This window comes from Isoptericola sp. GX10416 (assembly GCF_056590155.1).
On sequence record NZ_JBWPVO010000001.1, the window covers coordinates 399,051 to 509,122 of the forward strand.

Annotated in this window: 113 protein-coding genes, 1 tRNA gene and 1 other RNA gene (2 of these 115 cut by a window edge); 69 read left to right on the forward strand and 46 right to left on the reverse strand. The window is 71.5% G+C overall.

Translation table 11 applies throughout. The features are described 5' to 3' along the window. Positions 1 to 1,649, reverse strand: partial view of a DNA gyrase/topoisomerase IV subunit B gene (locus ACWAT2_RS02000; RefSeq protein WP_402371525.1) — the 5' portion only. The gene continues 478 nt to the left of window position 1, outside the view; only the first 1,649 of its 2,127 coding nucleotides appear in the window; the start codon lies at positions 1,647 to 1,649; its stop codon lies off the left edge, out of view. A gap of 141 nt (positions 1,650 to 1,790) precedes the next feature. Between ACWAT2_RS02000 and ACWAT2_RS02005 the strand changes: the two genes are divergently transcribed. Further along, entirely contained in the window at positions 1,791 to 2,006 is a 216-nt protein-coding gene (locus ACWAT2_RS02005) for a DUF7455 domain-containing protein (RefSeq protein WP_402371524.1), read from the forward strand. Between the two features lie 113 nt (positions 2,007 to 2,119). On the opposite strand, the gene ACWAT2_RS02010 is transcribed toward ACWAT2_RS02005, so the two are convergent. From ACWAT2_RS02010 to ACWAT2_RS02020, 3 genes are all read right to left on the reverse strand, one after another. Next, positions 2,120 to 3,700 carry an RNA polymerase sigma factor gene (locus tag ACWAT2_RS02010; RefSeq protein ID WP_402371522.1) on the reverse strand — a complete coding sequence of 527 codons (1,581 nt, stop codon included), beginning with the start codon at positions 3,698 to 3,700 and terminating at the stop codon, positions 2,120 to 2,122. A 234-nt stretch (positions 3,701 to 3,934) separates the two neighbouring features. Further along, positions 3,935 to 4,294: a universal stress protein gene (locus ACWAT2_RS02015; protein ID WP_402371520.1), complete on the reverse strand. Its 360-nt coding sequence runs from the start codon at positions 4,292 to 4,294 to the stop codon at positions 3,935 to 3,937. A gap of 56 nt (positions 4,295 to 4,350) precedes the next feature. After that, positions 4,351 to 5,502 carry a DUF4192 domain-containing protein gene (locus tag ACWAT2_RS02020; RefSeq protein ID WP_402371519.1) on the reverse strand — a complete coding sequence of 384 codons (1,152 nt, stop codon included), beginning with the start codon at positions 5,500 to 5,502 and terminating at the stop codon, positions 4,351 to 4,353. 99 nt (positions 5,503 to 5,601) lie between these two features. Here ACWAT2_RS02020 and ACWAT2_RS02025 point away from each other — a divergent pair, with 99 nt between their 5' ends. Next, positions 5,602 to 6,168 (forward strand): hypothetical protein, encoded by a 567-nt coding sequence (locus tag ACWAT2_RS02025; RefSeq protein ID WP_402371517.1) that lies wholly within the window; start codon positions 5,602 to 5,604, stop codon positions 6,166 to 6,168. Between the two features lie 34 nt (positions 6,169 to 6,202). Further along, positions 6,203 to 7,309 carry a polyprenyl synthetase family protein gene (locus ACWAT2_RS02030; RefSeq protein WP_402371516.1) on the forward strand — a complete coding sequence of 369 codons (1,107 nt, stop codon included), beginning with the start codon at positions 6,203 to 6,205 and terminating at the stop codon, positions 7,307 to 7,309. Positions 7,310 to 7,324: 15 nt separating this feature from the next. Here ACWAT2_RS02030 and ACWAT2_RS02035 read toward each other — a convergent pair whose 3' ends face one another. After that, positions 7,325 to 7,708, reverse strand: a complete 384-nt coding sequence (locus ACWAT2_RS02035; protein ID WP_402371515.1) for an Rv2175c family DNA-binding protein — start codon at positions 7,706 to 7,708, stop codon at positions 7,325 to 7,327. Between the two features lie 64 nt (positions 7,709 to 7,772). On the opposite strand from ACWAT2_RS02035, the gene pknB reads away from it, so the two are divergent. After that, positions 7,773 to 9,755 (forward strand): Stk1 family PASTA domain-containing Ser/Thr kinase, encoded by a 1,983-nt coding sequence (gene pknB / locus ACWAT2_RS02040; protein WP_402371513.1) that lies wholly within the window; start codon positions 7,773 to 7,775, stop codon positions 9,753 to 9,755. Here the strand turns inward: pknB and ACWAT2_RS02045 are convergent. The 3 genes from ACWAT2_RS02045 to ACWAT2_RS02055 form a co-directional block, all read right to left on the reverse strand. After that, positions 9,742 to 11,106: a class II 3-deoxy-7-phosphoheptulonate synthase gene (locus tag ACWAT2_RS02045; protein ID WP_402371512.1), complete on the reverse strand. Its 1,365-nt coding sequence runs from the start codon at positions 11,104 to 11,106 to the stop codon at positions 9,742 to 9,744. The two genes, pknB and ACWAT2_RS02045, sit on opposite strands and share 14 nt — an antisense overlap. A gap of 14 nt (positions 11,107 to 11,120) precedes the next feature. Beyond that, positions 11,121 to 12,347, reverse strand: a complete 1,227-nt coding sequence (locus tag ACWAT2_RS02050; protein WP_402371510.1) for a pyrophosphate--fructose-6-phosphate 1-phosphotransferase — start codon at positions 12,345 to 12,347, stop codon at positions 11,121 to 11,123. Positions 12,348 to 12,422: 75 nt separating this feature from the next. Continuing rightward, positions 12,423 to 13,232, reverse strand: coding sequence for a lysophospholipid acyltransferase family protein (locus ACWAT2_RS02055; protein ID WP_402371509.1), 810 nt, complete (start codon positions 13,230 to 13,232; stop codon positions 12,423 to 12,425). A 42-nt stretch (positions 13,233 to 13,274) separates the two neighbouring features. Between ACWAT2_RS02055 and ACWAT2_RS02060 the strand changes: the two genes are divergently transcribed. Next, entirely contained in the window at positions 13,275 to 13,784 is a 510-nt protein-coding gene (locus ACWAT2_RS02060; RefSeq protein WP_402371508.1) for a hypothetical protein, read from the forward strand. Positions 13,785 to 13,790: 6 nt separating this feature from the next. Here the strand turns inward: ACWAT2_RS02060 and ACWAT2_RS02065 are convergent, their stop codons facing one another. Further along, the gene (locus ACWAT2_RS02065) at positions 13,791 to 14,735 is read right to left on the reverse strand and encodes an ROK family glucokinase (protein ID WP_402371506.1); all 945 of its coding nucleotides are present in this window, start codon (positions 14,733 to 14,735) and stop codon (positions 13,791 to 13,793) included. A 213-nt stretch (positions 14,736 to 14,948) separates the two neighbouring features. On the opposite strand from ACWAT2_RS02065, the gene ACWAT2_RS02070 reads away from it, so the two are divergent. Genes ACWAT2_RS02070 through ACWAT2_RS02080 form a run of 3 tightly spaced genes read left to right on the forward strand, consistent with a single transcriptional unit; the run spans position 14,949 to position 18,824 of the window. After that, positions 14,949 to 16,757 (forward strand): AMP-dependent synthetase/ligase, encoded by a 1,809-nt coding sequence (locus ACWAT2_RS02070; RefSeq protein WP_402371505.1) that lies wholly within the window; start codon positions 14,949 to 14,951, stop codon positions 16,755 to 16,757. A gap of 34 nt (positions 16,758 to 16,791) precedes the next feature. Continuing rightward, positions 16,792 to 18,549, forward strand: coding sequence for a DEDD exonuclease domain-containing protein (locus ACWAT2_RS02075; RefSeq protein ID WP_402371504.1), 1,758 nt, complete (start codon positions 16,792 to 16,794; stop codon positions 18,547 to 18,549). Beyond that, complete coding sequence (locus tag ACWAT2_RS02080; protein WP_402371503.1) at positions 18,543 to 18,824, forward strand: Lrp/AsnC family transcriptional regulator; 282 nt, start codon at positions 18,543 to 18,545, stop codon at positions 18,822 to 18,824. Before ACWAT2_RS02075 ends, ACWAT2_RS02080 begins: the two co-directional genes overlap by 7 nt. Before the next feature lie 54 nt (positions 18,825 to 18,878). On the opposite strand, the gene trpD is transcribed toward ACWAT2_RS02080, so the two are convergent. Then, complete coding sequence (gene trpD, locus ACWAT2_RS02085; RefSeq protein WP_402371501.1) at positions 18,879 to 19,952, reverse strand: anthranilate phosphoribosyltransferase; 1,074 nt, start codon at positions 19,950 to 19,952, stop codon at positions 18,879 to 18,881. 43 nt (positions 19,953 to 19,995) lie between these two features. Further along, on the reverse strand, positions 19,996 to 20,385 hold the full coding sequence (locus ACWAT2_RS02090; RefSeq protein ID WP_402371500.1) for a response regulator: 390 nt from the start codon (positions 20,383 to 20,385) through the stop codon (positions 19,996 to 19,998). A gap of 202 nt (positions 20,386 to 20,587) precedes the next feature. Here ACWAT2_RS02090 and ctaE point away from each other — a divergent pair, with 202 nt between their 5' ends. The 5 genes from ctaE (at position 20,588) to ACWAT2_RS02115 (ending at position 25,633) form a co-directional block, all read left to right on the forward strand. Beyond that, positions 20,588 to 21,241, forward strand: coding sequence for an aa3-type cytochrome oxidase subunit III (gene ctaE / locus ACWAT2_RS02095; RefSeq protein WP_402371499.1), 654 nt, complete (start codon positions 20,588 to 20,590; stop codon positions 21,239 to 21,241). 70 nt (positions 21,242 to 21,311) lie between these two features. Beyond that, entirely contained in the window at positions 21,312 to 22,094 is a 783-nt protein-coding gene (gene qcrC / locus ACWAT2_RS02100; protein WP_402371497.1) for a cytochrome bc1 complex diheme cytochrome c subunit, read from the forward strand. After that, positions 22,091 to 23,137 (forward strand): cytochrome bc1 complex Rieske iron-sulfur subunit, encoded by a 1,047-nt coding sequence (gene qcrA / locus ACWAT2_RS02105; RefSeq protein WP_402371496.1) that lies wholly within the window; start codon positions 22,091 to 22,093, stop codon positions 23,135 to 23,137. Before qcrC ends, qcrA begins: the two co-directional genes overlap by 4 nt. Next, positions 23,134 to 24,840: a cytochrome bc1 complex cytochrome b subunit gene (qcrB, locus tag ACWAT2_RS02110; RefSeq protein WP_402371495.1), complete on the forward strand. Its 1,707-nt coding sequence runs from the start codon at positions 23,134 to 23,136 to the stop codon at positions 24,838 to 24,840. The genes qcrA and qcrB overlap by 4 nt, the downstream gene beginning before the upstream one ends. A 166-nt stretch (positions 24,841 to 25,006) precedes the next feature. Next, entirely contained in the window at positions 25,007 to 25,633 is a 627-nt protein-coding gene (locus ACWAT2_RS02115; RefSeq protein ID WP_402371493.1) for a superoxide dismutase, read from the forward strand. Positions 25,634 to 25,820: 187 nt separating this feature from the next. On the opposite strand, the gene ACWAT2_RS02120 is transcribed toward ACWAT2_RS02115, so the two are convergent. Genes ACWAT2_RS02120 through ctaC form a run of 3 tightly spaced genes read right to left on the reverse strand, consistent with a single transcriptional unit; the run spans position 25,821 to position 28,968 of the window. After that, complete coding sequence (locus tag ACWAT2_RS02120; protein ID WP_402371491.1) at positions 25,821 to 26,222, reverse strand: cytochrome c oxidase subunit 4; 402 nt, start codon at positions 26,220 to 26,222, stop codon at positions 25,821 to 25,823. Beyond that, a complete protein-coding gene (gene ctaD / locus ACWAT2_RS02125) occupies positions 26,219 to 28,042 on the reverse strand; it encodes an aa3-type cytochrome oxidase subunit I (RefSeq protein ID WP_402371490.1) in 1,824 nt (607 codons plus the stop codon). Before ctaD ends, ACWAT2_RS02120 begins: the two co-directional genes overlap by 4 nt. After that, complete coding sequence (gene ctaC, locus ACWAT2_RS02130) at positions 28,042 to 28,968, reverse strand: aa3-type cytochrome oxidase subunit II (protein WP_402371488.1); 927 nt, start codon at positions 28,966 to 28,968, stop codon at positions 28,042 to 28,044. Before ctaC ends, ctaD begins: the two co-directional genes overlap by 1 nt. Positions 28,969 to 29,254: 286 nt before the next feature. Here ctaC and ACWAT2_RS02135 point away from each other — a divergent pair, with 286 nt between their 5' ends. Beyond that, positions 29,255 to 30,412, forward strand: coding sequence for a cysteine desulfurase family protein (locus ACWAT2_RS02135; RefSeq protein WP_402371487.1), 1,158 nt, complete (start codon positions 29,255 to 29,257; stop codon positions 30,410 to 30,412). Further along, positions 30,409 to 30,666, forward strand: coding sequence for a sulfurtransferase TusA family protein (locus ACWAT2_RS02140; protein WP_402371485.1), 258 nt, complete (start codon positions 30,409 to 30,411; stop codon positions 30,664 to 30,666). The genes ACWAT2_RS02135 and ACWAT2_RS02140 overlap by 4 nt, the downstream gene beginning before the upstream one ends. Before the next feature lie 144 nt (positions 30,667 to 30,810). On the opposite strand, the gene ACWAT2_RS02145 is transcribed toward ACWAT2_RS02140, so the two are convergent. Together ACWAT2_RS02145 and ACWAT2_RS02150 are read right to left on the reverse strand one after the other, a co-directional pair. Beyond that, complete coding sequence (locus ACWAT2_RS02145; RefSeq protein WP_106269538.1) at positions 30,811 to 31,161, reverse strand: HesB/IscA family protein; 351 nt, start codon at positions 31,159 to 31,161, stop codon at positions 30,811 to 30,813. A 74-nt stretch (positions 31,162 to 31,235) separates the two neighbouring features. Next, the gene (locus tag ACWAT2_RS02150) at positions 31,236 to 31,763 is read right to left on the reverse strand and encodes a hypothetical protein (RefSeq protein WP_402371483.1); all 528 of its coding nucleotides are present in this window, start codon (positions 31,761 to 31,763) and stop codon (positions 31,236 to 31,238) included. Positions 31,764 to 31,799: 36 nt separating this feature from the next. On the opposite strand from ACWAT2_RS02150, the gene nadA reads away from it, so the two are divergent. From nadA to ACWAT2_RS02165, 3 genes are all read left to right on the forward strand, one after another. Beyond that, complete coding sequence (gene nadA / locus ACWAT2_RS02155) at positions 31,800 to 33,014, forward strand: quinolinate synthase NadA (protein ID WP_402371482.1); 1,215 nt, start codon at positions 31,800 to 31,802, stop codon at positions 33,012 to 33,014. A gap of 26 nt (positions 33,015 to 33,040) precedes the next feature. Further along, positions 33,041 to 33,640, forward strand: coding sequence for a DJ-1/PfpI family protein (locus tag ACWAT2_RS02160; protein WP_402371480.1), 600 nt, complete (start codon positions 33,041 to 33,043; stop codon positions 33,638 to 33,640). A gap of 67 nt (positions 33,641 to 33,707) precedes the next feature. Further along, the gene (locus ACWAT2_RS02165) at positions 33,708 to 34,250 is read left to right on the forward strand and encodes an acyl-CoA thioesterase (RefSeq protein WP_402371479.1); all 543 of its coding nucleotides are present in this window, start codon (positions 33,708 to 33,710) and stop codon (positions 34,248 to 34,250) included. A gap of 54 nt (positions 34,251 to 34,304) precedes the next feature. Here ACWAT2_RS02165 and ACWAT2_RS02170 read toward each other — a convergent pair whose 3' ends face one another. After that, positions 34,305 to 35,690, reverse strand: coding sequence for a dipeptidase (locus ACWAT2_RS02170; protein WP_402371477.1), 1,386 nt, complete (start codon positions 35,688 to 35,690; stop codon positions 34,305 to 34,307). 56 nt (positions 35,691 to 35,746) lie between these two features. Here ACWAT2_RS02170 and ACWAT2_RS02175 point away from each other — a divergent pair, with 56 nt between their 5' ends. Further along, positions 35,747 to 36,382, forward strand: coding sequence for a DUF3043 domain-containing protein (locus tag ACWAT2_RS02175; protein WP_402371476.1), 636 nt, complete (start codon positions 35,747 to 35,749; stop codon positions 36,380 to 36,382). Between the two features lie 75 nt (positions 36,383 to 36,457). After that, positions 36,458 to 37,471: an aldo/keto reductase family protein gene (locus tag ACWAT2_RS02180; protein WP_402371474.1), complete on the forward strand. Its 1,014-nt coding sequence runs from the start codon at positions 36,458 to 36,460 to the stop codon at positions 37,469 to 37,471. 97 nt (positions 37,472 to 37,568) lie between these two features. Here the strand turns inward: ACWAT2_RS02180 and yczE are convergent, their stop codons facing one another. Then, positions 37,569 to 38,381 carry a membrane protein YczE gene (gene yczE / locus ACWAT2_RS02185; protein ID WP_402371473.1) on the reverse strand — a complete coding sequence of 271 codons (813 nt, stop codon included), beginning with the start codon at positions 38,379 to 38,381 and terminating at the stop codon, positions 37,569 to 37,571. Between the two features lie 61 nt (positions 38,382 to 38,442). Here yczE and yczR point away from each other — a divergent pair, with 61 nt between their 5' ends. Then, positions 38,443 to 39,879, forward strand: coding sequence for a MocR-like transcription factor YczR (gene yczR / locus ACWAT2_RS02190; protein ID WP_402371472.1), 1,437 nt, complete (start codon positions 38,443 to 38,445; stop codon positions 39,877 to 39,879). Positions 39,880 to 39,901: 22 nt separating this feature from the next. On the opposite strand, the gene ACWAT2_RS02195 is transcribed toward yczR, so the two are convergent. From ACWAT2_RS02195 to ACWAT2_RS02210, 4 genes are read right to left on the reverse strand one after another with little or no spacing between them, the layout of a single operon-like run. Next, positions 39,902 to 40,111: a hypothetical protein gene (locus ACWAT2_RS02195; RefSeq protein WP_402371470.1), complete on the reverse strand. Its 210-nt coding sequence runs from the start codon at positions 40,109 to 40,111 to the stop codon at positions 39,902 to 39,904. After that, positions 40,108 to 41,187 (reverse strand): quinone-dependent dihydroorotate dehydrogenase, encoded by a 1,080-nt coding sequence (locus tag ACWAT2_RS02200; protein ID WP_402371468.1) that lies wholly within the window; start codon positions 41,185 to 41,187, stop codon positions 40,108 to 40,110. Before ACWAT2_RS02200 ends, ACWAT2_RS02195 begins: the two co-directional genes overlap by 4 nt. Beyond that, a complete protein-coding gene (locus tag ACWAT2_RS02205; protein ID WP_402371465.1) occupies positions 41,184 to 41,630 on the reverse strand; it encodes a hypothetical protein in 447 nt (148 codons plus the stop codon). Before ACWAT2_RS02205 ends, ACWAT2_RS02200 begins: the two co-directional genes overlap by 4 nt. Next, positions 41,630 to 41,986 carry a hypothetical protein gene (locus ACWAT2_RS02210; protein ID WP_402371463.1) on the reverse strand — a complete coding sequence of 119 codons (357 nt, stop codon included), beginning with the start codon at positions 41,984 to 41,986 and terminating at the stop codon, positions 41,630 to 41,632. The genes ACWAT2_RS02205 and ACWAT2_RS02210 overlap by 1 nt, the downstream gene beginning before the upstream one ends. A gap of 63 nt (positions 41,987 to 42,049) precedes the next feature. On the opposite strand from ACWAT2_RS02210, the gene ACWAT2_RS02215 reads away from it, so the two are divergent. Then, positions 42,050 to 43,555: a leucyl aminopeptidase gene (locus tag ACWAT2_RS02215; protein ID WP_402371461.1), complete on the forward strand. Its 1,506-nt coding sequence runs from the start codon at positions 42,050 to 42,052 to the stop codon at positions 43,553 to 43,555. Positions 43,556 to 43,617: 62 nt separating this feature from the next. Here ACWAT2_RS02215 and ACWAT2_RS02220 read toward each other — a convergent pair whose 3' ends face one another. After that, the gene (locus tag ACWAT2_RS02220) at positions 43,618 to 43,983 is read right to left on the reverse strand and encodes an oxidoreductase (protein WP_402371459.1); all 366 of its coding nucleotides are present in this window, start codon (positions 43,981 to 43,983) and stop codon (positions 43,618 to 43,620) included. A gap of 274 nt (positions 43,984 to 44,257) precedes the next feature. Here ACWAT2_RS02220 and sucB point away from each other — a divergent pair, with 274 nt between their 5' ends. Both sucB and ACWAT2_RS02230 read left to right on the forward strand, forming a co-directional pair. Then, positions 44,258 to 46,042, forward strand: a complete 1,785-nt coding sequence (sucB, locus tag ACWAT2_RS02225; RefSeq protein ID WP_402371457.1) for a 2-oxoglutarate dehydrogenase, E2 component, dihydrolipoamide succinyltransferase — start codon at positions 44,258 to 44,260, stop codon at positions 46,040 to 46,042. A 63-nt stretch (positions 46,043 to 46,105) separates the two neighbouring features. After that, positions 46,106 to 46,636, forward strand: coding sequence for an alpha/beta fold hydrolase (locus tag ACWAT2_RS02230; RefSeq protein ID WP_402371455.1), 531 nt, complete (start codon positions 46,106 to 46,108; stop codon positions 46,634 to 46,636). Between the two features lie 22 nt (positions 46,637 to 46,658). Here the strand turns inward: ACWAT2_RS02230 and ACWAT2_RS02235 are convergent, their stop codons facing one another. The 3 genes from ACWAT2_RS02235 to ACWAT2_RS02245 are packed head-to-tail and all read right to left on the reverse strand — an operon-like array spanning position 46,659 to position 51,473. Continuing rightward, positions 46,659 to 47,987, reverse strand: coding sequence for a hypothetical protein (locus ACWAT2_RS02235; RefSeq protein WP_402371452.1), 1,329 nt, complete (start codon positions 47,985 to 47,987; stop codon positions 46,659 to 46,661). A gap of 56 nt (positions 47,988 to 48,043) precedes the next feature. Next, positions 48,044 to 49,150 carry a Gfo/Idh/MocA family protein gene (locus tag ACWAT2_RS02240; protein ID WP_402371450.1) on the reverse strand — a complete coding sequence of 369 codons (1,107 nt, stop codon included), beginning with the start codon at positions 49,148 to 49,150 and terminating at the stop codon, positions 48,044 to 48,046. 37 nt (positions 49,151 to 49,187) lie between these two features. Beyond that, a complete protein-coding gene (locus tag ACWAT2_RS02245; RefSeq protein ID WP_402371447.1) occupies positions 49,188 to 51,473 on the reverse strand; it encodes an MMPL family transporter in 2,286 nt (761 codons plus the stop codon). A 36-nt stretch (positions 51,474 to 51,509) separates the two neighbouring features. On the opposite strand from ACWAT2_RS02245, the gene ACWAT2_RS02250 reads away from it, so the two are divergent. Genes ACWAT2_RS02250 through ACWAT2_RS02265 form a run of 4 tightly spaced genes read left to right on the forward strand, consistent with a single transcriptional unit; the run spans position 51,510 to position 54,453 of the window. After that, positions 51,510 to 51,968, forward strand: coding sequence for a MarR family winged helix-turn-helix transcriptional regulator (locus ACWAT2_RS02250; protein ID WP_402371445.1), 459 nt, complete (start codon positions 51,510 to 51,512; stop codon positions 51,966 to 51,968). A gap of 9 nt (positions 51,969 to 51,977) precedes the next feature. Continuing rightward, positions 51,978 to 52,670 (forward strand): lipoyl(octanoyl) transferase LipB, encoded by a 693-nt coding sequence (gene lipB / locus ACWAT2_RS02255; RefSeq protein WP_402371442.1) that lies wholly within the window; start codon positions 51,978 to 51,980, stop codon positions 52,668 to 52,670. Positions 52,671 to 52,696: 26 nt separating this feature from the next. Continuing rightward, on the forward strand, positions 52,697 to 53,707 hold the full coding sequence (lipA, locus tag ACWAT2_RS02260) for a lipoyl synthase (protein ID WP_402371440.1): 1,011 nt from the start codon (positions 52,697 to 52,699) through the stop codon (positions 53,705 to 53,707). An 11-nt stretch (positions 53,708 to 53,718) separates the two neighbouring features. After that, complete coding sequence (locus ACWAT2_RS02265) at positions 53,719 to 54,453, forward strand: DUF4191 domain-containing protein (RefSeq protein WP_402371437.1); 735 nt, start codon at positions 53,719 to 53,721, stop codon at positions 54,451 to 54,453. Positions 54,454 to 54,499: 46 nt separating this feature from the next. Here the strand turns inward: ACWAT2_RS02265 and ACWAT2_RS02270 are convergent, their stop codons facing one another. Next, positions 54,500 to 54,946: an RDD family protein gene (locus ACWAT2_RS02270; RefSeq protein WP_402371434.1), complete on the reverse strand. Its 447-nt coding sequence runs from the start codon at positions 54,944 to 54,946 to the stop codon at positions 54,500 to 54,502. Positions 54,947 to 55,080: 134 nt separating this feature from the next. On the opposite strand from ACWAT2_RS02270, the gene glnA (ACWAT2_RS02275) reads away from it, so the two are divergent. Then, positions 55,081 to 56,505 (forward strand): type I glutamate--ammonia ligase, encoded by a 1,425-nt coding sequence (gene glnA / locus ACWAT2_RS02275; protein WP_402371432.1) that lies wholly within the window; start codon positions 55,081 to 55,083, stop codon positions 56,503 to 56,505. A gap of 30 nt (positions 56,506 to 56,535) precedes the next feature. Here the strand turns inward: glnA (ACWAT2_RS02275) and ACWAT2_RS02280 are convergent, their stop codons facing one another. Next, complete coding sequence (locus tag ACWAT2_RS02280; protein WP_402371429.1) at positions 56,536 to 57,624, reverse strand: site-specific integrase; 1,089 nt, start codon at positions 57,622 to 57,624, stop codon at positions 56,536 to 56,538. Next, positions 57,599 to 58,153 (reverse strand): helix-turn-helix domain-containing protein, encoded by a 555-nt coding sequence (locus ACWAT2_RS02285; RefSeq protein ID WP_402371426.1) that lies wholly within the window; start codon positions 58,151 to 58,153, stop codon positions 57,599 to 57,601. The genes ACWAT2_RS02280 and ACWAT2_RS02285 overlap by 26 nt, the downstream gene beginning before the upstream one ends. A 106-nt stretch (positions 58,154 to 58,259) precedes the next feature. Here ACWAT2_RS02285 and ACWAT2_RS02290 point away from each other — a divergent pair, with 106 nt between their 5' ends. The 17 genes from ACWAT2_RS02290 to ACWAT2_RS02370 all read left to right on the forward strand — a co-directional run bounded on the left by ACWAT2_RS02290 (position 58,260) and on the right by ACWAT2_RS02370 (position 71,304). Continuing rightward, positions 58,260 to 58,454, forward strand: a complete 195-nt coding sequence (locus ACWAT2_RS02290; protein ID WP_402371424.1) for a helix-turn-helix transcriptional regulator — start codon at positions 58,260 to 58,262, stop codon at positions 58,452 to 58,454. A 107-nt stretch (positions 58,455 to 58,561) separates the two neighbouring features. Then, positions 58,562 to 58,867: a hypothetical protein gene (locus ACWAT2_RS02295; RefSeq protein ID WP_402371422.1), complete on the forward strand. Its 306-nt coding sequence runs from the start codon at positions 58,562 to 58,564 to the stop codon at positions 58,865 to 58,867. A gap of 54 nt (positions 58,868 to 58,921) precedes the next feature. After that, a complete protein-coding gene (locus ACWAT2_RS02300) occupies positions 58,922 to 59,704 on the forward strand; it encodes a helix-turn-helix domain-containing protein (RefSeq protein ID WP_402371419.1) in 783 nt (260 codons plus the stop codon). Continuing rightward, positions 59,701 to 60,123 carry a hypothetical protein gene (locus ACWAT2_RS02305; protein ID WP_402371417.1) on the forward strand — a complete coding sequence of 141 codons (423 nt, stop codon included), beginning with the start codon at positions 59,701 to 59,703 and terminating at the stop codon, positions 60,121 to 60,123. The genes ACWAT2_RS02300 and ACWAT2_RS02305 overlap by 4 nt, the downstream gene beginning before the upstream one ends. Before the next feature lie 17 nt (positions 60,124 to 60,140). After that, positions 60,141 to 60,350, forward strand: a complete 210-nt coding sequence (locus ACWAT2_RS02310; RefSeq protein ID WP_402371414.1) for a hypothetical protein — start codon at positions 60,141 to 60,143, stop codon at positions 60,348 to 60,350. Between the two features lie 396 nt (positions 60,351 to 60,746). Next, positions 60,747 to 62,210, forward strand: a complete 1,464-nt coding sequence (locus tag ACWAT2_RS02315; protein ID WP_480048408.1) for a terminase large subunit domain-containing protein — start codon at positions 60,747 to 60,749, stop codon at positions 62,208 to 62,210. Continuing rightward, the gene (locus ACWAT2_RS02320; RefSeq protein WP_402371409.1) at positions 62,207 to 63,535 is read left to right on the forward strand and encodes a phage portal protein; all 1,329 of its coding nucleotides are present in this window, start codon (positions 62,207 to 62,209) and stop codon (positions 63,533 to 63,535) included. The genes ACWAT2_RS02315 and ACWAT2_RS02320 overlap by 4 nt, the downstream gene beginning before the upstream one ends. Continuing rightward, positions 63,532 to 64,071: a hypothetical protein gene (locus ACWAT2_RS02325; protein WP_402371407.1), complete on the forward strand. Its 540-nt coding sequence runs from the start codon at positions 63,532 to 63,534 to the stop codon at positions 64,069 to 64,071. Before ACWAT2_RS02320 ends, ACWAT2_RS02325 begins: the two co-directional genes overlap by 4 nt. Next, complete coding sequence (locus ACWAT2_RS02330; protein WP_402371405.1) at positions 64,068 to 64,505, forward strand: hypothetical protein; 438 nt, start codon at positions 64,068 to 64,070, stop codon at positions 64,503 to 64,505. Before ACWAT2_RS02325 ends, ACWAT2_RS02330 begins: the two co-directional genes overlap by 4 nt. A gap of 113 nt (positions 64,506 to 64,618) precedes the next feature. Next, the gene (locus ACWAT2_RS02335; protein ID WP_402371403.1) at positions 64,619 to 65,494 is read left to right on the forward strand and encodes a phage major capsid protein; all 876 of its coding nucleotides are present in this window, start codon (positions 64,619 to 64,621) and stop codon (positions 65,492 to 65,494) included. Next, the gene (locus ACWAT2_RS02340; protein WP_402371401.1) at positions 65,494 to 65,814 is read left to right on the forward strand and encodes a hypothetical protein; all 321 of its coding nucleotides are present in this window, start codon (positions 65,494 to 65,496) and stop codon (positions 65,812 to 65,814) included. The genes ACWAT2_RS02335 and ACWAT2_RS02340 overlap by 1 nt, the downstream gene beginning before the upstream one ends. Beyond that, positions 65,811 to 66,590, forward strand: a complete 780-nt coding sequence (locus tag ACWAT2_RS02345; protein ID WP_402371399.1) for a hypothetical protein — start codon at positions 65,811 to 65,813, stop codon at positions 66,588 to 66,590. Before ACWAT2_RS02340 ends, ACWAT2_RS02345 begins: the two co-directional genes overlap by 4 nt. A gap of 306 nt (positions 66,591 to 66,896) precedes the next feature. After that, positions 66,897 to 67,766 (forward strand): AraC family transcriptional regulator, encoded by an 870-nt coding sequence (locus ACWAT2_RS02350; protein WP_402371397.1) that lies wholly within the window; start codon positions 66,897 to 66,899, stop codon positions 67,764 to 67,766. A 98-nt stretch (positions 67,767 to 67,864) separates the two neighbouring features. Next, entirely contained in the window at positions 67,865 to 68,779 is a 915-nt protein-coding gene (locus tag ACWAT2_RS02355; protein WP_402371395.1) for an ABC transporter ATP-binding protein, read from the forward strand. After that, a complete protein-coding gene (locus ACWAT2_RS02360; RefSeq protein ID WP_402371392.1) occupies positions 68,766 to 69,671 on the forward strand; it encodes an ABC transporter permease in 906 nt (301 codons plus the stop codon). The genes ACWAT2_RS02355 and ACWAT2_RS02360 overlap by 14 nt, the downstream gene beginning before the upstream one ends. Continuing rightward, positions 69,671 to 70,582 (forward strand): ABC transporter ATP-binding protein, encoded by a 912-nt coding sequence (locus ACWAT2_RS02365; protein ID WP_402371389.1) that lies wholly within the window; start codon positions 69,671 to 69,673, stop codon positions 70,580 to 70,582. Before ACWAT2_RS02360 ends, ACWAT2_RS02365 begins: the two co-directional genes overlap by 1 nt. An 8-nt stretch (positions 70,583 to 70,590) precedes the next feature. Further along, a complete protein-coding gene (locus ACWAT2_RS02370; RefSeq protein ID WP_402371386.1) occupies positions 70,591 to 71,304 on the forward strand; it encodes an ABC transporter permease in 714 nt (237 codons plus the stop codon). A gap of 49 nt (positions 71,305 to 71,353) precedes the next feature. Here the strand turns inward: ACWAT2_RS02370 and ACWAT2_RS02375 are convergent, their stop codons facing one another. Next, positions 71,354 to 74,500, reverse strand: a complete 3,147-nt coding sequence (locus ACWAT2_RS02375; RefSeq protein ID WP_402371384.1) for a bifunctional [glutamine synthetase] adenylyltransferase/[glutamine synthetase]-adenylyl-L-tyrosine phosphorylase — start codon at positions 74,498 to 74,500, stop codon at positions 71,354 to 71,356. Positions 74,501 to 74,535: 35 nt separating this feature from the next. After that, entirely contained in the window at positions 74,536 to 75,873 is a 1,338-nt protein-coding gene (gene glnA / locus ACWAT2_RS02380) for a type I glutamate--ammonia ligase (protein ID WP_402371381.1), read from the reverse strand. Positions 75,874 to 75,979: 106 nt separating this feature from the next. Here glnA (ACWAT2_RS02380) and panB point away from each other — a divergent pair, with 106 nt between their 5' ends. Continuing rightward, a complete protein-coding gene (gene panB, locus ACWAT2_RS02385; protein ID WP_402371379.1) occupies positions 75,980 to 76,882 on the forward strand; it encodes a 3-methyl-2-oxobutanoate hydroxymethyltransferase in 903 nt (300 codons plus the stop codon). Between the two features lie 24 nt (positions 76,883 to 76,906). Here panB and ACWAT2_RS02390 read toward each other — a convergent pair whose 3' ends face one another. Next, positions 76,907 to 77,110, reverse strand: a complete 204-nt coding sequence (locus ACWAT2_RS02390) for an SPOR domain-containing protein (RefSeq protein WP_402371377.1) — start codon at positions 77,108 to 77,110, stop codon at positions 76,907 to 76,909. Between the two features lie 28 nt (positions 77,111 to 77,138). Between ACWAT2_RS02390 and ppgK the strand changes: the two genes are divergently transcribed. Beyond that, positions 77,139 to 77,903, forward strand: a complete 765-nt coding sequence (ppgK, locus tag ACWAT2_RS02395) for a polyphosphate--glucose phosphotransferase (protein WP_402371374.1) — start codon at positions 77,139 to 77,141, stop codon at positions 77,901 to 77,903. A gap of 56 nt (positions 77,904 to 77,959) precedes the next feature. On the opposite strand, the gene ACWAT2_RS02400 is transcribed toward ppgK, so the two are convergent. After that, entirely contained in the window at positions 77,960 to 78,283 is a 324-nt protein-coding gene (locus tag ACWAT2_RS02400) for an STAS domain-containing protein (protein WP_402371372.1), read from the reverse strand. Positions 78,284 to 78,462: 179 nt separating this feature from the next. Between ACWAT2_RS02400 and ACWAT2_RS02405 the strand changes: the two genes are divergently transcribed. The 4 genes from ACWAT2_RS02405 to ACWAT2_RS02420 all read left to right on the forward strand — a co-directional run bounded on the left by ACWAT2_RS02405 (position 78,463) and on the right by ACWAT2_RS02420 (position 81,626). Continuing rightward, entirely contained in the window at positions 78,463 to 78,903 is a 441-nt protein-coding gene (locus ACWAT2_RS02405) for a fluoride efflux transporter FluC (protein WP_402371370.1), read from the forward strand. Further along, entirely contained in the window at positions 78,900 to 79,277 is a 378-nt protein-coding gene (locus tag ACWAT2_RS02410; RefSeq protein ID WP_402371368.1) for a fluoride efflux transporter FluC, read from the forward strand. Before ACWAT2_RS02405 ends, ACWAT2_RS02410 begins: the two co-directional genes overlap by 4 nt. A 72-nt stretch (positions 79,278 to 79,349) precedes the next feature. Next, the gene (locus ACWAT2_RS02415) at positions 79,350 to 80,372 is read left to right on the forward strand and encodes an FUSC family protein (RefSeq protein ID WP_402371366.1); all 1,023 of its coding nucleotides are present in this window, start codon (positions 79,350 to 79,352) and stop codon (positions 80,370 to 80,372) included. 42 nt (positions 80,373 to 80,414) lie between these two features. Continuing rightward, positions 80,415 to 81,626 (forward strand): cation:proton antiporter, encoded by a 1,212-nt coding sequence (locus tag ACWAT2_RS02420; RefSeq protein ID WP_402371363.1) that lies wholly within the window; start codon positions 80,415 to 80,417, stop codon positions 81,624 to 81,626. On the opposite strand, the gene ACWAT2_RS02425 is transcribed toward ACWAT2_RS02420, so the two are convergent. The 4 genes from ACWAT2_RS02425 to ACWAT2_RS02440 form a co-directional block, all read right to left on the reverse strand. Next, positions 81,620 to 81,982, reverse strand: coding sequence for a hypothetical protein (locus ACWAT2_RS02425; protein WP_402372078.1), 363 nt, complete (start codon positions 81,980 to 81,982; stop codon positions 81,620 to 81,622). The two genes, ACWAT2_RS02420 and ACWAT2_RS02425, sit on opposite strands and share 7 nt — an antisense overlap. An 88-nt stretch (positions 81,983 to 82,070) precedes the next feature. Continuing rightward, an RNA gene (gene rnpB, locus ACWAT2_RS02430) (RNase P RNA component class A) lies at positions 82,071 to 82,475 on the reverse strand. 24 nt (positions 82,476 to 82,499) lie between these two features. Continuing rightward, positions 82,500 to 82,883 (reverse strand): tautomerase family protein, encoded by a 384-nt coding sequence (locus tag ACWAT2_RS02435; RefSeq protein WP_402371361.1) that lies wholly within the window; start codon positions 82,881 to 82,883, stop codon positions 82,500 to 82,502. 26 nt (positions 82,884 to 82,909) lie between these two features. Further along, positions 82,910 to 83,377 (reverse strand): nucleoside deaminase, encoded by a 468-nt coding sequence (locus ACWAT2_RS02440; RefSeq protein ID WP_402371359.1) that lies wholly within the window; start codon positions 83,375 to 83,377, stop codon positions 82,910 to 82,912. Positions 83,378 to 83,453: 76 nt separating this feature from the next. Between ACWAT2_RS02440 and ACWAT2_RS02445 the strand changes: the two genes are divergently transcribed. Then, positions 83,454 to 84,293, forward strand: a complete 840-nt coding sequence (locus ACWAT2_RS02445) for a YaaA family protein (RefSeq protein ID WP_402371357.1) — start codon at positions 83,454 to 83,456, stop codon at positions 84,291 to 84,293. A gap of 19 nt (positions 84,294 to 84,312) precedes the next feature. Here the strand turns inward: ACWAT2_RS02445 and ACWAT2_RS02450 are convergent, their stop codons facing one another. Genes ACWAT2_RS02450 through ACWAT2_RS02460 form a run of 3 tightly spaced genes read right to left on the reverse strand, consistent with a single transcriptional unit; the run spans position 84,313 to position 86,641 of the window. After that, a complete protein-coding gene (locus ACWAT2_RS02450; RefSeq protein ID WP_402371356.1) occupies positions 84,313 to 84,996 on the reverse strand; it encodes a histidine phosphatase family protein in 684 nt (227 codons plus the stop codon). Beyond that, positions 84,996 to 85,733 carry a zinc ribbon domain-containing protein gene (locus tag ACWAT2_RS02455; protein WP_402371353.1) on the reverse strand — a complete coding sequence of 246 codons (738 nt, stop codon included), beginning with the start codon at positions 85,731 to 85,733 and terminating at the stop codon, positions 84,996 to 84,998. The genes ACWAT2_RS02450 and ACWAT2_RS02455 overlap by 1 nt, the downstream gene beginning before the upstream one ends. 35 nt (positions 85,734 to 85,768) lie before the next feature. Continuing rightward, positions 85,769 to 86,641, reverse strand: coding sequence for a Nif3-like dinuclear metal center hexameric protein (locus tag ACWAT2_RS02460; protein WP_402371351.1), 873 nt, complete (start codon positions 86,639 to 86,641; stop codon positions 85,769 to 85,771). Between the two features lie 73 nt (positions 86,642 to 86,714). Between ACWAT2_RS02460 and ACWAT2_RS02465 the strand changes: the two genes are divergently transcribed. Together ACWAT2_RS02465 and ACWAT2_RS02470 are read left to right on the forward strand one after the other, a co-directional pair. Beyond that, positions 86,715 to 87,155, forward strand: coding sequence for an ArsR/SmtB family transcription factor (locus tag ACWAT2_RS02465; RefSeq protein ID WP_402371349.1), 441 nt, complete (start codon positions 86,715 to 86,717; stop codon positions 87,153 to 87,155). Next, complete coding sequence (locus tag ACWAT2_RS02470; protein WP_402371347.1) at positions 87,152 to 88,825, forward strand: SulP family inorganic anion transporter; 1,674 nt, start codon at positions 87,152 to 87,154, stop codon at positions 88,823 to 88,825. Before ACWAT2_RS02465 ends, ACWAT2_RS02470 begins: the two co-directional genes overlap by 4 nt. A gap of 33 nt (positions 88,826 to 88,858) precedes the next feature. Here the strand turns inward: ACWAT2_RS02470 and ACWAT2_RS02475 are convergent, their stop codons facing one another. Next, positions 88,859 to 90,646 (reverse strand): bifunctional 3'-5' exonuclease/DNA polymerase, encoded by a 1,788-nt coding sequence (locus ACWAT2_RS02475; protein ID WP_402371345.1) that lies wholly within the window; start codon positions 90,644 to 90,646, stop codon positions 88,859 to 88,861. 223 nt (positions 90,647 to 90,869) lie between these two features. Here ACWAT2_RS02475 and ACWAT2_RS02480 point away from each other — a divergent pair, with 223 nt between their 5' ends. Continuing rightward, on the forward strand, positions 90,870 to 92,093 hold the full coding sequence (locus tag ACWAT2_RS02480) for a DUF418 domain-containing protein (RefSeq protein ID WP_402371343.1): 1,224 nt from the start codon (positions 90,870 to 90,872) through the stop codon (positions 92,091 to 92,093). 158 nt (positions 92,094 to 92,251) lie between these two features. Beyond that, a complete protein-coding gene (locus tag ACWAT2_RS02485; protein ID WP_402371340.1) occupies positions 92,252 to 93,925 on the forward strand; it encodes a serine/threonine-protein kinase in 1,674 nt (557 codons plus the stop codon). A 27-nt stretch (positions 93,926 to 93,952) separates the two neighbouring features. On the opposite strand, the gene ACWAT2_RS02490 is transcribed toward ACWAT2_RS02485, so the two are convergent. Next, complete coding sequence (locus ACWAT2_RS02490) at positions 93,953 to 94,558, reverse strand: TetR family transcriptional regulator (RefSeq protein WP_402371338.1); 606 nt, start codon at positions 94,556 to 94,558, stop codon at positions 93,953 to 93,955. A gap of 75 nt (positions 94,559 to 94,633) precedes the next feature. Between ACWAT2_RS02490 and ACWAT2_RS02495 the strand changes: the two genes are divergently transcribed. From ACWAT2_RS02495 to ACWAT2_RS02520, 6 genes are all read left to right on the forward strand, one after another. Beyond that, on the forward strand, positions 94,634 to 95,440 hold the full coding sequence (locus ACWAT2_RS02495; protein ID WP_402371336.1) for an SDR family NAD(P)-dependent oxidoreductase: 807 nt from the start codon (positions 94,634 to 94,636) through the stop codon (positions 95,438 to 95,440). Between the two features lie 137 nt (positions 95,441 to 95,577). After that, complete coding sequence (locus ACWAT2_RS02500; protein WP_402371333.1) at positions 95,578 to 96,492, forward strand: ABC transporter ATP-binding protein; 915 nt, start codon at positions 95,578 to 95,580, stop codon at positions 96,490 to 96,492. Continuing rightward, the gene (locus ACWAT2_RS02505; protein WP_402371331.1) at positions 96,489 to 97,289 is read left to right on the forward strand and encodes an ABC transporter permease; all 801 of its coding nucleotides are present in this window, start codon (positions 96,489 to 96,491) and stop codon (positions 97,287 to 97,289) included. Before ACWAT2_RS02500 ends, ACWAT2_RS02505 begins: the two co-directional genes overlap by 4 nt. Positions 97,290 to 97,315: 26 nt before the next feature. After that, the gene (locus ACWAT2_RS02510; RefSeq protein ID WP_402371329.1) at positions 97,316 to 98,527 is read left to right on the forward strand and encodes a streptophobe family protein; all 1,212 of its coding nucleotides are present in this window, start codon (positions 97,316 to 97,318) and stop codon (positions 98,525 to 98,527) included. Continuing rightward, a complete protein-coding gene (locus ACWAT2_RS02515; protein ID WP_402371327.1) occupies positions 98,503 to 99,231 on the forward strand; it encodes a response regulator transcription factor in 729 nt (242 codons plus the stop codon). The genes ACWAT2_RS02510 and ACWAT2_RS02515 overlap by 25 nt, the downstream gene beginning before the upstream one ends. Then, positions 99,228 to 100,700, forward strand: coding sequence for a sensor histidine kinase (locus ACWAT2_RS02520; RefSeq protein WP_402371325.1), 1,473 nt, complete (start codon positions 99,228 to 99,230; stop codon positions 100,698 to 100,700). The genes ACWAT2_RS02515 and ACWAT2_RS02520 overlap by 4 nt, the downstream gene beginning before the upstream one ends. Positions 100,701 to 100,728: 28 nt before the next feature. Here the strand turns inward: ACWAT2_RS02520 and ACWAT2_RS02525 are convergent. The 3 genes from ACWAT2_RS02525 to ACWAT2_RS02535 form a co-directional block, all read right to left on the reverse strand. Continuing rightward, positions 100,729 to 100,802, reverse strand: a tRNA-Val gene (locus ACWAT2_RS02525). Positions 100,803 to 100,881: 79 nt separating this feature from the next. Continuing rightward, positions 100,882 to 101,346, reverse strand: coding sequence for a peroxiredoxin (locus ACWAT2_RS02530; RefSeq protein ID WP_402371322.1), 465 nt, complete (start codon positions 101,344 to 101,346; stop codon positions 100,882 to 100,884). A gap of 6 nt (positions 101,347 to 101,352) precedes the next feature. Beyond that, positions 101,353 to 101,757: a DUF3052 domain-containing protein gene (locus ACWAT2_RS02535; RefSeq protein WP_402371320.1), complete on the reverse strand. Its 405-nt coding sequence runs from the start codon at positions 101,755 to 101,757 to the stop codon at positions 101,353 to 101,355. Positions 101,758 to 102,088: 331 nt separating this feature from the next. Between ACWAT2_RS02535 and aceE the strand changes: the two genes are divergently transcribed. Beyond that, the gene (gene aceE, locus ACWAT2_RS02540) at positions 102,089 to 104,836 is read left to right on the forward strand and encodes a pyruvate dehydrogenase (acetyl-transferring), homodimeric type (protein WP_402371318.1); all 2,748 of its coding nucleotides are present in this window, start codon (positions 102,089 to 102,091) and stop codon (positions 104,834 to 104,836) included. Positions 104,837 to 104,938: 102 nt separating this feature from the next. Here aceE and ACWAT2_RS02545 read toward each other — a convergent pair whose 3' ends face one another. Further along, positions 104,939 to 105,637 (reverse strand): hypothetical protein, encoded by a 699-nt coding sequence (locus tag ACWAT2_RS02545; protein ID WP_402371316.1) that lies wholly within the window; start codon positions 105,635 to 105,637, stop codon positions 104,939 to 104,941. Between the two features lie 108 nt (positions 105,638 to 105,745). On the opposite strand from ACWAT2_RS02545, the gene ACWAT2_RS02550 reads away from it, so the two are divergent. The 5 genes from ACWAT2_RS02550 to ACWAT2_RS02570 all read left to right on the forward strand — a co-directional run. Further along, positions 105,746 to 106,909: a PucR family transcriptional regulator gene (locus tag ACWAT2_RS02550; RefSeq protein WP_402371314.1), complete on the forward strand. Its 1,164-nt coding sequence runs from the start codon at positions 105,746 to 105,748 to the stop codon at positions 106,907 to 106,909. Positions 106,910 to 107,007: 98 nt separating this feature from the next. Then, positions 107,008 to 107,979 (forward strand): ACP S-malonyltransferase, encoded by a 972-nt coding sequence (locus ACWAT2_RS02555; RefSeq protein WP_402371311.1) that lies wholly within the window; start codon positions 107,008 to 107,010, stop codon positions 107,977 to 107,979. Beyond that, a complete protein-coding gene (locus ACWAT2_RS02560; RefSeq protein ID WP_402371309.1) occupies positions 107,976 to 108,986 on the forward strand; it encodes a beta-ketoacyl-ACP synthase III in 1,011 nt (336 codons plus the stop codon). Before ACWAT2_RS02555 ends, ACWAT2_RS02560 begins: the two co-directional genes overlap by 4 nt. A 104-nt stretch (positions 108,987 to 109,090) precedes the next feature. Then, positions 109,091 to 109,339: an acyl carrier protein gene (locus ACWAT2_RS02565; RefSeq protein WP_106269616.1), complete on the forward strand. Its 249-nt coding sequence runs from the start codon at positions 109,091 to 109,093 to the stop codon at positions 109,337 to 109,339. Between the two features lie 112 nt (positions 109,340 to 109,451). Beyond that, positions 109,452 to 110,072, forward strand: partial view of a beta-ketoacyl-[acyl-carrier-protein] synthase family protein gene (locus ACWAT2_RS02570; RefSeq protein WP_402371307.1) — the 5' end (the start) only. 630 nt of this gene lie beyond the right edge of the window; the window shows 621 of its 1,251 coding nt (coding positions 1-621); the start codon lies at positions 109,452 to 109,454; its stop codon lies off the right edge, out of view.

Consider the following 110,072-nt stretch of genomic DNA (forward strand, 5'->3'; position numbering starts at 1 on the left):
GCCGCCTCCAGGTCGAAGGAACGCCCCGAGCCCGCCCCGATCACCTGGATGATCGCCGCGCACTCGACGTTGCGCAGCATGTCGGAGATCGACGCCTTCTGGACGTTGAGGATCTTGCCGCGGATGGGCAGCAACGCCTGGAAGTCGCTCGAGCGGGCCAGCTTGGCCGTCCCGAGCGCACTGTCGCCCTCCACGATGAAGAGCTCGGAGCGCTCGACGTCGTCGCTGCGGCAGTCCGCGAGCTTGGCAGGCAGCGAGGAGGACTCGAGGGCGTTCTTGCGCCGCGAGATCTCCTTCTGCTTGCGGGCCGTGACCCGCGCCCGCATCTCGGCGACGACCTTCTCCATCAGCAGCGACGACTGCGCCTTCTCATCGCGCTTCGTCGAGGTCATGAGCGCCTTGAGCTCGTTCTCCACGACGCGCGAGACGATCTGGCGCACCGGTGCCGTGCCGAGGACCTCCTTGGTCTGGCCCTCGAACTGCGGCTCGGCCAGCCGGACGGTCACCACCGCGGTGAGCCCCGCCAGCACGTCGTCCTTCTCGATGCGCTCCGCACCGTCCCGCGTCGAGACCTTCAGCCGGCGCGCGTTCGCCTCGATCTGCTTGCGCACCGTCTTGAGCAGCCCTTGCTCGAACCCCGTGCGGTGCGAACCGCCCTTGGGCGTGGCGATGATGTTGACGAAGGTGCGCAGCTCGGTGTCGTAGCCCGCGCCCCATCGCAGCGCGACGTCCACCTCGCAGTCGCGCTTCACCTCCTGGGGCGACATGTGGCCCTTCTCGTCCAGCACGGGGACCGTCTCGGTGAACGACCCTGCGCCCTTGAGCTGCCAGGTCGAGGTGACCGGTGTGTCAGGGGCGAGGAACTCCACGAAGTCCACGGCTCCGCCGGAGTGCTGGAAGACCTCCTCGTGCGGGCCGTCCTCCCCCGGCGTGCCCGGCAGCCGACGCTCGTCGCGGACGAGGATCTCCAGACCCGGGACGAGGAATGTCGTCTGACGAGCGCGGGTGACCAGCTCGTCGTAGGCGAAGACGGCAGACTTCGGGAAGATCTGGCGGTCGGCCCAGTACCGCACGCGCGTCCCGGTGGCCCGGCGCGGCGCCTTGCCGACGACGGGCAGCTCGCTGTGGTCGACGAACGGCTCGAAAGGAGCGTCCGGCGTCGGCCCGGTCGCCGGGTCGTCGAACAGCCCGGGCTCGCCCCGGTGGAACGTCATGCGGTACGTCTTGCCCGACCGGTCCACCTCCACGTCGAGGCGCGCCGAGAGCGCGTTGACGACGGATGCACCCACGCCGTGCAGACCGCCCGACGCGGTGTACGAACCGCCGCCGAACTTGCCGCCCGCGTGCAGCTTGGTGAAGACCACCTCGACGCCCGAGAGCCCCGTCTTGGGCTCGGAGTCGACCGGGATGCCACGGCCGTCGTCCTCGACCGTCACCGAGGAGTCCGCGTGCAGCACGATGCGGATCTTCGTGGCGTGGCCGCCGAGCGCCTCGTCCACGGAGTTGTCGATGATCTCCCACAGGCAGTGCATCAGGCCGCGGGAGTCCGTCGACCCGATGTACATGCCCGGACGCTTGCGGACCGCCTCGAGCCCTTCGAGGACGGACAGGTGGCGTGCGGTGTACCCGGACTCGGATGTGGCTGTCACGCGCTTGAGCGTAGTCCAGGCCACCGACAGGGCGGATCAGGCGCTCCGCCGTCTCCCCCGTGTGATCCAGACCCTGATCGCCGGGAGCGAACCCGGCCCCTGCGCGGGAACAACGAGGGCACAAGATGGTTTGATGGAGTCGTGAGCACAACGACCGAATCGACGACCCAGCCGCTGACCGCCGCCGACCGCTGCGACCGCTGCGGGGCCCAGGCCTATGTGCGAGTCGTGCTTCCCGTCGGAGAGCTGCTCTTCTGCGGGCACCACGCACGCGCCCACGCCGACGCCTACCAGTCCGTCGCCGAGCACATCCAGGACGAGACCGACCGCCTGCACGCCGAGCACGGCTCCCGCTGACCACACCGCGTCACGGCGCCCACCGGCGCCGGGACGACCCGAGACACGACGAAGGCTCCGCACCGATCCGGTGCGGAGCCTTCGTCGTTCCCCCGGGCGTCCCCAGGAGCCGGTCAGTCCAGGTAGTCGCGCAGGACCTGCGAGCGTGACGGGTGCCGCAGCTTCGACATGGTCTTGGACTCTATCTGCCGAATGCGCTCACGCGTCACGCCGTAGACCTTGCCGATCTCGTCGAGCGTCTTCGGCTGGCCGTCCTGCAGACCGAACCGCATGGACACCACGCCGGCCTCGCGCTCCGAGAGCGTGTCGAGCACCTGGTGCAGCTGCTCCTGCAGCAGCGTGAACGACACCGCGTCGGACGGCACGACGGCCTCGGAGTCCTCGATGAGGTCACCGAACTCGCTGTCGCCGTCCTCGCCGAGCGGGGTGTGCAGCGAGATGGGCTCGCGGCCGTACTTCTGGACCTCGACCACCTTCTCGGGGGTCATGTCGAGCTCCTTGGCCAGCTCCTCCGGCAAGGGCTCGCGGCCCAGGTCCTGGAGCATCTGACGCTGGACCCGGGCCAGCTTGTTGATGACCTCGACCATGTGCACCGGGATACGGATGGTGCGGGCCTGGTCGGCCATCGCGCGGGTGATCGCCTGCCGGATCCACCACGTGGCGTACGTCGAGAACTTGTAGCCCTTGGTGTAGTCGAACTTCTCCACCGCACGGATCAGACCGAGGTTGCCCTCCTGGATCAGGTCAAGGAACAGCATGCCGCGGCCCGTGTAGCGCTTGGCCAGCGAGACGACGAGACGCAGGTTGGCCTCGAGCAGGTGGTTCTTGGCACGGCGGCCGTCGTGCGCGATCCACTTGAGGTCGCGCCACATGCGGCGCTCCTCGGCACCGGCCTTGGTGCGGTCGAACTCGGCGTAGTCGTTGTTCAGGCGCTCCTCGGCGAACAGACCGGCCTCGATCCGCTTGGCGAGATCGACCTCCTGCTCGGCGTTCAGCAGCGCGACCTTGCCGATCTGCTTGAGGTAGTCCTTGACCGGGTCGGCGGTGGCGCCGGCGGTCACGACCTGCTGGGCCGGCTGGTCGTCGTCGTCGGTGTCCGAGACGACGAATCCGCCGCGCTCGTCCTCCTTCTTGCGACCGTTGCGAGGCAGTGCCGTGATCCGCTCGGGAGTCTGCTCCGGCTCGTCGTCGTCCTCGACCGGGACGCCGTCCGGCTCAGGCGCCGGCTTGTGCGCCTTGGCGGCGGCCTTGCGGTTGGTCTTCGGCGCCGGCGCCTTCTTGGCGGCCGGCTTCTTCGCGGGTGCCTTCTTGGCGGCGGGGGCGTCGTCGGAGGCGTCGGACTCCGCCGCGGACCCGGCGGATCCGGTCGCGGCGGAGGTGGGCCCCGTCGCGGTGGACTTCTTGCTCTTCGCCGCGGGGGCCTTGGCGCGCGCCTCGGTCTTCGTCGCGGCGCTGCTGGTCGACGCAGCGGCCACCTTCGTGGCGGCGGGCACGCCGATCTCGACGCCGGCCGTCGCGAACGCGCGCAGGACCGCCTTCAGGCGCTTGGGGTCACCCACAGCGGCGGTCTCGCAGGCGGTGCGGAAGCTCTCCGCATCGACGCGACCGTTCGCGGTCCCGTGAGCGAGCAGCTCCTGGAGGGCAGAGTTTTCGAACTCTCGGGGCAGCGGGGGGTTCTGCGCAGTGGACGCCACAAACCGACCTTTCGGCATTCGAGGGGACGGTGGACCGCTGTGTCAGCCGGGGACGGGGGCCTCGCGGCTCGAGCGGATACCTATATTGTACCGGCGACACCCGGTGCTGTGCGGTGACCGCGGTGATCACGCCGTGTCCCGGGCTGCGAATCCGCGCCCGGACGAGGGAAGATGTCAGTTGAACACCAGGTGACCGGCCGCCTATTCCCTCGGCCGACGAGGGTGCTGGGCCCGTCAGGGCTTGACGGCGAGGACGGGGCAGGGCGCCTCGAGAAGGATGCGCTGGGCACCGGACCCGAGGATCAGCTTGCCCACAGGACTGCGTCGCCGCAGCCCGATGACGATGAGCTCGGCGTCGTCCTCGGTCGCGGTACGGACGAGGTCCTCGGCGAGGTCGCCGGTGCCCGCCATGATCCGGTTCTCGACCCCGGCGCTCGTCAGCCGCGCCTGGAGCGCCTCGAGCTCCTCGGCCGGCGCTGCCGGGTCGGATGTCACGACCAGGAGGCCCGTCCCGCGTTGCTGCGCCTCCGAGACCGCGGTGCCGAGCGCCTCCTTGCCCTCGGGCGTTCCCAGATGTCCCACGACGATCGCCATGGTGGCACGCTACCGGACACCACCTCCCCCACACCTGCACACCCTGGTCGCCCTGGTCACCCGCTCGACGAGGCGGCACGGACCCACCCGGGCGGCAGCGCCGTGGAGATGACGCAGTGCAGGAGCTGCGCCAGGCGGTACGACTCGTCGGCGTCGAGAGCCTCACCGACCCGGTACGAGGCTCGCGGGCCGTCGCCGGCCCACCACGCGAGGAACGCCAGGAGCGTCAGCGCCGGGGCACGCAGGCGCTGCGGGACATGGGCGTCCACCTGTTCGAGCACCGCCCGCGCCCGGGCGACGACGTCGGGGTCGGGAACCACGGCGTCCGCCGGGTCGATGACGCGGCCCAGCACCCGGGCCGTCGCGTCGTCGACCGTGGCCCGGTCGGCCTCACCCGTCGTCGCACGCACCGCCTCCTCACCACCGGGCACCAGGGTCAGCAGGGCGACGTCGCGGACCACACGGTCCGCGAGCGCCGCCCCCACCCGACCGACGAGGGCGGGGGCCAGCCCGACCGGCTCGCCGTCCACGGCTGCGCCGGCTGCGGTCTCGACCCGGTGCAGGGCCTTCCTCCAGGCGTCGAGCGCCTCGTCGCGCCAGCACCCTGTCCCCGCGTCACCCGTCGCCCGCTGCCGTGCGACCTCGCTGCGCCGGGCGGCGCGCCCGGCGAGGTTGCGTGTCGCCTCGGGGGCGCGCGGGATCCGGTACGCCGCGTCGGCGGAATCGGCCACGACATGGCCGGCGAGCACGTAGGCCGCTCCGATCTCGCCGCACTCCAGGGCAGCGAGCGGGTGCCCGGGCTCCGGGCAGCAGGTGGGGTCCTCGCACCCGAGCCCCCGGTACCCGTCGGGGGCGACCACCCAGCCGTCGACGTCGACGACCGGCTGGAGGGCGCGGCGCACGTCCTGCACCACGTCGTCGGCAGCGGCAGCTCCGCGCGCGGTGTAGAGCACGAGGGCGCAGTAGGTGGGGTGCGTCCCGGCGACGGCACGGGCGAGCGCGGCCAGCCCCTCGGCCGCCCCGTCACCACGGAGCTCGTCGATGCCGACGCGTGCCACGAGCCCGGGCCGTCCGCGCTCGGCCGTGCACGCGATCACGATGCTCTCGGCCGGCCGGAAGCCGAGCCGGTACGGGACGGCCGCCAGCACGTCGTGGGGCGAACGCAACGGGATGGTCGAGGGTTCGGGGAGGTCGAGGCTCGTCGTCATGTCCTCGATGAGAGCGCAGCCCGGGCTTCACGCGCCGGGCACCGGACCACGGTCGGGGACGGCGGCCGGCTGGGGGTGGGCACCCGCTACCGTGATCCCGTGCCCACGACCCGTCATCACCGCGTCCCGCGCCGTTCGGCGTGCGCCGTCCTGGTGCTCTGCGCGCTCACGGTGGCCGGGTGCGACGCGGGACCGGCCGACCCACCCGCTGCCGCCACGGCGCCGTCCGACGGCCCGGGGCCGTCCGGCCCGGCGTCGGCTGCGGACCCGGGCGCACCCACGTCGTTGCCCTCCTTCGACCCGGCGACCGCCGTCGGCGGGTACGCGCCCGGCTTCCCGACCGACCTGCTGGCCGCGCCGGACGGCTCGACGGTGCTCGCCAGCTCCGCGACACCCACCGGGGACGACCTCGTGGAGATCTCGCTCAACCTCTCCACCGAGCTCAGCACGCAAGAGGTCGTCGACCGGTACGCCGAGCGCCTCGACGAGGCCGGGTTCGACGAGTCCGAGACGATCGACGTCTCCGCCCTGACCGTCCAGACCGCCTACACGCGTACCAAGGGCAAGAAGAAGCCGCGCGTCGAGACCGTCCTCATCGGGGTGCTCGACGAGTCGGAGCGACGCCTGGTCTCGCTCTCCGGCAGCGTCCTCGCACAGGACGCCTGAGCCGTTCCCCCGCGGCACGCATAGGCTGGGCGGCATGCCTGCCGATCCTGCCCTGGTCGATCTCGAGAACCTCCGCCACGACGTCGACGACGCCCTCGACCGCCACCTGACGCGGTTGCGCGACGAGGTCGCCGGCACGGGACCCGGCACGACGGTGATGACGGACCAGATCTCCACCCTCCTGGACGGGGGAAAGCGCCTGCGGGCCGCCTTCTGCTACTGGTCGTTCCGTGCGCACGGGGGCGCTTCCAGCGGTGCCGCACGGGACGCCGTCGTCCGCATCGGTGCTGCGCTCGAACTCTTCCAGGCCGCCGCGCTGCTCCACGACGACGTCATGGACGCCTCCGACACGCGGCGTGGACGTCCGACGGCGCACCGGGTGTTCGAGGCCCGCCACCGTGAGCAGCGGTGGTCGGGTGACGCGGACCGGTTCGGTACCGCCGCCGCGATCCTGCTCGGCGACCTCTGCCTGGTCGCCTGCCACCGCGAGGCCGGGGCCGCGCTCGACGCGCTGCCCGCCGACGTCGGCCGGAGCGCCCGCGACATGCTCGACGCCATGACGAGCGAGGTCGTGGTGGGCCAGTACCTGGACGTGCTCGTGCAGGCGGAGGCTTGGGGGCTGGACCCGGTGGCCGACGAGGAGCGCGCCCGGCTCGTGCTGCGGGCCAAGTCGGCCCGCTACTCCGTCGAGCGGCCCCTCATGCTCGGCGCGGTCCTCGCCGGAGCGACGCCGGACCAGGTCGCGGCGATCAGCGCCGCGGGACTGCCGCTCGGCGAGGCGTTCCAGCTGCGCGACGACCTGCTCGGGGTCTTCGGCGACCCCGAGGTGACGGGCAAGCCCGCCGGCGACGACCTCCGCGAGGGCAAGCGCACCGTGCTGGTCGCCCGCACGCTGGCCGCCGCCGACGACGACGCCCGCCTCTTGGTGACCAAGCACCTGGGCGACCCGCGGCTCACGGACGACGACGTCATGGCCCTGCGGGCCGCGATCGCCGGTTCGGGCGCGGTGGCCGGTGTCGAGGACCTCATCGACGAGCTGGCGACGGCCGGGCTGTCGGCGCTCGCCGCGGCCGACCTCGACCCGCACGGCCGCGAGGTGCTCACGGGTCTGGCGCACGCCGCCGTCGACCGCGCCGCCTGAGCCGGCGGCCCGCCGTCAGGCCAGCGCCTGCGCGAGGCGTCGCACCTGGGCTCGGCGTCCGGCTCGCAACGCCTCGACCGGGGCCGCCTCGAGGGTGTCCTCCGGCGTGAACAGCCAGCGCAGCGCCTCGGCGTCGGAGAACCCGGCGTCCGAGAGCAGGATGACGGTCCCCCGCAGGGTCTCGAGGACCTCGGGCTCGCCGTCCTCGCCGGCCACGACGAACGCCGCCGGCACCTGGAAGGTCTTGCGCTCACCGCGCTTGACGCCGATGACGTGCCGCGACGCCACGAGGCCCCGGGCACGGCCCGGTTCGACGCCGAGCGCGTCCGCGAGGTCGGGCAGCGTCAGCCAGTCGCCGACGAGGTCGTCCAGGGGCAGGTCCTGCGATGCATCACTCACGGCGTCAGCGTAGCCTCGCCGCGCCTGCGCGCTGAGCGGCGTCGACCCAAATACACTCGCTGGCGTGGCCAGCACGACGACCGATCCCCTCCTCGGCCGCCTGGTCGACGGGCGGTACGAGATCGTCGCGCGCGTCGCACGCGGCGGCATGGCCACCGTCTACCGGGCACAGGACCGCCGCCTGGGGCGCGAGGTCGCGCTCAAGGTCATGCACGCCCACCTCGCCGAAGGGGTCGACGGCGCGAGCTTCGTCTCGCGCTTCCGGCGCGAGGCACGGGCCTCCGCCCGCCTGTCCCACCCCGGTGTCGTCGCCGTGTTCGACCAGGGGGTCGACGGCGACACCAGCTACCTGACCATGGAGTACGTGCCGGGCACCAACCTCCGCGGCGAGCTGCAGGCCGGCCCGGTCACCGTCGACCGCGCCCTGGCCGTCGCCGAGCAGGTGCTCGCCGCGCTGAACGCTGCCCACCGCGTGGGACTCGTGCATCGCGACGTGAAGCCGGAGAACGTGCTGATCGGCGAGGACGGCGCGGTGAAGGTCGCGGACTTCGGCCTCGCCCGTGCCGTCACGGAGGTCACGTCGACGACGACCGGGACGATCCTCGGCACGGTCGCCTACCTCGCACCCGAGGTGATCACGTCCGGCGGGTGCACGCCCTCGACGGACGTCTACGCCGTCGGTGTGCTGCTGCACGAGATGCTGACCGGTGCGCTCCCCTACCCCGGCGAACCACCCATCCAGGTTGCCTTCCACCACGTCCACGAGGACTTCCCGCCGCCGTCCGACCGCGTGGACTGGCTCCCGGCCGAGATCGACGAGCTGGTCGCGGCGTTCACCGCGCGGGACGCGGCCCGCCGCCCGACCAACGCCGCGGCGGCTCTCGCCGCCCTCGTCGGCTTGCGCGCCGTGCTCGACGACGACGTCCTGGCGCGGGCCGCCGAACCGTCCGTCGCGCCCCTCCCAGCCCGGTCCGACTCGGGCGACCTCGATCTCGCCCACAGCCCGGACGGGCTGTCGGAGGACGGCGTCGACGAGATCCCCACCGGGTTCTTCGCGGAGGTCTCGGTCCGCGGCCACGCCACCGAGCACCTGGTGACGGCACCCACGAGGACGCTGTCGAGCGAGCCGGAGGAGCCCGAGGGCCGCACCACTCCGCGCCGCCGTCGTCGGGCGCTGGTGGCCTGGGTGCTCGTGCTCCTGCTGGCCGGCGGCTCGTTCGCCGCCTGGTGGTTCGTCGACGGCCCCGGCGCGTGGACCGTCGTGCCGGCAGACCTGGTGGGCGCCCCCGAGGAGGACGCCCTGGGGGCGCTGGCCGCCGACGGGCTCCGGGCGAGCACCAGCGAGGCCCATGACGACCTCGTCCCGGCCGGGGACGTCGTCACCACCGACCCTGCCCCCGGCGAACGCGTGCGCAAGGACGGCACCGTCGCGCTGACCGTGTCGCTCGGCACGCTGCTCCTGGCCGTGCCCGAGGACCTCGTCGGCGCCACGCAGTCGGAGGCAGCCACCGCGCTGCGCCAGGCCGGGTTCGACGTCGGCCTGCCCCACACGGAGCACCACGACACCGCGCCTGACGGCCAGGTCCTCGACGTGTCGGTCCCCGAAGGTTCCGACCAGCCGCACGACACCACCGTCCGGCTCACCGTCTCGGTCGGCCCCGCACCGGTCCGCGTCCCCCAGGTGGTGGGCCGCAGCAAGGAGGGGGCGGAGTCCGACCTCGGCGCGGCCGGGCTCGAGGTCGAGTACGCCGACCCGGAGCCGTCCACCGACGTCGACGAGGGTCGGGTACTGAGCCAGGACCCGGAGCAGGGCACGACGGCGCGGCGCACCGACACGGTGACGCTCACCCTCTCCGCCGGCCCTCCGGACGCCGAGGTGCCCGACGTCGTCGGCATGTCGAGCAAGAAGGCCACCGCCGAGCTGGAGGACGCCGGTTTCGAGGTGGACGTCAACCGCTACCTGGGCGGGCTGCTCGACACCGTCCGGTTCCAGGACGTCGACGGCACCGCCCCGGTGGGCAGCACCGTGACGCTCACCGTCTGGTGAGCATCTCCGCGACCTGGAACGCCGTCTCCAACGACTGCTGGTGGTTGAGCCGCGGGTCGACGAGCGTCTCGTAGCGTTCGGCCAGCCCGGCGTCGGAGATCTCCTCGCTCCCGCCGAGCACCTCGGTGACGTCGTCGCCGGTGAGCTCCATGTGCAGCCCGCCCGGCACCGTGCCCAGCGCGCGGTGCACCTCGAAGAACCCGGTCACCTCGTCCAGGACGTCGGTGAAGCGTCGCGTCTTGTAGCCGGACTCCGAGGTGATCGTGTTGCCGTGCATCGGGTCGGTGACCCAGGTGACCGCGACGCCCGCTGCGGTCACCTTCTCCACCACCTCCGGCAGCACGTCACGGACCCGGCCGGCACCCATCCGCGTGATGAACGTCAGACGCCCCTCGCGGTTGTCGGGGTTGAGACGCCGGGCGAGGGCGATCGCGTCGTCGGGGCTCGTCGTCGGACCGAGCTTGACGCCGATCGGGTTCGCCACGCGGGAGAGGAACTCGACGTGCGCGCCGTCGAGCTGCCGAGTCCGCTCGCCGATCCACAGGAAGTGGGCGCTGGACCCGTAGGGCCTGCCGGTGCGGGCGTCGACCCGCGTCAGCGCCCGCTCGTAGTCCAGGACGAGCGCCTCGTGGCTCACGAAGAACTCGACCGTGCGCAACGCGTCGAAGTCCGCGCCGCACGCGTCCATGAAGCGGATCGCCCGGTCGATCTCCGTGGCGGTGCGCTCGTAGCGCGCGAAGGCCGGGTTCTGCATGAACCCACGGTTCCACTCGTGCACGCGGCGCAGGTCCGCGTACCCACCCTGGGTGAACCCGCGCACCACGTTCGCCGTCGCGGCCGAGATCCGGTACGCCTGCTCGAGGCGGACAGGGTCCGGGATGCGCGACCCGGGCGTGAAGGCGTGGCCGTTGATCATGTCGCCGCGGTAGCACGGCAGGGTGACGCCGTCGCGGGTCTCCACGTCGGAGGAGCGCGGCTTGGCGTACTGCCCGGCGAGCCGCCCCATCTTGACCACGGGCGTGCTGGCCCCGTGCGTCAGCACCACGGCCATCTGGAGGATGGTGCGGACCTTGTTGCGGATGCGCGTGGCGTTCGCGTCCGCGAACGTCTCGGCGCAGTCGCCGCCCTGCAGGAGGAACGCCTCGCCGCGTCCGGCGGCGGCGAGACGTTCCGTCAGCGTGTCCGCCTCGGCGGGCACCACGAGCGGAGCCGCGACAGACAGCCTCGCCACGACCGCGGCGAGCCTCTCCGGGTCGGGCCAGGCCGGCTGCTGGCGCGCCTCGAGGCTGCGGAACCGGTCCAGGCCGTCCGGGTCCGTCCCGGGAGCGACGGTGTCGACAGCGGTGCTCATGGTGCCCGGCCGCCTCAGTGCTCGGCCGGCTGCGCCGGGACCAGGGACTGACCGATGCCGGCCAGCAGCTCGCCGAACCATTCGGTGTGGACGTCGAACGCCTTGCCGCCGGCGATGCGGGGGAACTCGACGGCCTTGAGCCGGTCGCCGTCCTCCTCGTCGTGCCCGATGACGCCCGCCTCGCCGCGCAGCGCGCACTCCACGGCCAGGTCCGTCATCGACTTGATGAGGCGCAGGTCCTCGGCATTCGCGGCCGCGGCACGCGAGTAGTAGCCGGACTTCTGGACCATGACCTTCTCAGCACCCAGCTTCTCGGCGAACTGCTTCGCGAACCACTGGCCCGGGTTGATCGTGTCGAGCTTGACGTGCCCGAACGGGTCACGCTGGACCTCCTCGCCGGCCGCCTCGAGCTGCGCGACGATCTCGTGCATGCCGGCACCCTCCGACAGGAAGATGTTGACGTTGCCCTGCTCGTCCATGATCGTCCTGAGGCGCTCGGCCTCGCCGTCGATGTCGAGGGCCAGCTCGGGCAGGAACACCGCGTGGACGTCCCAACGCTCCCGGGTGAGGCCCAGGGCCGGCGCGAACTCCTGCGCGTCGAGCCACTTGCGATACTCGGCGGCCGCGGCCGCGGTGAGCCAGCCGCAGTGCCGTCCCATGACCTCGTGGACGATCAGCATGCGCGGACCCGACCGGTGCTCACCGATGATGTTCGCGGCGAAGCCCGCGGCTTCCTCGGCTGCGGTCCACGCGCCGAGCGACTGCTTGATCGGCACCACGTCGTTGTCGATGGTCTTGGGCAGGCCCACGACGGTCAGGTCGTACTCGTTCTCCGCCAGGTACGCGGCGAGGTCGGCGGCGGTCGTGTTCGTGTCGTCGCCACCGATGGTGTGCAGCACGTCCACGCCGTCGGCCTGGAGCTGCTCCGCGGCCACGTGCAGCGGGTCCTGCCCCTCGGAGACGAGGCCACGCTTGACGCAGTCCGCCGCGTTGGTCAGCTTCACTCGCGAGTTGCCGATCGGCGAACCGCCGAACCGGTGCAGGACTCCGGCCTGCTGACGGGCCTCCGGCCCGATCTCGATCTTCGTGCCGGTGAGCAGGCCGTGGTAGCCGTACTGGTAGGCGATGATCTCGATCGACGGGTCGAGCTCGGTGTAGCGCTCGATGAGGCCACCGACCGCGGACGACAGGCACGGTGCGAAACCACCGGCGGTCAGGAGGGCCACACGACGGACCGACATGAGGGGATACCTCTCGATGGGGGATGAAGAACGCTCCCCATCCTATGAGCCCCCGCGCACCGCCGTGACGGCGTCTCAGCCGGTGAGGTCCTCGGGCCTCGCCGCCGGACTGCCGGGCGCCGGAGCACCCGTGGGCCGGTCGGTCACGAACGTCTCCGGCTCGGCGGCGGGGCGGGACGCCCCTGGGGTCGCGTCCACGGGCAGCCCTTGGGCGAGCCGCACCTTCGCCGTGGCCGCGTAGACGTCGACGTACTCCTGCTCGCTGAGGCGCAGGATTGCGTACATGATCTCGTCGGCGACGGCGCGCAGCACGAACCGGTCGGACTCCATCCCGCGGTACCGGCTGAAATCCAGCGGCTCACCGAACACGACCCCGACCGGCCGCGGCTTCGGCACCACACGGCCCAGCGGCTGCGCGACGTCGGTACCCACCATGGCCACGGGGACGACCGGCGAACCGGACTCCAGCGCGAGCCGCGCCACACCGGTCTTTCCGCGGTACAGGCGGCCGTCCGGGCTCCGCGTCCCCTCGGGATAGATGCCGAACAGGTCACCCTCGTCCAGCACACGCATCCCGGTGCGCAGCGCGGCCTCGCTCGCCTTGCCGCCGGAGCGGTCCACCGGGATCGTGCCGACGCCGCGCATGAAGCCCGCCACGAGACGCCCTTTGAGACCCCGTCCCGTGAAGTAGTCAGACTTGCCGAGGAACTTCACCTGGCGTTCCAGCACGATGGGCAGCACGAACGAGTCGATGACCGCCAGGTGGTTGCTCGCGAGGATCGCGCCACCGGAGTCCGGCACGTGCTCCACGCCCTTGGTCCACGGGCGGAAGGCGAGCCGGAGCCACGGCCCGACCAGCACGTGCTTCATGATCCAGTAGAACAACGGTCCTCCTCGCGGCGTCGCCCACGACAATAGAGTGGTCCCATGGCCTCACCGAACCGGGATGCGGAACCGGACGACCTGCCGGACGCCGTCATCGACGCCCGTTGGTCCGACATCGTCGCACGTCTGGACGACGTCGAGCAGTCCGGGTTCACCGTGGAGGCGGCGGAGCAACCGGTCTCCCGCGACTCCACGTCGTCCGCGGACGACGAGGAGGCCACCTCCCCGCAGCGTCCCAGCGGGCCGCGCGACTGGCCCACGACGCCGCAGGTGGAGGCGCTCGAGGAGGCCGAGGACCACTTCGTGCCGCCCGACCCGGAGCCCGTCGCCCACCGGTCCCCGCTGCTCACGCTCGCCTGGACGGTGGCCGTCGCGATACCGGTGCTGACGGTCGTCGGTGTCGTCGTGACCGCCCTGCTCCCGAACCTCTCGGTGCCGGGGTGGCTCGGACCGGCCGGCGGAGGGTCGTTCGTGGCCGCGGTCGCCGTCCTGGTCTGGCGGATGCCCCACCGCCGGGACCCGGACGACCACGACCCCGGAGCAGTCGTCTGAGCCGCGTCAGCGGCGCGCCAGGTCGGCTGCACCGATGATGCCCGCTTCGTTGCCCTGCTGTGCGAGCTCGATCTGCGCGACAGGACGGTGCCCGAGCGCCGAGAGCTGAGCCTCGTACGCCTTGCGCACGGGTGCGAGCAGCAGGTCTCCCGCCGCGCAGACACCACCACCGAGGACGATCAGCTCCGGGTCGAGCAGGGCGGCGACCGACGCCGAGCCTTCGCCGACCCACCGGCCGAGCGTGGCGAGCAGCTCGATCGACAGCTCGTCCCCGTCGCGGGCGGCCTGCGTGATCTGCGGCCCGGCGATCTGGTCGGGGTCTCCCCCGGCGAGCTCGACGAGCCGACGGGCGCGGTCCGGGGTCGCCGTCGCCGCCTGGCGCGCGTCGCGCACCAGCGCGGTGCCGGAGGCGTACTGCTCCCAGCAGCCCTCGTGACCGCACCCGCAGTAGTGCCCACCGGGGACCACGCGCATGTGCCCGACCTCGGCCGCCACGCCCCACTTGCCCCGGACCAGCTCCCGGTCGACGACGACGGCGCCCCCCAGCCCGGTGCCGATGGTCAGCAGCAGCATGTCGGTCGCCTCGCGCGCCGCGCCGAACCGGAACTCGGCCCAGCCGGCGGCGTTCGCGTCGTTCTCCACGACGACCGGCACGTCGAGGTCGATCAGCTCCGCGACCTTCTGCGCCAGCGGGTACTCGCGCCAGGCGATGTTCGGTGCGAAGAGCACCGATGAGCGGTCGGGGCTGACGAAGCCCGCCGCAGCCAGGCCGATGGCCCCGATCTCGTGCTCCTTGGCCAGCTCGGTGCAGGCGTCGGCGATGGCTCGGTCCATGCTCGCGACGTCGTCGGCGGCGGTGTCCCGCCGGACCTTGGCCAGGATGCGACCGGCCTCGTCCACGACCCCGACGGCGATCTTCGTTCCGCCGATGTCGACTCCGATGGCGTGCATGCGTCTGACCTCACGTTCGATCTCAGGGACGTCGGACGAGCGGTTCCGCCGCACCGACACGGGTCGGCACGCCCGTGCGCGCCGGGGACAACACTACCGACCCACGACCCCCGTGCACGTACCGTCCACGACGTGGTGACCCGGGGGTGTCCGAGCAGCCCGTGCGACCCGGTATCGTGACCGCCACGGACGAGCCCTGCCACTGGAGTCAGCATGGACGAGATCATCACCCCGCAGCTCGTGGAGCTGCCCCCGACGTCGAATCTCAACGACGTCCTCACGAAGAGAATCGCGGACGCCCCGGACGCCCCGATCGTGGAGCGTCCCTCCGGCGACGGCTGGGAGACCCTCAGCGGCGCCGAGTTCGACGCCCAGGTCGTGGCCGTGGCCAAGGGACTCGTCGCCAAGGGGGTCGAGCCCGGCGACCCCGTCGGCATCATGTCGCACACCCGCTACGAGTGGACGCTCCTCGACTTCGCCACGTGGGCCGCGGGTGCCGTCCCGGTCCCGATCTACGAGACCTCGTCGCCCGAGCAGGTCGAGTGGATCGTCACCGATGCCGGCGTCACCGTCGTGGTCGCCGAGAACGCCGAGCTCGCGGCCGTCGTCCGCGGGGTCCAGGACTCGGCGCCGACTCTGCGCGAGGTGCTGTCGATCGACGACGGCGCGATCGCCGACCTCACCGCGGCGGGCGCACACGTCGACGACGCGGAGATCACCCGTCGCCGCGGGCTGGCCGGTCTCGACGACGTCGCCACCATCATCTACACCTCGGGAACCACCGGTCGCCCCAAGGGCGCCGAGCTGACCCACGGCAACTTCGCCTCGCTGGCCACGAACGCCGTCGCCGCGGTGCCGGAGGTCTTCGCCGAGGGGGGGCGCACCCTTCTCTTCCTGCCCCTGGCGCACGTGTTCGCGCGGTTCATCGAGGTCTTCGCGGTCGCGGGCGGCAGCGTGCTGGGGCACTGGGGGGACGTCAAGACGGTCACGAACGGACTCGGCACCTTCAAGCCCACCTTCGTGCTCGCCGTACCTCGCGTCTTCGAGAAGGTCTACAACTCCGCCGAGCAGAAGGCGGCCGTCGGCGGCAAGCTGAAGATCTTCCAGTGGGCCACGGCCACCGCCATCGAGTGGTCCCGCGCCCAGGACACCGGCGGCGCGTCCCTGTGGCTCAACCTCCAGCACATGGTGGCCGGCAAGCTCGTCTACGGCAAGCTCCTGGAGGCACTGGGCGGGGAGATCCGCTTCGCCGTCTCCGGCGGCGGACCGCTGGGCGAACGGCTCGGTCACTTCTTCCGTGGTGTCGGCCTCACCATCCTCGAGGGGTATGGCCTGACCGAGACCACCGCGCCCACCAGCGTGAACCGGCCCGCGGCGAACCGCATCGGGACCGTCGGGACACAGCTTCCCGGCTGCGGCGTCAAGATCGCCGCGGACGGCGAGATCCTCCTCAAGGGCGTCCACGTCTTCCGCGGCTATCACGGCAACGCCGAGGCGACCGCCGAGACGTTCGACGGCGAGTGGTTCCGCACGGGTGACCTCGGTGCGCTCGACGACGACGGGTTCCTGTCGATCACGGGCCGCAAGAAGGAGATCATCGTGACGGCGGGTGGCAAGAACGTCGCCCCCGCGGCGCTGGAGGACCGGATCAGGGCCCACGCGCTGGTGAGCCAGTGCGTCGTGGTCGGTGACAACAGGCCGTTCATCGGCGCACTGATCACCCTCGACCCCGACGGTCTGCCAGGCTGGCTGAAGATGCACGACAAGGCAGAGATGAGCATCGAGCAGGCCAGGACGGACCCGGACGTGCTCGCCGCCCTGGACCACGCCGTGACACGGGCCAACCAGTCCGTGTCCCGCGCGGAGTCCATCCGCAAGTTCGCGGTGCTGCCGGAGGACCTCACCGTGGAGAACGGCTACCTGACGCCCTCGCTCAAGGTCAAGCGGTCGCTCGTCCTGTCCGACTTCTCCGCCGACGTCGACGCCCTCTACGTGGACGACCGGGGCCAGTCCCCCGCCTGACCTGCTGTCAGTGGCGAGGGCTAGCGTCCCCGCCATGTCGATCGCACCACCACCGCCGCCGCCGACGGCCGTCCAGCCCTCGTTCGCGGACATCGGGACACCTTTGCGGGACGTGACCTTCGTGGTCGTGGACCTGGAGACCACCGGCAGCCGGGCGGACGACGCGGGAATCACGGAGATCGGTGCGGTCAAGGTCCGTGGCGGCGAGGTGCTCGGCGAGTTCCAGTCGTTGGTGAATCCCGGTCGGCCGGTCCCCGCCTTCGTGGCCCGGCTGACCGGGATCACCACGGCGATGGTCTCGACCGCCCCGGGCGTCGAGCTGGTGCTGCCGGGGTTCCTCGAGTTCGCGCGCGGCACGGTGCTGGTGGCCCACAACGCACCGTTCGACATCGGGTTCCTGCGTGCGGCCTGCGCCGGCCTCGACTACGCGTGGCCCGGGTTCGACGTCGTCGATACCCTGCCGCTCGCCCGCCGGACCGTGCCGCGCGACGAGGCCCCCAACCACAAGCTGGCCACGCTGGCCCGGCTCTTCCGCGCGCAGACCTCGCCCGACCACCGAGCCCTCGCCGATGCCCGTGCCACCGTCGACGTGCTGCACGCCCTGCTCGAGCGCCTCGCCCCGCTCGGCGTGACGCACCTCGAGGACCTCGCGACCGCGGCCGACCCGGTCCCGCCCGACATCCGTCGCAAGGCGACCCTGGCAGACGGCCTGCCCGCCGCGCCCGGGGTGTACCTCTTCCGAGGCCCGGGCGACGAGGTGCTGTACGTCGGCACGTCCACGAACATCCGCAAGCGGGTGCGGTCCTACTTCACGGCGGCGGAGAAGCGCCGACGGATCACCGAGATGGTCCGGATCGCGCACGCCGTGACCCCGGTCGTCTGCGCGACGCCGCTCGAGGCCCGGGTGCGCGAGCTGCGCCTCATCACCGAGCACGCGCCGCGGTACAACAAGCGCTCCAAGCATCCCGAGCGCCAGACGTGGGTGCGCCTGACCGACGAGCCGTACCCGCGGCTCTCGGTGGTGCCCGAGGTCCGGGGAGACGTCCCGCACATCGGCCCCTTCACCTCGCGTCGTGCGGCGAACGCCGCTGTCGAGGCGATGCACGACGCCATCGGTCTGCGCCAGTGCACCCAGCGTCTGCCGGTGGTGGCGCGCACCCCGCGCAGCCCGTGCGCGCTGGCCGGACTCGGTCGCTGCTCCGCACCGTGCACCATGACCACCGGACCTGACGCCGAGTACCCGGCCGTGGTCGAGGAGGCGCGGACGGCGCTCACGGGTGACCCGGGCGCGGTCGTCGAGGCGCTTGCCGCACGGGTGGCGCGGCTGGCCGCGCAGGAGCGCTTCGAGGAGGCCGGGCAGGTGACCGACAGGCTGCGCGCCTTCGTCCGTGCGGCCGCGCGGACGCAGCGGATGGAGCCGCTGAGCCGCTGCGAGGAGCTCGTCGCCGCGCGCCCGACGGCCGCAGGCGGGTGGGAGATCGTCGTCGTCCGGCACGCGAGGCTCGCCGGCACGGCGGTCACCGGCCCTCACGAGGACCCGCTGCCCGTGGTGGACGCCCTGCGGGCGACGGCCGAGGTCGTCGAGCCGCCGCAGGCCCCGGCGCCCGCCTGCCACCCGGAAGAGGCGGCCCTGGTCCTGGACTGGCTCGACCAGCCGTACGTGCGGCTGGTCCACGTCTCCGGCCCGTGGACGTGCCCGGTCCGGTCCGCGCTGGCGCACGCCGACCTCGACGACGTCTCGGCGTCGGTCGCGCTCGCCCTCGGTCGCACGGATACGATGACGGCATGCTGACCGCGATCGTCATCATCGACACCGTCCCCGACCGGATCCCCGAGGTCGCCACCCAGGTCACGAACCTGGACGGGGTGAGCGAGGTCTACTCCGTCACCGGCAAGGCCGACCTCGTCGCGATGGTGCGGGTCGGCGAGCACGACGAGCTCGCGACCGTCATCGCCGACGGCATCAGCAAGGTGGACGGCGTGCTCCGGACGGAGACGCTCATCGCGTTCCGCGCCTACTCCAACGTCGAGCTCGAGCAGGCGTTCGCGCTCGGTCTGGACGACTGACCGACCCTCCACCGACGGCGTCCGAGACCGAGTCTCATCTCGGCCTGCGCGCCGTCAGCCCTGGGTCGCTTTCACCCACCGCTCGACGACCTCGCCGGCACCGCCGTCGTCGATGCTGCGACCGGCGTGCCCCAGGCCCGCCGCGAGACGCTGGGCGAGCGTGCCGTCCGCCGTTCCCGGCAGCGCGCCGTCGGCCACGAGCGCGGCCGCGGCGTTCAGCAGCACGGTCTGGCGGACCGGCCCCTGATCGGTCCCGGTGAAGACCTCCCGGGCCACCTGGGCGTTGTGCACCGCGTCGGCGCCGCGCAGGTCGGCGATCTCGAGCCGGTCCAGACCGAGCTCCGTCGCGGCGTCCAGGCGCTGCTCGACCACCTCGCCGTCGCGCACCTCCCACACGGTCGCCCCACCGGTCGCGGCGAGCTCGTCGAGCCCGTCGTCACCACGGAAGACCAGGGCCCTCGTGCCACGCTCCGCGAAGACGCCGGCCATCAGCGGTGCCATCCGAGCGTCGCCACAGCCGACGGCGGTCGCGCGCGGCTGCGCCGGGTTCGTCAGCGGTCCGAGGAAGTTGAACGCGGTGGCGATGCCCAGGTCCCGGCGTGCGGTGGCCGCGTGGCGCATCGAGGGGTGGAACATCCCGGCGAAGCAGAAAGTGATGCCGACGTCGTGCGCGATCGCCGCGACCCGGTCGGCGGGCTGGTCGAGCCGCACACCCAGCGCCTCCAGGACGTCCGCGGAGCCGGACGACGACGACGCGGCCCGGTTGCCGTGCTTGACCACCCGCACGCCGGCCCCTGCCACCACGACGGCCGCCATCGTCGAGATGTTGACCGTGTGGTGCCGGTCGCCACCCGTCCCGACGAGGTCGATCGCCGGCCCGTCGACCTCGATCCGGACCGCGTGCGCCAGCATCGCGTCCGCCAGGCCGGCCAGCTCGGCCGCCGTCTCACCCTTGGCGCGCAGACCGACCAGGAAGCCGGCCAGGCGGGTCGGGGGGACCTCGCCCGACATCACCTGGTCCATGGCCCACGCCGTCTGCTCGGCGGTGAGGTCGGCACCGGCGACGAGCTCGGTGAGCACGCCGGGCCAGGTGAGGTCGGTCTGAGCGTTCGTGGGCACGGCAGTCACCTTCGGCGGGAGGACAGGGGTGGCGGGACCGGGTTCGGCGGGTTCAGGCAGCTTGCGTCAACGTCTCCGCCACGGCGCGCTGCACCACGAAAGCGTCGAGCGGCCGGGGGACGACGGAGTCCGCGAGCGACCATGATGCCAGCCAGGCGTCCTGCCCCCGCCCGGTGAGGACGAGCACCGGCGGGCAGTTGTAGATCTCGTTCTTGAGCTGACGGCACAGGCCCATCCCGCCGGCCTTGTCCGCCTCGCCGTCGAGGATCAGCAGGTCGAACGGACGACCCTCGACGGTCGCGACGAGGCGGTCCCGGGTGGCCACCTCCGTCCAGGAGATCTCTGCGGCGCCCGCTCGGAGGCGGGGGCCGACGGCGAGTCGCACCTGTTCCCGCACGGTGGGGTCGTCGCTGTACAGCAGCACACGGGGGCCGGTCGTCATCGAGCATCCCTTCGCAGACGTTTGGTGGCATCGTGGCACAGGTGCGTCACCTCGGTCAGCGACGATGCGTGGTCTTTTCGTGGCAGTCTCCCCGAATCCGTCACGAACCACGCCTCCGACGGCATGATTCTGCAGATCTGGTGAAACTTGTCTCCACCAACCGCCCTCCCCGAGTCCTCGAACCCGCCTCACGTCAGCCATAATGGCTGACGTGTCGACTGCAACGGCTGCTGCCCCCCACGCCCATCAGCACGTGACCGTCAACCGACCGAACACCGTCTCGGTCGGGACGATCGTGTGGCTGGCCAGCGAGCTCATGTTCTTCGCCGGCCTGTTCGCCATGTACTTCACCGTCCGCTCGGTGCTGCCCGAGGCGGAGTGGGAGGCGCAGGCGGCGCACGTCTCGTTGGTCTTCCCGCTGATCAACACCTGCATCCTCGTCGCCTCGTCGATCACCTGCCAGGCAGGCGTCCTGGCGGCCGAGCGCTTCCAGCCGGTGCGCACCGGGTCGCTGCTCCAGGTGTCCAGGTGGGGCATGAACGAGTGGATGACGCTGACGTTCCTCATGGGCGCGTTCTTCGTCTCCGGCCAGATCTTCGAGTACGCCGAGCTCGCCCACGCAGGCCTGACGCTGTCGTCCAGCGCCTACGGTTCGGTCTTCTACCTGGCGACCGGCTTCCACGGTCTCCACGTGGTCGGCGGCCTCATCGCCTTCCTCTTCCTGCTCGGCCGCTCCTTCCGCGCCAAGCGGTTCACGCACCACGAGGTCACCACGGGTCTCGTGGTCTCCTACTACTGGCACTTCGTCGACGTCGTGTGGATCGCCCTCTTCCTGGTGATCTACATCCTGAAGTGACCTCCGGGCGGCACGGCTGCCGCCCCGTCCCTGACCCTGCACCACCCACCTGCGAGACGAGGACAATTTCGTGAAGGCACTCGCCGCCCGCCGGCACCACCGGGCCGCCCCGGTCGTGCTGCTGCTGCTGGCGCTGCTGGTCACGGGCGGCTTGTATGCCGTCCTGGCGCCGAGTCCGGCCACCGCCGAGACCGCCAGCACAGCGACCGACGTGGAGGAGGGGCATCGGCTCTTCCAGGCCAACTGCGCCACGTGCCACGGCCCGAACGCCGAGGGCACCCCGGAGGCCCCGTCGCTCGTCGGCGTGGGTGCTGCCGCGGTCGACTTCCAGGTCTCGACCGGCCGCATGCCCATGCAGATGAGCGGGCCGCAGGCTGCCGCGAAGCCGCCGCAGATGAACCCCGAGCAGACCGCCCAGCTCGCGGCCTACGTCGCCTCGCTCGGCGCCGGTCCGGCGATCCCCACGGAGGAGCAGGTCGACGCCTCGCTCGGGGACTCCGCCAACGGTGCGCTGCTGTTCCGCACCAACTGCGCGATGTGCCACAACGCCGTCGGCGCGGGCGGTGCGCTGTCCGAGGGCAAGTGGGCTCCGCCGCTGGACGACGTCTCGGAGCAGAACCTCTACCAGGCGATGCTGACCGGCCCGCAGTCGATGCCGGTCTTCAACGACGCCAACATCACTCCCGACGAGAAGCGCGACGTGATCGCCTACATCGTCGAGCAGCGAGACGGTTCGGCCGGAGGCATCTCCCTCGGCTCTCTGGGCCCCGTCAGTGAAGGCCTCTGGGCATGGGTCGTCGGCCTCGGGCTGATGATCGGTGCTGCCGTGTGGATCGGAGCGAAGTCCTCGTGAGCGAGAACCAGAACACCCCGGGCCGGGACGTCACGGCCCCGAACGCCGCGGCGCATCCCGAGCGCTTCGACGACCCCGGAGTCCCGGCGCACCGGTCGCGCCTGACCGACGTCGACCCGAAGGCTGCCAAGCGCAACGAGCGGCTCATCGCACTGATCTTCGGCATCTCGTGCGTGGGCGCCATCGCCAGCATCGTCGTCTACTTCGCGGTCCGCCCGGACGGCACGACGGCCGGCACCCGCCTCTCGACGGCCCTGCTGGGCACCACCATGGCGATCTCCCTGCTCGGCATCGGCATCGCCGCGATCCACTGGGCCAAGTCGCTCATGAGCGACCACGAGCACGTGGACGAGCGGCACACGCTCGCCAGCTCGCCCGAGGTCCGCGAGGTCGCCGTCCAGCACCTCGCCGACGGCGTCGAGGACTCGGGCATCGCACGCCGCGGCGTGCTCAAGGGTGCTGCGGTCTCGGCCCTGGCACTCTTCCCCCTGACGTTCGCCGTGCCGCTGATCTCCAGCGTCGGCGGCGACTGGAACGTCTCGAAGTTCCGGCACACCATCTGGGAGCGGAACAAGCGCCTCGCGTACGACCCCTCGGGTCGTCCGATCAGGGCCGCCGACCTCACGGTGGGCTCCGCAGCCCACGTGATCCCGGAGGCCTCCCAGGAGGAGATGCGGTCGCACGAGTGGATCACGGAGAAGGCCAAGGCCGTCGTGCTCCTCGTGCGCCTCAACCCGGAGGACCTCCGGTCCGACCAGTCGCCTGAGGGCGAGACCTGGTCGTACGACGGCATCGTCGCCTACTCGAAGATCTGCACCCACGTCGGGTGCCCTGTGGCCCTCTACGAGCAGCAGACGCACCACCTGCTGTGCCCGTGCCACCAGTCGACCTTCGACATGGCCGACGGCGCCAAGGTCGTCTTCGGTCCTGCGAACCGTCCGCTGCCCCAGCTGCCCATCACCGTCGACGACGAGGGCTATCTCGTGGCGCAGGACGACTTCGCCGAGCCCATCGGCCCGAGCTACTGGGAGCGCCTGAAGTGAGCACCGACACCAGCCCCTCCGCGGCCGACGCGCCGACGACGCCCGCCGGCAAGGCGGCCGACTACCTGGACCAGCGCACCTCCGTCGGAGGTGCCGTCAAGGAGTTCGCCCGCAAGGTCTTCCCCGACCACTGGTCCTTCATGCTCGGCGAGATGGCACTGTTCTCGTTCGTCGTGCTGCTGCTGACCGGCGTCTTCCTGACGATGTTCTTCGACCCGTCGATGGCCCTGATCGAGTACCACGGCGACGGCCCCGAGGCGATGCAGGGCCAGCTGATGTCTGTGGCCTTCGCCTCGACGCTGGACCTGTCGTTCGAGGTCCGTGGCGGGCTGCTCATGCGCCAGATCCACCACTGGGCGGCCCTGGTCTTCATGGCCTCCATCGTCGTCCACATGATGCGCGTGTTCTTCACGGGCGCCTTCCGCAAGCCGCGCGAGATCAACTGGCTCGTCGGCACGGTGCTGATGATCCTCGGGCTGGCCGCCGGCTTCTCCGGCTACTCGCTGCCCGACGACGTCCTCTCCGGCAACGGTCTGCGGATCACCGACGGCGTGGTGAAGTCGCTGCCGATCATCGGCTCGTACCTGTCGTACTTCGTCTTCGGCGGCGAGTTCCCGGGCGAGCACATCATCCCCCGCCTCTTCACGGTGCACATCCTGCTCGTGCCGGCGCTGATCCTCGCGCTGATCGGTGTCCACCTGTTCCTCATGGTGCTGCACAAGCACACGCAGTACCCGGGTGGCGGTCGCACGCACAAGAACGTCGTCGGCTACCCGCTGTTCCCGGTCTACATCGCCAAGATGGGTGGGAACTTCTTCATCGTCTTCGGCATCCTGGCCCTCATGGGTGCCACGATGAGCATCAACAACGTGTGGAACTACGGTCCGTACGACCCGTCACCGATCGGTGCGGGTGCGCAACCGGACTGGTACATGCTCTTCCTCGAAGGCTCGCTCCGTCTGATGCCCGGCGCCGGGACGGAATGGGTCATCTTCGGGTACACGCTGTCGCTGAACGTCCTGATCCCGGCGGTCGTCATCCCCGGCCTGCTGTTCACGTTCCTGTTCGTCTACCCGTTCCTCGAGGCACGGGTGACCGGCGACAAGCGCGAGCACCACGTGCTCGACCGTCCCCGCAACGTGCCGGTGCGCACGGGTCTGGGCGTGGCCTTCCTGACCGCGTTCGTCATCCTCGCGCTGGCCGGCTCGAACGACCTCATCGCCACGCACTTCGCGATGTCGCTCAACCAGATCACCTGGGCCTTCCGCATCCTGTTCTTCGTCGGTCCGGTCCTCGGGTTCTGGATCACCAAGCGGATCTGCCTCGGCCTGCAGCGCAAGGACCGCGAGCTCGTCCTGCACGGGCACGAGACCGGTCGCATCGTGCGGTTCGCCAACGGTGAGTACATCGAGGTGCACCGTCCGCTCGATGAGCAGGAGCGGTGGCTGCGGGTCAACTACGACGCTCACAAGCCGCTCGAGATCGAGCCCGCGACCGACGCCCGCGGCGTCAAGCGGCCCGGCTACAAGAAGGACAAGCGGTGGCAGAAGCTGTCGCGGTTCTTCTACGAGGACCGCGTCGAGCCCGTCACGCCCGCCGAGCTCGCCGCCGCGCACTCGCACGGTGAGCACGACGAGGTCGAGTCCGCCCAGCACTCCCCCGAGCTGGTCTCGGGGGCCGAGAACGCCGATCGGGAGCACTGAGTCTCCTGAGCGGATAGACGACAGGCCCGCGCATCTTCGCCCGCTGTGGCGAGCAAGATGCGCGGGTCTCTGTCTATCCTTCACCGGCGGGCACGTCCGCCGGATCGGCGCCGCACCATCGCGCACTCCCGCGGTGCGCGAACCCGACAACGGAAGGTACATGAGCATGGCTGTCTACACGCTGCCTGACCTGCCCTACGACTACAGCGCGCTCGAGCCGCACATCAGCGGCAAGATCATGGAGCTGCACCACGACAAGCACCACGCCGCCTACGTGGCCGGTGCGAACACCGCGCTGGAGAAGCTGGCCGAGGCACGCGAGTCCGGTGACCTCGCCACGGTGAACCTCCACGAGAAGAACCTGGCGTTCAACCTCGGCGGTCACACCAACCACACGGTGTTCTGGCACAACCTGTCCCCCGAGGGCGGCGGTGAGCCGGAGGGCGAGCTGGCCGAGGCGATCAAGGACCAGTTCGGTTCCTTCGCCGCGTTCCAGGCGCACTTTGCTGCGACCGCCACGGGAATCCAGGGCTCCGGCTGGGCCGTGCTCGGCTGGGACTCCATCGGCCAGCGACTGGCCATCTTCCAGCTCTTCGACCAGCAGGCCAACGTCCCGGTCGGCATCACCCCGCTGCTCATGCTCGACATGTGGGAGCACGCCTTCTACCTCGACTACCTCAACGTCAAGGCCGACTACGTCAAGGCGTTCTGGAACATCGCGAACTGGCGTGACGTCGCCGCTCGCCTCGACCGTGCCCGGACCCAGACCACCGGGCTGATCCTCCCGGCCTGATCTTCAGGGCACACATCGACAGGAGCCCGGCTCGCACCTTCGTGCGAGCCGGGCTCCTGCGTCTGCTTTGGCGGTCACAGCTCCGGCCTCGCCCTGGAACGACACGGTCCCCGCAACCCCCAGGACGTCTGGGCGTTGCGGGGACCGCTAGAACCTGCGCGCAGAGACCGCCCCGTCGCGGAACGACTCAGTGGGCGTGCTGCCCCCGGCTGAACTCGAAGACCCAGCCGACGAGGCCGACCAGACCCAGGATCAGGCTGATGTAGAAGACCCACCAGCCGACGGCGAGCCCGAGGAATGCCACAGCGGCACCGCCGGCGAGCACCAGCGGCCACCACGACCACGGCGCGTAGACGCCCTGGTCGCCGGAGCCCTGATCGATCTCGCCTTGCTCGTCGTCCTCGGGACGCGGGTCGATGTGCCGGGCCTGCAGCGCCAGGTACGCGCCGACCATCGCCATCAGCCCACCGATGAGGGGAAGACCGAGATACCCCACCGGTTCGCTCCAGCCGCCGAAGAAGCCGTAGAGCACACCGACGACGACGAAGAAGGGGGCCAGCCAGATGAAGAGCCGAATCTCGATCTTCACTTGTTCTTCTCCTCGTCCTCAGGGTCGTCGACGGCCGTGGCCGACTCGCTCTTCTCGGGATACTCCTGCATCGAGAGGTGCTCGACGTGCTCGGCCTGCCCCGTCCTGTCCGCCCCACCGTAGACAGCCTCCAGGCCGTTCTGGTTGAGGTGCGGGTCTTCCATGGCCGCGACCTCAGGGTGGTGCAGGTCGAATGCCGGCGACTCGGAACGGATACGCGGCAGCGACGTGAAGTTGTGCCGCGGCGGCGGGCAGGAGGTCGCCCACTCGAGCGAGCGGCCGTAGCCCCACGGGTCGTCGACGGTCACGCGGGGCGCGTTGCGCCAGGACGCGTAGACGTTCCACAGGAAGGGCAGCGTCGACGCGGCGAGGATGAACGCACCGACCGTCGAGACCTGGTTCTCCCAGGTGAAGCCTTCGTCAGGCATGTAGTCGGCGTACCGACGAGCCATCCCCTCGACCCCGAGCCAGTGCTGGACGAGGAACGTCATGTGGAAGCCGACGAACAGGACCCAGAAGTGGATCTTGCCGAGCCGTTCGTTGAGCATCCGGCCGGTGAACTTGGGCCACCAGAAGTAGAAGCCGGCGAACATGGCGAACACGACGGTGCCGAAGACGACGTAGTGGAAGTGCGCCACCACGAAGTAGGTGTCCGAGACGTGGAAGTCCAGCGCAGGGCTCGACAGGATGATGCCCGTCAGGCCACCGAAGAGGAACGTGACGAGGAACCCGATCGACCACAGCATGGGTGTCTCGAACGTCAGCTTCCCGCGCCACATCGTGCCGATCCAGTTGAAGAACTTCACACCGGTCGGGACCGCGATGAGCATCGTCATGAAGGCGAAGAACGGCAGCAGCACGGCACCCGTGACGTACATGTGGTGCGCCCAGACCGTCACCGAGAGCGCGGCGATCGCGATGGTCGCGTAGACGAGGCCCTTGTACCCGAAGATCGGCTTGCGGCTGAACACCGGGAAGATCTCGGAGACGATGCCGAAGAACGGCAGCGCGATGATGTAGACCTCAGGGTGCCCGAAGAACCAGAACAGGTGCTGCCACAGCACCGCTCCCCCGTTGTCGGGGTTGAAGATCTGCGAGTTGAACCGCCGGTCCGCGCCGAGGGCGAAGAGCGCCGAGGCGAGGGGCGGGAACGCCATGAGGATCAGCAGGCTGGTGACCAGCGTGTTCCAGGTGAAGATCGGCATCCGGAACATCGTCATGCCCGGCGCGCGCATGCAGATCACCGTCGTGATGAAGTTGACGGCACCGAGGATCGTGCCGAAACCGGCCAACGCCAGGCCGAAGACCCAGAGGTCCCCTCCCAACCCCGGACTGAACGTCGTGTTCGACAACGGCGCGTAGGCGAACCACCCGAACGACGCCGCACCCTGCGGGGTGAAGAAGCCTGCCGCGGCGATGAGCCCGCCGAACAGGAACAGCCAGTAGGCGAACATGTTCAGGCGCGGGAACGCCACGTCGGGCGCGCCGATCTGCAGCGGCATGATGACGTTCGCGAAGCCCGCGAAGAGCGGTGTCGCGAAGAGCAGCAGCATGATCGTGCCGTGCATCGTGAAGAGCTGGTTGTACTGCTCCTTGCTCTGCACGATCTGGATGCCGGGCAGGAAGAGCTCGGCGCGGATGAGCAGCGCGAGGATCCCTCCCACGGTGAACCAGAAGAACGACGTGATCAGGTACATGTAGCCGATGGTCTTGTGGTCGGTGGAGGTGATCCACTTCACGACCGTACGGCCCAGGGTCTGCCGCTCGGAACGGAGGCCGGGAACGACCTCGGCTCCGTACGCGGTCTCTGTGGTGGCCATCAGCCCTCGACCTCCGGAGTGGTGTCTTGGTCGGTGAACTCGCCGTGCTGCTGGCGGTTGAGCTCCAGGCCGAGCTCACCGGTCTGTCCCTTGGCCTCGAGCTCGGCCATCTGTGCGTCGTACTCGGCGCGGTCCACGACCTTGACGTTGAAGAGCATGCCGGAGTGGAACTCTCCGCAGAGCTCGGCGCACTTGCCGGCGTAGGTCCCCTCACGCTCGGGCACGACCTGGAAGCTGTTCGACCGCCCCGGGATCATGTCCATCTTGAAGAGGAACGCAGGGATCCAGAACGAGTGGATGACGTCACGCGACTCCACGGTGAACTCGACGCGCTCGCCGACGGGCAGGTACAGCGTCGGCAGCGCCTGCGACGTGCCGGGCGCACCGTCGATCTCGTCCTCCGCGGTCTGCGAGCCCGGGTCCAGCAGCTGCTGGCCCGACTCGTACACGCCGTCGTCGAGGTAGTTGAAGTCCCAGCTCCACTGCTTGCCGATGACCTCGATGCTGACGTCGGGCTGCTCGGACGTGGTGTCGACGATGGAGGTCATGTCGCGGTTCGTGTAGACGAACAGCACGAGGACCATGAGCGTGGGCACGATCGTGTACATGATCTCGAGCGGCATGTGGTAGCGGGTCTGCACCGGCAGGCGGTGGTCGTCGCGACGCTTGCGGTAGGCGGCGACGCACCACAGCATCAGCCCCCAGGTGATGACACCGACGGCGAGGGCGGCGACCCAGGATCCGACCCAGAGCTCTGTGATCCGTCCGGTCTGGTTGGTCACCTCCCCGTCGGTGTAGCCGGGAAGGTATCCACGCTGGGCGGCGTCGCTGGCGCAGCCGGAGGCGAGCGTCGCGACCGCGACGGCGAGAGCCGTCGCACGCAACGCCAGTGCCCGCCGGGTGCGGGTGGGGCTCTTCGAGTGCAAGGGAGGCCTTTCACGTCTCGTCCGACCGCCGCACTCTGGCTCAGAGCGCACGGATAGGACCTTCGTCCTCGATGAGAACAGCCTAGCGTGACCTTCACGCTTTCGACGCCAGAAGCGCCCGGTTCCTACCTGACGAGCACGCCCCTCGGCGTCGCCATCCGGGCGGTTCGCGACAACCCCTCCGACGGTGTCAGATCGCGAGCACGTTGGCCGTCCTCCGCGGGCCCACGGCATCATGGTTCGTGCGTACCGCGCACCGTTCCACCACCGCTTCGAAGGGTTCCGTGTGACACACCCCACCGCAGGCACCGGCCGGACCCACCTGGACAACGGTGGCCGGGCGCCCTGGCACCCGCTGGCCCGGACGGCATTTCTCCAGGCGCTCGACGACGGGTGGGCGGACCCGCGCCGGCTGCACACCGAGGGTCGTCGCGCGGCGGCCCTGCTGGCCGGCGCCCGCGAGGCCGTGGCCGACGTGCTCGGCGCGCGGACCGAGGAGGTCCGGTTCACCCCATCGCACACCGCTTCGCTGCACGCCGCCGTCGCACAGGTCGCCCAGGCACGACGGCGTCACGGCGGCGACGTCGTCGTCGGTGCGGCGGAGCGGGCCGCGGTCCTGCACGCCGCCGACCACGTGCTGGCCCCCGACGGCCGGCGGGTGACCGTCCCGGTCGACACCTCCGGACGCGTGGACGTGGACGCCTACGCCACGGCGCTCTCCGCCGGCGGCGTCGCTCTCGCGGCGCTGCAGCACGCCAACGGCGAGGTCGGCACGACCCAGCCGGTCGAGGCCGTGCACGAGGCCGCCCGGATGGCCGGGGTGCCGCTGCTCGTGGACGCCGGTGCCAGCCTGGGCCACGCGGTCGTCGGTCCGGCCTGGGACGTGCTCGCCGCCGACCCGGCCGACTGGGGCGCGCCCGCAGGGGTGGGGATCGTCGCCGCACGGCAACGGACCCGCACCGTCGCCACCGGACCGGAGGACCCCGAGCCGTGGGCGCCCGGGGGCGTGAGCGTCCCTGCCGTCTTCGCGGCCGCCGTCGCGCTCCAGGCGGCCGAGGCGGACCGCGCGCAGGCCGACGCCCGTCGTCGCGCCCTGGTCGACGAGATCCGCGCACGGGTGGCACTCATCCCGGACGTGGAGGTGGTGGGCGACCCGTCGGAGCGGCTCCCGCACGTGGTGACGTTCTCGTTCCTGTACGTGGACGGCGAGGCGCTGGTGACCGAGCTGGACCGCGCAGGGTTCGCCGTCGGGTCCGGGTCGGCCTGCACCGCCAGCACGCTCGAGCCCTCCCACGTCCTCGCGGCGATGGGCGTGCTCACGCACGGCAACGTGCGGATCGCCCTCGACCGCTCGACGACGCGCGCCGAGGTCGACCGGTTCCTCGACGTCCTGCCGGAGGCCGTGGCCACGGTGCGGGAGATGCTGGGGGTCCAGGGGCTGTGAGCACGGACGAGGCGTACGACGGCCACGTGGTGGACGCTCGAGGGCTGCGCTGCCCGCTCCCGGTGATCCGGCTGGCCGAGCGTTCGAAGGAGCTGCCGCCCGGCACCGAGGTGACCGTCCTGGCCACCGATCCGGCCGCGCAGCACGACGTTCCCGCCTGGGCCCGCCTGCGGGGCCACGCCGTCACGGGGGCACGCACGCACGAGGCGGACGGTGGACCCTGGTGGGCCCTGACCGTCCGCCTCGGGGACTGACTCTGCCTCCGGCTCAGACCGAGTCGTCTCGGCTGAGCCTGCGGTTCCGCTCTGGCTCAGACCGAGTCATTTCGGCTGAGCCGGCGGTTCCGCTCCGGGCGAGCGCCTCGTTCCTCGGCCCTCACCCTGCGCTGCACCTCCGGCTCAGCCGAAGGAGCCGCCGCAGGCGCAGGACTCGCCGGCGTTGGGGTTGTCGATCGTGAAGCCCTGCTTCTCGATGGTGTCGGCGAAGTCGATCTTCGCGCCGTCGAGGTACGGGACGCTCATGCGGTCCACGACGACCTCGACGCCGTCGTAGTCGCGCAGCGCGTCCCCGTCGAGCAGGCGCTCGTCGAAGTAGAGCTGGTAGATGAGGCCGGAACAGCCGCCGGGCTGGACAGCGACGCGCAGACGCAGGTCGTCACGGCCCTCCTGCTCGAGGAGGGTGCGGACCTTGTTCGCGGCGACCTCGGAGAGCTCGACGCCGTGCGTGGCGATCTCGGTGGTGTCGGTCATGCTTCCTCCAACAGGTTGGCCGGGTCGGCTGTTCCCGATCCTACGCCGGAATCTCGTCGGGTCGAGGACTCATCTCACAGCGTGCCCCAGGACGGCGCCCAGGTGCGAGCCGCGCGTCCCACCGCGGCGACGTCCCACGGCTCGCCCACCTCGTGGACACCCACGACCCCGGCGGCCGACAGCTCGCGGCGGGACACCTCGGAGCGGCCCGCGAGCACCACGACGGGCACGGCGTACGGTGCCGCCGCACGCGCGGCGTCCGCCGCGGGACCCGCGTGCAGCGCCGCGCCGTCGAGCACCCGCACGTGCACCACGACGAGATCCGCCCCGGCCGTGCGCTCCGCGAGCAGCGCGACCTCCGGGGCCACGCGCGGCGGCCCGACGCTCGACAGCCCGAGCGCCGTCGTCGGCACGAACACCCCGGGCGGCTCGGGCGACTCCCCCGGCCGACCTGGAGGCGGCGGCTCGGCCGTCGGCAGGACCAAGGGCTCGACGGCGCAGCGGGGCGCGGCGGCGGACCAGGCGGCCGCGAGCGCCGCGGCACCGGCGGCGGGGTCGTCAGGATCAGTGCCGCCGGACGCGGCGACGATGAGCGCGTGCACGGAGCCGATCGTGACACATTCGCGCGTCGTGGGAAGATGGGGCGCGTGAGCACTCTGCTGAACGAGACGTCATCCTTCGTCGAGCCGGCATCGTCCCCGCTGCTCCTGCTCGGGCAGGGGCGCGACCTGGCGTCCGAACGCGGCGTCGAGTGTACCGGCGCCCTCCCCTCGCCGTCGGACCCGGACCTGGTCGAGCGAGCGCGCGCGGCGCGGGCGGCGCTCGGTGACCGCGCCTTCGTGCTCGGTCACCACTACCAGCGCGACGAGGTCATCGACTTCGCGGACGTGACGGGCGACTCGTTCAAGCTCGCACGGTCCGCCGCGGCGCGACCGGAGGCGGAGTTCGTCATCTTCTGCGGCGTGCACTTCATGGCGGAGTCCGCGGACATCCTCACGGCGGACACCCAGCAGGTCGTGCTGCCCGACATGGCGGCCGGCTGCTCGATGGCGGACATGGCGGAGATCTCGCAGGTCGAGGAGGCGTGGGCCGTGCTGGAGGACGCCGGCGTCGCGGCCGACACGATCCCCGTCACCTACATGAACTCCACCGCCGCCATCAAGGCGTTCACGGGGCGGCACGGGGGCACCGTGTGCACCTCCTCGAACGCCCAGGTGGCGCTGCGCTGGGCCTTCGACAAGGTCGGGGGCGTCGACGGGACCGGCAAGGTCCTGTTCATGCCCGACCAGCACCTGGGCCGCAACACGGCGGTGCTCCAGCTCGGCATGAGCCTCGACGACTGCGTCGTCTTCGACCCGCGCAAGCCCGGTGGCGGCCTGACCGCCGCGGAGCTGCGCGACGCCCGGATGATCCTGTGGCGCGGCCACTGCTCGGTGCACGGCCGGTTCTCGGAGCGCAACGTCGCCGACATCCGGGCCGCGGTGCCGGACGTCAACGTGCTGGTCCACCCGGAGTGCAAGCACGAGGTCGTCAACGCCGCGGACATGGTCGGCTCGACCGAGTTCATCATCAAGACTCTCGAGAACGCCGAGCCGGGCTCGTCGTGGGCGATCGGCACCGAGCTCAACCTGGTGCGCCGGGTCGCCGCCGCGCACCCGGACAAGCAGGTGCACTACCTCGACTCGACGGTCTGCTTCTGCTCGACCATGAACCGCATCGACCTGCCGCACCTCGTCTGGGCGATGGAGTCGCTCGTCGAGGGTCGCGTGGTCAACCGCATCGTCGTGGACGCCGACGACGCGCACTGGGCCCAGGTGGCCCTCGACCAGATGCTGGCGCTGCCCGGCCTCTGAGACGGACGGAAGGCGATGACCGTGCGATGAGCACCGACGGCGGGCTGAACGTCGGAGTCCTCGTGTTCGACGAGGCGGACGAGCTGGACGTGGTCGGACCGTTCGAGGTCTTCACCACCTGGTCCGGGCACTCGGACCTGAAGCCGCACGTCAGCACGTTCTCGTGCAACGGCGACGGGGTGCGGCTCGCGGGTGGGCTGCGGATGCTTCCCAACCGGTCCGCGGACGACGTGGGTCCTCTGCACGTGCTGGTCCACCCCGGCGGGTGGGGCACCCATCGCCTGCTCGAGGACGGTGCGCACCTGGAGTGGTTGCGCGCCGTCCGGGCCCAGACCCCCGTCGTCGCCAGCGTCTGCACGGGGGCGCACGTCCTGGCCGCTGCCGGCCTGCTCGCCGGGCGCCCCGCGACCACGCACCGGGACCACTACGACGAGCTGACGCGGATCGACCCGAGCATCCTCGTCGACACCGAGGCCAGGTTCGTGGACGACGGCGACGTGGTCACCTCGGCAGGGGTGTCCGCCGGTATCGACATGGCGCTGCACCTCGTGGCCCGGCTGGAGTCCGAGGGCGCCGCGGCGGAGGTGCGCCGTGCACTGCAGTACGACCTCCTGCCGCCGGTGTGACGCCGTCGGGCACGGTCCGCCAGCGCCGATACCTGATACCGCGCGTCGCTGACATATCGTGGCGCCCATGACGAGGATGATCCAGCTCGCCAGGGCCTCCCTGCTCCCCCGCCGGCCTGTTCCCGGGCGCGGGCTGCTCGAGGCGTCCACCACCGTGCTGCGCGTGCACCCCGGCGACCTGGACATGTACCTCCACGTCAACAACGGCTCGTACCTGCAGATGATGGACGTGGCCCGCTCGAACCTCATCGCGGACCTGGGCGGTTTCGCCCCGCTGAAGGGCAAGGGCTGGTACCCCGTCGTCGCGGCCTCGACGATGACCTACAAGCGTTCGCTGCAGCTCTTCGACCGCGTCGAGATCAGCACGCGCGTCCTCGGCTGGGACGCCCGGGTGGTGTACATCGAGCAGGTCTTCACCTGCCGCGACACGTTCGCGGCCCGGGGCTGGGTGGCCGGGCGCTTCCTGGGGAAGGACGGGTCGCGCGTCGCGCCGGCCGACGTCGCCGCCCTGCTCGGCGGGACGCCGGTCGAGAGCCCCGCGCTGCCGCAGGACGTCGCCGCGTGGGCCCGGTCGGTCGATGTGGCGCACCGCGAGACCGACCGGGCCTGACCAGACCGGTTCAGCCTCGGACCGGCGGCCGCGTCGTCGAACCCGGCGAGCCGGTCATGCCCGGGCGCCCGCGAGCTGGCGCAGCAGCAGGGCCTCGGCGAGGACGACGTGGCGCAGCTCGCCGAGGTGCACCGACTCGTTGGCGCCGTGCGCCCGCGAGTCCGGGTCCTCCACACCGGTGACCAGCACGGCGGCCTGCGGGAACGCCTCGAGCAGGTCCGCGATGAACGGGATCGAGCCCCCGACGCCGATGTCGACGGGCTCGGTGCCCCACGCCGCCGCGAACGCGGTGCGCGCGGCCCGCATGGCGGGCGAGTCCGCCGGTGCCCCGAAGGCCTTGCCCTGCTCACCCGGCGTCCAGGTGACCCTGGCGCCGAACGGAGCGTGCGCCTCGAGGTGCGCGCGCAGCGCCTCCTCGGCCACCTTCGGCTCGAGGCCCGGCGGGATCCGCACCGAGATCTTCGCCGCGGAGCGCGGAGCGAGGGTGTTCGAGGCGTGCGCCACCGAGGTGGCGTCGATGCCGATGACCGCGATCGCCGGCTTGGTCCACAGACGTCCCGCGATGGTTCCCGTGCCCGCCAGCCGGACGCCGTCGAGCACCGAGGCGTCGCCGCGGAAGTCCGCCTCGGCGTAGTCGACCTCCGGTTCGCCGGCGCTGGTGAGCCCGGCGACCGCCACGTTCCCCGCATCGTCGTGCAGCGTGGCGACGAGCCGCGCGAGCAGGACGTTCGCGTCCAGCACCGGTCCGCCGAACATCCCGGAGTGCACGGCGTGCTCCAGCACCTCGACGGAGACGACGCCGTCGACCAGGCCGCGCAGCGACGTCGTCAGGGCCGGGACGCCGACCTTCCAGTTCGTCGAGTCCGCCACGACGATCACGTCGGCGGCGAGCAGCTCGTGGTGGTCGGCGAGGAACTGCGCGAAGCTCGGCGAGCCGGCCTCCTCCTCGCCCTCCACGAACACGGTCACGCCCACACCGAGCTCGTCGCCGGCCGCGGCCAGCGTCCGTAACGCTCCCACGTGAGCCATGAGGCCGGCCTTGTCGTCGGCCGCGCCACGACCGAACAGACGCTCGCCGACCTGCGTCGGCTCGAACGGGTCGGTCTCCCAGGCCAGTGCGTCGCCGGGCGGCTGGACGTCGTGGTGCGCGTACAGCAGGACGGTCGGTTCACCCTCGCGGGCCGGGCGGCGGGCCACGACGGCGGGGGCACCGGCCGTGCCGTCGGGCCGCGCCGACCGCAGCACGCGCACGTCGGGCAGGCCGACCCCGCGCAGCAGGTCGGCCACGGTGCCGGCGCTCGTCTCGACGTGCGTCTGGTCGAAGGCGGCCGCGGAGACGCTCGGGATCCGGACCAGGGTCTCCAGGTCCGCCTGGAGGGCAGGGAACAGCTCGTCGACGCGGGCGCGCAGGGCGGCCACGTCCCTCTCGGTGTGGTTCACGGCTCCACGCTACCGGGGCGTCTCGGCAGGGCCTCCCGCTCGACTACCCTGGACCCGTGATCTTCCGCAAGCCTGACACCGCCGACTCCGCTGCCACCGGCTCGGCCGACAGCCCGTCCACCGAGGACCCCGCGATCACACGAGCGGGCAAGGGCCGACCGACCCCCAAGCGCCGCGAGGCTGCGGCGAAGAACCAGCGCCCCCTGGTCCCGAACGACCGCAAGGCCGCGCGCAAGGTGAACAAGGACAAGATGCGCGAGGAGCGCAACCGCGAGTACAAGGCGATGCAGACCGGCGACGAGCGGTACATGCCGGTCCGGGACAAGGGCCCCGTCCGCCGCTACATCCGCGACCACGTCGACGCGCGGTGGAACCTCGGCGAGTTCTTCCTGCCCGTCGCGTTCCTCTTCATCTTCCTCAACCTGCTGGTGATGCAGAGCCCGACGCTCGGCGCACTCGTCCTCCTCGGCCTGTACGCGGTCGTGTTCATCACCCTGATCGACGCCGTCATCATGTGGCAGCGCCTCAAGCGCAGGCTGCGGGACAAGTTCGGCACGGTGGGCGCCGACGGCACGAAGACGTACGACGTGCCGCGCGGAACGATGATGTACGCGGTGATGCGCGCCTTCCAGCTCCGACGGTCCCGTCTGCCCAAGCCGATGCACAAGAAGCACGGCGTCTGGCCGGAGTAGGACCTCCGGGTGTCGTGCCGAACGGGTCCGACACCAGGGCCGAATCGATCCGATCCTCCGGCGTAGGCTGACGGCATGGTCAACTATCGGTACCTCGGACACAGCGGTCTCAAGATCACCGAGATCACCTACGGCAACTGGCTCACCCACGGCTCCCAGGTGGAGAACGACGTCGCCACGCAGTGCGTGCACGCTGCTCTCGACGCCGGGATCACCTCGTTCGACACCGCGGACGTCTACGCGAACACCAAGGCGGAGTCCGTCCTCGGGGAGGCGCTGAAGGGCCAGCGTCGCGAGTCGCTCGAGATCTTCACCAAGGTCTACTGGCCCACGGGCCCCGGCGGCCCCAACGACACCGGGCTGTCGCGCAAGCACGTCATGGAGTCCATCGACGGCTCGCTGCGACGGCTCGGCACCGACTACGTCGACCTGTACCAGGCGCACCGGTACGACGTCGAGACGCCGCTCGAGGAGACGATGCAGGCATTCGCCGACATCGTCCGCCAGGGCAAGGCGCTCTACATCGGCGTCTCCGAGTGGACGGCCGACCAGATCCGCGCGGGCGCCGAGCTCGCGAAGGACCTCGGCTTCCAGCTGATCTCCTCCCAGCCGCAGTACTCGATGCTGTGGCGGGTGATCGAGGACGAGGTCGTCCCCGCCTCCCAGGAGAAGGGCCTGTCCCAGATCGTGTGGTCGCCGATGGCCCAGGGCGTCCTCTCCGGCAAGTACGTGCCGGGCCAGGAGCTGCCCGCCGGGTCTCGCGCCACCGACGAGAAGGGCGGCGCGAAGATGATCCAGCGGTTCATGCGTGACGACGTCCTCGAGCGCGTCCAGGGCCTGAGGTCCGTGGCCGACGAGCTCGACCTGTCGATGGCACAGCTCGCCGTCGCCTGGGTGCTGCAGAACGACAACGTCGCCGCGGCACTCGTGGGCGCCTCGCGTCCCGAGCAGGTCGCGGAGAACGTCAAGGCCTCCGGCGTCGAGATCCCGGCCGAGCTCATGGCGAAGATCGACGACGTCCTGGGCGACGTCGTCGAGCGCGACCCGGCCAAGACCCTCGAGGGGATGCCGAAGGCGCGCGTCGCCTGACGCGCGTCACCTCCTCGTTCCGCGAGCGTCTCCGTGCGTCCCGTATCAGCGGCTGATACGGGACGGACAGGGACGCTCGCGGCGTCGGGAGGCCGCGTCAGGACGTGCGCGCGCCCTCGCCGAGCGTGTCCAGCGCACGGCCTATCTGGTCGGCCCGACGGCGCAGACGCACCGCAGGGTCCGACGGCGGCACGGACGGCACCCGCCGAGCCGTCGGGCGGACCGGACGCGACCGCGCCGCGAGACCGTCGGGGACGAGCCACCGCCATCGCGCCGCGGCCTGCACCACGAGACCGACCCCCAGCGCGAACCCGACCGTGGCCCAGCCGACCGTGCCACCGAGCAGCCAGCCGACCGCGACGACCGCCACCTCGATGCCGGTCTTGATCGACCGGACGGACCACCCGGTGCGCTCGACCAGCCCGGTCATCAGGCCGTCACGCGGACCCGGGCCCAGGCGGACGCCGACGTAGGCGGCGGTCGCGACACCGTTGAGGACGATCCCCCCGAGCGCGAGGACCACCTGCCCGAACATCTCGGGCTGCGGCCAGACGGCCTCGAGCAGGAACAGGCTGGGCTCGATCGCCACGGCGATGATGACGATGTTCGCGACGGTCCCGACACCGGGACGCTGACGCAGCGGCACCCACGCTGCCAGGACGAGCACCGACGTCAGCGCGACCACGGCACCGAACGACCACCCCGTGGTGCGGACGACGCCCTGGTGCAGCACGTCCCACGGCATGCCGCCCTGCCCGGCGTGCAGGAGCATCGCCATCGAGAAGGCGAAGGCGACCAGCCCCAGCACCAGCTGCGCACCTCGGCGGAGCGGCCCGAGCGCACGAGCCGGCGCGGTCGCCGCGATCGAGGGCACGGCGGGCGCAGCGGTGGTGCTCGAGGTGTCGATCATGACGTTCATGATCGCCGCCATTGGCCTTGCATTCCATAGCCAATCGGAGAAGAGTGGCCGTATGAGCCTGGCCACACCGACCACCACGGCCGTCCGGAGCCTCTCCGCCCAGGCCGCGTCGAGGCTGCTGGGCGCGTGGCACACCACCGGTCCGGTCTACCTCGCCCTCGCCGACGCCCTGCGCTCCGCCGTCCTGGCAGGATCGCTCGCGCCCCTGACCCGGCTGCCCAGCGAGCGGGAGCTGGCCCGGGCGCTCAAGGTGTCGCGCACCACGACGTCCGCCGCGTACGGCCGGCTGCGTGAGCTCGGGTTCGCCACCAGCCAGGTCGGGTCCGGCACCGTGGCGATCCTCCCCGGTTCCGCCGGCCTGCCGATCAGACCCCAGACGCCGGCCGGGGACGGCCCGCTGCCCCCGCTCGTCGACGGCACCGGGCCGATCGAGATGTCTCAGGCGACGCCGTCGGCCCCCGACACCCTGCACGGCGCGTACCAGCGCGCCCTGGAGATGCTGCCCGCCTACCTGAGCACGGGCGGCTACGCCCACCTCGGCCTCGACGTGCTGCGCGAGGCCATCGCGGCCCGGTACAGGGCTCGCGGTGTGCCGACCACGCTGGACCAGATCCTCGTGACCACCGGTGCCCAGCAAGCCATCGCCTTGCTGGCCACGACGCTCGTCGGCCGCACCGAGCCGGTGGTGGTCGAGTCCCCCACCTACTACCACGCCATCGAGGCCCTGCAGCGGGCCGGCGCACGCGTCATCGGCGTGCCCGCCGGCGACGTCGAGACCCTGGCCTCGGCGGTGCACCGCACGCGAGCTCGGCTCGCCTATCTCGTGCCCGACTTCCACAACCCCACCGGCAGGACGCTCACGGCTGCGGAGCGCGACGCCGTCGTGCACCTGACCCACCGCTACGGCGTGACCGTGGTGGGCGACGAGACGCTCACCGACCTCGACCTCGAGGGCGGCACCGTGCCCGGCCCGTTCTGCGACGATGGCACGAACTCCCGTCTGGTGTCCGTGGGGTCGGCGTCCAAGTCGTTCTGGGGCGGGATACGGATCGGCTGGGTGCGCGCGACCCCGCAGCTCGTGCAGCGCCTGGCCCGGACCCGTCAGGCCTTCGACATCGCCGCACCCGTGCTCGAACAGCTCACCGTCGTCGAGCTCCTGGCACGCCGTGACGAGATCCTGCCGGCCCGGGTGGCCGAGCTGCGTCGACGCCGCGACCTGCTCGTGGGGCTGGTGCGCGACCGGTTCCCGCAGTGGGACGTCCCCGTACCTCCGGGCGGGCTCTGCCTCTGGACGGGGATCGGGCGGCCCGCCGCCCAGGCGCTCACGGCCGCGGCGGTCGCCGAGGGTCTACGGATCGGCGCCGGGCCGCAGTTCACGCCGGACAGCACCGCCCAGGACCGGATCCGGCTCATCTACGCCGGATCCCCCGAGACGCTCGTCGAAGCGGTCGAGCGGCTCGCGCGGGCCTGGCGGCGCGTCACGAGCTGAAGCGGCGCGCGGCGGGGACGCGTCAGGGGACGCGGAGCTCGATCGTCGGCGTCGCCTGCGTGCCGTCGTGCAGCAACGTCGCCGCCTCGGCCCCCGAGCCCGCGAGCTGGCGCCAGTGCTCTCCCAGCCACTGCTCGGCGTCGTACTGGGCGGTGAACACGGGGCTCAGGGACGGGTCGAGCCGGTGGCCGTCGTGGTCGGTCAGGGACCACTCCCACCGTGGTCGGATCACGCCACACGTCCAGCGCTCGCCGAGCCCGCCGACCGGGTCAACGCCCGGTTGAGCCGAGACGGCCACAGCGGGCCCTCGTACACGAACGACGTGTACCCCTGCACCAGGTCGGCCCCCGCGCGCAGGTAGGCACGCACGTCGTCCGTGCAGGTGACGCCGCCGACGCCGATCACCACGGGTTCCGGGCCGAGCCTCTCCCGCAGCCGCGCCACGACCTCCAGACCACGGGGCAGCAGCACCGGACCGGACAGCCCACCGGGGCCGCGGTCGTGGCCGACGGTCGTGTTGACCGCCACGACGCCGTCCAGCCCGAGCTCGGCGGCGAGGTCGGCGACGGCGTCCACGTCGGCGTCCGCCAGGTCGGGAGCGATCTTCACCAGCAACGGCGTCCTGCGGACCCCGGCCGCCGACGTCGCCTCGTCGGCGGCGCCCCGTGCCGTCGCGAGGATCGGGCGCAGCTCCGCCGTCGTCTGCAGGTCCCGCAGGCCCGGCGTGTTGGGCGAGGAGACGTTCACCACGAGGTAGTCGGCGTGCGGCGCGAGCAGCCGCGCACATGCCGCGTAGTCCTGCGCGGCGTCCTCGGCGGGCGTGGTCTTGTTCTTGCCGATGTTGACGCCGACGACGGCGGCACGCCCTGCCGCGGTCGAGCGCAGCCGCCGCAGCCGCTCCGCCATCTCGAGCGCACCGTCGTTGTTGAAGCCCATGCGGTTGCGCACGCCGCGCACGTCGAGCTCGCGCCACATGCGCGGCCTGTCGTTGCCCGGCTGCGGGCGCGGCGTCACGGTGCCGACCTCGACGAACCCAAAGCCGAGCATCGTCAGCCCACGCACGGCGCGCGCGTTCTTGTCGAACCCGCCCGCCAGCCCGAAGGGCGCCGGGATCGTGCGGCCGAGCACCTCGACGCTGCCCGGCCCGCCGGCGCCGCTGCCGAGGTACGGCGCGAGCGCGCCCTGCACCACGTCACGCAGCACCGGCACGCGCCCGGCCGTCTCGATCGCCCGGAACGCGAGCTCGTGCGCCCGTTCCGGGTCGAGGCGGCGCAGGACGCCGTGGAAGAGCAAGGTGTACGGGGTCATCGAGCCTCCGTCGGTTCGTCCGGGGCGGTCGCGGGTGCGTGCTGTCCTGGGCGAGTGTGCCAGAGCCACCAGAGACCGATGAAGGGCAGCACGAGCGGGACGTAGCCGTAGCCCTGGCCGAAGCCGGACCAGACGGTGGCCTCGACGAAGAGCTCCGGGACGACGGCGGACAACGCTCCGACCAGGACCACCCCCGACGCCTCGACGAGGACAGCACACCAGGCCACCGTGCGCCACCGGCCGCGGCCGCCACGGGCGAGCGCGACGGTCGCCACGACGTAGAGGGCCGCGGCGAGCAGCGACAGGAGGTAGGCCGCCGGTGCCTCGTCGAGCTTGGTCGCGACCTGGTACGCCGAGCGCCCCGTCGCCGCGAACGCCAGGATGCCGTAGACCGTCACGAGCAGCCGGCCGAACCCGCGCCCGGTCGCGGGCGCGGTGCCCATCAGGCTCCTCCCCAGATCAACCAGAGCCGCCACTGCAGGAACGCGACGGTCGACGCGGCGACGCAGAGCACCACCGACGACCACCGGGTGCGCTCGGCGAACGCCCACACGGCTGCGAGCGGCAGCAGCAGGGCGGCAGTGAGCAGGTAGCCCCAGAAGAGCACGCCGTCGACCTCGTGGCCGCGCGCCTGGAGGACGCCCGCGACGACCGCCTGGACGACCAGGACGGCCTCGACCGCGGCGGCGCCGAAGAGCTGGCGCAGGATCACGGCGCGGTCGCGGATCACGAACCACGCCGCCCAGCCCGCGAGCGCCACGCACAGCGCGACAGCGAGGACGTACAGGGGAAGAACCACGCCCGCAGACTACCGGCACCCACCCGGCGCACGGACGCTCGCGGCCGCGTTAACCTGGTCCGCGTGGCTGACCTCACCCTGACAGGCAAGAAACCCTCCACCATCACTGCCGACGCACTCGTCGTCGGGAGCTGCTCCACCTCCGACGGCGTGGCCGTCGTGGCGGACCAGCTCCCCGCCGGAGTCGTCGAGCAGATCGAGTCGCTGGCCCCTCGCCTGGGTCTGACCGGGGCGCTCGAAGAGGTGCGCACGGTCCCCGCGGGCGACGGCGTCGCTGCCGACGTGCTCGTCCTGACGGGACTCGGCGAGCGCCGGGCCGACGGCACCTTCGACCGCGAGACCCTGCGGATCGCTGCCGGCTCCGCCGTCCGGAGCCTCGCCGGCTCCGCCGACGCCGTGGTGGCGCTCCCCGCGGTCGACGAGGCCGAGCTCGGCGCCGTCGTCGAGGGCGCGCTCCTGGGCGCCTACGCCTACACCGCCTACCGGGACGAGAAGGCCGCCACCAGGCTGACGCCCGTCACCCGGCTGCAGGTGGCGACGAACCTGTCGCGCTCGGGCCGGGCCAAGACGGCCGTCCAGCGGGCCGAGGTGCTCGCCGCGGCGGTGCACGGCACGCGTGACCTCGTGAACGCTCCGCCGAACGACCTCTTCCCGGCGGCGTTCGCCGACGCGGCCAAGACCGCCGTCAAGGAGCTCGGCGCCAAGGGCGTCAAGGTCACCGTGCTCGACGACAAGCAGCTCGTCGCCGGAGGCTACGGCGGCATCGCCGGCGTCGGGCAGGGCTCGTCTCGCGGCCCTCGTCTGGTCAAGCTGACCTACACCCCGCCGAAGGCGACCGGCAAGGTCGCGATCGTCGGCAAGGGCATCACGTTCGACACCGGGGGCATCTCGCTCAAGCCGCCGGCCGGGATGCTCACCATGAAGTCGGACATGGCCGGTGCCGCTGCGGTGCTGCACACGGTCGTGGCCGCCGCCCGGCTCGGGCTCCCCGTCGCGGTGACCGGCTACCTGTGCCTCGCCGAGAACATGCCCAGCGCCACCGCTCAGCGCCCGTCCGACGTCGTCACGATGCGAGGCGGCAAGACGGTCGAGATCACGAACACCGACGCCGAGGGCCGCCTCGTCATGGCCGACGGCCTCGTCGCGGCCGTGGAGGACGGGCACGACGCCGTCCTGGACATCGCGACGCTGACGGGTGCGCAGATGGTGGCGCTCGGCAACCGGACCTCTGCCGTGATGGGCTCGGACGACGTGCGCGACGAGGTCAAGGTGGCGGCGGACGCCTCCGGCGAGTCGTTCTGGCCGATGCCGCTGCCGGCCGAGCTGAAGGCCGGCCTGAAGTCGAACACCGCCGACCTGGTCAACGCGGCGTCCGACCGTGCGGGCGGGATGCTGTTCGCCGGCCACTTCCTCGCCGAGTTCGTCGGGGACACCCCGTGGGCGCACCTCGACATCGCCGGCCCGTCGTACAACGAGAAGGCGCCGTTCGGCTACACGCCCGTCGGCGGCACGGGCGTCGGCGTGCGGACGCTGCTCGGCTTCCTGGAGGGTCGCGCCGGCACCGCCTGATCAACCACGGCCGCCCGGCACGGCAGCGACCGTGCCGGGCGGCTGCTCGCTCGCCTCCGCCGTCAGGACGCGGCGGGGCCTCGTCGGCGGTCGGCGCGCTGCGCCGAGTTCCAGTCCCGCATCCGCTGTGGGTATCCCGTGAAGCGCACGTTGTAGACGGGCACACCGAGCGACCGGGCGACGTCGAAGCCCGTGCGCTCGTCAGGCACGCGGCGACGGGTCCACTCCCCCGTGGTCGCCACGAGCAGCACCGTGGCCGGGGTCTGCGCGTTCGGCGGTTCGACATAGGCCTCGACGCCCACCCGGGAACGCACGAACTCCTGCAGGTGCCCGACAGCAGCAGCACGTCCGCCACCGGACGGCGCGGCACTGGACGACGACGTGGCGGACCGCCCGAGCAGGCGGTCCATCGCGGACCTCAACGACATGTCGCGAGACTACCTCTGCTGGCTGAGGGTGAGCACCGTCACCTCCGAGACGACGGCGAGGGTGCCGGATGACACGAAAGCGGCCGGTCCGCCGCAGATGTACCGAGCGTCACAGTTCCCGGAGGGCGGCCACGATTGGGGCCGGACCCCAGGAAGTGACAAGATGAGTCGCAGTGACCCAGGAACGCGGCAACCGGAGAGGTTTCGACCGGACACCGGTCGACCGGCCTCGGCACGTCGCCTGACCCACTGATCGAAGGAGACTCCACAGGTCATGTCTGAGAACGTGCAGCTGCCGGCACTCGGCGAGTCCGTCACCGAGGGCACCGTCACCCGCTGGCTCAAGGCGGTCGGCGACACCGTGGAGGTCGACGAGCCCTTGCTCGAGGTCTCCACCGACAAGGTCGACACCGAGATCCCCTCCCCCGTCGCAGGCGTGCTGGAGCAGATCCTCGCGGAGGAGGACGAGACCGTCGAGGTCGGCGCCACGCTGGCCGTCGTCGGTGACGGATCGGGCGGCGGCGACGCCGCGGCACCGGCCGAGTCCGCCCCGGAGCCCGCGGCCGAGGAGCCCGCCGAGCCCGAGGCCTCTCCCGAGAAGCCCGCCGAGCCCGAGCGTGAGCCCGCTGCCTCCGCCGAGGAGTCCGCGCAGGACTCCCCGCAGTCCGGTGGCGGTGAGGGCACCGAGGTGACCCTCCCGGCGCTGGGCGAGTCCGTCACCGAGGGCACGGTCACCCGCTGGCTCAAGGCCGTCGGCGACTCGGTCGAGGTGGACGAGGCCCTGCTCGAGGTCTCCACCGACAAGGTCGACACCGAGATCCCCTCCCCGGTGGCCGGCACGCTCCAGAAGATCGTGGTGGACGAGGACGAGACCGTCGAGGTGGGCGCGGTGCTCGCCCTCGTCGGTTCCGGCGCCGCCCCGGCGAAGCAGGCAGAGCCCGAGCCGGCGAAGGCCCCCGAGCCCGTCGGCGCACCCGAGCCCGCCCCGACGGAGAAGGCCGAGCCGGCCGCCGAGAAGCCCGCCCCCGCGGAGTCCCCGGCACCTGCCCCGGCCGCGTCGTCGCCTGCTCCGGCCCCCGCCGCCGAGAAGCCCGCACCGACGCCAGAGGCGCCGGCGGGCGGCAAGAGCTCCTACCTGACACCGCTCGTGCGCAAGCTCGCCGCGGAGAAGGGCGTGGACGTCTCCTCCGTCCAGGGCACCGGCGTCGGTGGTCGCGTCCGCAAGGAGGACGTCCTCGCCGCTGCGGAGAAGGCGGCCGCGCCCGCGGCGGCCCCGGCCGCGTCGGAGGCTCCGGCTCCCGCCCCGAAGAAGCCGTCGGTCCCCGAGGTCTCGCCGCTGCGCGGCACCACCGAGAAGATGTCGCGGCTGCGCAAGGTCGTCGCCGAGCGCATGCTCGAGGCGACGCAGACGCAGGCCCAGCTCACCACGGTGGTCGAGGTCGACGTCACCAAGGTGGCCAGGCTCCGGGCGCAGGCGAAGGCCGGCTTCAAGGCACGCGAGGGCGCCAACCTCACGTTCCTGCCGTTCTACACGCTCGCTGCGGTCGAGGCGCTCAAGGCGTTCCCGAAGATCAACGCCTCGATCGACACCGAGAAGGGCGAGATCACCTACCACAGCTCGGAGAACGTCGGCCTGGCCGTCGACACCGAGCGGGGCCTCATCGTCCCGGTGATCAAGAACGCGGGTGACCTGAACCTCGCGGGCATCGCCCGTCAGATCGGTGACCTCGCCGCTCGCACGCGGGCCAACAAGGTAGGCCCGGACGATCTGAGCGGTGCCACGTTCACGATCACGAACACCGGCTCCGGCGGGGCGCTCATCGACACGCCGATCGTGCCTGTCGGCCAGGTCGCCATCCTGGGCACCGGCACGATCACCAAGCGACCCGCCGTGGTGACCGGCCCCGACGGCGAGGAGAGCATCGCGATCCGCCAGTTCGCGCACATCTTCCTCTCCTACGACCACCGCCTGGTCGACGGCGCTGACGCCGCCCGCTTCCTCACCGCGATCAAGAACCGCATCGAGGAGGCCGCGTTCGAGTCGGAGGTCGGGCTCTGACCGACTGATCGATCACGCTGTGGGCGAGGACCTCTCGGAGGTCCTCGCCCACCGTGCTTCCCGGTGGGCCGCCGGCCGGTGCTGGTGCTCCACGGCGCCGGCGTCGACCATCGTGAGACCGAGGCCTGCTTCGAGCCGGCGCTCGAGGGGATCAGCGGGCTGCGCCGCGTCTATCCCGACCTGCCCGGGATGGGTCGCACGCCGGCTCCCGCCTCGCTGCGCGGGGCCGACGACGTCGTCGACACCCTGCTGGACCTCGCCGACGAGGTCTCCGGCGAGCAGGCGTACCTTCTCGTCGGCCACTCGGCCGGCGCCTATCTGGCGCTGGGGATGGCGACCCGTCGCCCCGAGCGGGTCGCGGGCCTGGCGCTCGTCTGCCCGTTGCTGCCCGGCGTGCGCGACGTCCCGGAGCATCGCCCGGTCGTGGCGGCCGGCGACCTCGGGGACGCGTCGGCGCCGCCCTGCCCCGGACCGACCGCTGTAGTGGCGGGACGTCGCGACTCGACCGTCGGTCACGCCCTGCCCCACGAGAAGCCGGACCTCCTGCGCGCGCTCCTCACCGACTGGGTGCAGCGCGTCGAGCGGGCCGGCTGATCGCATTGCGGGCGGCCACCGCTCAGAGGACGTCGGTCGCGCGCCAGCCGTCGGGCGTCCAGGCCAGCACGAGGGTCGCGGTCTGCGGGTCCCCCGCCGCCACCTGCACCGAGCTCCCGTCCTGCGCCACCTGCTCGTACGGCCCGACCACGTACTCCACCACCACCTCCGCGGTGCCCTCGGCAGTCCTTCGCTCCTCCCGCGTCGACGTGACGGTGAGCTCGGCACCGGTCACCGTCGTCCCCGACCGCTCCGCCCGCTCCACGAACTCCGTGTCGGCCTCGTAGGCGGCCGACCCGGGCCGGGAGACCTCCTCCACGGAGCGCTCCCCCGACACGAGCGCGGCACGCCGACGCGTCAGCTCCGCCGCCGCACCCTCCGGATCCGTTCGGTCGAGCGTCAGGTCCTCGTCCGCGGCCCTCGCGTCGGCCTCGGTACGCGCCACCGGCGACTCCGGGCCGCCGCTCTCCAGGCCGCCCGACGCCTGGGCCGGAGGCCCGTCCGGTCCGGCGACCTGCAGCCCGACACCGACCAGCGCCCCCACGACCACGATCACCCCGACGGCGCCGAGCCCGGCCCGCCACACCCATGGCGCACCGGGCCGGTGCACGTCAGCACCGGACCTCCGCCGGGACCGCAGGTCCGACCGGCGGCGGGTCGTGGGCACGGCGCCGGTCCGTGGTCGGCGTGCCCGTCGGTGCCGGGCGCCGCGGTCCGGCTCGCCCGTCCGCTCGGGACCGCGCCCCCGTCCCAGCGCGGCGGCCGCGAGCACCGCGGGCTCCGGCAGGCGCACGGGCCCCACGACCACGGCGTCGTCGACACCCGCCGCCAGGGTGCCCGCCTCCGGCCGGACGCGCGGGTCGCCCGCGAGCGCCGGAGCCAGGGCGGCACGGAGCGCCACGGTCGCGTCGGTGGGGATCGGGTCCACCAACGAGTCGACGAGGAGCGCGAGGCCGTGGACGTCGTCGGCCTCGGTGACCGTCCCGTCGAGGCCCGCGAGCCGGGGGCGGAGACGGGGCAGACCGTCGAGGGCGACGACGACGTCGGCCGCGACCGGTGGCCCGTGCACGACTCCCGCGCTGTGCAGCGCCGCCAGTCCCTGCGCGACGGCGACGGCGATGCCGGCTGCCTCGGACGCGTCGCACCGACCGCGCACGGCGAGCACGGTCGGCAGGTCGGTCGCGGTCCCGGCGCCGCGCGGGACCCGGAGCGTCCCGTCAGGGCTCGTCGCAGCGGCACCGACCGGCTCGACGCAGGGATGGTCGACGGTGGCGAGGAGCCGGAGCCGCTCCAGGAGCGCGGTCCGGGCGGCGGCGTCGGCGGGGACGGTCAGGACGTCGTCGGTCTGCACACCCCCATGGAACACCGTCCAGGCACCGATCCGCTCCGGTCGTCCACAGGCACGGCTCAGAGCGCGATCTGGCGACCTTCCCGTGCGGACGTGCGTGCCGCGTCGAGCACCTCGGTGGTCCGGACCGCGTCGGCCGGGTCGACGGGTGCGGGCGCGTCACCCGCGAGCCACGGGGCCAGCGCCCGGTAGAAGTCGGCGTGCGTCCCCGGGCCGACCGGCACGGGCTCGCGGTCGCGCCCGCGGGTGAGCCAGCCGTGCGTGCCGCCCGGGGCGTCGTCGTCGAACCGCTCGAGCGGCGAGGCATCCTGCTCGAACGTCGTGACGAGGTAGGCACCGCCGGTCCCGAGGACCCGCGTGCGCGGACCCGGCGCTCCGACGACCGAGCCCGCCCACAGCCGGGAGACGACGGCGTGCGGGCTCGCGGCGAGCCCGCCTCGCGGCTCGTGCGCCAGGACCAGGAAGACGTCGTCCTCCGTCGGGGTGGTCAGCGCCCGGGTCTGCGCCCACACGCTGGTGACGCGGCCGAAGAGCTGGGTGGCGGAGTCCACGAGGTGTGGGCCCAGGTCGAGCAGCAGCCCTCCGCCGGCGGTGTCGTTCTCCTTCCACCGCTTGCGCGGCACGGGGCGCCAGCGTTCCCAGCGGCGCTCGAACGTGTGCACGTCGCCGAGCTCGCCGCGGCCGACCAGGGCGGCCAGCGTGCGCTGCTCCGGGTCCCACCGGCGGTTGTGGAACACGGTGAAGGGCGTCCCGGTCGCGTCGGCCTCCGTGACGACGGCGCGGGCCTCGTGCACGTCGACGCCGATCGGCTTGTCGAGCACGAACGGGATGCCCGCGCGGGCGAGCGCTGCCGCGTGCTCGGCGTGCAGCGCCGTCGGGCTCGCCACGACGACGAGGTCGTAGCGTGCACGCAGCTCGATCAGCTCGGCCAGGTCGCCGAGCAGGCGCGCCCCGGGCCAGTCTCCGGCCGCCTGGTTGCGGCGGCCGGAGTCCCGGGTCAGCACGGCCGTGACGGTGTGGCCCGCCTCGGCCGCGAGCCGGCCGTGGATCTCCCGCCCGGCTCCCCCGTACCCGATGATCGCCAGCCGCAGCGGCGGGTAGTCGGCGGGCGAGACGCCGTCGCCGTCCGCGTCCGCCGTCACCGTCGTGTCCTCGTGATCCACCATGGGGTCCATGGTGCCCGACGGCGACGCATCCAGCCGGTCAGCGCGCCGTGTGCCGGGCCAGCCGCGCCGGCCACCACGCCCGGTCGCCGATGTCGTGCACCAGGGCGGGCACGAGCAGGCTGCGCACCACGAGCGTGTCCACGAGCACGCCGAACGCCACGATGAAGGCGAGCTGCGCCAGGAACAGCAGGGGGATCACGCCGAGCGCCGCGAAGGTGGCCGCGAGGACCACACCGGCGGAGGTGATCACCGACCCGGTGACGGCCAGCCCACGCAGCACGCCCTGCCGTGTCCCGACACGCAGACTCTCCTCACGGACCCGGGTCATGAGGAAGATCGAGTAGTCGACACCCAGCGCCACGAGGAAGCAGAAGGCGTAGAGCGGCACCGACGGGTCCGCGCCCGGGAAGTCGAAGACGTGGTTGAACAGCACCGCCGCGACCCCGAGCGCCGCGCCGAACGACAGCACGTTGGCGGCCATCAGCAGCACGGCCGCCAGGACGGAGCGGAGCAGGAGCATGAGGATGACCAGGACCACCACGAGCACGACCGGCACGATGACCCGCAGGTCCCGCTGGCCCGCCGCCTGCGTGTCGAGACGCTCCGCCGCGGCCCCGCCCACGAGCGCTTCGGGAGAGACGTCGTGGACGGTGTCGCGCAGGGCGGAGACGGTCTCCACGGCGTCCTGACTGTCGGACGGCGCCGACGTCGTCACGTCGACGCGGACCCGGCCGTCGACGACGGCCGGGTCGCCCTGGGGCGGGGCGCCGGGTGCGGGAGCGGGATCGTCGGTGACGGGAACCGCCGCGGCGACGCCGTCGGTGCCCTCGGCCGCCTCGACCACGGCGTCCAGGTCGTCGGCCGGCGCGACGACGATGGTCGGCTGGGCGGACACGTCGTCGAAGTGCCGGGTCAGCGCCTCCTCGCCGTCGACCGAGTCGACCTGTGTCAGGAACACCTCGGACTCCCCGGTGCCCTCCGCGTCGAGCGTCGGCACGAACGCCGCACCGGCGGCGAGCACCAGGGCGGTGACGATCCACACGCGCCGGTCGTGCCGCCCGACGAAGCGGGCGACGCGCGACCACACGCCGTGGCCGGCGACGGCGACCTGCGTGTCGTCGTCGACCGCCTCGGCCGCTGCCACGGTGGCGGGTCGCTCGTCGGTGGCGTCCTGGTCGCCCGTCGTGCTCCCGGTGGCGTGCGGCACGCGCGGCCAGAAGACCCAGCGGGCGCGACGTCCGCCCACGAGGAGCAGCGCCGGCAGGAGCGTGAACGCCGAGAGGAACGCCGCGACGATGCCGATCGCGGCGACGGGGCCGAGGCTCCGGTTGGAGGACAGGTCGGACAGCAGCAGGCAGAGCAGGCCGGCGACGACGGTTCCCGCGCTGGCGGCGATCGGCTCGACCGAGGCGCGCACGGCACGACGCAGTGCGGTGTACGGCGAGGGGGTGCCGAGCAGCTCCTCGCGGTAGCGCGCGACCACGAGCAACGCGTAGTCGACCGAGGCCCCGACGACGAGGATCGACAAGATCCCCTGGGACTGGCCGTTCAGGGTCAGGATGTCGTCCGCCGCCAGGTGGTAGACGACCAGGCCGGCGAGGGACAGGGCCAGGACGGCGTTGAAGATCACCACGAACGGCAGCACCGGCGAGCGATACACGAGGGCGAGGATCACCAGGACGGCGCCCAGGGCGACGATCAGCAGCACGGTGTCGATCGCGCCGAAGGCGGCGACGAGGTCGGCGACGAACCCCGCGGGACCGGTCACCCACGACTCCAGCCCGGAGCCGGCGAGCCCGCCGTCGGCGACGTCGGCGGCCGACAGGTCGCGCAGCGCGTCGATCGCCAGCTCGGAGACGCTGGACTCCTCGCTCCCCACGTCCTCCTGGGCGAGGGCGGCGTCCAGCGAGACGACCACCAGGGCAGCCTCGCCGTCCTCGGACGGGACGACGACGGGATCGGCGATGCTGGCGTCGCCGACCGTGGCCGGCTCGTCGCCGCTGGTGCCCTCCAGCGCCGCGTCGGGTGCGGCGTCCGCGAACGCCTGGACCTCGGCGAGCTGTTCCTCGGTGATCTGCGCACCGTCGGCCGTCTCAGCGACGACCAGGGCCGGCAGGGACTCGTCGTCGGTGAACTGGGACGCGAGCTCGGCGGCCTCGGTGGACTCCGCGTTCGCCGGCAGGAACGCTCCGGCGTCGTTGGTCTGGACGCTGCTGAGCTGTCCCTGCGCCTGGCCGCCGAACGCGCCGACGGCCAGCCACACACCGATGGCTGCCAGAATGACCAGACCTCGGACGACGCCCGTCCACCTATTGCTCAGCATGTTGAGTATTATTGGCCCGGAGGAGGCACCAGGCAAGTGAGGGACCCGACGAGCACCGAACCGGCCGACTGGCCCACCGGTCGGCTGCTGTTCACCGTCGTGCGCCGCATCGAGCACGAGTGGAACGAGCACCTCGCCCGGTGGGAGCTGAACCACGCCGGGTTCCCCGTCCTGCTGCACCTCGCCGGCGGGTCGCGCACCCAGCGCGAGCTGGCCCGCGTCTCCGGCGTCACCGAGCAGACCATGAGCAAGGTCGTGGCCCGGCTCGAGCGGTCCGGCTACGTCACCCGCACGACGGACCCGCACGACCGCCGTCGTCGGATGGTCACGGTGACCGACGCCGGCCTGACGGCGGCGCGCGAGGCCGCCCGCGTGCAGCCGGCGGAGGACCTCGCGCTGCAGGGCCTCGACGAGCACCAGGCACGCGCGCTGCGCGACCTGCTCGTGACGATGGTGCGGGCGCAGCGCGCGGGTGAGCCGGACCCCGAGGAGTAACCTGCCCGCATGGACGTCGTCACGCTTCCCGGCCGCACGGACTACCGCGAGGCCTGGGACCTGCAGCGCCGCACGCACGAGGCCGTGCAGGCCGGTGCGCCCGGAGTGACGTTCCTGCTCGAGCACGAGGACGTCTACACCGCCGGGCGCCGCACCCGCCGCGACGAGTACCCCACCGACGGCACCGACGTGGTGGACGTCGACCGAGGCGGCAAGATCACCTGGCACGGCCCCGGGCAGATCGTCGCGTACCCGATCGTCGCCCTCCGCTCCCCCGTCGACGTCGTGCAGTACATCCGGACCCTCGAGTCCGCCGTGATGGACGTCTGCGCCACGCTCGGGCTGGAGACCGCCCGCGTCGAGGGGCGCTCGGGCGTCTGGTTCCCGGCCGACGGCGCGACGTCGCGACGCGAGCGCAAGGTGAGCGCCGTCGGGGCCCGCGTCGCCAGAGGAGTGACGATGCACGGCCTGTCCCTGAACTGCGACCCGGACCTGTCGGCCTTCGACACGATCGTGCCGTGCGGGATCGACGACGCCGACGTCACCTCCCTGTCCGCCGAGGTCGGCCGACGCGTGACGGTCGACGAGATCCGCCCGGTCCTGGCATCGTCGCTGGTCGAGCGCCTGGCACCTCTGGTGACGGAACTCACGACCACCGAGCAAGACATCCGACCCGCCTCCACGAGAGCCGCCGTAGGCTGAGTGCCGTCTACGAAGGGACCGACGTCGTGACCATCGCACCTGAGGGCCGCCGCATGCTGCGGGTCGAGGCCCGCAACGCCTCCACACCCATCGAGAAGAAGCCCGAGTGGATCAAGACCCGCGCGGTCATGGGTCCCGAGTACAAAGAGCTCAAGGGGCTCGTCAAGGGCGGTGGTCTGCACACCGTCTGCGAGGAGGCGGGCTGTCCCAACATCTTCGAGTGCTGGGAGGACCGGGAGGCCACGTTCCTCATCGGTGGCGACCAGTGCACCCGGCGGTGCGACTTCTGCCAGATCGACACCGGCAAGCCGGCCGACTTCGACGCGGACGAGCCGCGACGCGTCGCCGAGTCGGTCCGCGAGATGGGCCTGAAGTACTCGACGATCACGGGTGTCGCCCGCGACGACCTGGCCGACGGCGGGGCATGGCTCTACGCCGAGACCGTCCGGCAGATCCACGCACTCAATCCGGGCACCGGCGTCGAGCTCCTCATCCCGGACTTCAACGCGATCCCGGAGCTCCTCGACGAGGTGAACGACTCCCGCCCCGAGGTGCTCGCGCACAACGTGGAGACCGTGCCGCGCATCTTCAAGCAGATCCGGCCCGCGTTCCGTTACGAGCGGTCGCTGTCCGTGCTGACCCGAGCCCGCGAGGCCGGTCTCGTGACCAAGTCGAACCTGATCCTCGGCATGGGCGAGACGATCGACGAGGTCAAGCAGGCGCTGGAAGACCTGCACGCCGCCGGCTGCGACCTCATCACGATCACCCAGTACCTGCGCCCCTCGCTGCGGCACCACCCCGTCGACCGCTGGGTCCGTCCCGAGGAGTTCGTCGAGCTGAGCGAGCACGCCGAGGCGGTCGGGTTCCTCGGCGTCATGGCCGGGCCGCTGGTCCGCTCCTCCTACCGGGCCGGGCGCCTGTGGGGACAGGCCATGACCAAGCGGGGTCGGGCCGTGCCGGAGGCCCTCGCCCACCTCACCGAGCCGACGACCGCCCGCCAGGAAGCCGCGAGCCTCGTGGCCGCCCGGGCCCAGTAGACTCAGCGACCATGGCCCGCACCAAGTCCGGCGCCGGCGACTCCGCCGACGCGCCCACGAAGAAGCAGAAGAAGCCCAAGAAGCAGCGGTGGTACCACCAGGTATGGGCCGCCTACAAGATGACGAGGCGGCAGGACCCGCTCGTCACCTGGATCATGCTCGCGGTCTTCTGCGGCATCCTCGCGCTCGCGCTGCTGATCGGGTTCCTCACCGGCCACCCGGTCTACGCGACCGTGATCGGTCTCCCGTTCTCCCTCCTGGGAGCCATGTTCGTCCTCACCCGCAAGGCTGAGCGCGCGGCGTACACCCAGATCGAGGGGCAGCCGGGCGCCGTGCGCGCCGCGCTCGGCACGGTGCGCGGCGGCTGGAGCTTCGAGGACGAGCCGGTGGCGGTCAACCGCCACCAGGACCTCGTGTTCCGCGGCATCGGCCGGCCGGGCGTCGTCCTGGTCTCCGAGGGCCCGTCGCACCGCGTCCGACGCATGCTCGACGACGAGCGCAAGCGCACGGCCCGCGTCCTGCCGAACGTCCCGATCACCACGCTGCAGGTCGGCACCGAGGACGAGCAGATCCGCCTGCCCAAGGTGGCCCGCAAGGTGCAGCGGATGAAGAAGACGCTCACGCGCGCCGAGGCGGCCGAGGTCGGCAAGCGCCTCAAGGCGCTCGGTGGTGTCCGCCTCCCGGTCCCCAAGGGTGTCGACCCGATGAAGGCCCGCCCGGACCGCAAGGGCATGCGCGGACGCTGAGCTCCCGGGGGCAGGGCCCGACGGGCTCACGAAGCGGCCGGCACGGTCATCGACGCACGATGACGGTGCCGGCCGCTCTGTCGTGCAGGCCACGGCCGTCGGCGTCCCACACGACGGCGGGGATCACCAGGCAGATCAGCAGCGTGCGGACGGCGGCCCGACCGAAACCCACGAGGTGGGGCCCGGCGACACCGAGGCGCCGCACGCGCAGGCCCAGCAGACGGTGCCCGATCGTCGATCCGACGGACCCGACCAGCACGAGGTTCATGACGGCGAAGACGGCCAGCGTGGCGCCGGCGTCGTAGGCGAAGAAGCCGTAGCTGATGCCGCTGGCGACCGCCCAGTCGACGCACAGCGCGACCACCCGGCGGCCCAGGGGGGCTCGGGAACCGGAGCCGGAGGCCGGCAGACCCAGCCGGTCAGAGCCCCGCGTCTCATCAGTCGGGACGCTTCCGCCGCTCAACCAGGAACCAAGATCGCCTCGTGACGCCATGTGATCAGCGTACGCGGGGCAACGGGAAGGTTACGTAACACCACCGAAACACTCGCGCTATGCAAGGGTAACTCTGCGGCCCTAGCGTCAAGGGCGCCGAGCGACCTGGCACCGTCTCACCAAGGAGAGCCTGCATGTTCACCAATGCCGAGGAGGCAATCGCCTTCACCCGCAACGAGGGGGTGGAGTTCATCGACGTCCGGTTCATCGACCTGCCGGGCGTGATGCAGCACTTCAACATCCCCGTCGGGCAGTTCGACGAGGACTCCTTCAGCGAGGGCCTGATGTTCGACGGCTCCTCGATCCGAGGCTTCCAGGCGATCCACGAGTCGGACATGAAGCTGGTCCCGGACGTCACCACGGCGTACCTCGACCCGTTCCGCAAGCGCAAGACCCTCATCATGAACTTCTCGATCGTGGACCCGTTCACGGACGAGCCCTACGGTCGCGACCCCCGCACGATCGCCGCCAAGGCCGAGGCGTACCTGCGCTCGACCGGCATCGCGGACACCGCGTTCTTCGCCCCCGAGGCCGAGTTCTACATCTTCGACGACGTCCGCTTCGCGACGTCGGCGAACTCCAGCTTCTACCAGATCGACTCCGTCGAGGCCGCGTGGAACACCGGTCGTGAGGAGGAGGGTGGCAACCTCGGGTACAAGACCCGCTACAAGGGTGGCTACTTCCCCGTCCCGCCGAACGACCAGTTCGCGGACCTGCGTGACGAGATCTGCGCCGCGCTGGCCCAGGTCGGTCTCGACGTCGAGCGCGCGCACCACGAGGTGGGCACCGCAGGCCAGCAGGAGATCAACTACAAGTTCAACACCCTGCTGCACTCCGCCGACGACCTGATGAAGTTCAAGTACGTCGTCAAGAACGTCGCCTGGCAGGCCGGCAAGTCCGTGACCTTCATGCCGAAGCCCATCTTCGGCGACAACGGCTCGGGCATGCACTCCCACCAGTCGCTGTGGCTGAACGGCGAGCCGCTGTTCTACGACGAGAAGGGCTACGGCGGACTGTCCGACACGGCCCGCTGGTACATCGGCGGCCTGCTCAAGCACGCGCCGTCGCTGCTGGCGTTCACCAACCCGTCGGCCAACTCGTACCACCGTCTGGTGCCCGGCTACGAGGCCCCGGTCAACCTGGTGTACTCGGCCCGCAACCGCTCCGCGTGCATCCGCATCCCGGTCACCGGCAACTCGCCGAAGGCCAAGCGCGTCGAGTTCCGCGTGCCGGACCCGTCGGCCAACCCGTACCTGGCGTTCGCCGCGCAGCTCCTCGCGGGCCTCGACGGCATCAAGAACCGCATCGAGCCGCCGGCACCCGTCGACAAGGACCTCTACGAGCTCCCGCCCGAGGAGCACGCGGAGATCGCCCAGGTCCCCGCCTCCCTCGGCGAAGCCCTCGACAACCTCGAGGCCGACCACGACTTCCTCACCGAGGGCGACGTCTTCTCCGAGGACCTCATCGCCGCATGGATCGACTACAAGCGGACCCACGAGATCGACCCGATCCGTCTGCGCCCGCACCCGCACGAGTTCGAGCTCTACTACGACATCTGATCCTCAGATGCCGCCTGACCTGCACAGACGCTAGCCCCGGCTAGGCTCAGTCCGCACAGAGTCCGCAGGAGAAGCCATCCGCGCCGCCAGCACACCAGCAACGGCGGCGCGGGTGGCTTCTTCCGTGTCCGGCCACAGGTGCGCGTAGGTGTCCAGCGTCGTCTTCGCGGACGCATGACGTAGACGCGCCTGCACGACCTTGACGTCAGCCCCGGCCGAGATGAGCAGCGAGGCAAAGAAGTGCCTCAAATCGTGAAATCGGAACTCGTCGGGCAGGTCCGCAGCCGTCCGCGCGTCACGTACCGCGCGGGTGATCTGCCACGGCCCCACCTGGTCCCCGAACGGGTCCGTCAGCAACGTCGAGTCCGACGGGTGCGCCTTCAAGTGCGCGGACAGTTCGAGCGTCAGCTCACGCGGGATCGGGATGGGACGCTTGCTCTCGTCCGTCTTCAACGGCTGGTCCGGGTACTGCACCGCCGGGGCGATGACGCCGCGCATGAAGTCGACGTCCGCCACCCGCAGCCCGCACACCTCAGCCGTCCGCAGACCGGCGAACGCACCCAGGAGCACCGCTGCCCGCAGCCGGGCCGGCATGGCGTCGTGGAGCTTCCACACCTGGTCTGTCGTGGCGATGAACGCGCGCTGACCCGCCGCCTTCGGAGACGTGCGACGTGAGCACGGCGACCGCGCGATGAGCCCGTCATGGACGGCGTCGGTCATGATCTGGGCCAGCCGCGCGTGCAGTGCGTACACGTAGGACGGCGCGACGTCGTCGGCCGCCAGGGACGCCACCCACGAGCGCACGTCCGACGACCTCAGCCCTTGCAGCCGATGGCCGCCCAAGCCCGCCTTGATCTTGGCGACGTGGGTCCGGGCCTGGCGCACCGTCGACACCTTGTTGACCGCGTAGCCCTCGAGCCACCGGTCGCACCACTCCCCCACGGTGACCCTCGCCTTCGACGGGTCGTTGTAGGTGCCCGTGACGATGGACGCCGTGACTTCAGCTAGCCACGCCTTAGCGTCCGTGCTCCGCTTGAAGTGGCGTGCATGCTCCTTGCCCGCAGCGTCGCGGTAGCGGGCGCGCCAGACCCCGTCAGGGCGCCTCTTCACGCTGGACATGCTCGACCTCCCCCGAGTCCTCCAGGAGATGCTGCAGCGGCGACGGCGTCGACCGAGCCCCTTCCTTCAGGTGCTCTTGCGCCCACCGGAACGTATCTTCCGGGGCCGCTGCGGCAATCTGCCGCACGTGCTTCAGCTCCTCGGACGAGGCCAGCCCCTCCCAGGCGTCACCGTCGCCCAACACCTGCTGCAACTGCCCCTGACTCACGGCAAGGTCGTACATCGCCTGCAGATACCGCTGACGTCGTCGCTCGACCATACGGGTCCCTGCGCGGAGCCCTGCGAGAACCGCCGTCTGCGGTGCAGGGCTGTAGAGGTGTTGCGGCTCGACGCCGAGCACCCTGGCTAGCTCGAGCCCTTCAACGAACTTCAGCGCACGCGTCCCCTTCTCCACCTTGAGCACAGTCTGGGGGTAGAAGCCCTCGATGCCCGCCTCCGCCATCGCGTCGGCCACGTGTGCCTGCGACAGTCCGGCCGCTTCTCGCAAGCGCCGGACGTTCTGGCCGAGCGCACTCTCCGTGTTTCCCATGAACCCACCGTACCAAGTCGGCACCGCCTGGTCACCACCAACTTGGTGTGCTACGGTTTTGGTGATGGATCAAAGGTGCCAACCTGGCACCAGGGAGGGGCGCAGGATGAGCAAGCTCATGAGAACGCCGGAGGTCGCCGAGATGCTGGGCATCCCGGAATCGACCCTGCGTTGGTTCAGGCACACGGGCCAGGGACCCAAGTCGTTCCGGCTGGGTGCTCGCCGCGTCGTGTACCTCGAGGCCGACGTTACGTCCTGGATACAGGAGCAGTACGACGCCGAGCACAAGGCGACCGCGTGACGGCCGCAACGACAAGGTGCCGCCCCGCAGCAACGGGACGGCACCTCATGCCAGAGAGCCGCAGCAACGGCTCCAAGACGAATGACGCACCCACGAAGGGGCACACCATGTTCACGAACCAGGCAGCCTACGCGAAGGCGGAGATGCGGTCCACCACCGGCACCGCGCCCATCAAGTTCCAGCGCACCGACGGCAACGGCGTCTTGATCCAGCTCGAGGACGGGTCCACGCAGCTCTACGACCGCCGTGACCTGTTCGTCGTCGCGCTGGGCCTGTTCGCCGACGACGGTGTCACCACCGCTGCGGACCAGATCCTCGCGGCCGTCGCGCTGGGCCGGAAGCCCTCCGAGATGCTCCCGGACAAGCTCCGCGTCACCTGGACAGGCGGGCCGGACTCCCGCCAGGACGGTTGATCACCCAAGGCCGCGCAACGACACGGGTGACAACTACAGAGGGAGGGAGTCGAGATGGAGCCATACACACGGGTGCCGAACCGGGTACTTCTTGACCCCTCCCTCTCGCCGACAGCGAAGACCGTCTATGCCGCACTGGCTAGCCACGTCAGCAACGGCGGCACGACGTGCTGGCCTGGTGGGGCGACCCTCGCCAAGGAGGCTGGTGTCAGCCGTCGGTCGGTGACGAACGCCCTCGCGGTGCTCAAGGCGGCAGGGCTCGTGACCTGGACGACGCGGACCCGAGACGGCAGCTTCCAGAAGGACTCGAACCTCTACACGCTGCCGCTACAGGGTGCGCTGGGTAGGGCAGGAGATGCCGCACCTATGGCACCAGATGCCGTACCTATGGCAGGAGATGCCATAGGGGTACGGCACGACGTGCCTGAGGGTATGGCACGAGGTGCGCAGGAACTAGATGAAGTTAACAAGACTCATCTGAACCAGACGAAGGAACCAGACCGGGTCGCCTTCGAGGACTTCTGGGCCGCGTACCCCATCAAGGCCAGCTACAGGACTGCACGAGTCTCCTGGCAAAAGGCCCTAGAGAAGACCAGCCCTGACGTCATCCTCGAGGCTGCCCGCCGCCATGCAGCCGACCCGAACCGGGTCGAGCGGTACACGAGGAACCCGCACAGGTGGCTGGACGAAGAGGGCTGGCAGGACGGTCCCGCACGCTCCCGAGACCCCGAACGTCCCAGCACGGACAGACAAGCCGAAATCCTTCGCCGCGAGATGGCAGCGGCCATGCAGCACGACGAGCAGCAAGGGTTGCTTCAGATCGGAGAAGTCGCATGAACCAGATCGAGACAACGACCATCATCACGGTTCTCAACCGCGCCGGACTCGTCGGAGCACTAGAAGGACAGGCTGCCGTCTGGGCCGAGGCGCTGGACGACGTCCGCTTCGAAGACGGACGAGAGGCCACGCGCCAGATGATCCGAACGCGCACCAGCGCCGAACGGTGGGTCACACCGGGCGACATCCGCACCCTGGCCAAGAAGGTGCGTCTCGACCGCTTCAACAGCCTGCCGTTTCGGCTACAGCACCCGGAGCTTCCGCAGCCGACCACCGGCGAGTGGAACCCCCGCGACGAGATCACGTTCACCCGCGCCTACCGGGACGCCGTGCTGGATGGCAAGTCTCCTGAGATCGCCTACGCGGACGCGTGCCGCGCTGCACACCTTCCCGTTACCCCGCTCATCGAAGCAGCCTGACCACCTAGGAGACCACCATGACCATCGACCACAACGACACCGCTGCCGTGCTCCTCGCCGGCGAACAGCGCCTCATCTCCAAGCGGCTCCACGCACTCGCACACCGAGCCCTCAGCTTCGACGCCGGTGCCGTCCACGCCATGCACCAGCACCTCGACCGGTTCCGCACCGAGCAGCAGCAGCGCCGACTGGCTGAGCGTGCCGAGGCCGAGCAGGAGAGCGCGTGACGTGGCGACCATGCGCCGAGCCTGGCTGTGGTGAGCCGAGCCCGGACAGCAGGTGCCCAGACCACCAGCCTGTCGCACCACCCAAGCGGTCACCCGACGCACGCGGATACGACACCGCTTGGAGAAAGATTTCCGAACGTGCCCGACGTCTACAGCCATTCTGTAGCGACTGTGGCACCACCGAGAGCCTGAGTGCCGACCACTCGACAGAGGCGTGGGAAAGGCGAGAAGCAGGCAAGCCAATCCGCCTACAGGACATCGATGTGGTCTGCCTTTCTTGCAATGCTAAGCGCGGACGTGCCAGACCCAGGGGAGAGGACCCTCGCCCTTCCCTTCCCTACCCCCATCGGCAGGCTGAGGGACAGTCACTCTCCCGATCACAGGAAGGAGTCTCAGATGCGAGCAGGCCCTAAGCGCCAGATCACCGCTGAGCCTCTGGACTTCTCCACCCTGGGTCCCGTGGGATGGAAGCGGGTAGATGCGTTCGCCAAGGAGTACCTTCTGGTGCCGAAGGGTGAGGGTGCCAAGACTCCCTTTCGGCTCCGCAAGTGGCAGCTCGAGATCGTGAAGAAGCTCTATCCGATGCGCGGGCAGCGTCCTCGGCAGGGTCTCCTGTCGATGCCGCGTGGCAATGGCAAGACTGCCCTTGCGGCGGTCCTGGGTGTCTATGGCCTATTCGCGGACGATGTGGAGTCGGCCCAGGTGCTTATCGTCGCGTCGGATGAGCGCCAGGCCGGCCATGTGTTCAAGGCGGCTCAGCGCATGATCGAACTAAACCCGATCCTGGCCGAACAGTGCCAGATGTACCAGGACCGGATCGTCGTGCCGAAGACGAACAGCGAACTACGCACTCTGCCCGCCACGGTGGACGCGCTGCAAGGTTGGGACCCCAGTCTCATGATCGTGGACGAGCTGCATGTGGTCACAGAGGACGTGTGGAACGCTGTGACGTCCGCAGCGGGCAAGCGGCGTACATCTCTGGCCCTGGCGATCTCTACGCCCGCAGACAGCCCGGAAAGCATCATGTGGCGGCTCGTGGAGCATGGCCGTGCCCAGGACGATCCCGCGTTCTTCTATCGCGAGTTCGCGGCCCCGGAAGGGTGCGCGCTGGACGATGAGTCCGCGTGGAAGATCGCGAACCCGGCGCTCGGGGACTTCAAGTTCATTGACGCCATGCGGGCCACGCTCAAGACGACGCGCGAACCGGCGTTCCGTCGCTATCAGCTCGGGCAGTGGGTCGGTCAGGCGGAGTCCTGGCTGCCCTGGGGCGCGTGGGATGCCTGCGCGGACGCGACGCGGGACGTGGACGGTGAGCGCGTGGTGCTGGCGTTCGACGGCTCAGCGTCCGGTGACTCCACGGCCCTGGTGGGCTGCACCGTCGGCGAGGACCCGCACGTGTTCGTCGTGGATCTCTGGCAGAACCCCGGCGACAGGGGATGGCGCGTCCCGCGCGAGCAGGTCGACCAGGCAGTACAAGCCGCATTCGACCGCTGGGACGTCGTGGAGCTCGCGTGTGACCCGTGGGGCTGGCGGTCCGAGATCGAAGCGTGGGCCAAGCGCCATGGCGAGAAGAAAGTCCTCGAGTACAACACCGCATGGGCTAAGCGAATGGCCCCCGCAACTGACCGTCTCTATCAGGCCACTGTGCAGCAGTCGATGACACATGATGGCGATGCACGAATGGCCGTCCACGTGGCAAACTGTAAAGCGAAGTCCACCCCTATGGGGGACCTTGTGGTCAAGGATAAGAGAGGTTCGGCACGAAAGATTGACGCGGCAGTGGCGGGAATCGTCGCCTTTGACCGTGCAGCATGGCATTCCAACAAGTCGACCCGGAAGCGAGCAGTGAGTTTCAAATGAGCGATGACATGATGAAGGCCCTGTCCGAGAAGCTGGACACGACCGCCCCGACCCTTACCGCCCTCGATTCGTACTGGCAGGGCACGCAGCCTGCCGCGTTCCTGTCGACCGATGCCCGCGAAGCCCTGGGCGACAAGTTCCGCATGCTGGCCGTCAACTTCCCGCGCCTGGCGGTAGAGGCCCTGTCCGAGCGCCTACGGGTGACGGGCTTTCGTCTGGACGGCCCCGACGGTGACCCCGATGAGGGGCTGTGGAAGGTGTGGCGGCGTAACCGCATGGAGGACGCTGCCGCTCAGGCGCACACCGACGCCCTGGTCTATGGCCGGTCGTTCGTGATCGTGTGGGCGGGCGCGAACGGTCAGCCCCTGGTGACGGTGGAGTCCCCGCGTCAGGTGGCGGTCCTGCGCGACCCGGCAACCCGTGAGGTCACCGCAGCGGTGAAGCGGTGGCACGCCGACGGCTACGGGCACGCCGTCCTGTACGGCCCGGACCGGATCGTGCGGTACAAGTCCCGCGCTCGCGTGACCGATGGCGGATCGTTCCCCACGACGGGCTGGGAAGTCGTGAGCGAGATCCCCAACCCGCTGGGAGTGGTCCCGGTCGTGCCCATCGTGAACCGTGGCCGACTCCTGGACGTCGACGGCGTGTCCGAGATGGCCGACGTGCTCGACCTGGCCGACGCCCTGAACAAGCTCGTGCTCGACATGATGGTCACCAGTGAGCACTACGCGCGGCCGCGTCGCTGGGCTACCGGCCTGGAGATCATGGAGGACGACGAGGGCAACCCCGTCAAGCCGTTCTCCGTGGCGCTGGACGACGTGTGGCAGGCCGAAGACCCGGCTACCAAGTTCGGGCAGTTCGATGCCACGGGCCTGGGTGGCTACACCGACGCCGTGGCGCTCCTAACGCAGCAGATCGGGGCGTTGACCGGTCTGCCGCCGCACTACCTCGGGCTCAACGGGGACCAGCCCCCGAGCGCCGACGCGATCCGGTCGGCTGAGGCATCGCTGGTGTCTCGCGCCTACGCACTGCACCGCTCGCTGGGGCAGGCGTGGGCCGACGTCGCACGGCTCATCGTGGCCGTCCGCGACGGTTCCGACCCTGTCGCGCTGGACGTGGAGACCGTGTGGGCCAACCCGGAGACACGCACGACCGGGCAGTCCGCCGACGCCGCCGCGAAGCTCGTTGGGGTCGGTGTCCCGCTCCCCGTCGTTCTGGCCGACCAGATGGGCTACACCCCGGCACAGGTGCAGCGGGTCCGCGAGGCCATCCGCACGCAGGCGCTCGACTCTGCGGGCGTGGACCTGACGGAGCTGGTGGCGTGACGTTCTCCGAGAAGCTGACCGACCTGTCAGCCGAGACAGAGGCCAAGGTGGTGGCGATCAACGCCGCGTACTCGTCGGGGGAGATCACCCATGACGAGGCCGTAGCCGCGATTGCCGCCGCCGTGGGCCGGGGCAACGTCCGGGCCGTGAGCCTGGCGGACCTGGCACTGGCCGCAAGCCTCATGGTGGCTCTCAGACGGCCCGTGGCAACCCTCGGGCTCTCCCTGCCCACCAGCGAGCCCGCACGGCTCAGGAAGGCCGCTACAACGCTCCTGGCGACCCAGGACGTCACCCCCGAGCGTGTCGCACGCCTGGGGCGTGCCGAACCGTTGCAGACCGGTCAACGCGCGTTCTCACGGGGACTGACCGAGCATCGCGGAACCGTCGTCGGCTGGACCCGAAACCTCGAGCCGAGCGCCTGCGAGCTGTGCCAGCACTGGGCGCGTAGCGGCGACATGTTCCCCATCGATGCACCGATGGCTACCCATCCCGGGTGCGCCTGCACTCAGACGATCCACACCAAGGAGACAGCATGACCGTTGACACCGAGACCACCGAGAGCGTCACCGAGGACACGACCCCGGAGACGCCCGACGCCGAGACCACCGAGCCGAAGGCCGAAGTTGCCGAGATCTCGGAAGACCCCGAGACCTTCCCGCGCGCCTACGTCCAGAAGCTGCGCGACGAGGCCGCGAAGTACCGCCAGCGCGCCGGGAAGACCGACGAGCTGGCCCAGCGGCTGCACACGTCCCTGGTGGCCGCTACGGGCCGTCTGGCGGACCCGAGCGACCTGCCCTACGACGAGGCCCACCTGGACGACGAGGAAGCCCTCACGGCAGCCGTGGACGCCCTCCTGGCCTCCAAGCCGCACCTTGCCTCCCGCAAGCCGATGGGCGACGTCGGGCAGGGCGCGTCCGGTGAGGGTGCCGGGGTGAGCCTGTCCGGTCTCCTGCGAGCCGGAGCAGCCTGACAGATACCCCCCAGGGGTATACCATGGAGGGGTCGGGCCTGGTGCCCGGCCCCTCTGCTCGTGGGCCTGGTGTCCGAGAAGCAACCACACCTCTCAGACACCCAGGAGTCATCATGGCCATTTCCACCACCACCGCCGCAGAGCTCACCCAGGAGCAGGTGCAGAAGATCCTCGTGCAGCCCCTTGAGGCCGCGTCCGTCTTCCTCGCCTCCGGCCCCCGCGTCTTCGACACCAACGGCTCGAGCGTCCGCATCCCCAAGCTGGGCGGCGAGACCTCCCCGTCGTGGCACGGACAGGGAGAGCAGATCGATGAGGTCAACCCGACCTTCGATGAGATCGTGCTCCTGCCGGACACCATGCAGTCCGTCAAGACCCTGACCCGGTTCTCCAACGAGCTGGCCCGCCAGTCCGTCGTGAGCCTGGACGCCGCCCTGCGCGACCGTCTCGTGCGCGACGTCGCCACGGCCCTGGACCGCGAGTTCGTCGCCGGTACGACCACCGACGGCAGCAAGCCGCTGGGCCTGATCAACTACGACGGCCGCCAGTCGATCACCGGCGTGGGCGCTCCGACCGTGGACGACCTCCACGACGCTGAGGGTGCCGCCCTGGGCGCGGACGTCGACCCGGCCGGTCTGCGCTGGATGCTCAACCCCCGCGACTTCGTGGCGATCCGCAAGCTGAAGGACACCCAGGGCCGCTACCTCGTGCAGCCCGACGTGACCGCCGCTGGCGGATACACGCTCCTGGGCCACGGCGTGACCGTCACCAGCCGCATCCCGGCGAACCTGGGCACCGGCACCGACGAGTCCGTCATCGTGCTCTGGGACCCCACCCAGGTGGCCGTCGCCCGCGACATGGCGCCCTCGGTCAAGATCCTGGACCAGACGTTCGGGGACTTCGACCAGCAGGCCGTGAGGGTCGTGGCCCGCTACGACGCCAAGCCGCTCAACGCGGAGGCCGTCGTGACGCTCGAGGGTGTCACTGCCTGATGGCTGCTCCCACCGCTGAGACGGTGGCTGCCTACCTCGGCCGGGGTGACGACGCACAGACCGTCACCCTGGCCGGGGCGCACCTGCCGATCGTTACCGCATTCGTTCGGGCCTACGTCCGTGACAACGGCTTCACCGATGGCATCCCCGGCGACGATCTCGCCGCTGTCATCACCACGGCTACGGCGCGCCTCACCACGAACCCCGAGCAGGTCAAGCGGTACCAGACCGCGGACTACGCCGAGACCCCGGCCGTGCTCGACGGCTTCACGCTGCCCGAGCTGGCGATCCTCCACCTGTACCGACGGAGGACGGCATGACCGAGATCTACCGCGTCCAGTACACGACCGCCGGCGTGGCAGCGGGCGACCTGTCCAACTGGTCTGCCGTCGGGATCAACGTCGTAGCCCGAACGTCGCCGCCACGGTTGCAGTTCGACCTAACCGCAGGCACCGGCCGGTCAGTCTCCCGCACGCTCACCGGGCTCACGCCTGGCGCGGAGTACACCGTGAACATGGGCACCGACCTGTTCAACTACGCGGAGGACTTCGAGGTGACCGTGGGCGGCACGTCCGCGTTCCTCATTGACGGATTCAACGCCTGGACCTTCACCGCGACGTCGACAACGGAAGACCTCCTGTTCGACTTCACGGACACCGCCTACGGCACCGAGTACGTCAACTTCACGGCCCTGTGGGTCGTTGAGGTCCTGCCCCCGGTCGACCCGAACGAACCCGACCCCATCGAGGTCACGAACCGACCGAGCCACCTGCGGGACACGATCGAGATCGTCACCCCGGAGGCCACCTACGACGAGGGCACCGACACCTGGAGCTACGACTGGGGCACCCCGACCGTGGTTGCCACCCTGCCCGCCTACGTCGGGTACACGGCCGCGTCCCTCGAACTTGAGCCGGGGCGTGCCGCGTTCATCGAGTCGCTGCGCGTCATCACGGCCGCGTTCAACTTCCAGCCGACGAAGCACCGCATTCGATGGAAGGGCGAGACCTACCTCCCCGATGGCCCCGCGCTGGTCCGCAACCGGGGCAACCGGGCGCACCACCTGACCATCCCGATCAAGGCCGTCACGGGCTGACGAGTCCGCAGAAAGTCCGCAAGAGGTCCGCAACAGCCCGCATCGAGCCGTCACCGACCAACGACGGAACCGCGAGATTCCAACGTTCCCGGCGCTCCCCCACGACTACCATTCATCGGGGGCAAGTTCGAGCTCTACTACGACATCTGATCGGTCGTAGGAGCAGCACTCGACGCTTCGACGTCACCCCGAAGGCCCCGGCACCCGCCGGGGCCTTCGTCGTTCCGCGATGATCGAACTGGTCCGGAATGATCGGGCGCGGACGCCTCCCGTTCCCGGAGGCTGGTACGCGGAAGGAGGCCCGCGATGTTCGCAGCACTGAACCGCCTGATGGACGCCGTCGAGGAGGCGGCGGCCGAGCAGGTCGACGTCGCCCGGGTGGCGGCGGAGCACGGGACGACGGAGCACCACCTGCGACGGATGTTCTCGTCGCTGGCGGGCATGCCCGTCTCCGAGTACGTCCGCCGCCGCCGGATGACGGTCGCCACCGCCGACGTGGCGGAGTCGTCCGACGACCTGCTGACGCTCGCTGTCCGGTACGGCTACGGCTCGACCGAGGCGTTCGGACGCGCGTTCCGCGCTGTCCACGGCGTCGGGCTCAGCGACGCACGCCGCACCGGGGGTCCCTTCCGCAGCCAACAACAGCTCAGGTTCCGCCTGACCGTCGAAGGGAACAGACCCATGCACGTCCGCCTCACCGAACGGCCCGACCTCCGCCTCGTCGGCCACGCCACCCGGGTGCCGCTCGTCCACGAGGGCGTCAACCCGCACATCCAGGAGCACGTCGCCGCGATCCCGATGGCGGAGCACCTGCGGCTCAAGGAGATGAGCAACACCTCCCCCGCCGGCCTGCTGCAGGTCAGCGACGAGCTGGCCCAGGACAGCCCGGAGGGCACCGAGCTGACCTACCTGCACGGGGTGGCGGTCAGCGACGGCACCCCCGTCCCCGACGACCTGGACAGCATCGCCGTCCCCGCCGGGACCTGGGCGGTCTTCACGACCGAGGGACCGCACCCGCAGGCCCTGCAGGAGGCCTACGCGGCCACGGCGTCGGAGTGGTTCCCGTCGAACCCGTGGCGACTGCGACCCGGACCGTCGATCGTGGCGGTCCTCGAGCATGACGAGGACTTCACGACGGCCACGTGCGAGATCTGGCTGCCGATCGAGCGCGCCTGAGCGATCGGCACCCGGGCCATGGGTGAATCCCCTGAGCCTGCCCTGATCTCCGACGCCAGGCCTATCGGCCGCTGACCTGCACCGCTAGCGTGAGGCGCGTGCCAGTCATCTCCACGGAACGCCTCACCAAGCGATATCCGGGTGTCACCGCCCTCGAGTCGCTGTCCATCGACGTCGGCGACGGCGTCACGGGACTTGTCGGTGCCAACGGCGCCGGCAAGTCGACGCTCATCAAGATCCTCCTGGGGCTGACCGGTGCGACGTCGGGCGAAGCCCGGGTCCTCGGCCACGACATCGAGGCCAACGGCCTGGCCCTGCGCAGCCGGGTCGGCTACATGCCGGAGCACGACTGCCTGCCGGGCGACGTCTCCGCCACCGAGCTGGTGGTGCACCTCGCACGCATGTCGGGACTGCCGACGTCGGCTGCCCGGGAGCGCGCCGCCGACACGCTGCGGCACGTCGGGCTCTACGAGGAGCGCTACCGGCCGATCGGCGGGTACTCCACCGGCATGAAGCAGCGCGTCAAGCTCGCCCAGGCGCTGGTGCACGACCCGGACGTCGTGTTCCTCGACGAGCCCACCAACGGCCTGGACCCCGCCGGCCGTGACGAGATGCTGGCGTTGGTACGGCGCATCCACACCGACTTCGGGATCTCCGTGCTGGTCACGTCGCACCTGCTGGGCGAGCTGGAACGGATCTGCGACAACGTGGTGATCATCGACGGTGGCACGCTCCTGCGGTCGTCGTCGGTGGCCGACTTCACCCGGTCCAGCGCCCAGCTCGCCCTCGAGGTCGTCGCGGAGCCTGCCGCGGCGCTCGCAGCGCTGCGGAGCGCGGGCCTGGAGGTCACCCAGGACGGGGCGCTCCTGCTGGTCGAGCTGCGGGGCGACGAGACGTACGACCTGGTGCGCGACGTCGTCGCGGACCGTGGGCTCGGGCTCGTCCGGATGGAACCGCGGCGTCATCACATCGCCGAGGTGTTCGACGAGGAGGCCACCCATGTCGCACGCTGACAGCTCGCCGACGGGCGTCATCCACAACATCGGCTACCGCGGCTACGACGGCGAGCGCCTCGCCCGCCGCGCGATCACGCTCAGCCTCTACACGCACAGTCTGCGCGGCGCCTTCGGCCTCGGCCGGGCAGCGCGGTCGAAGGTCGTCCCGATCGGCATGTTCGTCGTCCTGCTGCTGCCGGCCGTCGTCCTTGCCGTGGTCGCCGTCGTCGGCGCCGGGATGGGCCAGATCACGGGCCCGGTGGTGCCGTACACCCGGTACGCGATGATCATGCAGGCGGCGCTGGCGATCTTCGTCGCGGTGGCGGCACCGCAGGCGGTGTCGCTCGACCTGCGCTTCCACTCGCTGCCGCTCTACCTCGCCCGGCCGCTGGAGCGCGTCGACTACGTGCGGGCCAAGCTCGCCGCGACGACGACGGCGGTGCTCATCCTGCTGGCGGTGCCGCTGGTCGTGCTGTACCTCGGGTCCTTGGCCGCCGGGTTCGACGCCGGGCGCGAGTCCGTCGACCTCGCCCAGGCCCTGCTGGGCGCGGTGCTGTTCTCCGCCGTGCTGGCCAGTCTCTCGGTGCTCATCGCCTCCTTCACCGCGCGCCGCGGGTTCGGGATCGCAGCGATCGTCACGGTGCTGGCGCTGAGCTACTCGATCGTCTCGAGCCTGCAGGGCGTGGTCGCGTTCGACGCCGACGACCCCGACACGGCCGGATGGATCGGCCTCTTCTCCCCCATGACCCTGGTCGACGGCGTGCAGGTCTGGGCGTTCGGTGTCTCGTCCTCGACGCCCGCGGGTCCGCCGAGCGATCTCGCCGGACTCGTGTTTCTCGTCGTGGCGCTGGGGGTCGTCGCCCTCGCCTACCGGGTCCTGACCCGGCGCTACCGGAAGGTGAAGGTCTGATGGCCACGCTCACGATCGACACCTGCTCGCGCTGGTTCGGCAACGTCGTCGCGGTCAACGACGTGACGATGTCCATCGGCCCAGGGATCACCGGGCTGCTCGGACCGAACGGCGCCGGCAAGTCCACCCTCATCAACATGCTCGCCGGGTTCCTGCCGCCGTCGGCCGGTTCCGTGACGCTCGACGGCGCCGAGACCTGGAAGAACCCAGAGGCCTACCGGGTGCTCGGCATCGTCACCGAGCGGGAGGCCACCTACGACTTCCTCACGGGGCGCCAGCTCGTCGTCGCCAGTGCGGAGCTGCACGGCCTGGCCGGCCCGGGTGCCGCCGCCCAGCGAGCGCTGGAGACGGTTGCGATGCAGGAGGCGCAGGACCGCAAGATCGGCGAGTACTCCAAGGGGATGAGGCAGCGGGTCAAGATGGCCTCCGCGCTGGTGCACGACCCGACGGTGCTGCTTCTCGACGAGCCGTTCAACGGGATGGACCCGCGCCAGCGTCTGCACCTGATCGAGCTGCTGCGCCGCATGGGCGCCGAGGGGCGCACGGTGCTGTTCAGCTCCCACATCCTCGAGGAGGTCGAGCAGCTCGCGCACCAGATCGAGGTGGTGGTCGCCGGCCGGTACGCCGCGTCGGGCGACTATCGCGAGATCCGGCGCCTGATGACCGACCGCCCGCACCAGTACACCATCACCTCCAGCGACGACCGCGCGCTGGCCTCGGCTCTCGTGGCCGACGCGTCGACGGCCGGCGTCAGCCTGGAGGACGGGGTGCTGCGGGTCCAGGCCCGGGAGTTCCTCCGCTTTGCCGAGCTGCTCCCCCGCGTCGCCCGCGACGCGGACGTCCGCCTGTTCGAGGTCTCGCCCGCGGACGAGTCGTTGGAGAGCGTGTTCTCCTACCTCGTCGAGAACTAGGAGCCATCGTGAACCGCACCATCGTCCGCCTGACCGCCCAGGGCATGCTGGGCGGCCGACGCCTGTGGCTGCTCGGCGCCCTGGCGCTGCTGCTCGTCGTCATCGCTGTGGCCACCCGGCTGCTCGCCTCGGTCTCGGAGGCCGACGCCGCCGGACTGCTGCGCGCGATCGCTTTCTCGACGTTCCTGCCGCTGTTCGGTCTCATCGTGGGCACCGGGGCGATCGCCCCGGAGATCGACGACGGTTCGATCGTCCACCTGCTGGCCAAGCCCGTCTCCCGGCACACGATCGTGCAGAGCAAGCTGCTGGTGGCCGTGGGGACCGTCGTCGCGCTCGCCGTCGTGCCGACGATGCTGGCCGCCGTCGTGCTCGGCGCAGGGCCGCGTACCGTGCTCGCGTTCGGTGCCGGGGCGCTGGCCGCCGGGGCGGTGTACAGCGTGCTCTTCCTGCTGCTCACCATCGTCACCCGGCACGCGGTCATCATCGGCCTGGTCTACGCGCTGATCTGGGAGAGCCTGGTCGGCAGCTTCGTGCCGGGCGCGCGCAACCTCAGCGTGCAGCAGTGGGCGCTGTCGGTGACCGAATCCCTCGCGCCCTCCGGCCTGCTCACGGCAGACGTCGGCCTGGGGCTCGCGTACGCGCTGATCATCGGCGGCTTCGTCGCGGCGACCTGGTTCGCGGGCAGCCGGCTCAACGCCCTCACCCTCAGCACGGAGGACTGACGCGGAGCGCAGCGCAGGGTGGGACCGACGAGGTCCACCCCGCAGCGGCTCAGTCCTCGCCGTACACCACGCGTTCCATGACGGTCCTCGCCCGTCGCGACGTCCGCAGGTAGAGCTCCTCGAGCTCGACGCCGCTCCCGACGTCGCCCATGAGGTCGGCGAGCCCGGACAGCGCCCAGGAGTCGGCGGGCAGCACGTCACCGCGCGGCCCGCCGACCTTCCCGGACCAGAGCACGAGCGCGGACCGCAGGCGCGAGGCGAGCATCCAGGCCTCGCGCAGCCATTCGGCGTCGAGGTCGTCGAGGAGTCCGGCCGATTCCGCGGCGTCGAGCGCTGCGACGGTCTCCGTGACCCGCAGCGCCGGTACCTCGTGAGCGTGCTGGAGCTGCAGGAGCTGGACGGCCCACTCGACGTCGGAGACGCCGCCGCGACCGAGCTTGAGGTGCCGCGTCGGGTCGGTGCCGCGCGGCAGCCGCTCCGCCTCGACGCGTGCCTTGATGCGGCGGATCTCGCGCGACGCCGGTTCGGGCAGACCGCCCGCCGGGTAGCGATGCCGGGCGATCATCTCGGTGAAGCGCCGCGCGAGGTCGGCATCGCCGCTGAGCGTCCCCGTGAGGGGGCGGGCCCGGAGCAGGGCCTGCTGCTCCCAGACGTCGATCCAGCGTTCGTAGTACTCCGCGTAGGAGCCGAAGGTGCGGACCAGCGGCCCTTGGCGACCTTCGGGACGCAGGTCCGCGTCGACGGGCAGGTTCGGCTCGGGGCCGACGGCGGAGAGCATCTTCTGCAGCATCCGCGCCGTCCGCAGGGCGAAGTCCTGAGCCTGCTGGGTGTCCGCTCCGGGCACCGGTTCGTGCACGAACATGACGTCGGCGTCCGACCCGTACCCCATCTCGCGGCCACCGATGCGGCCCATGGCCACGACGAGGGTGCGGGTGGGGTTCGCCGCGGCGGCCGGGCCGAGCCCCATCTCCGCGCGCACCGCGTACTCGGCCACACGCATCCCACCCAGCAGCACCATGTCCGCGGCATCGGAGATCGCGGCCTGGGTGCGGACCGGGTCGAGGACGCCCAGCACCTCGCCGGCGCCGGTACGGGCGAGCTCACGCCGCCGCAGCGCCCGCAGCTTGCTGGCTGCGGTGCCGGGGTCGTCGGAGCGGGTGAGGACGGCGTCGGCCTCGGCGGCGAGCCGCTCGGGTCCGCGCGGCTCCAGCCGCGTGGTGTCGGCCAGCCACTGCACCGACTCGGGCGACCGGGCCAGCGCGTCGGCCAGGTAGCGCGACGAGGCCAGCAGGTGCGCCAGGTGATACGCGGCGTTCCCGGAGTCGCGCAGCAGCCGCAGGTACCAGGGCGTCGTGCCGAGGGTCTCGGAGAGCTTGCGGAAGGCCAGCAGCCCGGCGTCGGGGTCGGCCCCCTCGGCGAACCAGCCGAGCATGACGGGCAAGAGCTGGCGCTGCAGCGACGCGCGCCGCGACGTCCCCTCGGTGAGCGCCACGACGTGCCGCATCGCACCGTCGGGGTCGCGGTAGCCGACGGCGGCGAACCGCGCCCTCGCTGCATCCGGCGCGAGCGACAGCTCGTCGTCGGACAGCTGGGCCCACGCCGGTAGCAGCGGCCGGTAGAAGACGGCCTCGTGCAGCGCCCGGACCTCCCGGCGGGTGTCGCGCCAACGGCGCATCAGGTCGTCCGCGCCCTGGCCCCGCATGCCCAGCGACCGGGCGAGCCGGCGCAGGTCCTCCTCGGATGTCGGCAGCAGGTGCGTCCGACGGAGCCGGAAGAGCTGTACCCGGTGCTCCAGCGAACGCAGGAACCGGTAGCACTCGCCCATGCGTGCCGCGTGCTCGCGCCCGACGAACCCTGCGCTCGCGAGCGCGTCCAGGGCGGAGAAGGTGTTGGCGCCACGGATGCTCTCAGCCGTCCGGCCGTGGACGAGCTGGAGGAGCTGGACGGTGAACTCGACGTCGCGCAGCCCGCCCTTGCCGAGCTTGATCTGCCGGTCCGCCTCCGCGGCGGGCACGTTCTGCTCGACGCGACGGCGCATCGCCTGCGCGTCCTCGACGAAGTGGTCACGGTGCACCGCTGCCCACACGAAGGGGTCGACGGCGGCACGGTAGGCGGCGCCGAGCTCGGCGTCGCCCGCGACGGGCCGCGCCTTGAGCAGGGCCTGGAACTCCCACGTCTCGGCCCAGCGTTCGTAGTAGGCCAGGTGGCTCTCGAGCGAGCGCACCAGCGGGCCCTGCTTGCCCTCGGGCCGCAGCGCGGCATCGACCTCCCACAACGACGGCTCGGTCGACGTCCCGGCGCACACCTTCTGCAGGCGGGACGCGAGCTGCGTGCCCACCCGCATGGCGGCGGACTCGTCCATGGCCGGCGTGCCGTCGCTCGCCCGCACGGGCTCGCACACGTACACGACGTCGACGTCGGAGACGTAGTTGAGCTCGCGTCCTCCGGTCTTGCCCATGCCGATGACGGCGAGGCGCACGCCCGCCCCGTGGTCCGGCAGCTGCGAGCGGGCGACGGCGAGCGCCGCGTCCAGGGCGGCGACAGCGAGGTCTGACAGTGCCGCGGCCACGCCGGGCAGCACGGTGAGCGGGTCGGTGGTCGTCAGGTCGGTCGCGGCGATCCGCAGCAGCCGTGCCCGGTAGGCACGCCGGAGGGCGTCGGTGGCGGTCCGGGCGTCGGCGTCCGGCCACGACGGCGGCTCTTCCGTGCCGGCCGCCGGGTCCGCGGCGGCCACGGGCACCTCGGCGGCGGGGTCGGCCCCTACCGCGCGCAGCATCCCGGCTCGGACGGCTGCGGGGTCCGCGCCGGTGCCCGGCTCCTCGTCGGCGAGCACGTCGAGGAGCTCTGGGCGGCGCGCGATCTCGTCCCCGAGTGCCGACGACGCACCCAGCACCGCGAGGAGCCGCGTGCGGGCGGCTCCCTGCGGCGTGGCGGCGTCGGCGGTCAGGAGATGGTCCACGCGGTCACCGGCACCCGGCGCGCCCGCGAGCCGGACGAGCTGGAGCAGGGCGAGGTCGGGGTCCGCCGTCGTCCCCAGCGCCCGCAGGAGGGACTCGCCGTCGTCCTGTCCGAGCCGGCGTTGGAGGTCGTCGTCGGTCCACAGGGAGGCGGATCGGGTCAGGTCCGCGAATCCTGTCCGCAGGAGCCTGCGGGTCAGGGTCTCGCGTCTACCGGTGCCGGACGTCGTCGAGCTCACGTGTCGACCCTAGCGGCACCGTTCCCGACCAGGGCTCAGAGGAACTGCAGCGACGTCTGCAGCTCGTACGGCGTCACCTGGGCGCGGTACGCGTCCCACTCGTTGCGCTTGTTCCGCAGCACGTAGTCGAACACGTGCTCGCCGAGAGTCTCGGCGACGAGCTCCGACGACTCCATGAGCTCTATCGCCTCGTCGAGCGAGTCGGGCAGCGGCGCGATGCCGAGCGCCCGCCGCTCGGCTCCCGTGAGCTCCCACACGTCGTCCTCGGTCGCCTCTGGGAGGTCGTAGCCCTCCTCGATGCCCTTGAGACCGGCGGCCAGCAGCACCGCGAAGGCGAGATAAGGGTTGGCGGCGGAGTCGAGCGCGCGGTACTCGACCCGCGACGAGTTCCCCTTGCCCGGCTTGTACATCGGCACCCGCACCAGCGCGGAACGGTTGTTGTGGCCCCAGCAGATGTAGCTCGGCGCCTCGGCACCGCCCCAGAGCCGCTTGTACGAGTTCACGTGCTGGTTGGTCACGGCGGTGATCTCACCGGCGTGCACGAGCAGGCCGGCGATGAACTGCCGGCCGGTCTTCGACAGCTCGAACTGCGCACCCGGCTCGTGGAAGGCGTTGTGGTCCTCCTCGAACAGCGACATGTGGGTGTGCATGCCCGAGCCGGGCTTGTCGGCCAGCGGCTTCGGCATGAAGGACGCGAAGACGCCCTGCTCGAGCGCCACCTCCTTGACCACGGTGCGGAAGGTCATGAGGTTGTCCGCCGTGGTGAGCGCGTCGGCGTAGCGCAGGTCGATCTCGTTCTGGCCGGGGCCCGCCTCGTGGTGGGAGAACTCCACCGAGATGCCCATCGACTCGAGCATGGTGATCGCGGCGCGGCGGAAGTCGTGCGTGCTGCCGCGGGCCAGGTGGTCGAAGTAGCCGCCGTGGTCGACCGGCACCAACGGCTGGTCGGCCGCGGACATCTGGTTGAACAGGTAGAACTCGACCTCGGGGTGCGTGTAGAACGTGAACCCCTTGTCGCTCGCCTTGGCGAGCTGGCGCTTGAGGACGTTGCGCGAGTCCGCCAGGGACGGCTCGCCCTCGGGGGTCAGGATGTCGCAGAACATCCGGCCGGTCCCGTGCCGTTCCCCGCGCCAGGGCAGCACCTGGAACGTCGTCGGGTCGGGCTTGGCGATCATGTCCGCCTCGTAGACCCGTGTCAGCCCTTCGATCGAGCTGCCGTCGAACCCGATGCCTTCGATGAAGGCCTGCTCGAGCTCCGCCGGGGCGACCGCGACGGACTTGAGCACCCCCAGCACGTCGGTGAACCAGAGACGGATGAAGCGGATGTCGCGCTCCTCGACCGTGCGGAGAACGAACTCCTGCTGCCTGTCCATGACCCCATCCTGCCCGATACCTGTTAACCGTGGGTGACGTACCGCTCCGGCACCGCCGACCGGAGCGAGACAGGGTCCCGACCGGCTGTCGCCTACGCTATCGACCATGGCAACCACGAGCCAGAACTCTCCTGCCCCGAGCGACCCCACGTCCGGTGTGAGGTCCGTCACCTCAAGCGGCGGAGCACCTGCCGGGATCGCCGCGGGCGCCCGGCGCGTGCGGGTCCACCACCTGCGGCAGGCCAAGGAGCGCGGCGAGAAGATCACCATGCTGACCGCCTACGACGCCCCCACCGCGGCCGTCATCGACGCGGCCGGCATCGACACGATCCTCGTCGGCGACTCCATCGGCAACACGATGCTGGGGCACGCGACCACCCTGCCGGTCACGCTGGACGACATGGTCCGGGCCGGTCGCGCCGTCGCGTCGGTGACGCAGCGCGCGTTCGTCGTCGTCGACCTGCCGTTCGGGACCTACGAGGCAGGACCGGAGCAGGCGCTCGCCTCCGCGGTACGGGTCATGAAGGAGACCGGTGCCTCCGCGGTCAAGCTCGAGGGCGGACGGCGCTCCGCCGCCCAGATCCAGGCCATCAGCGCTGCCGGCATCCCCGTCGTCGGGCACCTCGGCTACACGCCCCAGGCGGAGAACTCCCTCGGCGGGCCGCGAGTCCAGGGCCGCGGGGACGACGCCGCGGAGGAGCTGAGCCAGGACGCCCTCGCCGTGCAGGAGGCCGGTGCGGTCGCCGTCGTGCTGGAGATGCTGCCGGTGGAGGTCGCCGCGCGCATCACCGAGTTCCTGCAGATCCCGACGATCGGGATCGGCGCCGGGCCGGACGTCGACGGTCAGGTGCTCGTGTGGACCGACATGGCGGGGATGACGGACTGGTCGCCGCGCTTCGCCCGGCGCTACGCCGAGCTGGGCCGCGTGCTCGGCCAGGCGGTGGCCGACTTCGCGGCAGAGGTGCGCGCCGGTGCGTTCCCCGCCGCGGAGCACTCGTTCCAGCAGTAGCGGGCGGTCGACCTCGGGCCGGCGTCAGGACGGGTCTCGCCAGTCGGCGTCCTCGTCCTCCCATGCCTCGTTGCGCCGCGAGGCGGTGTCCAGCGCCTGCTGGGCCGCCTCGCGCGTGGGGTAGGGCCCCATGAGGTGCTTCCACGACGACTTCTGCGCTGCCTCCTCCACCTCACCGGTCTCGGTGTTGTACCAGTACTGCGCCTGACGTGGACTGTTCTCGCTCATGGCACGATCCTGCACCAAGATGGTCCCCATGGCTGAGCAACGAGAGCACCAGGTGGCCTTCGGCATCGACATCGGCGGCTCCGGGATCAAGGGCGCACCCGTGGACCTGACCACCGGAGAGTTCACCGCGGACCGGCAACGGGTCCGCACTCCCGACAGGTCGACACCCGAGGCCGTGGGCGAGATCCTCGCGGAGCTCGTCGGGGGCTTCGACCTGGCCGACGACGCCCCGATCGGGGTGGCCTTCCCCGCGCCGCTGGACCACGGCGTCGTCCGCTTCATCGCGAACCTGCACAAGTCCTGGAAGGGTGTCGACCTGCCGGCCCTCGTCCGTGAGGCGACCGGGCACGACGCCGTCGCCGTCAACGACGCCGACGCAGCCGGCGTCGGCGAGCAGCGGTACGGCGCCGCGAAGGGACGCGACGGCGTGGTCCTCCTCGCGACGCTCGGCACGGGCATCGGCTCGGCGCTGCTGGTGGACGGTGCGCTCGTACCGAACACCGAGCTCGGACACCTGGAGATCGACGGGCACGACGCCGAGTCCCGCGCCGCGGAATCGGCCCGCGACCGCGAGGACCTGTCCTGGGAGAAGTGGGCCAAGCGGCTGCAGCGCTACTTCGAGACGGTAGAGATGCTCCTCTCACCCGACCTCATCGTCGTGGGCGGGGGCATCAGCAAGCAGCACGAGAAGTTCCTGCCCCTGCTCGACCTGCGGGCCGAGATCATCCCGGCGACCCTGCGCAACCGTGCGGGGATCGTCGGTGCCGCCTCGCTGGCAGCACGCCCCCACTGAGCCCGGGACGCACCGGTGCCGGTCACCCGAGGAGTGACCGGCACCGGTGGATCGGCTCAGCGTACGACGAGCGAGTCGAGCTCGAGCGTGCGCAGCGCGTCGCGGATGGTGGCCGGCGGATCGTGCAACGTGACCTGGAGCCCTTCGTCCTGCCCGATGCGGCAGAGCTGGACGAGGAAGGCGATGCCCGCAGAGTCGATGAACGTCACCCTGGAGGCGTCCACGACCACGGGCAGGTCACGCTGGAAGGCCCCGGAGAGTGCTGCCGAGGCTTCGTTGCGCAGGGCGATGTCAACTTCGCCCCACATCGTCACCACACTCACCGACGAGCGCTCGGTCAGAGCGATCCCGCCGGTCTGAACCTCACTGGTGAGGGTCACTTGTCACACCTTCGTCCCTGGAGTCCACGCCCCCTGCGTGCCACGGCGTGGCAACCGGCGATCAGGACACGCGACCACGTTGTCGCGATGGCGCAAACGTACACCAGCCGACGCCCGAAGTGAACCCCGTCACAGGAGACTTCTTGACCAAACGCTCACGTTCAGCCAATGTTCTTCACATGTTTCACCCGGGCGCCCAGCGTGCAGCAACGATCACCACCGTCGTGGTCGGCGGCACGTTCGGTGCCGCGTGCCGCGAGGGAGTCACCTGGGCGGTCCCGGACCTCGACCAGCTGCCCGTCGCGACCCCGGCCGTCAACGTCGTGGGCGCCTTTCTCCTCGGCTACCTCTATGTCGCTGTGACCCACCGGCTGCCCGGCGACCCTCGCGGCGCACGGCTCAGGCTGCTCCTCGGCACAGGCTTCTGCGGCGGCTTCACCACGTACAGCTCGCTGGCCACCGACACGGTGGTGCTGCTCGACGGCTCGCGCACCGACCTGGCGACGATCTACGTACTGACGACCTTGCTCCTCGGTGCTGTCGCGACCTTCGCGGGGATCGTGGTGGCGTCCCGGGCGCATGCCCGGATCCAGCCCGGTGAGGAGGAGACGCAGCGATGACCCTCGGCGTCTTCCTCCTCCTCGCGGTCGCAGGCGGCCTGGGCGCAGGTACCCGATTCGTCGTCGACGGCCTCATCAGCTCGAAGCTGACGAGTGCGTTCCCGTGGTCCACCGTCATCATCAACACGTCCGGGTCCCTGGTTCTCGGGGCCATCACCGGGCTGGTCGCCAGCAGCATCCCGGCCACCGACCTCGGTCCGGTCGTCGGCGCAGGATTCCTGGGCGGGTACACCACGTTCAGCACCGCCAGCCACGAGACCGTGCTGCTGATCCGAGACAAGCGCTACGGCCACGCGTTCGCCTACTCCGTCGGAACCCTGGTGGCATGCGTGGCCCTCGCCTATGCCGGCTACCAGTGGGGCGCCTCCATGTGAGCCGCCGTGCGCACGCCGGACGGCGGAGGGCCACGGTGCGCCACCGACGGGCGACCGCTAGCGTCACCAGACATGACGGCTGAAGCGCACGAGCCGCCCGCCCGGCACGCACCGTCGACCGGTGTGGTCGTCGTTCTGGCGCTGCTGCTGCTGGCGCCCATGATCGGGTTGAGCGTCTCCGCCTGGCACACGAACGGCTCGCTCTGGTACCTCGGCATGCTCCCCGTCGTCATCGGGCTGTTCGCCGGGACGCGGGTGGGGTTCGCGGCGGCCTTCGTCACCCCCGCGCTCATCGGGACGTCTCTCCTTCTGCACGACCTGCCGATCGTCGGCGCGCTGTACATGGCGGCGATCGGCGTCGCGACAGGACTCACCGCGCTGCGCGGCTGGCACATGATGCTCTCGTTCGCCGGCCCGCTGGCGGCCCTCGCCCTGATCGGCGACCTCGACGTCCGGGTCCCCTCCGGCACGGTGGCCGCAGAATCGTCGCTGACCTCCGGCCTCGTCACCGTCGGCGTTGTCCTCCTGGGAGGCCTCTGGACCGCGGCACTCGGTCAGATCCTCGTCCGAGCGTTCCCCGTGCAGCCGCCGAAGACATTTCCCCTGCACACGGCCGGCTACTTCGCCGCAGCGCTCGGACTTCTCGTCGGGACCGCGACCCACGTCGCCATGACCGGGCTCGGTGCGGACTCGTGGTGGTTGATCCTGACCTTCTTCGTCGTCGTCCAGCCGTACTACGTCGACACCGCCAGCCGCGTGGCGGCACGGGTGGCCGGGACCCTCGCCGGTGCGTTGGTCGCGGTCGCGATCGTCGCGGCGTTCAAGGACCTGCCGGCGGTGATCACCGCGCTGGCTCTCGTGCTGACGGTCGCAGCCGCGTGGGCGAACATGAAGCTCCCGTACTGGGCGTTCGTCACCGTCCTCACACCGGCAGTCGTGCTGCAGACCGCCGGCGGCTCGGACGCCATCGTCGACAGCATCGTCGACCGGGCCTTCTACACCCTCGTCGGAGCCGTCATCGCGATCGTCGTCATCGCCGTGGGCCACACGGTCATCACGAGGAGGCCGGTGCACGAGAGCGACCGGACGCCCTGACAAGACGGGCCGACCGGCCGCATCAGCGGTAGCGTCCCGGCCATGACGGAAGGGCAGCTGCTCGTCGACAACCTGGCTTCGGTGTGGTGGATCGCGCTGGTCGCCTTCCTCGCGCCGGTCCTGGCCCTGGTGACGCGCCGCAGAGTTCCCGACGTCGTCTGGCTGCTGGTCTTCGGGACTGCCATCGGCCCGCACGCGCTCGGTCTGGCCTCCGCCACGGCCCCCGTCGAGTTCCTGCGCGAGCTCGGTCTGGGCTTCCTGTTCCTGCTGGCCGGGCTCGAGGTCGACATCGCCGACATGCGCGGTCGCCAAGGACGCCAGGCGGCGATCACCTGGTTGGTGTGCGCCCTGCTCGGGCTGGGTGCGGGCCTGCTCCTGGTCGACGGGCAGGTACACGTCGCCGTCGTCCTGGCCATCGCCTCGACCTCCACCGCGTTGGGCACGCTCCTGCCGATCCTGAAGGACTCCGGGACCACGGGCACGCCGCTCGGACGCGCGGTCATGGTCCATGGCGCCTACGGTGAGCTGCTCCCGATCGTCGCGATGTCGTTGCTGCTCTCCACGCGAGGCACCTGGCAGGCCGCCGCCGTCCTCGTCGCCTTCGCCGCGGCGGCTGCCCTCGTCATCGCGGTCCCCCGTCGGGTCTTCCGGGCCGCACCTCTGCTGAGCGAGGCGTTCGCACGGGCGTCGAACACCACGATGCAGACGACGCTGCGCCTCACCGTGCTCATCCTGATCACGCTCATGCTGCTCACCGCCGTCCTCTCGCTCGACGTCGCCCTGGGCGCCTTCACCGCCGGCATCCTCCTCAACGCCGTGCTCAAGGGTGCGGCTCCGGACCATGCGCGCGAGATCACGCACAAGGTCGAGGTCGTCGGATTCAGCCTGCTGATCCCCGTGTTCTTCGTGACGAGCGGTATGAACATCGACCTGTCCGCCGTCGCGGCCGGGTGGCCCCTGCTGTTGGGGTTCGTCACCATGATCCTGCTGGTGCGCGGGCTTCCTGTCGTCGCCCGCGAGCAGTGGACCACCACCCACTCGGGCCTGACGACCGTCCGAGAACGGGCCGCCCTCGGCCTGTACGCGTCCACCGGACTGCCGATCATCGTGGCCGTGACCCAGATCGCCGCGTCCTCGGACGTCATCAGCATCGACCTGGCGTCGATCATGGTGACGGCGGGGGCCGTCACGGTGCTCGTCTTCCCGTTCTCCGCCGCCCGGCTCAGCGCCGCTTCCCAGAACTCGCTTCAGTAGTCGATCCGCATCACGCGACGACGCGTCGTCGGGGCTGAGACCTGCTGCATGCCGGCGGCCGCGAAGATCTGCGGGGTGCCCACGCTCGCCTCGTCCCAGACGACCTCACCGCCGCCGCGGGCGACGATCGGGTAGCCCTCGAGCGCCGTCGCACCCTGGCTCCGTGCGAAGTCGACGGCCGCCTGGGCGAACTCGTACGTCAGTCCTTGCCCGCGAGCGCCGGCGCGGACGACGAAGCACGCGACGGCCCACACCGACGGGTCCTCACGGTCCTCCTGCCGGCCGGTCCAGACGACGGGGCTGCGTCCGTAGTAGCGGCGATAGGTCGGGCGCGGCGCGACGGCGACCCACCCGATCGGCCCCTCGGTCGAACGGCACGTCGTCGGCCGGACGGAAGGTGAGCACGCCGGTGTCGCTCATGCCACGAGCGTACGACCTGCGGGGCGGACGAGCCGGTCTGTACGCCGGGTTCTGTCCCCGTGCCCGGTTGCCCCGGCACGGGTGACGGTCATCCATCTAGGACCTGCGTTGCCACAGGCCTCCAGCGGTCTACCCGACTGCGCTTCTCGACAGAGAATCGGGCGGGCCGCCCTCCAACACAGTCTGTCTGACCTTGCTCCAGGTGGGGTTTACCGAGCCGCACCCGTCACCGGGCACGCTGGTGGTCTCTTACACCACCGTTTCACCCTGACCTGCACGCCGAGGCGTGCAGGCGGTCTGCTTTCTGTGGCACTTTCCCGCGGGTCACCCCGGGTGGCTGTTAGCCACCACCTTGCCCTTCGGAGCCCGGACGTTCCTCGGCACCGCCGCTCCGAGGAGCAGCGGCGACGCGACCGTCCGACCGACTCGTCCGCCCGGCAAGGATACCCGCCCTCAGACGTCCACCCGGTAGTCCAGCTCCAGCTCGTCCGCGCTGCGGCCGCGGATGCCCCAGTTCTCGCGGGGGCTCTCCACGACGACGACCTCCAGGTCGTCCTCCGCGAGCCCCAGCGCCGGGGCGACGTCGTCGTACATCGCTCGGACCAAAGCCCTCTTCGCCGCCGCCGTGCGACCGGTGAAGCACAGGATCTCGATCACGAGGTAGGCCTCGGAGCGCGGCGCGACCAAATCGCCGTCGTCCAGCAGCAGGAAGCGGTGGAACCGCTTGCCCTCGGGGAGCTGCCACGCGCCGACCAGGGCCGCATGGACGGCGTCGGACACCTGCGCCCGTCGCTCGCCCCACACCGACCGGTTCCCGTAGATCTTCACCTGAGCCATGGCGCGATCCTACGGACGTCACGGCCTCAGTAGGGAGACTTGCCGTCGAACGCGGTCCAGGCCTCGAACGGCGCCAGCGCACGGTCCACGGACCGGCGCTCCACGGGCACGGGGGCGGGTGCGCGGCCCGCGAGCACGTCGTGGAACATCCGGTCGTCGAAGCCGGCTGCCGCGGCGTCGTGGCGATCAGCGGCGAACACCACCCGGTCGACGCGCGCCCACAGCGCGGTCGCCAGGCACATGGGGCACGGCTCGCACGAGCTGTACAGCACGGCGCCGGGCAGCCAGTACGCGGCGACCTCCTGGCAGGCCGCCCGGATCGCCACCACCTCGGCGTGCGCGCTCGGGTCGAGGTCGACCGTCACACGGTTCGTCCCCTCCCCCACGGCCTGGCCGTCGCGCACCACGACCGCTCCGAACGGGCCCTGTCCTGACGGCACGCCGGTCACCGCCAGCTCGACCGCTCGGGTGAGCCACTGCTCGTCGGACGTCATGCTCCCGATGCTCCCACAACGAGGCGGACCACCGGCCAACGACCAGGAGCCGCCCGCCAGGCTCTAGGGTGTCCGGGTGCTGATCTGCCTCCCGCCCTCCGAGGGCAAGACGCCCGCGCCCGACGGCGGCGCCCCGGTCGACCTGCGGGCGCTCGCCGCGCCGCAGCTCGCCCCCCAGCGGGAAGCCGTCCTGGACGCCCTCGCGACGGTGAGCGCCCGACCCGACGCCACGAAGGTCCTGAAGGTCGGCGCGACGCTGGCCAAGGAGGTCACCCGGAACACCGCGTTGCGCACGGCGCCGGCGGCACCGGCCACGGACGTCTACACCGGCGTGCTCTACGCCGCGGCGGGCCTCGGCGACCTGACAGGTCCGGCGGCGGCGCTCTGCGCGGACTCCGTCCGCATCTTCTCCGGGTTGTGGGGGGTCGTCGCGCCGCAGGACCGTATCCCGGCCTACCGGCTCTCCATGGGCGTCGACCTGCCGGGCGTCGGCAGGCTCGCCACGGCCTGGCGTCCGCACCTGGCGGACGCGCTGACGGGGCGCGCGGCGGGCGACGTCGTCGTCGACTGCCGCTCCGCCGCGTACCTGGCGGCGTGGAAGCCCACGACCACCGGTCCCGACGCCGCCGACTGGGTCACCGTCCGGGTCGTGCGCGACGTCGACGGTCAGCGCACCGTCGTCTCGCACAACGCCAAGCACACCCGCGGCGTGCTCACGGGTCACCTGCTGCGCCGCGCGGGCGCCCCGCCGTCGTCGGCAGAGGCGCTGCTCGACGCGGCCCGCGAGCTCGACGGGCAGGTCATCGGCACCGAGATCGGCACCGGCCTGAGCTATCGCATGGTCGAGGCGACGCTGGGCGACGCGGCGGGCCGGGCGCGCAGCGGTCCGCGCACGCTCGAGCTCGTCATCGCCTAGAGAGCCGGCCCCGGCCGCGTCAGTCCGCGGCCGGGAACCCGACGACGCTGACCTCGCGGGCGCCGTCGGGCCAGAGCCTCAGCAGGGACAGCGAGCCCGGCGGGACACGCACCCGGCCCCAGGCGTTCGGCGGGGCGTCGAGCGCCAGGCCCACCAGCGTCCGGATCACCGCGGCGTGCGCCACGACGACCGACGTCGAGCTCTCGGCTCGCGCGACGACGTCGTCCAGGGCAGGCTGCACGCGCGTGGCGAGGTCGGCGTACGACTCGCCACCGGGCGGGGCGAACGTGCCCTCGGTGACCCACCGCACCAGGTCGCCGGGCCAGCCGGCGTGCACCTGCTCCGGGACCATGGCCTCCCACTCGCCGAAGCGGATCTCCGCGAAGCGCTCGTCGGTCCGCACGTCCGCCCCGATCCGCCGGCTCACGGCCGCGGCGGTCTCCTGGGTGCGCACGGTGGGCGAGGCGAACAGCGCGTCCGGGCGCGGCACGTCCGGCCACAGGTCCTTGCCGATCCGGAACACCGCGTCGGCTGCCTGCGCCGCCTGCCGCTGGCCCGCCGTCGTCAGCGAGGGTCCAGGCACGTCACCGCCGGACAGCGCACCGACCTCCGTCAACGGGGTGACCCCGTGGCGCACGAGGACCACGGTGGCCGGGACCACGCCGTCGTACCGGGCGAGCGCACCGGACGGAGGGCGCCGCATCAGCCCTGGGCGGCTCGGACGAGGATCCGGCCGCACTCCTCGCACCGGACGACCTGCTCCGGCGCGGCGTTCTTGGCGGCGGCCAGGTCACCGGCGTTCAGCTCGAGCCGGCAGCCCTCGCAGCGGTTGCCGTTCAGCGCGGCCGCGCCCGACCCGCCGAGCTGGGCACGCAGCCGGTCGTAGAGGGTGACGAGCCCTGCGTCCAGGCCCTCGGCGGCCTTGGACCGCTCGGCCGTCACTCCCGCGGCCGTGCCGTCGATCTCCGCGAAGGCCGCGTCGCGCTCGGCGATCGCCTTCTCCTGGGCGGAGACGAGCTCGCCGTGCGCGGCCTCGACCTTGGCCAGCGCCTCCTGGTGCGCCTCGAGCCGTTCCATGAGCTCGAGCTCGGCCTCTTCGAGGACGTTCTGGCGGCGCGCGAGCGACTCGAGCTCGCTCATGACGGCCGTCGCGTCCTTCGCCCCGAGCGCGCCGGCGTCCAGGCGCTGCTGGTCGCGCGTCGCGCGGTTGCGGACCTGCTCGACGTCGCGCTCGGCCTTGGTGACCTCCCGCTCCAGGTCGGCGACGGCGGTCCGCGAGTCGACCAGGGAGCCGTGCAGGTCGCGCATGCGGGCGTCCAGATCGGCGATCGTGGCGAGCGCCGGGTGGTTCCGGCGCTGGTGCGCGAGCTGCTGGAGCCTGGTGTCGAGGGCCTGGACCTCGAGCAGGCGACGCTGGTCCTCGACGGGTGCGGTAGCCATGGTGGGGTCCTCTCGTGCAGCTCTTCAGATGACGGTCAGCGACCCGTGCTCGCGACCCGGGTCGTCCACGGGTCCGTCACCAGGGTGCTCACTCTGGTGGTCACCGTACCGTCTCCCAGGCGGTCGGTGAGATCGGCGGCGGCGTAGGCCAGCCAGGGCCACTCGGAGGCGAAGTGGGCGACGTCGATCAGGAACGGACGCCCGCTCTCCGGCGGCGCGTCGTGCCCCGCCTCGAAGGCCGCCCGCTCACGCAGCTCGGACGCGGGGTGGTGGCGCAGGTCGGCCGTGACGTAGACGTCGACGGCGGCGGCCCGGACCGCGTCGAACAGCGAGTCCCCGGACCCTCCGACGACGGCGGCGGTGGTCACCTCGGCGTCGAGGTCGCCCGCCACGCGCACCCCCTGGGCCGTGGCGGGCAGCACGTCGGCGACCCGCCGGGCGAGCTCGCCCAACGTCGTCGGCCGCTCGAGCGGACCGACCCGCCCGATGCCTCGCTCGACGTCGTCGACGCGCGCCACCAGCGGTCGCCGGTCGGTGATGCCGACGAGGTCCGCGAGGGCGTCGGCCACGCCGCGCGGCGCGGAGTCGGCGTTGGTGTGCGCCACGTGCAGGGCGCAGCCCGCGGCGAGCAGCCGGTGCACCACGCTGCCCTTGAAGGTGGTGGCGGCCACGGACGTCACCGGCTTGAGGAACAGCGGGTGGTGGGTGACGAGCAGGTCGGCACCCCACTCGATCGCCTCGTCCACGACCGCGTCGACGGGGTCGACGGCGAACATCACCTGGCGCACCTCGCGGTGCGGGTCGCCGGCCACCAGGCCGACCGCGTCCCAGCCCTCCGCCGTCGACGGCGGGTACAGGTCGTCCAGGGCGGCGACGACGTCGGCGAGGGTGCGGGGCGCGGAGCTCATGGGCCGACCCTAACCATCGGCTCCCCCCGGCACTGGATTTAGCGATCCCTAAATCCATTGGTACGATCTCACCGTGGACACCCAGCCCCTGTACACCGTCAAGGCGGACCTCTTCCGCGCTCTCGCCCACCCGGCCCGTATCCAGGTGCTCGAGGTCCTGGCGGTGGAGCCCGACCGCACGGTCCTGGTCCCCCGCCTGCTCGAGGCCACCGGAGCCGAGCCGTCCGCGCTCTCCCAGCACCTCGCGGTGCTCAAGCGGGCCGGTGTCGTCGAGTCCCAGCGGTCCGGCAACGCCGTGCGCTACCGGCTCACCGAACCACTGGTCGCCGAGCTCCTCGTCGTCGCGCGCGCGTTCCTGCTCCGGCGCCTCGCCGCCGACGACGACGCGAGTCGCCTCGACGTGGTCCGCAGGCTCCCCACCCTGCCCGGCGCGACGGCACGCGGCGTCCTCGACGCCGCCGAGGCCGACCTGCCTGACAAGGTCCGCACGACCGTCACGGAGGAGTCCCGGTGACGATCCGCGACACCATCGCCCGGCTCGACGTCCGCGACCTGCTCCCCGGGCGGTCCGACTACGACCTGCGGCCGCGCACGCTCGGCGCCGACCTGGTCGCCGGCATCACCGTCGGCGTCGTCGCGCTGCCGCTGGCGCTCGCTTTCGGCGTGAGCTCCGGGGTCGGGCCCGCCGCGGGTCTCGTCACCGCCGTCATCGCCGGGATCGTCGCCGCGGTGTTCGGCGGCTCCAGGTTCCAGGTCTCCGGGCCGACCGGTGCGATGGCGGTGGTGCTCGCACCGGTCGTCGCGGCGCACGGCGTCGGGTCCGTCGCACTCGTGACCGTGCTCGCAGGAGTCCTGGTCCTGACGCTCGGCCTGCTCCGGCTCGGCCGGGCGGTGACCTACATCCCGTGGCCCGTGGTGGAGGGGTTCACGCTCGGCATCGCCGCCATCATCTTCCTGCAGCAGGTGCCCGCTGCGCTCGGCACGGACGCGGCCGTCGGCGAGAACTCCCTGGCCACCGCCCTGAGCTCCGTCGCGACGACGGCCACCGACCCGGGCACCGAGACGGCGTGGACCCTCGGCACCGTGGCCGTGGTCGTGCTGCTCATGGTGCTCCTCCCACGCCTGCACCACGCCGTCCCCGCCTCCCTCGTGGCCGTCGTCGTGGTCACGGCGCTCGCCGAGATCACCTCCGCGCCCGTCGCGCGCATCGGCGCCCTGCCCGACACGCTGCCCTCCCCCGTCCTGCCGAGCCTCGACGCGGGTGCCCTGCGGGAGGTGGTGGGCGCCGCCGTCGCGGTCGCCGCCCTCGCGGCGATCGAGTCCCTGCTGTCCGCGCGCGTCGCCGCTTCCATGGCACCGGGCGGCTCCGTCTACGCTCCGGACCGCGAGCTCCTCGGTCAGGGCCTCGCGTCGGTCGCGTCGGGACTCTTCGGGGGGATGCCAGCGACCGGCGCGATCGCTCGCACCGCCGTCAACGTGCGCTCCGGGGCCCGCACGCGACTCGCCGCCCTCGTCCACGCGATCGTGATCCTCGGCGTGATCTACCTCGCCACCGGACCGGTCTCCCAGATCCCGCTCGCCGCCCTGTCCGGCGTGCTCATGGTCACCGCCACGCGCATGATCGGCCCTCGCACCGTGCGGGCGATCCTGCGCTCGACGCGGTCCGACGCCAGCACGTTCGCCATCACGGCGTTCATCACCGTCGCGTTCGACCTGATCGAGGCCGTGCAGATCGGGCTCGTCGTCGCCGCGTTCTTCGCGCTGCGCCACGTCGCCCGGGCATCCGCCGTGCACCGCGAACCGCTGCCCGGTCCGGCGCACGAGGGCGACGACCGCATCGCCCTGTTCCGGCTCGACGGCGCGATGTTCTTCGGCGCGGCGGACCGCATCCTCACCGAGCTCACCGAGGCCTCCACCCGCGGCGACGTCGAGGTGGTGATCCTGCGCCTGTCCCAGCTGCAGATGGTCGACGCCACCGGAGCCAAGGCTCTGGCCGACCTCATCACCGAGCTCGAACGCCGTGGCGTCACCGTCCTCGTGAAGGGAGTCCAGGACCGACACCGCTCCCTCATCGTCCGGGTCGGGGTGCTCGACGAGCTCCGGCACGAGAAGCACGCCTTCGACACCCTCGCCGACGCCGTCGAGCACGCACGCTCGCACGTCCGCCGGGCAGCCATCGGTTGAGCCGGGCGCTGCGTGCGGGCTGGGCGGCCGGGCTCACTTCGCGTCGGCGTACGAGTCGACGGTCGCGACCGTGAGCGGGAACGAGACCGGGAAGTCGCCGAACAGCAGGCGCCCGGCCTCGACCGCCGCCTCGCGCAGCTCCCGTGCGACGTCGGCGGCGAGCGCCGCCGGGGCGTGCACCACGACCTCGTCGTGGAGGAAGAACACCAGGTGCGCACGGTCGGCGAACGGTGCGGGCCCCTCGTTCGAGCGGGTGGCGACGGGCAGGTTCCACAGCCGTCGCCGGATGAACGCGATCCAGCACAGCGCCCACTCGGCGGCGGTGCCCTGCACCACGAAGTTGCGGGTGAACCGTCCCCAGGACCGCGCCGAGGAGCGCGCCAGGGTGGCGGCGTCGGCCGGCGCCCCATCCCCGAGCGCCCCGGACTGCGCCGCGTCCCACGCCTCTCCCGGCGGTGGCGAGGTGCGCCCGAGCCAGGTGCTGACGACGCCGCCCCGCTCGCCGGTGCGCGCGGCATCCTCGACGAGCCCCATCGCGCGGGGGAACGCGCGCGACAGCCGCGGCAGCACCTGGCCGCTCGCGCCCGTCGTCCCGCCGTACATCGCGCCGAGCATCCCGACCTTGGCGAGCTCACGGGTCGGCACCGCGCCCGTGGCGACGATGCCGGCGTACAGGTCGCCACCCGCGCCCGCGGCGGCCATCGTCTCGTCCGCCGCGAGGCCCGCGAGCACGCGGGGCTCGAGCTGTGCCGCGTCGGCGACGACGAGCACCCACCCGGGGTCGGCCTGGACGGACCGGCGCACCGACCTCGGCAGCTGCAGCGCCCCTCCGCCGGTGGACGACCAGCGCCCGGTCACGACCCCACCGACCACGTAGTCCGTGCGGAAGCGACCGTCGCGCACCCAGTGGTCGAGCCACGACCACCCGTTCGCGGTGTAGAGCCGGTACAGGTTCTTGTACTCCAGCAGCGGCGCGACGACGGGGTGGTCGATCTTCTCCAGCTCCCACTTGCGCAGGCTCCGCGCGCCCACGCCCGCGTACTCCATGGCTCTCAGCAGGTCCGGGTGGGAGTCCGGGTTGAGCGAGGCCGGCGCGTCGAGGGCAGCACGGATCTTCCCCGCGAGCGCCTCCAGCTTCTCGGGCCGCCGGCCCTCGGCAGGCCGGGGACCGAGCACCGCGGTGAGGATCTCGTCGTGGACGTCCGCCCGCCAGGGCAGCCCGGCGTGGTGCATCTCGGCCGCGGCGAGCGCTCCCGCGGACTCGGCGGCGAGGAGCAGCCGCAGCCGGCCCGCCCCGGTCGACCCGGCGACCGCGGCGTGCTGCGCCGCCAGCTCGGCGAGGAGGTCGGGCGCCCGGCCCGTCGACGGCCCCGCGGGTCCGTCGACGCCGCGCGCCGGTGCGGTCGCGTCGAGGTCGAACAACGACTCCTCCTGCGGACGGCGCAGCGCGCCGACGGCGACCTCGCCGCCGGGCGGGGTGAGGCCCATCGCGTCCCAGTCGCCGGGCGGCGCCGTGGCGAGGGCGGAGCCGGCGGACAGGCTCGAGCCGCGCAGGATCCGGTGCGCGAGGCGCAGGTCGTGCCCGCGCTCGACGCGCACGCCCGCCGTGAGCAACGCCGGGTACCACCGGTTGGTGTCCTGCCCCGTCCACCGCGGCGGGACGGCGGCGGACGCCTCGACGTCCCGCACGACGGCGGGGAGGTCGTCGGGGGCGACCACCAGCGAGTCCGCAACGCCCTCGTCCCCCGGTGTGCCGCCGTCGTCGGCGACGCGGACCAGGCGGACGGAGCCCGCGGGCTCCGGGGCGAGGACGACGTGCACAGGCCCATCGTGCCCGGTGCTACCGACACTCCGCCTCGACCGCCCCCGGTGGGAGGGCGTCGAGGACGGCGTCGTGGCGGCGCAGCGTTGCCGGACCCGGGGCGCAGGGCACGCAGTGACGGCACGCGCTCAGCGATGACACCCTGGTCCACGAGGCTCCCGCCATCATCGGCCGCCTCTCCCCCAGCCCGCTCACTCACCCCCAGCGGCCCGAAGGAGCACGATGACCATGTCCGACGGCGGCACGCCCCACGTCCGGGCCGTCGCACCCGACCTCGCCCGCGGACTGATGCTCCTGCTCATCGCATTGGCGAACGTCCCCTGGTTCCTCTACGGGTCCGAGGTCGCCCAGACCAGCGCGCACCGCCCCGGGGCCACCGGGCTCGACGCGATGTGGCAGACCGTCGCGATCATCGCCGTCGACGGTCGCAGCTATCCGCTCTTCGCCTTCCTCTTCGGTTACGGCATCTGGCAGTCCTTCACGCGCCAGCGCGCCGCGGGGCTCGACGAACGGACCGCGCGGCGGGTGCTGCAGCGTCGCCACCTCTGGCTGCTCGCCTTCGGTGCCGTCCACGCGGCACTGCTGTGGTACGGCGACGTCCTCGGCGCCTACGGACTGGCCGGGCTCCTCGTCGTCTGGCTCTTCCTGCACCGCCGCACCAGGACCCTGCTGGTGTGGGCCGGGGCTCTGACGGGCCTGCTGGCGATCGGAGCGGTCATCACCATGGGGGCGGGAGCGCTCCTCCCTCCCGAGATCACCGCCATGTCCGGCGACATGACGCCCGAGCTCGCCGGCATCAGCCCGTACCTCGCCTCGATCCTGCCGCGGCTCGCCTTCTGGCTGCCCATGACGGTCACGCAGGGAATCCTCGGCCTCGTGGTGCCCGCCGCGATCCTCCTCGGCATCGCCTGCGCACGCGCCCGGGTGCTGGAGGAGCCTCGCGCCCACCGCCGGCTGCTCGTGCGCACCGCCGCCCTCGGCATCACGCTCGGCTGGGCCGGAGCGATCCCCTCGGTGATGATGCACCACGGGGAGTGGGCGCTGCCCGAGTGGGCGCCGACCCTGCTGCACCTGGTGACGGGCCTCTTCGGCGCGCTCGGCTACGCCGCGGCCTTCGCGCTGGTCGCGGCACGCTTCACGGACGAGCGCCGGCCAGGACGTGTCGTGGAGGCGCTGACGGCCGTCGGCAAACGGTCCCTGACCAGCTACCTGCTGCAGTCGGTGATCTTCGCCCCGCTGCTGTGCGCCTGGGGACTGGGGCTCGGCGGTGTCCTGGACCAGTGGCAGGCCGCGCTCGTGGCGGTGGCTGCGTGGCTGGTCACGGTCGCCGTCGCGGTGACGCTCGACCGCCGAGGTCTGCGCGGGCCTGCGGAGCGGGCGTTGCGCGCCCTGTCCTCGCGTGGCACGGCGACGTCTCCGACGCCCGTCGGCCGCAGCTCCACGTGAGCGAGCCGGGTCACCGGCGCACCAGGAACGCGCACGTCACGCCCCCTACCGCCTATCCTGTGGGGGCTGATGACTGAGATGACCACGACCTCCCGCCCACTCGTGCCGCGGTGCACGGCAGCCTTCGTCGACGCCCCGTCCGGGCAGAGGTGCACGGCATGACGCCCACCGGGCCGACCGAGGAGCCGAGCGACGGGCAGGTGGTCCTTGGCGGGAAGTACGTCCTGGGCGACATCCTGGGCACGGGCGGTACCTACACCGTCTACGAGGCCGCCCGCCTGCGGGTCACGGACGCCGAGGAGACCGCCACCGAGCCCGAGGCCGCGCTCCTGGTCAAGGTCCTGCACCCGCACCTGGTCGACGACGAGACGGCCCGCGCCGCCATGACCCGCGAGATCGTGGCGTCGGCCCTGGTGAACCACCGCGGCGTGGTGAAGGTGCTGGACACCGGAGAGGACGAGGTCGCGGGGGCCGACGTGCCCTGGCTCCTGACCCGCCGCCTTCCTGGTGCACCGGTCTCCGAGGTGGCCGGCGGAGACGGCCTGCCGTGGCGAGAGGCACTCGCCCTGATCGACGGGCTGCTCGACGCCCTGGCGGCGGTCCATGCCGCCGGGCTGGTGCACCGCGACGTCGGTCCGCGCAACGTCGTGGTGGACCGGCGCGAGGACGGCGGGCTGACGGTCGGTCTGCTCGACCTCGGGCTCGCCGGCCCCGCCGGCGGGGACGGCGACGGCAAGACGGTCGCCGGGTCCGTGGTGGGCATGTCGCCCGAGCAGGCCCAGGGCCGGCCGCTCGACGCCCGTAGCGACCTGTACGGGGTCGGGGCGCTGACCTACTACGCCCTCACCGGACATGCGCCGTACGAGCGCGCCCGGCCGGAGGACGTCCTGCGGGCCCATGTCGGAGCACCGGTCCCCGCGCCGTCGGCACGGCGAGCCGCAGTCCCGGTCTCCGTCGACCGCTTCGTGGCACAGGCGATGGCCAAGGACCCGGCACAGCGGTTCGCCTCCGCCGACGCGATGCGCGCGGCGGCCGCGGCCCTGCTGGGAACCGGCGCCGCCGACACCCAGGCAGACGCGGCCAGCTCGGACGCGACGATGACGCTGGGTCAGATCGCTGCGAACGATCCGCACCGGACGGCCGTCGTCGGGGCGGCAGGCGCAGCGGCGGCTGCGGCCGCAGCCGCGGCGGGCGAGGAGGCCGAGCTCCAGCGCACCCGTCAGGTCGGTGCCGTGGGCGCCTCTGCCACCCCGCCCGAGGGTGTCCCCGCCACGACGGCGGCGGACGACGCCGCACCGCCGGCGCCAGAGGGGCCGGAAGGGCCGGAAGGGCCGGAGCAGGACAAGCGCTCCCGGCGGAGGATACTCGCCGTCGTCCTCGCGCTCGTCCTGGTCGGCGCCGTCGGAGCGTTCGCGTTCTGGGCCCTGCGCGACACCGACGACGGTGGACCGGTCTCGCCGGCCACGCACAGCCCGTCACCGACGCCCAGCCCGTCGCAGTCCCAGGCGACGACGGCGCCGCCACCGCCGGCCGACCCGACCACCCGGTCGACGCCGACCGCGGACCCGACGCCGACGCCGTCCGAGACGCCTACGGACGACTCGACGCCCACGCCGTCACCGACGGACGAACCGACCGACGAACCGACCTCGACCCCGACGGCCGACCCGGAACCGACCGACGAACCGGAGCCGACCTCGACGCCCGACCCGGATCCCACCGGTGACGCGACACCGCCCACGGAGCCGAGCGCACCAGCGGATCCGAGCCCCGGCGACGACTCGGCAGACGGCGGCGACCCGGTGGGCGATGACGCCCCCGCGGGGTCCTGACGGCACCACGTCCTCCAGCGGGGTCGGTCAGCGGCGGATCGCGGCCACCGCGTCGTCGTAGAGGCGCTCGAGCGGGATCGCCCCGTCCCGGCGCACCCACCAGGCACCCGCCACGTCCAGGCACGCGAGAGCGCCCACCACGACGGCTGCGGCCGCGAGCTCCGGGTCGACGCCGGCGTCAGGGTCCGCGGCCCGGATGCGCTCGGCGAGGATCGGCACCAGCAGGTCCTGCCAGGCGAGCTGCTTCTCGAGGTGCCGTGCGCGCAGCGTCTGGTTGCCGTAGAGCATCCGGCCGATCTCGAGCTCGTCCGCCTCGTCGGTCGTGACGGCGTCACGCAGCGCCAGCAACGCCGCCCTGACCGCCGCCCACGGCGGCTCGTCCGCCGGCCGCCCGGCGAGCGCCGAGGCGACGATCCGGCCGCGTTCGACGAGCTCGCCCAGCACCACGTCCTCCTTGGTGGCGAAGTACCGGAAGAACGATCGGCGGCTGATGCCCGCCTGTGCGGCGACTTCGTCGATGGTCGTCTCCTCGAAGCCTCGCTCGGCGAACAGCCGCATCGCCGTGCGGGCGATCTCCTGGTGGACCGCGCGGCGGGTGCGTTCGCGAAGACTTTCTGGAGCGTTGCCGGTCATCCGGCCAAGGTAGCCATCTTCGGCAGCTAGCGCCACGTTTGGCACTCAGTGCCATCTATGTCCTACAGTGTCATCATGAGCTCACTCGACTTCTCCTCGCAGACCACCCTCGTCACCGGCGCCAGCTCGGGGATCGGCCGCGCGCTCGCCCGCACGCTCGCCGCCCGCGGCTCCGACCTCGTCCTCGTGGCGCGCCGGATCGACCGGCTGGACGCGCTCGCCGCCGAGCTCCGCGCGGCGCACGGCACGCGCGTCGAGACCGTGCCGGCCGACCTCGCCGTCGCACGCCCCGGAGCCGCGGTCCGCGCGGAGCTGCAGCGTCGCGGCGTGCAGGTCACCAGCCTCGTCAACAACGCCGGCTTCGGCACGGACGGCCGGTTCGACGACGAAGACCCGGACCGGCTCGCCGACGAGATCGCGGTCAACATCGGCGCCGTCGTCGATCTCTGCCACACCTTCCTGCCCGATCTGCGCGCGGCGGGCCACGGTTTTCTCGTCAACATCACGAGCGACGCCGCGTACGCGCCCATCCCCGGGATGGCCGTGTACGCCGCGACCAAGGCGTTCGTCCTCGGCTTCACCGAGGCGCTCTGGTGGGAGCTGCGCGACAGCAGCATCCGCACGCTCGCCTTCGCGCCCGGCCTGACCGCGACCGAGTTCTTCGACGAGATCGGGACCGAGCAGTACGGCGGCAGCTACCAGTCGCCCGAGCAGGTGGCCGACGCGGCGCTCCGTGTGCTCGAGCGCCGGTCACCCGGGCCGAGCGCCAGTGCCAGGCCGGGAAGCAGCATCATGTCGTCCATGGTCGGGCTCCTGCCCCGGGCTGCCCGGGTCCGGGCGGTCGCACGAGTTGCCGGTTCCGCGCGGCTCGTGCGCAGTTGATCGCTCATACAGACCTGTGAGTTCACCCGTGCCCGGCGAACGGCTCCGTTGCGGCGCCTCGTGCTCGTTCCCTGGCTCCCAGAAGTCTCACAGAACCACTGAGAGACCTCTCGGTCCGGTTGGCGATGATCCGGAGCATGACAACTATCGACGTCCGCGGCCTGACCAAGCGGTACGGGCCTGACACCGTGGTGGATGACGTGTCGTTCACCGTCGAACCGGGACAGGTGACCGGCTTCCTCGGGCCGAACGGAGCCGGCAAGTCCACGATCCTGAAGATGATCACCGGCCTGGCCGCTCCGACGCGAGGCTCGGTGACCATCGGCCGCCGCCGCTACCGCGACCTTCCCGTCCCACTCACCGAGGTGGGTGCGCTGCTCGATGCCGGCGCGGTGCACGGCAGCCGGACGGCGTACCAACACCTGCTGGCGCTCGCTGCGAGCAACGGTCTCGCGCGACACCGGGTCGACGACGTACTGACCCGGGCGGGCATGGAATCCGTCGCCGGGAAGCGGATCGGTGGGTTCTCCCTCGGGATGCGGCAACGACTCGGTATCGCGGCAGCTCTGCTCGGCGAACCGAAGGTGCTGGTCTTCGACGAGCCTGTCAACGGGCTGGATCCCGAGGGCATCCGCTGGGTTCGACGGCTCATGCGCTCACTCGCCGGGGAAGGCCGTGCGGTCCTGTTCTCCAGCCACCTCATGAGCGAGATGGCACAGACCGCCGACCACCTGGTCGTGATCGGACGAGGCCGGCTCATCGCCGATACGACTGTCGACGAGTTCGTGCGGTCCGGTGGCGAGGAAACCGTGCTCGTGCGCACCTCCGACCCGCACTTCTTCGCACCGCGTCTGGTCGAGGCCGGGGGCGCCGTGCGGGACCGGTACGCAACCTCGATGGTCGTCTCCGGCATGACGCCCGACGAGATCGGCGCGCTCGCAGCTCACCACGACATCGTGCTCAGCGAGCTCACGCCGCAACACGCTTCGCTGGAGGACGTCTTCATGGAGATGACCCGCGAGAACATCGACTACCACGGGACAGTGGCGTGAGCGCCGTCGGTGCGCCGAGCAGCGTGAAGTTCACGCATGCGCTTCGTGCGGAATGGATCAAGCTGCGCAGCCTGCGCTCCACATGGCTCACCCTGGTGTGCCTGTTCGTGGTCGGGATCGGGATCAGCCTCTTGGCGACGAGCGCCGCGGGAGCGCAATATTCGGACGCGACCGCGGCGGAGCGGGCGGCGTGGGATCCGACCGGGAGCAGCCTGACGTCATACATCGTCGCCCAACTGATCGTCGGCGTGATCGGCATCCTCGTGGTCACCTCGGAGTACGCCACCGGCGAGATGCAGACGTCCGTGATGACCAGCCCGCGCCGCTACCGTCTGCTGGCGGCCAAGGTGGTGACGGTCACCGCCGTCGCGGCGATCGCCGGCCAGTCGCTGATGTTCGCCGCGTTCGGCGGGGGGCAGGCCGTCCTCGCCGCACACGGCGCACCCCGCGCGACGCTGGGTGATCCCGGCGTGCTCTCCGCCGTCGTGGGCGGAGGGGTCTATCTCACCGCGGTCGCGCTGCTCGCGGTGACGCTCGGCGTGATCACACGAGCGACGGCTGGTGCCCTCGCCATCCTCGTGGGAATCATCTTCGTCATCCCGGGTTTCGCGGGGCTGTTTCCCTCGTGGGTCCAGTTCCTGCTGGACTACTGGCCGACCCAGGGTGCGGCCACGGTCATGACCACGATGCCCGACGCCGACTTTCCGTACCCCTGGCTGAACCTCGGCGGGATGTGCCTCGGAGTCGGCACCCTGCTGGTCGCCGCGTTCGTCCTCTTCCGGCGCCGTGACGTGTGATGCGTGGTCAGGTGACGTTGCGCGACATGAGCCGGGGCGCCGGTGCGTCGGTCGCGGCGTTGGCCGCGATGGCGGCTGTCGCCGCGGCCGGTCTCCTGCTTCTCGACGCAGACCGGCTCGGTGGGCTCGCGACGCAGACGGTGGCCGTGCTCGTGCTGGCCGCGGGAGGCTCCGTCGAGATCGAGGCAATCCTGTCCGGGCTTCCGGTCGGCCTGCGAGGGTTCGTCGAGGTGATGCCGCTGGGGGTCTCGCTCGTGGGGGCTCTGGTGCTGGGCGCGCTGCTGGTGCGCGGCGGCAGGGTCGGGCTGCTCGTCCGCGGCGCGACGGCCGTCGCCGTCCTGCTGGCGGGTATCGCTGTGGTGCCGCTGTCCGTGCGCGGAACGATCACCCTGCGACTGCCCCAGATCGCGCCCACGGCAGCCAGCGGCTCCACCGCTCGCAGCTGCCCGGAAGGGGCGGCCCTGGGTGGCCTGAGCGGCCTGGGCGGCCTGGGCGGCCTGGGCGACGCGGTCGGTGCGTTCGACGTCGGGCTCTCCGTGGCCATCGGACCGACGATGGTGGCGGCGACATGCTGGACAGTCGCTGTCGTCGCGGCGTGCTGGGTGGTGACGCGAGTGCGGTCCGTCGCGCGAGCAGCACGCGCCGCAGCATCGTCCATCGGCGCGCTCACGGTGCTCCTTGTCGCCGGTGCCTGGGTGCTCTGGGGGTCCTCGGCGGGCGGCGGCGTCTTGCTCGGCTCGCCGCTGGCGCTGTCGGCGGCCCTGCTGACCGGGCTCGGCGTGCCCTGGACGCTGCACAGGGAAGAGATCCTCGCCTGTCTGCTCGACGGCACCGGCTCCCTCCTCGGCTCCGGGCTGATCGCCCCGGGCGGTCCGCTGACCTGGGTGGCGCTCGCACTGCTCCTGGGCATCGGGATCGTCGGCGCGCGAGCCGTTCCCCCCACGGGCGGTCCGATGCGCCGGGCACTCGGCGCTGCCGCCGCGCTGGCTCCGGTGATGAGCCTCGTGCTGACCATCCTCGCACTGGCCACCCGGATCTCGGTCGACCTCGGCGTCGCTGTGCGCGGCTTCGTCCAGCCCGTGCTGGACGTGAGTCTTCACACCGACCTGTGGACCGCAGCCGGAACCGGGCTGGTGGCGGGCGCGGTCGCAGGCTTCACCGGCAGCCTTCTCGTCACCGGGACGAGAAGCATGGCGTCGGTAGGGTGGCGGGCATGGACCGACCGGGTCAGGCGATGACCAAGGGCAGCACCAGCGAGCGCCTGCTGGTGGTCGACGACGAAGACACGGTTCGCAACCTGCTCTCGGCCGCGCTCCGGTTCGCCAGCTTCCAGGTGGGCTCTGCCGCCACCGCTGCGGAAGCGGTGGCCGCCGCAGCCGAGAATCCTCCCGATCTCGTGCTGCTCGACGTCATGCTTCCGGACCTGGACGGCTTCGAGGTGGTGCGTCAGCTGCGCGAACAGCGTCAGGAGAGCCATGGCGGCCCCGTCCCGGTCCTCTTCCTCACCGCACGGGACCAGCAGATCGACAAGGTCACCGGGCTCTCGCTGGGCGACGACTACGTGACCAAGCCGTTCGACCTGGAGGAGCTCATCGCCCGGATCCGCGCGATCCTCCGCCGCACCACGGGCCGGCAGACCGACCTGCTGACGCTCGGCACACTGACGCTCGACGTGGCGGGCCACCAGCTCACCCGGCAGGGGCAGCCGGTGCGCCTCTCCCCGACCGAGCTCCGGCTGCTGCACTACCTGATGGAGAACGCGGGGCAGGTCGTCTCGAAGGCACAGATCCTCGACCGGGTATGGCGATACGACTTCGGCGGCGACGCCAGCATCGTCGACACCTACATCTCGTACCTGCGGCGCAAGGTCGACGGGGCCGGGCCGAAGCTCATCCACACCGTCCACGGCGTCGGCTACGTGATGCGGGAACCCCGGCCGTGAGGGGCCCTGTCCACCGGTTCTCGCTTCGGACGAGGCTCCTGCTGATCACGGCGGGCCTCCTGCTGACCGGACTGGGCATCATCGGCACGGTCCTGACTGGTCACCTGGAGCGGTACCAGCTCGGTCGGTTGGATGATCAGCTGGGCATGATGGCTTCGATCATCGCGACCGGGCCCGGTACGAGGGCGCCGGACCTCGAGCGCACCGCCGACGCCGCACTCCTCGAACCCGCCCTCGACGTCTTCGGCGATCCCTACCTGGTCCGCCTCGATCGCGACGGCACTCCGCACGGCACGATCCGCTCACCGCAGCTGGACCCGGCGAGCCTGCCGAGCCTCGACGACCTTCGGGCGGTGCCCACGGACGGGTCGGCCACCGACCTGCCCGCCGCTGACCGGTCGGCACGGTGGCGAGTGGTCGCCCAGCCGGCCTCCGGTGGGGACGGAACGGTGATCGCGGCCGCACCGCGCACCGACATCGATGCCACCGTCGCTCAGATCCGCGCGAGCAGTCTGATCAGCGGTCTGGTCCTGCTGGTCACGCTGACGGCCGTCGGCTGGTTCGCGCTCGGACGAGGGCTTCGGCCGCTGCGCCGCGTCGAAACCACTGCGTCGGCCATAGCCGACGGAGACCTCACCCAGCGCGTGCCCGACCTGGCCGTGGCGGGAACGGAGATCGGGCGGCTCGCGCGTTCGCTCAACGCCATGCTCGGTCAGCTGGAGCGAGCGTTCGCCGACCGGGCTGCCTCCGAGGCACGGATGCGAACCTTCGTGGCGGATGTCAGCCACGAGCTTCGCACCCCGCTGTTCGGCATCACGGGCACCGCCGATCTCTACCGGATGGGTGCGCTTCCCGAACGGGCCGACGTCGACGAAGCGATCAGCAGCATCCGCCGGGAGGCAGCTCGGCTGACGGCGCTGACCGAGGACCTGCTGCTGCTCGCGCAGCTCGACGAGGCACCCGACGGACAGCTCGACCGGGCGCCGATGGATCTGCGTACCCTCGCAGGTGACGCGCGGAGCATCCTGCGCGCTCTCGACCCCAACCGCCCGGTCGAGCTCACCGGCCCGGGCGGCAACGGTCCACCAGGGCCGGCTCCCGCCCACGCCGATGAGGCCCGACTGCGCCAGGTCGCTACCAACCTCGTCGGCAACGCCACCGTCCACACCCCGCCAGGAACGCCCGTCCGCCTCGGCGTGGGGACCTTCGACGGCGGAGCGATACTCGAGGTGGCCGACCACGGGCCGGGGATGACCGCCGCACAGGCGGATCGCGTCTTCGAGCGCTTCTACCGCGCCGACCGCTCGCGCAGCCGGTCCGGCGGCGCCAGTGCCGGGCTGGGCCTGGCGATCGCGCGCTCGCTCGCGCGAGCGCACGGCGGAGACATCGAGCTCACCACAGCACTCGGCGAAGGCGCGTGCTTTCGTCTCGTGCTCCCCACGCCGGACCAAGGTCGGCATCCGGGATGAGGACAACGCCGAACTGAGGCGACCAGAGTGGGCCCGGAGGGACTCGAACCCCCGACATCCACGGTGTAAGCGTGGCGCTCTGACCAACTGAGCTACAGGCCCTGGCAGCGCAGGCAAGGATACCGGCCCCGCGACCCGGTTCGGGACGACTCGGGCGGGCGCGCCGTCGACGGGCTCCGGATCAGATCTCTGCGAGCGCCGCCCGGTACGCCTCGAGCTCGCGGCGCTCGCCGCGCGGGTGCACGACCGTCCAGCGGACGATGCCGTCGGCGTCCACGAGGAACGAGCCCCGCAGCGCGTGACCGGACTCCGGGTCGAACACACCGAAGGCGGTCGCGGCGGCCCCGTGCGGCCAGAAGTCGCTGAGCATCTCGAACCCGAAGCCTTCGATCTCCTCCCACGCCTTGAGGGTGAAGACCGGGTCGGTGGAGACGGCCAGCAGACGCACGCCGGCCGCCTCGAAGTCCTCGATGTTGTCCCGGAGCTCGCTCAGCTCGCCCGTGCAGGTACCGGAGAAGGCGAACGGGAAGAAGACCACGAGCACGCTCTCACCGCGCAGGTCGGCGAGGTGGGTGGGCGTGCCGTGCGTGTCCGGCAGCGTGAAGTCCGGTGCCGGGTCGCCGGCACGCAGGACGGGGCTGCTCATCCGGGGCTACCGACCGCGCGGTGCCAGTCGCGTGGCGGACCAGTCGTCGCCCGCGGCGAACGTGCTGGTCGCGTGCAGGCCTGCCGTGGTGGCGGCCTCCATGATCTCGTCGTGGGCCACATGGCCTTCCCGGCGCGGCTTGCGCGTCAGGAGCCAGACCTGGCCTCCGTCGTCGAGCGCGGTCTGGACGTCGACGAGCGTGTCCGTCAGGTCGCCGTCCTCCTTGCGCCACCAGACGATGACCCCGTCGATGACGTCCCCGTAGTCCTCGTCCACGAGCTCGCCGCCGACCAGGCCCTCGAGCGCTTCGCGCAGAGGCTCGTCGACGTCGTCGTCCCACCCGAACTCCTGCACGACCTGACCGGTGGTGAACCCGAATCGCTCGGCCGGGCTTTCCGCCTGCTGTCCCACGTGGACCTACGTTCCTTCCGTCGTCGTCAGGCGCACCCCGCGGTGCGCCTGTGAGCGTCAAGGTAGTGCACGCGGCGCCGTCGTGCGCGCCGGTCCACCGCCCCCGGCGGCGCCCTCGACCGAGTCCGGACACATCACCATGACGTAGATCACGGATTCTTGACCGCCGCCTGGTGTCCGGGCTGAGAAAGTCAGGACACAATGAGTAGTGACCACCCCGTGGGTGGACCGCGCCGTCGCGACCCCGGCGACGCGGCCGCCCGTGCACGGGACGCCTGACACGAGCGGTCGCCGGACCACGGCGGCAGCCCGCAGAAGAGAGAGGTTGCTGGTGGCTTCGTACGACGAGACCGGACCGCTGATCGACGGTCCGCTCAGCGCGGTACCGGACATCGACCCGTCGGAGACGTCGGAGTGGATGGAGTCCCTGGACGGGCTGATCGACGACAAGGGCGGCCCACGGGCGCGCTACGTGATGCTCAACCTGATGCGTCGCGCACGCGAGCGCAGCGTGCAGATCCCCACCTCGGTGGCGACCCCGTACGTCAACACCATCGGTGTGCACGAGGAGCCCTACTTCCCCGGCGACGAGGCCATGGAGCGCAAGTACCGCTCCTGGAACCGCTGGAACGCCGCCGTCATGGTGACGCGCGCCCAGCGTCCCGGTCTGTCCGTCGGCGGGCACATCTCCTCCTACGCCTCCGTGGCGACGCTCACCGAGGTCGGCCTGAACCACTTCTTCCGCGGCAAGGACCACGCGGGCGGCGGCGACCAGATCTACTTCCAGGGCCACTCCTCCCCCGGCATGTACGCGCGGGCGTTCCTCGAGGGCCGGCTCAGCGCCGACCAGCTCGACGGGTTCCGGCAGGAGAAGTCGCACCCCGGCGGCGGCCTGCCGTCGTACCCCCACCCGCGGCTCATGCAGGACTTCTGGGAGTTCCCGACGGTCTCCATGGGCCTCGGCCCGGCCTCGGCCATCTACCAGGCCTGGACGAACAAGTATCTCGAGAACCGCGGGATCAAGGACACCAGCCAGCAGGACGTCTGGGCGTTCCTCGGCGACGGCGAGATGGACGAGCCCGAGTCGCGCGGCCTGATCCAGCACGCGGCGCACCAAGGCCTGGACAACCTGACGTTCGTCGTGAACTGCAACCTGCAGCGCCTCGACGGTCCCGTCCGCGGCAACGGCAAGATCATGCAGGAGCTGGAGGCGCAGTTCCGCGGCGCCGGCTGGAACGTCATCAAGGTCGTCTGGGGCCGCGAGTGGGACGCGCTGCTCAACGCGGACAAGGACCGCGCCCTGGTCAACCTCATGAACTCCACTCCGGACGGCGACTTCCAGACCTACCGTGCGGAGTCGGGCGCGTTCATCCGCGAGCACTTCTTCGGCCGCGACCCGCGCACCAAGGCCCTCGTCGAGAACATGACCGACGACGACATCTGGAACATGAAGCGCGGCGGGCACGACTACCGCAAGATCTACGCGGCCTATGCGGCCGCTCGCGCGCACACCGGCCAGCCGACCGTCATCCTCGCCCAGACCGTGAAGGGTTACGCCCTCGGTTCGGGCTTCGCCGGCCGCAACGCCACGCACCAGATGAAGAAGGTCAAGAACACCGACCTCAAGGTGCTGCGCGACACTCTGCACATCCCCCTGACGGACGAGCAGATCGACGCCGAGCCGAACATGCCGCCGTACTACCACCCGGGCATGGACGACGACGCGGTCCAGTACATGCTGGAGCGTCGCCGCCAGCTCGGCGGGTTCGTCCCCGAGCGCCGCTCGAAGGCGAAGCCGATCAAGCTCCCCGAGGCGAAGACGTACGAGCTGCTCAAGAAGGGCTCGGGCACGCAGGAGGTCGCCTCGACCATGGCGTTCGTGCGCCTGCTCAAGGACCTCATCAAGGACAAGGGCATCGGCCCGCGCATCGTGCCGATCATCCCTGACGAGGCACGGACGTTCGGTCTCGACGCGATCTTCCCGAGCGCGAAGATCTTCAACACCGTCGGCCAGAACTACCTCGCGGTGGACCGTGAGCTCATGCTGAGCTACAAGGAGTCCGAGTCCGGGCAGATCATGCACACCGGCATCAACGAGGCCGGTTCCGCGTCTGCCTTCCAGGCGGTCGGCACCTCCTACGCCACGCACGGTGAGCAGATGGTGCCGTTCTACATCTTCTACTCGATGTTCGGCTTCCAGCGCACGGGCGACCAGTTCTGGGCCGCCGGCGACCAGCTCACGCGCGGTTTCATCATCGGCGCGACGGCGGGACGCACCACCCTGACGGGTGAGGGCCTCCAGCACGCGGACGGCCACTCGCCCCTGCTGGCCGGCACCAACACCGCGATGGTCCAGTACGACCCGGTGTACGGCTACGAGATCCGGCACATCGTGCGGGACGGCATCGAGCGGATGTACGGCGACGGCTCCGACGGCCGGGACCAGAACGTCATGTACTACCTCACGGTGTACAACGAGCCGATGGTCCAGCCGGCCGAGCCGGAGGACGTCGACGTCGAGGGCATCCTGCGAGGCATCCACCGCATCTCCGTCGAAGGCGGCGAGGGCCCCCGTGCTCAGCTCCTGGCATCCGGTGTGGGTGTTCCGTGGGCGCTCGAGGCGCAGCAGCTGCTGCGCGACGACTGGGGCGTCTCCGCCGACGTGTGGTCCGTGACGAGCTGGAACGAGCTGCGCCGGGACGCGCTGGCCGCGGAGAAGGACGCCCTGATCGACCCCGCGTCCGAGCCCCGCGTCCCCTACCTGACGCAGAAGCTCGGCGACGCGTCCGGTCCGTTCATCGCCTCCAGCGACTACGACCACCTGGTCCCCGACCAGATCCGGGCATGGGTCCCGGGCGACTACGCGGTGCTCGGTGCCGACGGCTTCGGCTTCTCGGACACCCGCGCGGCAGCCCGTCGACACTTCCTCATCGACGGTCCGTCGATGGTCGTCAAGACGCTCCAGCAGCTCGCCCGCCGCGGTGAGGTGCCTCGCGAGGTCGTCGCCCAGGCGGTCGAGAAGTACCGGCTGACCGACGTCACGGCCGGTACGTCCGGCTCCGCCGGCGGGGACAGCTGACCGCCTGCCCGCACGACGACGGCCCCCGCACCGATGTTCTCGGTGCGGGGGCCGTCGTCGTCCCCGGCTACTACCTCGGCGCGAACGCTCCTCCCTCGGAAGCTAGGTCGGGGATCCGGGCGTGGTGACGTCGGCGCTCTCCGCCGCCTCCACCAGCGCGGTGAGCTCCGCGTGCATCGGCGCCACGGCCTGCGTGTCCGGGTGCTCCGCCAGGGTGGCGAGATGCTGTCGCGCCTCGAAGACGCGTTCCGCCTCGATCGCCGCCAGCACGAGCTGGCGCCCCACCCCGGGCGTCTGCTCGCGCACCCGCCAGTGCCCGATGCCCAGGCCGAGCGCCTCGACGGGCATCCCGGCGTCACGCAGGATCTGCAGGCTCTCGGCGAGGGCCTCGCCCGTCCCTTCGCGTTCCGCCGCCGTGGCGAACCGGCGTGCCGCGCCCTCCGGGTCCTCGAGCACCGAGAGCCGCCCCAGCTCGAGCAGGGGCCGCCACGCCTTGGGATGGCCCGCGAGCTCCTCGGCGAGCGACCACACCGCCAGGTCCGCCGCCTCCTGGCGGTGAACCTCCTCCTCCGGCGCCGTCAACGGATCCTCGACCGTGGGCTCCACCGCCCGGCGCCGGACCAGATCGGCCAGCGCATCGAAAGCACGAGCATCGTTCGGGTCGTCCTGCAGCAGCGCCCGTAGCGCGTCCTCGTGGGCCGTGTCCCCGAACCGGCGGGTCTCCGTCGGTCGCCGCGTCCCCACGCGCGACGTCGAGCGCTGTCGGTGCAGGAGCTGGCGGAGTCGGGGCATCAGAGCCATGTCTCGACCATATCCGCTAGCGGCTCTCGGGGCCGGACAGAGCGTCCGGCGTGCGCTCGTCACCGCTGGTTTGTGCACTCTCCACAACGAGGGGCCTATCCTCGTGGCATGCCGACCTCGACCGTCTCGCGCGACGAGAACGTCCAGCGCGTCCGTGAAGGCCTCGGCCTGCTCACCGCGGCGGCGATGCGCCGCCTCGACGAGGAGATCGCCTGGTACCGCCAGCTCCCCGCCGAGGACCGCTCCTACGTCGCGCTCGTCGCCCAGACCGGCATCAACGCGTTCGTCACGTGGTTCGCGGACCCCCAGCAGACCCCGCACGGGGTCGGCGAGATGTTCGCCGCCGCACCGCCCGAGCTGACCCGCTCGATCTCCCTGCAGCACACGCTGCAGCTCGTCCGCCTCATGGTCGACGTCGTGGAGTCGCACTCGGACCAGATCGCCTCGCCCGGTTACGAGCGTGAGCTGCGGGAGGCGGTGCTGCGCTACTCCCGGGAGGTCGCCTTCTCCGCGGCGGAGGTCTACGCCCGGGCCGCCGAGGTGCGTGGCGCCTGGGACGCCCGCCTGGAGGCACTGGTCGTCGACGCGATCGTGCGTGGCGACACGGACGACGCCCTGCGTTCCCGCGTCTCGGCGCTCGGGTGGACCGGCCGGGGCCACGCGCTCGTCGTCGTCGGCGAAGCCACGACCGGCCTGGACGACGTCGGCACCGCGGACCTGCGGCGCGCAGCCCGGCGCGCGGCCGGTGACACCCTCGTGGGGATCCATGGCGACCGCCTCGTGCTCGTGCTCGGCGGCGAGGGTGACCTCGTCACGGCGGCGAGCTCCCTGATCGGCCGGTTCGGCCCGGGTCCCGTGGTCTTCGGGCCGGTCGTGGCGAACATCACCGAGGCGCCGTCGTCCGCCCGGTCGGCCCTGGCCGGGCTCGCCGCGGCGCCCGCCTGGCCGCAGGCGCCGCGGCCGGTGCTGGCCGACGACCTGCTGCCGGAACGCGTGCTGACCGGCGACCGCACCGCCCGCCGGATCCTCGTCGCGCAGGCGTACCGCCCCTTGCAGGAGGCCACGGGGTCCGTCCTGGAGACACTGTCGGCCTACCTGGGCACGGGCCGCTCGCTCGAGGCGGCCGCGCGCCGGCTCTACGTGCACCCCAACACGGTCAGGTATCGGCTCCGGAAGGTCTCCGAGATCACCGGCTGGGACCCGCTCGACGCCCGCGAGTCGTTCGTCCTGCAGGTGGCGCTGGCGCTCGGCCAGCTCGGCCCCGAGGACTGAGGCGGCCGACGGCGGTTGAGGATTCCCACAATCGCCCACCGTGAGGTTGGTACGGGTCGCCACGCTCCATGGCGGGTTCCAGGTGGCACCGTGGACTCGTGCTCGCCGTCGTCTGCCCTGGACAGGGCTCTCAGACCCCCGGGATGCTCAGCCCCTGGCTGGAGCTGCCCGGAACCACCGACCTGCTCGACTCGTTCTCCGCGGCCGCGGGCTGCGACCTGACGCTGCACGGCACGACCTCGGACGCGGAGACCATCCGTGACACCGCCGTCGCCCAGCCGCTCATCGTCTCGGCCTCCCTGGCCGCCCTGCGGGCGATCCTGGACGGTCGCCCGGCGACCGACGTCGTGGACGTCACGGCCGGGCACTCGGTCGGTGAGCTGTCCGCCGCCGCCGTGGCCGGCGTGCTCGACGACGCCGGAGCCGTCGGCCTCGTGTCGCACCGCGGTCGGGCCATGGCCGACGCCGCGGCGTCGGCCTCGTCCGGGATGAGCGCCGTCGTCGGCGGCGACCCCGACGAGGTGCTGGCCGCCATCGAGGCCGCGGGGCTCTTCCCCGCGAACGTCAACGGCGGTGGACAGGTCGTCGCTGCCGGTGACGACGAGCGCCTCGCCGCGCTCCCCGAGAACCCTCCTGCCCGCACCCGCGTGATCCCGCTCCCGGTGGCCGGTGCCTTCCACACCCCGTTCATGGACGCGGCGCGCACCTCCTTCGAGAAGGTCGCGACGACGTGGCTCGCCACCGACCCGCGCCTGCCGCTGCTCAGCAACGCCGACGGCAGGGACTACTCCGGGCTCGGTGAGGGGGCCCACGGCCACGGCCGCTCCCCGGACGTCCTCGCACGGCTCACTGCGCAGATCACGGCGCCCGTGCGCTGGGACCGGTGCCAGGAGACGCTCGCGGAGCGGGGCGTCACCGGCATCCTCGAGCTGGCGCCCGGCGGTGTCCTGACCGGCCTGGCCAAGCGGGCGCTCAAGGGCGTCGAGTCGGTGGCCGTGAAGTCGCCCGCGGACGTCGAGGCCGCCCGCGATCTGATCGCTCGCCACTCGGCCGTCGGCGCGGCCGCATGAGCGCGCGCAGGACGCTGCGCCAGGCGGAGCCCGTCCGGTACTCGCGGCTCCTCGCCGTCGCCGCCGAGCGCGGCAGCGAGACGGTCACCAACGACGACGTCGCGGGCCCGATCGACTCGTCCGACGAGTGGATCCGTCAGCGCACCGGCATCGTCACGCGTCGTCGTGCCACCGCCGACGTCGACGTCCTCGACCTCGCAGAGGCCGCGGCCCGCAAGGCGATGGACGCCGCCGGCCTGCGCGGTGCCGACATCGACGCGGTGATCCTGTCGACCATCACGTACTTCCACCAGACACCGTCGGGCGCCGCCGTGCTGGCCGACCGTCTCGGGGCGACGCCGGCCGCGGCCTACGACATCTCGGCGGCCTGCGCGGGGTACGCGTACGGCATCGGGCAGGCGGACGCCCTGGTGCGCTCCGGCGCCGCGCGCAACGTCCTGGTGATCGGCGCGGAGAAGCTCAGCGACATCATCGACCCCACCGACAGGTCGATCTCGTTCCTGCTGGGAGACGGCGCGGGCGCGGCCGTCGTGGGCCCTTCCGACGTGCCGGGCATCGGCCCGACCGTCTGGGGCTCGGACGGCTCGAAGGCGCAGGCGATCCGCCAGACGCACTCCCTGCAGGAGCTGGCGGCCGACGGGACGCTCGGCATGCCGACACTCCGCCAGGACGGCCAGACCGTCTTCAAGTGGGCCAGCTTCCAGATGGCCCCGATCGCGGCCAAGGCGATGGCCGAGGCGGGCGTCGAACCGGGAGACATCCAGGTGTTCGTGCCCCACCAGGCGAACATGCGGATCATCGACCAGATGGTCAAGCAGCTCAAGCTGCCCGAGTCGGTGGTCGTCGCCCGCGACATCGCCGACTCCGGGAACACCTCGGCAGCGTCGATCCCGCTCGCCACCGAGCGGTTGCTCGCCGAGGGCAGCGCGCGTCCCGGCGACCTGGCGCTGCAGATCGGGTTCGGCGCCGGCCTCGTCTACGCCGCACAGGTGGTCGTGCTCCCGTAGCCACGCCCCGTAGAGTCCGAACCCGGTGGTGCGCGAGAATCGCACTGCCACACCCCGACCCGGTGCCGGACGGCCGGTACCCAGTACAAGGAGATACGCACCTCATGGCTCACACTGCTTCCGAGATCCTCGAAGGCCTCGCCGAGATCGTCGCCGAGGAGACCGGCCTGCCGACCGACGCCGTCGTCGCCGAGAAGTCCTTCACCGACGACCTCGACATCGACTCGCTGTCGATGATGACGATCGTCACCCACGCCGAGGACAAGTTCGGCGTCCGCATCCCGGACGACGAGGTCAAGAACCTCGCGACCGTCGGCGACGCCGTGAAGTACATCGAGGGCGCGCAGGCCTGATCCGCTCAGCCTGATCGGCGTTCCCACGCCGTCGCCGCGCGGGCGGGCCTCCTCCGGCCCGCCCGCGCGGTCCCCCGCAAAACCACACGCACTGAACCTCAGGAGCTCCCCCATGACCGCTGCTGCCTCGCGCGAGGTCGTCGTCACCGGCCTCGGCGCCACCACCCCGCTCGGCGGCGACGTGCCCACCACCTGGTCGGCCGCGCTGGCCGGCGAGTCGGGCGCGCGGACCATGGAGAACGACTGGTCGGAGAAGTACGGCATCCCCGTCACCTTCGCCGCGACCATCAAGGTCAAGCCGGACGAGGTGCTGCCCCGGCCCGAGATCAAGCGGATGGACCCGTCCGCGCAGTACGCGATGATCGCGGCGCGGGAGGCCTGGCAGGACGCCGGCGCCCCGGAGGTCGACGGCGAGCGGCTCGGTGCGGTCGTCTCGTCCGGCATCGGCGGCATCTGGACCACCCTGGACGGCTGGGACACCCTGCGGGACCGGGGCGCACGCCGCGTGCTCCCCATGACGGTGCCCATGCTCATGCCGAACTCGCCGGCCGCCTACGTCTCGCTCGAGCTCGGTGCGCAGGCCGGCGCGCACGCGCTCGTCTCGGCCTGCGCCTCCGGCGCCGAGGCGATCGGGTACGGCATGGACATGATCCGCAACGGCCGCGCCGACGTCGTCGTCTGCGGCGGCACGGAGGCGACCATCCACCCGATGCCGATCGCGGCCTTCGCGGCG

What these genes read in the sequence shown, in the direction of transcription:
- ACWAT2_RS02015 (WP_402371520.1), bottom strand. Translation starts at nt 4,294, where the DNA reads ATGGCGATCGTCGTGGGACATCTGGGAACGCCCGAGGGCAAGGAGGCG.
- ACWAT2_RS02020 (WP_402371519.1), bottom strand. Translation starts at nt 5,502, where the DNA reads ATGACGACGAGCCTCGACCTCCCCGAACCCTCGACCATCCCGTTGCGT.
- ACWAT2_RS02030 (WP_402371516.1), top strand. Translation starts at nt 6,203, where the DNA reads ATGCCTGCCGATCCTGCCCTGGTCGATCTCGAGAACCTCCGCCACGAC.
- ACWAT2_RS02045 (WP_402371512.1), bottom strand. Translation starts at nt 11,106, where the DNA reads ATGAGCACCGCTGTCGACACCGTCGCTCCCGGGACGGACCCGGACGGC.
- ACWAT2_RS02050 (WP_402371510.1), bottom strand. Translation starts at nt 12,347, where the DNA reads ATGTCGGTCCGTCGTGTGGCCCTCCTGACCGCCGGTGGTTTCGCACCG.
- ACWAT2_RS02060 (WP_402371508.1), top strand. Translation starts at nt 13,275, where the DNA reads ATGGCCTCACCGAACCGGGATGCGGAACCGGACGACCTGCCGGACGCC.
- ACWAT2_RS02065 (WP_402371506.1), bottom strand. Translation starts at nt 14,735, where the DNA reads ATGCACGCCATCGGAGTCGACATCGGCGGAACGAAGATCGCCGTCGGG.
- ACWAT2_RS02070 (WP_402371505.1), top strand. Translation starts at nt 14,949, where the DNA reads ATGGACGAGATCATCACCCCGCAGCTCGTGGAGCTGCCCCCGACGTCG.
- ACWAT2_RS02075 (WP_402371504.1), top strand. Translation starts at nt 16,792, where the DNA reads ATGTCGATCGCACCACCACCGCCGCCGCCGACGGCCGTCCAGCCCTCG.
- ACWAT2_RS02080 (WP_402371503.1), top strand. Translation starts at nt 18,543, where the DNA reads ATGCTGACCGCGATCGTCATCATCGACACCGTCCCCGACCGGATCCCC.
- ACWAT2_RS02090 (WP_402371500.1), bottom strand. Translation starts at nt 20,385, where the DNA reads ATGACGACCGGCCCCCGTGTGCTGCTGTACAGCGACGACCCCACCGTG.
- ctaE (WP_402371499.1), top strand. Translation starts at nt 20,588, where the DNA reads ATGGCTGACGTGTCGACTGCAACGGCTGCTGCCCCCCACGCCCATCAG.
- ACWAT2_RS02115 (WP_402371493.1), top strand. Translation starts at nt 25,007, where the DNA reads ATGGCTGTCTACACGCTGCCTGACCTGCCCTACGACTACAGCGCGCTC.
- ctaD (WP_402371490.1), bottom strand. Translation starts at nt 28,042, where the DNA reads ATGGCCACCACAGAGACCGCGTACGGAGCCGAGGTCGTTCCCGGCCTC.
- ACWAT2_RS02145 (WP_106269538.1), bottom strand. Translation starts at nt 31,161, where the DNA reads ATGACCGACACCACCGAGATCGCCACGCACGGCGTCGAGCTCTCCGAG.
- nadA (WP_402371482.1), top strand. Translation starts at nt 31,800, where the DNA reads ATGGGGCGCGTGAGCACTCTGCTGAACGAGACGTCATCCTTCGTCGAG.
- ACWAT2_RS02160 (WP_402371480.1), top strand. Translation starts at nt 33,041, where the DNA reads ATGAGCACCGACGGCGGGCTGAACGTCGGAGTCCTCGTGTTCGACGAG.
- ACWAT2_RS02165 (WP_402371479.1), top strand. Translation starts at nt 33,708, where the DNA reads ATGACGAGGATGATCCAGCTCGCCAGGGCCTCCCTGCTCCCCCGCCGG.
- ACWAT2_RS02180 (WP_402371474.1), top strand. Translation starts at nt 36,458, where the DNA reads ATGGTCAACTATCGGTACCTCGGACACAGCGGTCTCAAGATCACCGAG.
- yczE (WP_402371473.1), bottom strand. Translation starts at nt 38,381, where the DNA reads ATGATCGACACCTCGAGCACCACCGCTGCGCCCGCCGTGCCCTCGATC.
- yczR (WP_402371472.1), top strand. Translation starts at nt 38,443, where the DNA reads ATGAGCCTGGCCACACCGACCACCACGGCCGTCCGGAGCCTCTCCGCC.
- ACWAT2_RS02200 (WP_402371468.1), bottom strand. Translation starts at nt 41,187, where the DNA reads ATGACCCCGTACACCTTGCTCTTCCACGGCGTCCTGCGCCGCCTCGAC.
- ACWAT2_RS02205 (WP_402371465.1), bottom strand. Translation starts at nt 41,630, where the DNA reads ATGGGCACCGCGCCCGCGACCGGGCGCGGGTTCGGCCGGCTGCTCGTG.
- ACWAT2_RS02220 (WP_402371459.1), bottom strand. Translation starts at nt 43,983, where the DNA reads ATGTCGTTGAGGTCCGCGATGGACCGCCTGCTCGGGCGGTCCGCCACG.
- sucB (WP_402371457.1), top strand. Translation starts at nt 44,258, where the DNA reads ATGTCTGAGAACGTGCAGCTGCCGGCACTCGGCGAGTCCGTCACCGAG.
- ACWAT2_RS02240 (WP_402371450.1), bottom strand. Translation starts at nt 49,150, where the DNA reads ATGGTGGATCACGAGGACACGACGGTGACGGCGGACGCGGACGGCGAC.
- ACWAT2_RS02245 (WP_402371447.1), bottom strand. Translation starts at nt 51,473, where the DNA reads ATGCTGAGCAATAGGTGGACGGGCGTCGTCCGAGGTCTGGTCATTCTG.
- lipB (WP_402371442.1), top strand. Translation starts at nt 51,978, where the DNA reads ATGGACGTCGTCACGCTTCCCGGCCGCACGGACTACCGCGAGGCCTGG.
- ACWAT2_RS02265 (WP_402371437.1), top strand. Translation starts at nt 53,719, where the DNA reads ATGGCCCGCACCAAGTCCGGCGCCGGCGACTCCGCCGACGCGCCCACG.
- ACWAT2_RS02270 (WP_402371434.1), bottom strand. Translation starts at nt 54,946, where the DNA reads ATGGCGTCACGAGGCGATCTTGGTTCCTGGTTGAGCGGCGGAAGCGTC.
- glnA (WP_402371432.1), top strand. Translation starts at nt 55,081, where the DNA reads ATGTTCACCAATGCCGAGGAGGCAATCGCCTTCACCCGCAACGAGGGG.
- ACWAT2_RS02280 (WP_402371429.1), bottom strand. Translation starts at nt 57,624, where the DNA reads ATGTCCAGCGTGAAGAGGCGCCCTGACGGGGTCTGGCGCGCCCGCTAC.
- ACWAT2_RS02285 (WP_402371426.1), bottom strand. Translation starts at nt 58,153, where the DNA reads ATGGGAAACACGGAGAGTGCGCTCGGCCAGAACGTCCGGCGCTTGCGA.
- ACWAT2_RS02290 (WP_402371424.1), top strand. Translation starts at nt 58,260, where the DNA reads ATGAGCAAGCTCATGAGAACGCCGGAGGTCGCCGAGATGCTGGGCATC.
- ACWAT2_RS02295 (WP_402371422.1), top strand. Translation starts at nt 58,562, where the DNA reads ATGTTCACGAACCAGGCAGCCTACGCGAAGGCGGAGATGCGGTCCACC.
- ACWAT2_RS02300 (WP_402371419.1), top strand. Translation starts at nt 58,922, where the DNA reads ATGGAGCCATACACACGGGTGCCGAACCGGGTACTTCTTGACCCCTCC.
- ACWAT2_RS02305 (WP_402371417.1), top strand. Translation starts at nt 59,701, where the DNA reads ATGAACCAGATCGAGACAACGACCATCATCACGGTTCTCAACCGCGCC.
- ACWAT2_RS02310 (WP_402371414.1), top strand. Translation starts at nt 60,141, where the DNA reads ATGACCATCGACCACAACGACACCGCTGCCGTGCTCCTCGCCGGCGAA.
- ACWAT2_RS02315 (WP_480048408.1), top strand. Translation starts at nt 60,747, where the DNA reads ATGCGAGCAGGCCCTAAGCGCCAGATCACCGCTGAGCCTCTGGACTTC.
- ACWAT2_RS02320 (WP_402371409.1), top strand. Translation starts at nt 62,207, where the DNA reads ATGAGCGATGACATGATGAAGGCCCTGTCCGAGAAGCTGGACACGACC.
- ACWAT2_RS02330 (WP_402371405.1), top strand. Translation starts at nt 64,068, where the DNA reads ATGACCGTTGACACCGAGACCACCGAGAGCGTCACCGAGGACACGACC.
- ACWAT2_RS02335 (WP_402371403.1), top strand. Translation starts at nt 64,619, where the DNA reads ATGGCCATTTCCACCACCACCGCCGCAGAGCTCACCCAGGAGCAGGTG.
- ACWAT2_RS02340 (WP_402371401.1), top strand. Translation starts at nt 65,494, where the DNA reads ATGGCTGCTCCCACCGCTGAGACGGTGGCTGCCTACCTCGGCCGGGGT.
- ACWAT2_RS02345 (WP_402371399.1), top strand. Translation starts at nt 65,811, where the DNA reads ATGACCGAGATCTACCGCGTCCAGTACACGACCGCCGGCGTGGCAGCG.
- ACWAT2_RS02350 (WP_402371397.1), top strand. Translation starts at nt 66,897, where the DNA reads ATGTTCGCAGCACTGAACCGCCTGATGGACGCCGTCGAGGAGGCGGCG.
- ACWAT2_RS02360 (WP_402371392.1), top strand. Translation starts at nt 68,766, where the DNA reads ATGTCGCACGCTGACAGCTCGCCGACGGGCGTCATCCACAACATCGGC.
- ACWAT2_RS02365 (WP_402371389.1), top strand. Translation starts at nt 69,671, where the DNA reads ATGGCCACGCTCACGATCGACACCTGCTCGCGCTGGTTCGGCAACGTC.
- glnA (WP_402371381.1), bottom strand. Translation starts at nt 75,873, where the DNA reads ATGGACAGGCAGCAGGAGTTCGTTCTCCGCACGGTCGAGGAGCGCGAC.
- panB (WP_402371379.1), top strand. Translation starts at nt 75,980, where the DNA reads ATGGCAACCACGAGCCAGAACTCTCCTGCCCCGAGCGACCCCACGTCC.
- ACWAT2_RS02390 (WP_402371377.1), bottom strand. Translation starts at nt 77,110, where the DNA reads ATGAGCGAGAACAGTCCACGTCAGGCGCAGTACTGGTACAACACCGAG.
- ppgK (WP_402371374.1), top strand. Translation starts at nt 77,139, where the DNA reads ATGGCTGAGCAACGAGAGCACCAGGTGGCCTTCGGCATCGACATCGGC.
- ACWAT2_RS02405 (WP_402371370.1), top strand. Translation starts at nt 78,463, where the DNA reads ATGTTTCACCCGGGCGCCCAGCGTGCAGCAACGATCACCACCGTCGTG.
- ACWAT2_RS02410 (WP_402371368.1), top strand. Translation starts at nt 78,900, where the DNA reads ATGACCCTCGGCGTCTTCCTCCTCCTCGCGGTCGCAGGCGGCCTGGGC.
- ACWAT2_RS02415 (WP_402371366.1), top strand. Translation starts at nt 79,350, where the DNA reads ATGACGGCTGAAGCGCACGAGCCGCCCGCCCGGCACGCACCGTCGACC.
- ACWAT2_RS02420 (WP_402371363.1), top strand. Translation starts at nt 80,415, where the DNA reads ATGACGGAAGGGCAGCTGCTCGTCGACAACCTGGCTTCGGTGTGGTGG.
- ACWAT2_RS02435 (WP_402371361.1), bottom strand. Translation starts at nt 82,883, where the DNA reads ATGGCTCAGGTGAAGATCTACGGGAACCGGTCGGTGTGGGGCGAGCGA.
- ACWAT2_RS02440 (WP_402371359.1), bottom strand. Translation starts at nt 83,377, where the DNA reads ATGACGTCCGACGAGCAGTGGCTCACCCGAGCGGTCGAGCTGGCGGTG.
- ACWAT2_RS02450 (WP_402371356.1), bottom strand. Translation starts at nt 84,996, where the DNA reads ATGCGGCGCCCTCCGTCCGGTGCGCTCGCCCGGTACGACGGCGTGGTC.
- ACWAT2_RS02455 (WP_402371353.1), bottom strand. Translation starts at nt 85,733, where the DNA reads ATGGCTACCGCACCCGTCGAGGACCAGCGTCGCCTGCTCGAGGTCCAG.
- ACWAT2_RS02460 (WP_402371351.1), bottom strand. Translation starts at nt 86,641, where the DNA reads ATGAGCTCCGCGCCCCGCACCCTCGCCGACGTCGTCGCCGCCCTGGAC.
- ACWAT2_RS02480 (WP_402371343.1), top strand. Translation starts at nt 90,870, where the DNA reads ATGACCATGTCCGACGGCGGCACGCCCCACGTCCGGGCCGTCGCACCC.
- ACWAT2_RS02485 (WP_402371340.1), top strand. Translation starts at nt 92,252, where the DNA reads ATGACGCCCACCGGGCCGACCGAGGAGCCGAGCGACGGGCAGGTGGTC.
- ACWAT2_RS02490 (WP_402371338.1), bottom strand. Translation starts at nt 94,558, where the DNA reads ATGACCGGCAACGCTCCAGAAAGTCTTCGCGAACGCACCCGCCGCGCG.
- ACWAT2_RS02495 (WP_402371336.1), top strand. Translation starts at nt 94,634, where the DNA reads ATGAGCTCACTCGACTTCTCCTCGCAGACCACCCTCGTCACCGGCGCC.
- ACWAT2_RS02500 (WP_402371333.1), top strand. Translation starts at nt 95,578, where the DNA reads ATGACAACTATCGACGTCCGCGGCCTGACCAAGCGGTACGGGCCTGAC.
- ACWAT2_RS02510 (WP_402371329.1), top strand. Translation starts at nt 97,316, where the DNA reads ATGAGCCGGGGCGCCGGTGCGTCGGTCGCGGCGTTGGCCGCGATGGCG.
- ACWAT2_RS02515 (WP_402371327.1), top strand. Translation starts at nt 98,503, where the DNA reads ATGGACCGACCGGGTCAGGCGATGACCAAGGGCAGCACCAGCGAGCGC.
- ACWAT2_RS02530 (WP_402371322.1), bottom strand. Translation starts at nt 101,346, where the DNA reads ATGAGCAGCCCCGTCCTGCGTGCCGGCGACCCGGCACCGGACTTCACG.
- ACWAT2_RS02545 (WP_402371316.1), bottom strand. Translation starts at nt 105,637, where the DNA reads ATGGCTCTGATGCCCCGACTCCGCCAGCTCCTGCACCGACAGCGCTCG.
- ACWAT2_RS02550 (WP_402371314.1), top strand. Translation starts at nt 105,746, where the DNA reads ATGCCGACCTCGACCGTCTCGCGCGACGAGAACGTCCAGCGCGTCCGT.
- ACWAT2_RS02560 (WP_402371309.1), top strand. Translation starts at nt 107,976, where the DNA reads ATGAGCGCGCGCAGGACGCTGCGCCAGGCGGAGCCCGTCCGGTACTCG.
- ACWAT2_RS02565 (WP_106269616.1), top strand. Translation starts at nt 109,091, where the DNA reads ATGGCTCACACTGCTTCCGAGATCCTCGAAGGCCTCGCCGAGATCGTC.